This window comes from Oscillibacter ruminantium GH1 (genome assembly GCF_000307265.1).
GTDB classification, from domain to species: domain Bacteria; phylum Bacillota; class Clostridia; order Oscillospirales; family Oscillospiraceae; genus Oscillibacter; species Oscillibacter ruminantium.
The window spans coordinates 38,250-128,646 of record NZ_DF158901.1 but is presented as its reverse complement, the minus strand read 5'-3'; the positions used below and the strand labels follow the sequence as shown (position 1 = coordinate 128,646).

At 55.6% G+C, this 90,397-nt stretch carries 87 protein-coding genes, 3 tRNA genes and 2 riboswitches; of the genes, 50 read left to right on the top strand and 40 right to left on the bottom strand.

Annotated features, from left to right (window positions below; all coding sequences use genetic code 11):
• Window positions 1-259: 259 nt before the first annotated feature.
• From ON16_RS14310 to ON16_RS14290, 5 genes are all read right to left on the bottom strand, one after another.
• A complete protein-coding gene (locus ON16_RS14310) occupies window positions 260-1,744 on the bottom strand; it encodes a hypothetical protein (RefSeq protein WP_040664093.1) in 1,485 nt (494 codons plus the stop codon).
• Between the two features lie 36 nt (window positions 1,745-1,780).
• Window positions 1,781-2,833: a nucleoid-associated protein gene (locus ON16_RS14305; protein WP_040664090.1), complete on the bottom strand. Its 1,053-nt coding sequence runs from the start codon at window positions 2,831-2,833 to the stop codon at window positions 1,781-1,783.
• 34 nt (window positions 2,834-2,867) lie between these two features.
• Window positions 2,868-5,321 (bottom strand): AAA family ATPase, encoded by a 2,454-nt coding sequence (locus ON16_RS14300; protein ID WP_040664087.1) that lies wholly within the window; start codon window positions 5,319-5,321, stop codon window positions 2,868-2,870.
• A 174-nt stretch (window positions 5,322-5,495) separates the two neighbouring features.
• Window positions 5,496-5,675, bottom strand: a complete 180-nt coding sequence (locus ON16_RS14295) for a helix-turn-helix domain-containing protein (protein ID WP_040664085.1) — start codon at window positions 5,673-5,675, stop codon at window positions 5,496-5,498.
• 183 nt (window positions 5,676-5,858) lie between these two features.
• Window positions 5,859-6,320: a hypothetical protein gene (locus ON16_RS14290; protein WP_040664082.1), complete on the bottom strand. Its 462-nt coding sequence runs from the start codon at window positions 6,318-6,320 to the stop codon at window positions 5,859-5,861.
• A gap of 329 nt (window positions 6,321-6,649) precedes the next feature.
• Here ON16_RS14290 and relB point away from each other — a divergent pair, with 329 nt between their 5' ends.
• Both relB and ON16_RS14280 read left to right on the top strand, forming a co-directional pair.
• On the top strand, window positions 6,650-6,868 hold the full coding sequence (gene relB / locus ON16_RS14285; protein ID WP_040664313.1) for a type II toxin-antitoxin system RelB family antitoxin: 219 nt from the start codon (window positions 6,650-6,652) through the stop codon (window positions 6,866-6,868).
• Entirely contained in the window at window positions 6,868-7,137 is a 270-nt protein-coding gene (locus tag ON16_RS14280) for a type II toxin-antitoxin system RelE family toxin (RefSeq protein WP_040664080.1), read from the top strand. The genes relB and ON16_RS14280 overlap by 1 nt, the downstream gene beginning before the upstream one ends.
• A gap of 239 nt (window positions 7,138-7,376) precedes the next feature.
• On the opposite strand, the gene ON16_RS15190 is transcribed toward ON16_RS14280, so the two are convergent.
• From ON16_RS15190 to ON16_RS14265, 3 genes are all read right to left on the bottom strand, one after another.
• Window positions 7,377-7,742, bottom strand: coding sequence for a hypothetical protein (locus tag ON16_RS15190; RefSeq protein ID WP_051131801.1), 366 nt, complete (start codon window positions 7,740-7,742; stop codon window positions 7,377-7,379).
• A 1-nt stretch (window position 7,743) separates the two neighbouring features.
• Window positions 7,744-8,262 (bottom strand): CarD family transcriptional regulator, encoded by a 519-nt coding sequence (locus tag ON16_RS14270; RefSeq protein ID WP_040664077.1) that lies wholly within the window; start codon window positions 8,260-8,262, stop codon window positions 7,744-7,746.
• A 108-nt stretch (window positions 8,263-8,370) separates the two neighbouring features.
• Complete coding sequence (locus tag ON16_RS14265) at window positions 8,371-8,583, bottom strand: cold-shock protein (protein WP_040664074.1); 213 nt, start codon at window positions 8,581-8,583, stop codon at window positions 8,371-8,373.
• A 175-nt stretch (window positions 8,584-8,758) separates the two neighbouring features.
• Between ON16_RS14265 and ON16_RS16375 the strand changes: the two genes are divergently transcribed.
• A complete protein-coding gene (locus tag ON16_RS16375; RefSeq protein WP_081579730.1) occupies window positions 8,759-8,893 on the top strand; it encodes a tryptophan-rich sensory protein in 135 nt (44 codons plus the stop codon).
• 195 nt (window positions 8,894-9,088) lie between these two features.
• On the opposite strand, the gene ON16_RS14260 is transcribed toward ON16_RS16375, so the two are convergent.
• Both ON16_RS14260 and ON16_RS14255 read right to left on the bottom strand, forming a co-directional pair.
• Window positions 9,089-9,181 (bottom strand) — tRNA-Ser (locus ON16_RS14260).
• Window positions 9,182-9,223: 42 nt separating this feature from the next.
• Window positions 9,224-9,311 (bottom strand) — tRNA-Ser (locus ON16_RS14255).
• A 501-nt stretch (window positions 9,312-9,812) separates the two neighbouring features.
• Here ON16_RS14255 and ON16_RS14250 point away from each other — a divergent pair.
• From ON16_RS14250 to ON16_RS14185, 14 genes are all read left to right on the top strand, one after another.
• Entirely contained in the window at window positions 9,813-10,859 is a 1,047-nt protein-coding gene (locus ON16_RS14250) for a LacI family DNA-binding transcriptional regulator (protein WP_040664072.1), read from the top strand.
• Between the two features lie 182 nt (window positions 10,860-11,041).
• Window positions 11,042-12,109 (top strand): TRAP transporter substrate-binding protein, encoded by a 1,068-nt coding sequence (locus tag ON16_RS14245; RefSeq protein WP_040664070.1) that lies wholly within the window; start codon window positions 11,042-11,044, stop codon window positions 12,107-12,109.
• Between the two features lie 136 nt (window positions 12,110-12,245).
• Window positions 12,246-12,767 (top strand): TRAP transporter small permease, encoded by a 522-nt coding sequence (locus tag ON16_RS14240; RefSeq protein WP_040664068.1) that lies wholly within the window; start codon window positions 12,246-12,248, stop codon window positions 12,765-12,767.
• Window positions 12,768-12,782: 15 nt separating this feature from the next.
• Complete coding sequence (locus ON16_RS14235) at window positions 12,783-14,120, top strand: TRAP transporter large permease (protein WP_040664307.1); 1,338 nt, start codon at window positions 12,783-12,785, stop codon at window positions 14,118-14,120.
• A gap of 27 nt (window positions 14,121-14,147) precedes the next feature.
• Window positions 14,148-15,119, top strand: a complete 972-nt coding sequence (locus tag ON16_RS14230; RefSeq protein ID WP_040664066.1) for a C-terminal binding protein — start codon at window positions 14,148-14,150, stop codon at window positions 15,117-15,119.
• A 26-nt stretch (window positions 15,120-15,145) separates the two neighbouring features.
• Window positions 15,146-16,156: a zinc-dependent alcohol dehydrogenase gene (locus ON16_RS14225; protein WP_040664064.1), complete on the top strand. Its 1,011-nt coding sequence runs from the start codon at window positions 15,146-15,148 to the stop codon at window positions 16,154-16,156.
• Between the two features lie 12 nt (window positions 16,157-16,168).
• Entirely contained in the window at window positions 16,169-16,930 is a 762-nt protein-coding gene (locus ON16_RS14220; protein WP_040664062.1) for a glucose 1-dehydrogenase, read from the top strand.
• Between the two features lie 14 nt (window positions 16,931-16,944).
• A complete protein-coding gene (locus tag ON16_RS14215; protein WP_040664060.1) occupies window positions 16,945-17,304 on the top strand; it encodes a VOC family protein in 360 nt (119 codons plus the stop codon).
• A gap of 10 nt (window positions 17,305-17,314) precedes the next feature.
• Entirely contained in the window at window positions 17,315-18,157 is an 843-nt protein-coding gene (gene kduI, locus ON16_RS15700) for a 5-dehydro-4-deoxy-D-glucuronate isomerase (protein ID WP_040664058.1), read from the top strand.
• Between the two features lie 15 nt (window positions 18,158-18,172).
• Entirely contained in the window at window positions 18,173-18,973 is an 801-nt protein-coding gene (locus tag ON16_RS15695) for a gluconate 5-dehydrogenase (RefSeq protein WP_040664056.1), read from the top strand.
• Window positions 18,974-18,986: 13 nt separating this feature from the next.
• Window positions 18,987-19,949 (top strand): sugar kinase, encoded by a 963-nt coding sequence (locus tag ON16_RS14200; protein ID WP_040664054.1) that lies wholly within the window; start codon window positions 18,987-18,989, stop codon window positions 19,947-19,949.
• Window positions 19,946-20,578, top strand: coding sequence for a bifunctional 4-hydroxy-2-oxoglutarate aldolase/2-dehydro-3-deoxy-phosphogluconate aldolase (locus tag ON16_RS14195; RefSeq protein WP_040664051.1), 633 nt, complete (start codon window positions 19,946-19,948; stop codon window positions 20,576-20,578). The genes ON16_RS14200 and ON16_RS14195 overlap by 4 nt, the downstream gene beginning before the upstream one ends.
• A gap of 21 nt (window positions 20,579-20,599) precedes the next feature.
• Window positions 20,600-21,295 (top strand): hypothetical protein, encoded by a 696-nt coding sequence (locus tag ON16_RS14190; RefSeq protein WP_040664048.1) that lies wholly within the window; start codon window positions 20,600-20,602, stop codon window positions 21,293-21,295.
• A gap of 178 nt (window positions 21,296-21,473) precedes the next feature.
• Window positions 21,474-21,549: transfer RNA gene (locus ON16_RS14185), tRNA-Pro, on the top strand.
• Between the two features lie 69 nt (window positions 21,550-21,618).
• Here the strand turns inward: ON16_RS14185 and ON16_RS14180 are convergent.
• The gene (locus ON16_RS14180; protein ID WP_040664045.1) at window positions 21,619-21,822 is read right to left on the bottom strand and encodes a DUF4368 domain-containing protein; all 204 of its coding nucleotides are present in this window, start codon (window positions 21,820-21,822) and stop codon (window positions 21,619-21,621) included.
• 97 nt (window positions 21,823-21,919) lie between these two features.
• Here ON16_RS14180 and ON16_RS14175 point away from each other — a divergent pair, with 97 nt between their 5' ends.
• The gene (locus ON16_RS14175; RefSeq protein ID WP_040664042.1) at window positions 21,920-23,281 is read left to right on the top strand and encodes a hypothetical protein; all 1,362 of its coding nucleotides are present in this window, start codon (window positions 21,920-21,922) and stop codon (window positions 23,279-23,281) included.
• Window positions 23,282-23,934: 653 nt separating this feature from the next.
• Here the strand turns inward: ON16_RS14175 and ON16_RS14170 are convergent.
• The 5 genes from ON16_RS14170 to ON16_RS14150 form a co-directional block, all read right to left on the bottom strand.
• Window positions 23,935-25,557 (bottom strand): Na+/H+ antiporter NhaC family protein, encoded by a 1,623-nt coding sequence (locus ON16_RS14170; RefSeq protein WP_040664038.1) that lies wholly within the window; start codon window positions 25,555-25,557, stop codon window positions 23,935-23,937.
• 64 nt (window positions 25,558-25,621) lie between these two features.
• A riboswitch (Lysine riboswitch) is annotated at window positions 25,622-25,800 on the bottom strand.
• A 77-nt stretch (window positions 25,801-25,877) separates the two neighbouring features.
• Window positions 25,878-26,318: a 2-thiouracil desulfurase family protein gene (locus tag ON16_RS14165; RefSeq protein ID WP_040664035.1), complete on the bottom strand. Its 441-nt coding sequence runs from the start codon at window positions 26,316-26,318 to the stop codon at window positions 25,878-25,880.
• 5 nt (window positions 26,319-26,323) lie between these two features.
• Window positions 26,324-26,707 carry a DUF3783 domain-containing protein gene (locus ON16_RS15185; protein ID WP_051131800.1) on the bottom strand — a complete coding sequence of 128 codons (384 nt, stop codon included), beginning with the start codon at window positions 26,705-26,707 and terminating at the stop codon, window positions 26,324-26,326.
• Window positions 26,708-26,727: 20 nt separating this feature from the next.
• A complete protein-coding gene (locus ON16_RS16370; protein ID WP_369384319.1) occupies window positions 26,728-27,681 on the bottom strand; it encodes a GNAT family N-acetyltransferase in 954 nt (317 codons plus the stop codon).
• A 216-nt stretch (window positions 27,682-27,897) separates the two neighbouring features.
• The gene (locus tag ON16_RS14150) at window positions 27,898-29,247 is read right to left on the bottom strand and encodes an APC family permease (protein ID WP_040664032.1); all 1,350 of its coding nucleotides are present in this window, start codon (window positions 29,245-29,247) and stop codon (window positions 27,898-27,900) included.
• 407 nt (window positions 29,248-29,654) lie between these two features.
• On the opposite strand from ON16_RS14150, the gene ON16_RS14145 reads away from it, so the two are divergent.
• The 3 genes from ON16_RS14145 to ON16_RS14135 are packed head-to-tail and all read left to right on the top strand — an operon-like array spanning window position 29,655 to window position 33,257.
• A complete protein-coding gene (locus ON16_RS14145) occupies window positions 29,655-31,163 on the top strand; it encodes an ABC transporter ATP-binding protein (RefSeq protein ID WP_040664299.1) in 1,509 nt (502 codons plus the stop codon).
• Between the two features lies 1 nt (window position 31,164).
• Window positions 31,165-32,316, top strand: coding sequence for an ABC transporter permease (locus ON16_RS14140; protein WP_040664029.1), 1,152 nt, complete (start codon window positions 31,165-31,167; stop codon window positions 32,314-32,316).
• On the top strand, window positions 32,316-33,257 hold the full coding sequence (locus tag ON16_RS14135; protein ID WP_040664026.1) for an ABC transporter permease: 942 nt from the start codon (window positions 32,316-32,318) through the stop codon (window positions 33,255-33,257). The genes ON16_RS14140 and ON16_RS14135 overlap by 1 nt, the downstream gene beginning before the upstream one ends.
• A 105-nt stretch (window positions 33,258-33,362) precedes the next feature.
• Here the strand turns inward: ON16_RS14135 and recD2 are convergent, their stop codons facing one another.
• The 6 genes from recD2 to ON16_RS14105 form a co-directional block, all read right to left on the bottom strand.
• Window positions 33,363-35,567: an SF1B family DNA helicase RecD2 gene (gene recD2, locus ON16_RS14130; protein WP_040664023.1), complete on the bottom strand. Its 2,205-nt coding sequence runs from the start codon at window positions 35,565-35,567 to the stop codon at window positions 33,363-33,365.
• A 30-nt stretch (window positions 35,568-35,597) separates the two neighbouring features.
• Entirely contained in the window at window positions 35,598-35,918 is a 321-nt protein-coding gene (locus ON16_RS14125) for a hypothetical protein (RefSeq protein WP_040664020.1), read from the bottom strand.
• A gap of 165 nt (window positions 35,919-36,083) precedes the next feature.
• Window positions 36,084-36,587 carry an rRNA maturation RNase YbeY gene (ybeY, locus tag ON16_RS14120; protein WP_040664017.1) on the bottom strand — a complete coding sequence of 168 codons (504 nt, stop codon included), beginning with the start codon at window positions 36,585-36,587 and terminating at the stop codon, window positions 36,084-36,086.
• Window positions 36,584-37,570: a PhoH family protein gene (locus ON16_RS14115; protein WP_040664297.1), complete on the bottom strand. Its 987-nt coding sequence runs from the start codon at window positions 37,568-37,570 to the stop codon at window positions 36,584-36,586. Before ON16_RS14115 ends, ybeY begins: the two co-directional genes overlap by 4 nt.
• Window positions 37,571-37,702: 132 nt before the next feature.
• Window positions 37,703-38,893 carry a sporulation protein YqfD gene (locus ON16_RS14110; RefSeq protein WP_040664014.1) on the bottom strand — a complete coding sequence of 397 codons (1,191 nt, stop codon included), beginning with the start codon at window positions 38,891-38,893 and terminating at the stop codon, window positions 37,703-37,705.
• Window positions 38,886-39,179 carry a YabP/YqfC family sporulation protein gene (locus ON16_RS14105; protein ID WP_040664011.1) on the bottom strand — a complete coding sequence of 98 codons (294 nt, stop codon included), beginning with the start codon at window positions 39,177-39,179 and terminating at the stop codon, window positions 38,886-38,888. Before ON16_RS14105 ends, ON16_RS14110 begins: the two co-directional genes overlap by 8 nt.
• Window positions 39,180-39,304: 125 nt before the next feature.
• On the opposite strand from ON16_RS14105, the gene ON16_RS14100 reads away from it, so the two are divergent.
• The 4 genes from ON16_RS14100 to ON16_RS14085 all read left to right on the top strand — a co-directional run bounded on the left by ON16_RS14100 (window position 39,305) and on the right by ON16_RS14085 (window position 42,513).
• Window positions 39,305-40,213 (top strand): nucleoside recognition domain-containing protein, encoded by a 909-nt coding sequence (locus tag ON16_RS14100; protein ID WP_040664008.1) that lies wholly within the window; start codon window positions 39,305-39,307, stop codon window positions 40,211-40,213.
• Between the two features lie 177 nt (window positions 40,214-40,390).
• The gene (locus ON16_RS14095; RefSeq protein ID WP_040664005.1) at window positions 40,391-40,639 is read left to right on the top strand and encodes a helix-turn-helix domain-containing protein; all 249 of its coding nucleotides are present in this window, start codon (window positions 40,391-40,393) and stop codon (window positions 40,637-40,639) included.
• Window positions 40,636-41,340, top strand: a complete 705-nt coding sequence (locus ON16_RS14090; protein WP_051131799.1) for a ComF family protein — start codon at window positions 40,636-40,638, stop codon at window positions 41,338-41,340. The genes ON16_RS14095 and ON16_RS14090 overlap by 4 nt, the downstream gene beginning before the upstream one ends.
• Window positions 41,341-41,487: 147 nt before the next feature.
• The gene (locus tag ON16_RS14085; protein ID WP_040664003.1) at window positions 41,488-42,513 is read left to right on the top strand and encodes a rod shape-determining protein; all 1,026 of its coding nucleotides are present in this window, start codon (window positions 41,488-41,490) and stop codon (window positions 42,511-42,513) included.
• Window positions 42,514-42,666: 153 nt separating this feature from the next.
• On the opposite strand, the gene ON16_RS14080 is transcribed toward ON16_RS14085, so the two are convergent.
• The 6 genes from ON16_RS14080 to ON16_RS14055 all read right to left on the bottom strand — a co-directional run bounded on the left by ON16_RS14080 (window position 42,667) and on the right by ON16_RS14055 (window position 51,406).
• Window positions 42,667-43,533 carry a mechanosensitive ion channel family protein gene (locus ON16_RS14080; protein WP_051131798.1) on the bottom strand — a complete coding sequence of 289 codons (867 nt, stop codon included), beginning with the start codon at window positions 43,531-43,533 and terminating at the stop codon, window positions 42,667-42,669.
• A 12-nt stretch (window positions 43,534-43,545) separates the two neighbouring features.
• A complete protein-coding gene (gene udp / locus ON16_RS14075) occupies window positions 43,546-44,316 on the bottom strand; it encodes a uridine phosphorylase (RefSeq protein ID WP_040664001.1) in 771 nt (256 codons plus the stop codon).
• Between the two features lie 102 nt (window positions 44,317-44,418).
• Window positions 44,419-46,803 (bottom strand): endonuclease MutS2, encoded by a 2,385-nt coding sequence (locus ON16_RS14070; RefSeq protein WP_040663999.1) that lies wholly within the window; start codon window positions 46,801-46,803, stop codon window positions 44,419-44,421.
• A 45-nt stretch (window positions 46,804-46,848) separates the two neighbouring features.
• Window positions 46,849-47,601, bottom strand: coding sequence for a DNA repair protein RecO (gene recO / locus ON16_RS14065; RefSeq protein ID WP_040663996.1), 753 nt, complete (start codon window positions 47,599-47,601; stop codon window positions 46,849-46,851).
• Window positions 47,602-48,148: 547 nt separating this feature from the next.
• The gene (locus tag ON16_RS14060) at window positions 48,149-48,586 is read right to left on the bottom strand and encodes a hypothetical protein (protein ID WP_040663994.1); all 438 of its coding nucleotides are present in this window, start codon (window positions 48,584-48,586) and stop codon (window positions 48,149-48,151) included.
• Between the two features lie 189 nt (window positions 48,587-48,775).
• Window positions 48,776-51,406: a translation factor GTPase family protein gene (locus ON16_RS14055; protein WP_040663991.1), complete on the bottom strand. Its 2,631-nt coding sequence runs from the start codon at window positions 51,404-51,406 to the stop codon at window positions 48,776-48,778.
• A 187-nt stretch (window positions 51,407-51,593) separates the two neighbouring features.
• Between ON16_RS14055 and trkA the strand changes: the two genes are divergently transcribed.
• From trkA to ON16_RS13995, 12 genes are all read left to right on the top strand, one after another.
• Window positions 51,594-52,952, top strand: a complete 1,359-nt coding sequence (trkA, locus tag ON16_RS14050; protein WP_040663989.1) for a Trk system potassium transporter TrkA — start codon at window positions 51,594-51,596, stop codon at window positions 52,950-52,952.
• A gap of 15 nt (window positions 52,953-52,967) precedes the next feature.
• The gene (locus tag ON16_RS14045; RefSeq protein ID WP_040663987.1) at window positions 52,968-54,416 is read left to right on the top strand and encodes a TrkH family potassium uptake protein; all 1,449 of its coding nucleotides are present in this window, start codon (window positions 52,968-52,970) and stop codon (window positions 54,414-54,416) included.
• A gap of 150 nt (window positions 54,417-54,566) precedes the next feature.
• Window positions 54,567-55,850, top strand: coding sequence for a dihydroorotase (locus tag ON16_RS14040; protein WP_040663984.1), 1,284 nt, complete (start codon window positions 54,567-54,569; stop codon window positions 55,848-55,850).
• Window positions 55,847-56,584, top strand: a complete 738-nt coding sequence (locus ON16_RS14035; protein WP_040663983.1) for a dihydroorotate dehydrogenase electron transfer subunit — start codon at window positions 55,847-55,849, stop codon at window positions 56,582-56,584. Before ON16_RS14040 ends, ON16_RS14035 begins: the two co-directional genes overlap by 4 nt.
• The gene (locus ON16_RS14030; RefSeq protein ID WP_040663981.1) at window positions 56,578-57,492 is read left to right on the top strand and encodes a dihydroorotate dehydrogenase; all 915 of its coding nucleotides are present in this window, start codon (window positions 56,578-56,580) and stop codon (window positions 57,490-57,492) included. Before ON16_RS14035 ends, ON16_RS14030 begins: the two co-directional genes overlap by 7 nt.
• Window positions 57,489-58,190, top strand: a complete 702-nt coding sequence (pyrF, locus tag ON16_RS14025) for an orotidine-5'-phosphate decarboxylase (protein WP_040663979.1) — start codon at window positions 57,489-57,491, stop codon at window positions 58,188-58,190. The genes ON16_RS14030 and pyrF overlap by 4 nt, the downstream gene beginning before the upstream one ends.
• 94 nt (window positions 58,191-58,284) lie before the next feature.
• Window positions 58,285-58,923, top strand: coding sequence for an orotate phosphoribosyltransferase (gene pyrE, locus ON16_RS14020; protein ID WP_274531958.1), 639 nt, complete (start codon window positions 58,285-58,287; stop codon window positions 58,921-58,923).
• Between the two features lie 35 nt (window positions 58,924-58,958).
• Window positions 58,959-59,885: an aspartate carbamoyltransferase gene (gene pyrB, locus ON16_RS14015; RefSeq protein ID WP_040663977.1), complete on the top strand. Its 927-nt coding sequence runs from the start codon at window positions 58,959-58,961 to the stop codon at window positions 59,883-59,885.
• 12 nt (window positions 59,886-59,897) lie between these two features.
• A complete protein-coding gene (locus tag ON16_RS14010) occupies window positions 59,898-60,323 on the top strand; it encodes an aspartate carbamoyltransferase regulatory subunit (protein ID WP_040663975.1) in 426 nt (141 codons plus the stop codon).
• Between the two features lie 44 nt (window positions 60,324-60,367).
• Window positions 60,368-61,414, top strand: coding sequence for a DMT family transporter (locus tag ON16_RS14005; RefSeq protein ID WP_051131797.1), 1,047 nt, complete (start codon window positions 60,368-60,370; stop codon window positions 61,412-61,414).
• 119 nt (window positions 61,415-61,533) lie between these two features.
• Window positions 61,534-62,490, top strand: a complete 957-nt coding sequence (locus ON16_RS14000) for a DMT family transporter (RefSeq protein WP_040663973.1) — start codon at window positions 61,534-61,536, stop codon at window positions 62,488-62,490.
• Window positions 62,491-62,508: 18 nt separating this feature from the next.
• Window positions 62,509-63,015, top strand: coding sequence for a GreA/GreB family elongation factor (locus ON16_RS13995; protein ID WP_040663971.1), 507 nt, complete (start codon window positions 62,509-62,511; stop codon window positions 63,013-63,015).
• A 230-nt stretch (window positions 63,016-63,245) separates the two neighbouring features.
• Here the strand turns inward: ON16_RS13995 and ON16_RS13990 are convergent, their stop codons facing one another.
• Both ON16_RS13990 and ON16_RS15950 read right to left on the bottom strand, forming a co-directional pair.
• Window positions 63,246-63,425: a hypothetical protein gene (locus ON16_RS13990; protein WP_040663969.1), complete on the bottom strand. Its 180-nt coding sequence runs from the start codon at window positions 63,423-63,425 to the stop codon at window positions 63,246-63,248.
• A gap of 176 nt (window positions 63,426-63,601) precedes the next feature.
• Window positions 63,602-63,775, bottom strand: a complete 174-nt coding sequence (locus ON16_RS15950) for a type II toxin-antitoxin system antitoxin (RefSeq protein ID WP_162829308.1) — start codon at window positions 63,773-63,775, stop codon at window positions 63,602-63,604.
• A 112-nt stretch (window positions 63,776-63,887) separates the two neighbouring features.
• On the opposite strand from ON16_RS15950, the gene ON16_RS13980 reads away from it, so the two are divergent.
• Window positions 63,888-64,133, top strand: a complete 246-nt coding sequence (locus ON16_RS13980) for a hypothetical protein (protein ID WP_040663965.1) — start codon at window positions 63,888-63,890, stop codon at window positions 64,131-64,133.
• Here the strand turns inward: ON16_RS13980 and asnS are convergent.
• Together asnS and ON16_RS13970 are read right to left on the bottom strand one after the other, a co-directional pair.
• Window positions 64,130-65,524, bottom strand: coding sequence for an asparagine--tRNA ligase (gene asnS, locus ON16_RS13975; RefSeq protein WP_040664285.1), 1,395 nt, complete (start codon window positions 65,522-65,524; stop codon window positions 64,130-64,132). The two genes, ON16_RS13980 and asnS, sit on opposite strands and share 4 nt — an antisense overlap.
• A gap of 99 nt (window positions 65,525-65,623) precedes the next feature.
• Window positions 65,624-66,853, bottom strand: a complete 1,230-nt coding sequence (locus tag ON16_RS13970) for a class I SAM-dependent rRNA methyltransferase (RefSeq protein WP_040663963.1) — start codon at window positions 66,851-66,853, stop codon at window positions 65,624-65,626.
• Window positions 66,854-66,964: 111 nt separating this feature from the next.
• On the opposite strand from ON16_RS13970, the gene ON16_RS13965 reads away from it, so the two are divergent.
• Both ON16_RS13965 and rny read left to right on the top strand, forming a co-directional pair.
• Window positions 66,965-67,705, top strand: coding sequence for an N-acetylmuramoyl-L-alanine amidase (locus ON16_RS13965; protein WP_040663960.1), 741 nt, complete (start codon window positions 66,965-66,967; stop codon window positions 67,703-67,705).
• 181 nt (window positions 67,706-67,886) lie between these two features.
• A complete protein-coding gene (gene rny / locus ON16_RS13960) occupies window positions 67,887-69,431 on the top strand; it encodes a ribonuclease Y (protein WP_040663958.1) in 1,545 nt (514 codons plus the stop codon).
• Window positions 69,432-69,644: 213 nt separating this feature from the next.
• Here the strand turns inward: rny and ON16_RS13955 are convergent, their stop codons facing one another.
• The 4 genes from ON16_RS13955 to ON16_RS13940 all read right to left on the bottom strand — a co-directional run bounded on the left by ON16_RS13955 (window position 69,645) and on the right by ON16_RS13940 (window position 74,244).
• Window positions 69,645-71,648 (bottom strand): FtsX-like permease family protein, encoded by a 2,004-nt coding sequence (locus ON16_RS13955; protein WP_040663955.1) that lies wholly within the window; start codon window positions 71,646-71,648, stop codon window positions 69,645-69,647.
• The gene (locus ON16_RS13950) at window positions 71,641-72,408 is read right to left on the bottom strand and encodes an ABC transporter ATP-binding protein (RefSeq protein WP_040663952.1); all 768 of its coding nucleotides are present in this window, start codon (window positions 72,406-72,408) and stop codon (window positions 71,641-71,643) included. Before ON16_RS13950 ends, ON16_RS13955 begins: the two co-directional genes overlap by 8 nt.
• A 169-nt stretch (window positions 72,409-72,577) precedes the next feature.
• Window positions 72,578-73,561 carry a sensor histidine kinase gene (locus ON16_RS13945; protein WP_243441840.1) on the bottom strand — a complete coding sequence of 328 codons (984 nt, stop codon included), beginning with the start codon at window positions 73,559-73,561 and terminating at the stop codon, window positions 72,578-72,580.
• A gap of 2 nt (window positions 73,562-73,563) precedes the next feature.
• Window positions 73,564-74,244, bottom strand: a complete 681-nt coding sequence (locus tag ON16_RS13940; protein WP_040663947.1) for a response regulator transcription factor — start codon at window positions 74,242-74,244, stop codon at window positions 73,564-73,566.
• Window positions 74,245-74,415: 171 nt separating this feature from the next.
• Window positions 74,416-74,581: riboswitch (Lysine riboswitch) on the top strand.
• A 111-nt stretch (window positions 74,582-74,692) separates the two neighbouring features.
• Between ON16_RS13940 and dapA the strand changes: the two genes are divergently transcribed.
• The 4 genes from dapA to ON16_RS13915 all read left to right on the top strand — a co-directional run bounded on the left by dapA (window position 74,693) and on the right by ON16_RS13915 (window position 78,687).
• The gene (gene dapA, locus ON16_RS13930; protein WP_040663942.1) at window positions 74,693-75,580 is read left to right on the top strand and encodes a 4-hydroxy-tetrahydrodipicolinate synthase; all 888 of its coding nucleotides are present in this window, start codon (window positions 74,693-74,695) and stop codon (window positions 75,578-75,580) included.
• Window positions 75,577-76,293 carry a 4-hydroxy-tetrahydrodipicolinate reductase gene (gene dapB / locus ON16_RS13925; protein WP_040663940.1) on the top strand — a complete coding sequence of 239 codons (717 nt, stop codon included), beginning with the start codon at window positions 75,577-75,579 and terminating at the stop codon, window positions 76,291-76,293. Before dapA ends, dapB begins: the two co-directional genes overlap by 4 nt.
• 7 nt (window positions 76,294-76,300) lie before the next feature.
• A complete protein-coding gene (gene dapD / locus ON16_RS13920) occupies window positions 76,301-76,996 on the top strand; it encodes a 2,3,4,5-tetrahydropyridine-2,6-dicarboxylate N-acetyltransferase (protein ID WP_040663938.1) in 696 nt (231 codons plus the stop codon).
• 161 nt (window positions 76,997-77,157) lie between these two features.
• The gene (locus ON16_RS13915; RefSeq protein WP_040664283.1) at window positions 77,158-78,687 is read left to right on the top strand and encodes a sodium/proline symporter; all 1,530 of its coding nucleotides are present in this window, start codon (window positions 77,158-77,160) and stop codon (window positions 78,685-78,687) included.
• A gap of 95 nt (window positions 78,688-78,782) precedes the next feature.
• Here the strand turns inward: ON16_RS13915 and ON16_RS13910 are convergent, their stop codons facing one another.
• The 3 genes from ON16_RS13910 to ON16_RS13900 all read right to left on the bottom strand — a co-directional run bounded on the left by ON16_RS13910 (window position 78,783) and on the right by ON16_RS13900 (window position 81,532).
• A complete protein-coding gene (locus ON16_RS13910) occupies window positions 78,783-79,094 on the bottom strand; it encodes an AzlD domain-containing protein (protein ID WP_040663936.1) in 312 nt (103 codons plus the stop codon).
• The gene (locus tag ON16_RS13905; protein ID WP_040663934.1) at window positions 79,087-79,800 is read right to left on the bottom strand and encodes an AzlC family ABC transporter permease; all 714 of its coding nucleotides are present in this window, start codon (window positions 79,798-79,800) and stop codon (window positions 79,087-79,089) included. Before ON16_RS13905 ends, ON16_RS13910 begins: the two co-directional genes overlap by 8 nt.
• 304 nt (window positions 79,801-80,104) lie before the next feature.
• Window positions 80,105-81,532 (bottom strand): aminotransferase-like domain-containing protein, encoded by a 1,428-nt coding sequence (locus ON16_RS13900; RefSeq protein ID WP_040663932.1) that lies wholly within the window; start codon window positions 81,530-81,532, stop codon window positions 80,105-80,107.
• A gap of 192 nt (window positions 81,533-81,724) precedes the next feature.
• On the opposite strand from ON16_RS13900, the gene ON16_RS15685 reads away from it, so the two are divergent.
• Window positions 81,725-81,931, top strand: a complete 207-nt coding sequence (locus ON16_RS15685; RefSeq protein WP_144032142.1) for a PLP-dependent transferase — start codon at window positions 81,725-81,727, stop codon at window positions 81,929-81,931.
• On the opposite strand, the gene ON16_RS13890 is transcribed toward ON16_RS15685, so the two are convergent.
• Complete coding sequence (locus tag ON16_RS13890; protein ID WP_144032140.1) at window positions 81,912-83,459, bottom strand: PucR family transcriptional regulator; 1,548 nt, start codon at window positions 83,457-83,459, stop codon at window positions 81,912-81,914. The genes ON16_RS15685 and ON16_RS13890 overlap by 20 nt on opposite strands.
• A 110-nt stretch (window positions 83,460-83,569) precedes the next feature.
• On the opposite strand from ON16_RS13890, the gene ON16_RS13885 reads away from it, so the two are divergent.
• The 5 genes from ON16_RS13885 to ON16_RS13865 all read left to right on the top strand — a co-directional run.
• Window positions 83,570-84,325, top strand: coding sequence for an SDR family NAD(P)-dependent oxidoreductase (locus ON16_RS13885; protein ID WP_040663927.1), 756 nt, complete (start codon window positions 83,570-83,572; stop codon window positions 84,323-84,325).
• 23 nt (window positions 84,326-84,348) lie between these two features.
• Window positions 84,349-87,162, top strand: coding sequence for an oxidoreductase (locus ON16_RS13880; protein ID WP_040663924.1), 2,814 nt, complete (start codon window positions 84,349-84,351; stop codon window positions 87,160-87,162).
• A 577-nt stretch (window positions 87,163-87,739) separates the two neighbouring features.
• On the top strand, window positions 87,740-88,933 hold the full coding sequence (ilvA, locus tag ON16_RS13875; RefSeq protein ID WP_040663920.1) for a threonine ammonia-lyase: 1,194 nt from the start codon (window positions 87,740-87,742) through the stop codon (window positions 88,931-88,933).
• Between the two features lie 59 nt (window positions 88,934-88,992).
• Window positions 88,993-90,213, top strand: coding sequence for a dicarboxylate/amino acid:cation symporter (locus tag ON16_RS13870; RefSeq protein WP_040663917.1), 1,221 nt, complete (start codon window positions 88,993-88,995; stop codon window positions 90,211-90,213).
• A 58-nt stretch (window positions 90,214-90,271) separates the two neighbouring features.
• The coding region (locus tag ON16_RS13865; protein ID WP_040663914.1) for a Rid family hydrolase at window positions 90,272-90,397 on the top strand (126 nt) is incomplete at its 3' end.

Here is a 90,397-nt window from a genome sequence, read left to right as displayed (position 1 = left end):
TTACTTATCCGCTATTCACAGCTTATCATAATAAATTAAAAAGTACCGGCAACTGCTCCAAAAGAGCAATTGCCGGTACTTGTGTCATTCGGTCAAAATAGATGCAGACTTTCAGCGCACACATAAAGCAAACCGTCCCCCAAAATGTGAGTACGAGATTCTTGTCTAGCTTCAAGCCGGTGGCTTAACTGGGTATTTTGTGTTAATAAATTAATGCTCTATGCTGGCAGCATTGCTTTAAAGACCAATGCTTTTTATACTATGAAGTTTTTTGTAAGAGTTTCTGGAGCAGCCACGCAAATACTCCCCGATTCTCTGTCAATAGCTCAATAACGGCAATTGTGACAATTAATAACACTCCCCAAATAACTGACCATATAATCATTCTTTTACGGGCAAACTTTTCTGTATCCACCAAAAGTTTATCTTCTCCAAATGCCTCCTTAATTTCCGCTTCAGAGAGAATGTCACTATAGTTTTTCTTAAGTGCGGTATATGCCTGTTTTGTCTTCGTTAGTTTTAGATGAGCTTCGTAAAAGCAAATTCCCAAATAAACTATTGAGCCAATTATCACAAGTTCAAGAATGTAAATGGTATCCCTCGAAAAAATGTTATCCCATTTCTGTGTGGCACCGACCTTTGTTAAAACAACCGTAAAGAGAAACCCAAAGATCGCAATTAGATTAGCTTTGAATTTATTTAGAATTGCTACAGCATAATCCCCAACCTGTGCTACTACATCCCGAATGAACTTCGAAATATCTCGTTTTAAGTCAAGGTAGCGGTCAACATTATTTCTCAAGTAGAGGTTGTAATTCGTTTTAATTGAATCAAAGACTTTTTCATCTATATCAAGTAAGTTGGCATATTTGCAATGTAGACTAATAACATTGTGCGCAATGAGTGCCTTATCGGTAGGATTGCCATCTGTAAATATCCAAGTATAAATTTGAAGCCACTCAAAATTTTCATCAATTCCATCAAGCTGTAAGGAGTAAGACATAGTTCTCTGTCCGCTAATTTGAATGGCAAGCGATGTATCAATAATTGATGCAGATGAAGCTGTATATATTAATGAAAGAATGGTTGCAAGTTTTCCAAAAAGTTCTTTAAAGCACCCAGCGTTTTGTTCAATTCCATCAATTGCAAAGTCCTCCGGGATTATTTCATAGCTATTCATATTATAAAAATAGGCTGTTTCTTTACATATGCGTAGTCGTTGAATCCTATTCAATTTTGATCTGAACTCCGACTTCTCGTTAGATACAAATGCCAGCGTTCCAGTTGAGAACATGATGTCAAAGTCAAACACCTCAAATACAAGAAACTCTTGAGAGGTTAAAAGAGAAGAAAACCAACTAAGAATATCGACAAGGGAGTGACCAAGTAAATCATTTGAAAATGTTTCAAAATGAAATATTGAGAATTTATTTGATGATACGGTCTTGTCAATTTGAATTTTTACTTCGATACTATCGTCTGCTTCTAATCCATCAAGCAGCAAAGATAAATCAGGTAAATCTTTCTGCCGACTCGTAATTGGTATAATATCTCCACTGTCATTTCTGAAAGAAAGAGTCATTATATCTCTGCTAGGAACAAGAGCGCAGACAGATTGAATTAAGATTGTTTCAGGAAAACAACGAACGGAGGTTGTAAATGAAGCCTCTACCGTGTTCATACGTTCAGAGATGCTTATTTCGTCACACTGAAAAATACGTTTAATTTCCGAAAACAGTTTCATATTACAACTCCTTTCACACTTTTACTATTATATGTGTCAGTTCCTAATAACAGGACTTAGTAAGAACTTTCTATAAGTGTCCTCGTTATTTGTTCTAACTCGTATGTATCTCACTCCATTTTCTTCTACGGATTGTATCGTTCCTGATAAATCCTCTATGTCGCGAGTAACCTTTAAGTCGATACCATCATTGATAGGATAGACTTTTCTGATGCGAGCGTTAATGGCACTGTTGATAGCATTAAATTGGCGATCAAACTTTCTTTTTTCTGGCTGTTCTAAAAGCCTTTCTTTTATAAATTGTATTTTATCTGGCCGGAGTTCAGGATCTACGGGTTGATAATTACCCAAAACTGCATCAACCATTGTTGGGAAATCAATATGGTCATTGTTTTTGAGATATGAAACAAAGCCATTTCTAATGATCGTATGATCTGGACTGGAAATGCCACGGAAATTTTGATTCAGCGTTGCATCAATTGCTTTGAAAGCACGTGTCGTGTTAGATTCATCGCTATTCATCTCATCTAACTCCAAAAAATCATCGCTCCAATATTTGGCGATTGTATCTGAGTATATTTTAGCATGAAACTCGTTAGCAGTTAAGTCTACTAAATCAATCAGACACGATTTCCATATCGTCTTCTTGTCTTTTGAAAACCCCGTTTTAAAGGTGAAGTCAGCATCATCAACCCACTCGGAATGTTGCACCTTAGCTAGCAGGTAAACGTAGCTGTTAGCATCTTCATCAAAAAGCAATGCTTGGATTAGACTGCCTTTTTGAACATTTGTGAGAGTGCGTGCAATACGTTCTTGGGCGGCTACTTCCTTTAATAATAATCTATTTGCCATCCCATCCATTTTGGATGAAACCAATGTGGCATCCGTCTGATTTGCGCAAACAGTTAAAATGCTACCAATAACTTCGGTTGCATTTGATCGTGTCTTATATTCCCGAACGGAATCGTTGCTTCTGATGTGCTCTATCAACTCGGTTACATATGCCTCAAACGCTTCAGGAGTTTCTCTTGACAAAACTCGATGTTGCTCGTAATCAATTATCCGAATAGATTTTTGCGCAATTTGCATAGTGACTTCCTCCTTTTATGTTGAGATACGGTTATTACAATGCGGCTGTACTATTTTCAGCATTAACCTGTTTAATAAAAGTGCAAATATTCGAACTCCAGTGTTGCAAATTAGTTTCTGCATCGGCAAAGGAGGCCAAATGCGCTAAGATGTGTGGTCTATTCAATCGATATATAAAACACAAGATATCTTTTGCTGTACGTTGCTTTTCTTCCTTTGAGAGATGTGTAAAGAAAAATGTTTCAGGAGCACTCTGAATATTCTCGCAGAAATGGCTTTCTCCATTAAGAACCAGACGGTACATTAAATTCCGATAGTAATTCTTTGATGTTTCATCCGATAAGGTATCAAGAACCCCTTGGTCAAGGCTAACGTCTTCAATTCCTTTTTTATAGGAAAACGACGCAAACGCCTCTAATACCCTCCGCATCACGTTTCCAATAACCAAATCTAAGTCGTTATCGCTCGTATTGGTAGCATATTGATAAACCCTGCATAGTAGTTGGGTGTATTCGTTATGTTTTTTATAGCTAAATGGAACAACTTTTTTATTATCAAGATGATAGATATTAAACTCTGCGTTCACAGAGTTTTGCTCACAGTGTCTGGAGATTTCTTGAAGGGCTTTCTCCAAATCAAATACAACACTAATGTCGTGCGTCATAATAAATACTTTTGTTGTTGCACAACTTTCAAGAACTTGCTCTAACCTCCAGCGTAAAAAAGACAAAATACCAATTCGGTTTTCTATGTCAAAACTTGAAACAGGATCGTCGATCACCAAGAACACTTCATCCGAATATATCGTGGTTGCATCCATATTCCTTGATATCTCTGTAAAAAAGTAACAAAGGGCAAGAGCATTCCGTTCTCCACAGGAAACCTTGCTGGGTTCAACGGGATGACCGTTGACCTTAAGATGATACAATTGATCAGCGCCAAGTTCCAATGACAATCTATCTTTAGAAAAGAAAATATACTCAAGTGACTGATTAATTTTATCAGCTGCAATCTGAAAATTCTTCCGTAGAGAATCTAACTGTATTTTTTCACGTTCTTTAACAGATTTTTTATCCTTAATTGACTTTAACAGTGCATCAGCTTCAGCCTTTGCTTTGCGTTGAGCCTGAAGCTGGGTATAGTTGTCTAAGATAGTGTAATGAGCGAGCATATCATTCAATTTAAGTAGTGCTTTTTCAGTATCTTCTCGCTTTTGGATAGTATTGTTATAAGGTTCTATCTCAGCATTCAGTGTTGTTATTGCAAGAGTCAAAGCCTCAAAAGCTTTATTTAATCCAATTGAGCTAATATCGTAATTTAGAGGCTCAAAAGGGTTATCAGTCTTTTGCTGAATTATATTGTTGTGTGCTTCGATTGCTTTGTTGTAAGCGAGTATCATGTTTTGAGTCATGCTAAAAGTGGTGGGATTCAGAACGCTATAGCATTGGTAATTTGCAATATCTACTGTTGATTGCAATAATTTTTTCAGTTTGGCCTGAAAATCTTCTACTTCACGATTAAGAATATTTGTTATGTGCTGTAGAATTTCCGTTCTATAATCATCGCTAATTGTCTGCAAGCAATTAGGACAAACGATATTAGAACTGTTTGATAAAAATGTACGTGCAGACGTAATACCACCGACGTTAAAGATGCTCAGCAGTTCACATTCCCTTTGTGTTAACGATGGCCTTTGAACGACTTGGCTAAGCAATGATTGAGAATCGGCTTCAAGGTTAATCTCAATAGGAATCTGAGAAGCATGGCGAAGTTGATCTGAGCTTTGGCTTGTACTGATGAACAAGGCATAGTGGTTATCAAACTCTGCCTTTACCTCATCTTCGGTACCTGTTGGGATTATGACACCAATTCGGTCAATTAGAATTTCATTTACGGTGCTGTTTGTTTTGTTGCCTTTAATTTTTGAATCGGTTTCAGCCCAACCACTCTTCTGGCGAAGAATTGACGTTATCTGGGCCATCCAGTATGCGGGCGAAGTTACATTAGCTGATCTCGTATATTTTTCGCATTCTATATGCTGCGCACTTTCTTGTTCACGCAACTGCTCTATTTCTGCATCCACTGTTTCGATTTGTTGCGCAAGCTCAATCTGCTCGCCAAACAAAACAATTGATCCTAACCCGCTACCTTCAATTTTAATTTTTTCTTCTACATATTTTTCATCATATACCCAAAATTTCTCCCGGTCGCCAATCGTATGCTCGGAAGTTGTAATTTTTATATCTGATATATCAACAATGGGCTTCAATTCTATTGCTGGTGATGCTGGGGAGACAGAAGGACTGCAATATTCACGAAACCCTTGTGCAATGGTGCTCTTACCACTGCCGTTCTTGCCATACAACAGAGCTACGCGATTGCATTTTGACGGTTTACTGTGTACTGGGAAAATAGGCATATCAGTAGAACTGTTAAAAAAATCTGATTTAATGCGAATGCCGGTCATACTTTCAATTGCAGTAGCCATATCCATCCCTCCTGTCACACTCTAAATTCTGTACCCCAAACCATCGATTGCCTCATATGGCTTAGCCTGATAAAGATAACCCATCATTTGTTCTGATGCCTGATGCCCCCCATGACGTCACTTCAGCAACAAAAATATTCTAAACACTCAATCTATTAGATACATTAATCTGTTCTATTCTGTCTTATTCTTATTATATCGACCATCTTTGGGCTTCACCGAATCCTTGGGTATTGCCCAAGTAACCCCAAACCGAATAGCGCCCGGTATTTTTCCCTGTGCGCAAAGCACCTGTACCCGGCGTGGAGTGATTGCCCATTTTTCCGCTGCTTCTTTCGCTGTCATATAGTCCATTAAAACGTTCCTTTGCCGAATAAATATTGTATATATTATATATCGCAGCGGCGAATAAAGCAATCAGATTCGTGTAAATTATGGAAATATTCACAGTATTATGGTGAAACGAATTGAAAAATAGCAAAAAGTCTGCCCAAAGAGAAATGCCGCCAGCATTTGTGGCGGCTTCTCCTGCTATTTTTATTCACCCGGCAGCTCCTGTTCCATTTCCATATTTCCCTTAAAGGTAATCCGGATGCGGTCGGCAGGTAAGACCTCCACCTTGTTGATCACGGCCTTGACCACATCCTCCCGGTATTCTTTCAGGCTGAGATCGGTATGTTCCATCATGTAAAGCAGTTCGTGAATTCGGGCTTGTGTGTTTTGGGCGAGCATAGTCTGCTCTTGGTGTTCTCCAAGCTGCCCCTGCAGTTCCTTTATCTCCGCTGCGATTTCCTCAAACTTGGCATCGAAATAATCTGCACCAGCACTGGACTTGGAGCTGAGTTCCACCAAATCCATCATCACGCTCTGCAGCTCTGCGATACGGTTTTGGACCGCCGCTTCGTTGAAGCTGTCATCATCCTGCGTACCGATGGCAAGCTGTAGGCCTGCCTTGAGGGTTTCAATAACATCAGCCTTACAGCGGGGCGATTTCCCCAAAATTTCATCAGTCCAGAAACCACAAGGCGGCGTCAGATCGGCTCCGCCTTACAGAACCATGCCCAATTTTTTTACGAGAGAAAGTCGGAGTGGTGAGAGAGGGGACCCGCCGCAGCGGGGGGAGAGAGGCGAGGTGACTTTCTCCGTGAGCCGGCCCGGCAGGCCGGCGCTCTTTGGCTCGCCTCTCTCCCTTCTTTGTCCCGGTTTGGCCATCTACGCAGACAGCATTTAAAAAAAATTAAGGAGAAAAAAGTGAAGCGATGGAAACACTATTGACATGCTGCATACAATGTAATACAATGTATTACGCAATGAAAGGGGGCGAGAGCATGACTATCTCCTTGAGGCTGAATGAGGCGGATTCCATGCTTTTCAAGAAATACGCTGAAATGAACGGTATCACGATTTCCGAACTTGTACGGCAGTCTGTCGTTGAGCGTATTGAGGACGAATACGATTTGAAAGCCTATGAAAAAGCTATGGCCGAGTACAGAGCAAACCCGGCAACGTACTCTCTTGATGAAGCGGAAAGGGCGCTGGGCCTGTGATGAATTTTCACGTTGAACTGACCGGAGAGGCAATGAAGCAATTAAAAAAGCTGGATAAGCACACAGCGGCTCTTATCGTCGGATGGCTGAGAAAGAACCTTGAGGGATGCTCAGATCCGCGCCAGCATGGAAAAGGGCTTACCGCAAACAGAAGCGGCCAATGGCGGTACAGAGTGGGCGACTACCGCATACTTGCAGAGATACAGGATGAAAAAATTATCGTTCTGGTATTGAGTATAGGCCATCGGAGTGAGATCTATAAAAACTGACCCCTCTGAGCCGCCTCTATAATGGAGCGGCTTTTATTTTCCAAAATAGTGTTCCCAGAAGTGTTCCTATTTTTCAATTTTTGTTCCTATTAATTGCGTTTTTATGACTTGATTTGATATGAATTGATAATAGCAAAAATCCCTAGAGCCATTGCAGCTCTAGGGAAAAATGTGGTGATCCGGCAGGGATTCGAACGACCTTTTCTTTTGCGTATCTTCGGTAGAAAAGGAATGGTACACTAAACAGCAATTATAGCAACTGTCGCCTCCTTTTCGGGCGAAGACTTTTTAGGCAGGCGCTTTTTTGCAGGAGCCTTTTTCTTGGATGCGGCTTTCTGTTCAAGTAAAGTTCGCTTATTTTCTTCTGCAAGGCGGTTATTCCGCGCTGTTTCCGCAAGAGTTTGAATCAACTTCAGCTCATTGCTCATCCGTTTATTTATAGATGGGTTACTCAGATTAAGAAAAAATATAAAGGCTGAGGGATAAAGAAACTTTTTTGATCCATATTCCTTTAAAAACTTGACCGTCACGGTTGATGAATCCTGCGCAGTAATCGTCCCAGTTCCAAATTTCATATGATTTACCTGTTCATGTATGACATTCATTTTAACTTACCCCTCGATCCAATTTTATTTGTGCGGCCACATGTTCAGCTGCTTCATTTTTAGAGATGTTAAGCGCAGCAGCTAATTCTCCAAATAGAAGGTCTTCTCCGCGTCTCATATATTTCTCATCTACAGAACCAAATTTTCGCTGCATATGATCTGCAATTTGCTTTTTATCATAGATAGATATTGTCAGCCTTATTAGATCCAAACACTCATGTGTTTTCAGAAACGTCTCATAATGTTCGGAGAGTTGACTTAATTTGCAGTTATAATAGGCCTTTGTTGCAATTGTTGGAATCAGATCAAGCAGCCTATTTGCTTCGCCTTCTGAAATAATTGGGCGTATAAACACTTTTGTAATATTAACGGGAACCAAAATTATATAATTTTGCTGATATAGCGGCTTAAAAACATAGAAATTCACCTGATGATGTCTCTCTACTGTTCGTGTAGTAATACCTATCACCTTACATACACCGGTACTTTCGTAGAAGACCAGATCTCCAACTTGATACACTTCGCGTTACCTCCTAAGTTTGTCAATAACATTCATAAGCGAAAACCCCATAATAGGACGGTGACGCGAAACATAATCCTGTTCCGCGTCATCAGCCTGGCTGTTCTGTTATGCGATATGAACGTTAACTGCTCTGAATTTACGGCCATCTTTCGGGTCTTGTTCAATGTCAAAAGTTACCTTTTGTCCATCTTCAAGAGATTTGTAGCCGTTTGATGCAATCACTGAAAAATGAACGAATACGTCCTCTCCGCCATTGTCATTTGAAATAAATCCAAAGCCTTTCTCAGAATTAAACCACTTTACTGTACCACTATTCATTCGGTACCTCCTTAAATTGACTCAATATAAAATAAAATTCACACATTTTGCAGAACATCAAAACAATGTCTTACAAAATATGTGAATACAAAGAATTTATATTGAGCTTCCTTATTATAACATATTCAATTTCAATTGTCAACTTGTGATTCCAAAGAATTTAAAAGATAACCAAATGGAACTCCAGCTAATCACAATAAAAAAATTTTGGGCTTTTTCTATGAAGGCAGGGGTTCTGTTGATTCCTTATCTAATATGGGTGACATTTGCAGGATACTTAAATATTTCAATTTGCTTACTTAATAAGTAGAACTTGCTTAAGCCAAGACCTATCCAGAAATTTGTACTTTACCCATGTACTTTACCGTGTACTGTATAGAACCGTTTTTTTCAGGTCCGTTTAGTATTCCTGCGAAGATTCTCCAAGTTAGGGAAATACAAATTTATTACGTTTCTGAGCAAAAAAGTACCGTAAAATTACTTTAAAAGCAATTTTACGGTACTTTGGCGGAGAAGGAGGGATTTGAACCCTCGCTGCGGTTTTAGCCACACTACTCCCTTAGCAGGGGAGCCCCTTCGGCCACTTGGGTACTTCTCCATCTGTCAAGTTGTATCTCCTGTTGAAAATCAAAGAAAAATGTGGCGGAGAGAGTGGGATTCGAACCCACGGACACTTTCGCGTCGCCGGTTTTCAAGACCGGTTCCTTCAACCGCTCGGACATCTCTCCATCGGGAAAGGCATAAATCTCCCCAGAAGACCTGAATATCATAGCACAGCTGTGAGAAGTTTGTCAACAAGATTCTGAGAAAAGTCTGACTTTCCGTCGGCGCACCACGCCAAATCCTCGTGCCTTGTTAAAAGCGCGCGGGCTTTTGCCGCGCAGCGAGAACCGCTAAAGCCGCATGAAAAGCCGAGGCTTCGAAACAGTAATCCGTCTGCGCCGGAAAGAGTCGGCACGGAGCGGCACTTGCAGATGTACCGCAAGAACGCCGCGCGGAAATTATCAATTGTTCTAATCGGTTTTTGAAAAAACGTGCAATTGTGTTTGCGGGAGAGTACAAGCCCTTTCATTCCAAACTTGCAAAGAGAAATTGGAGAACTGCACAAAAACCACAAAAGCAAGTCGTCGAATACGACAAATTTATTTTAAGTTGCTAAAAAAGCGTTGACAAACCGGTTTCATAAAATTAGAATAGGGCGGAGTTCAGAATGGATAAGGAGCGATGAAATGCCGGGAAAAGGAGAACAACAGGAAAAGCGCGTGACCATTGATCAAGTGGCGGCGCAGGCCGGCGTTTCTAAAACGACGGTTTCCCGATACCTAAACCAGCGGTACGACGCTCTTTCCGAAGACACCCGGCAGCGTATCCACCAGGTGATTGAGGAACTCAACTACCGGCCCAATCGCATTGCCCAGAGTTTGAAGGCGCGAAACAGCCGCATGCTGGGGTGTCTGGTCAGTGATATTTCCAGCCCCTTTTCGTCCATCATCGTCAAGGGCATCAACAGTGTGTGTACACAGGCGGGTTACCAGCTTTTGCTGGTGGACAGCGAGGACGACCCGGAACGGGAACGCACCGGTATTCAGGATCTTCTGGAAAATCAGGTGGACGGCCTGATCGTTAACACCACCGGGCAGAACGATGAGTATCTGCTCTCCCTGTATCAAAAGGGCATTCCTCTCGTATTGGCGGATCGGTGTCTGTCGGCTGCGGGGATGATTGATACTGTGGCCACCGAAAACTATCACGTCACCTATCAGTGCATCACCTATCTGCGGGGGCTGGGGTACGAACAGGTTGCGTTTTTTACGCAGGGCAACCGCAATGTCGCGCCCCGAATTCTTCGGTTTCAAGCATATTGCGACGCGATGCGGGAGAATTTTCATCTCGCGGGCGAAGAGCGCCTGTATCAATTTCAACTGGATAGCACGGCGGACTGCGTGGAAAAACTTCGGGCCTATCAGGCACGATACCCCGGTCAGCGTCTGGCGGTGTTTGCCGTCAACGGCGTAGCCATGCTCCATATGCTGCAAGGCATTCAGCAGGCGGGCATCTGCATCGGCAAGGATTTTGGTGTTTGTGGATTCGACGACTGGGGCTGGGCCGATTTGATCCCCCCCGGAATCACCACGATTACGCAGGATTCTTGGGAAGTAGGTCGTCGCTCTGCGGAGCTTTTGCTCAAGCGTATTCAAGGCACAGGCCCAGTGGGGCCGGTCTACGAAGAGCTGCCGAACCGGCTGATTATTCGTGGTTCCACAGTTTCCGGCTAATACTTTTCGGCTTAAGAGGTCGGAAGTCTTTCTTTTGGAGAAAAATGAAATCGGTTTCATGAAACGGTTTCATAAGCAAATCTCCTTTTTTACCCATTGATCTGGGATGAACAAAGGTTGTTTCCGGCAAACGTCGGTACAATATAAATAGGCAAGATCCAAAATTTAAGGAGGAAAAGAGTATGTTCAGCAAAAAATCCGCTCTTGCAACATTATTGGCAGGCACCATGGCGCTTTCTCTTGCCGCATGTGGCAGCAGCAACGCCGCCGGCAGTGCCGCGGCATCCGGCAGTGGTGCCACGGCCTCGTCTGCCGCAGCCACAGATGGCGCGAAGATCGGCCAGACCGTTCTCAAGTGCTCCTTCAACCAGTCTATCGACAACCCCGAGGCACAGACGGTAGTGGAGTTGAGCGACAAGCTCTATGACGCCACCGAGGGCCGCTATTCCATCGAGGTATATCCCAACGAGCAGCTGGGCCCCCAGAAGGAATCTCTGGAGCTGGTTGAAACCGGCGCTGTGGAAATGGCCGTCGTCGCCAACTCTCTGGTTGAGAACGTGAACTCCGACTTTGCCATTATCGGCTGCCCCTATGTATACGACAGCGTTGACCACCAGCAGAAGGTGTTCCAGTCCGGCGCGCTGGACGAGCTGTATGCCACCACGGAGTCTTCCGGCTTTACCGTGCTGGCTGCTTACAGCCTCGGGCCCCGTTGCGTGTATGGCAAAAAGCCCGTCACCTCTCCCGCCGACTTGGCCGGTATGAAGATCCGCGTCATGCAGTCCGACACCATGGTTCAGATGATGAACAACATGGGCGGCGTGGGCACTCCCATGGGTCAGGGCGATGTGTACTCCGCGATTCAGGCCGGTACTCTGGACGGTGCTGAAAACAACATCATTACTTACACGGATTTGAAGCAGTATGAGGTTGCTCCCTATTTCTCTGAGACCAACCACCTGATGATTCCCGATGAACTGATTATCAACACCAACCTGCTTAAGGGTATGAGCGAGGCTGACCAGAAGGCTCTGAAGGAAGTCGCCACCGAATCTGTCAACACCATGTTCACCCTGTCTGCGCAGCTGCGCGACGAGTACTATGCCAAGTGCGAGAACGAGCTGGGCGTCACCATTACCAAGGTTGACATCGCTCCCTTCCAGGAAAACCTCAAGGACTTCATTCAGGAAGTCGCCAATCGCAGCGATATGACCAAGGCCATCTACACCGCTATTCAGGAGCAGCGGTAATTTCAAGCGATTTTTCGCAGAAACGGAGGCCCGCAGGTTCTGCGGGCCTCCCCTACTAAAAGGATCAAACCCCATTCCCATTTACGTTGGTCGCTTTGGCGATCTCGTCCATTATGAAAGAGAGGGAACCTTTCTTATGCAAATACTTTCGACCGTTAAGCGCGGCATCGACAAAATCATGGAGTGGTGCTGCATCATCATTCTGGCGATCATGACCGTTTTGGTGACCTATCAGGTCATCACCCGCTACTGCTTTAACAAGCCCAGCGCAATTTCCGAAACGCTTGCTCAATACCTGTTTGTCTGGATGATTATGTTTGGCAGCGCCTATGTGTTTGGTCTGCGGGAGCATCTGGACATCACGGTTCTGAAGGATCGCATGAATCCGCCGGTCCGTCTGGCCGTGGAGATTCTGACGAATCTCACACTGCTGGTTTTCGCCGGTGCAGTCATGATCCACGGCGGCCTGAAGGGCGCCCTGAATCAGATGGGTACCGTGGACGCCGCGCTGCAGATCCCCATGGGTGTGATCTACATCGCCGTGCCGTTCTGCGGCGTCATTACCCTGTTTTACGCTGTCTATAACTGCGTTCTCGCAGTGCAGGAATACAAAAATCACACGGCCCGGTCCAGCGATGGCACCGCCGGCACGATGTAAGGAGGCGGAGAAATGATGAGTCAAGCTGCATTAGCCGGCCTAATTATGGTGATCGGCATCGTGATCACTTTGGCACTGGGCTTTCCCATCGGTCTGAGCATCGGTGCAAGCTCCGCCGCCTCTATTCTGGTCATTCTCCCCTTCGATCAGGCAATGATCACTGCGGCGCAGCGGTTTTTTACCGGCGCGAATTCCTTCTCCCTGCTGGCAATTCCCTTCTTTGTGCTGGCAGGCAACATTATGAATAACGGCGGCATCGCCAAGCGGCTGATTGGCTGCGCCCGGTTGGTAGCCCACCGGCTGCCCGGCGATCTGGCTCAGACCAACATTGTCGCCAATATGCTCTTCGGCGCCATCTCCGGTTCCGGCGTGGCCGCCGCCTCTGCTATGGGCAGCATTCTGCGCCCCATGGAAGAAGAAGAGGGTTATGCCAGCGAGTTTTCCGCCGCTGTGAACATTGCTTCCGGCCCGACCGGCATGATGATTCCCCCCAGCAACATCATGATCGTCTATTCCACCGTGGCGGGTTCCGTGTCCATTGCCGCGCTGTTCATGGCCGGTTATGTGCCGGGTATCCTGTGGGGCATCGGCTGCATGATCCTCACCGCCATTATGGCGAAAAAGCGGGGATACATCAGCAAGGAGCACTACTCCCTGTCCACCACGCTGAAAGTCTTGTGGCAGGGCATCCCCAGCCTGCTGCTGATCGTCATCGTCATCGGTGGTATTCTCAAGGGTATTTTCACCGCCACAGAAGGCTCCGCCATCGCCGTGGTGTACTCTCTGGTTCTGGGCGTGATCTACCGCAATATCAAGTTCAAGGATCTGCCCAAGATTCTGCTCAGCTCTGTGAAGACCACGGCCGTGGTGGAGTTCTTGGTCTGCGTGTCCTCCATCATGAGCTGGGTCATGTCCTTTGCAAAGATTCCCCAGATGATCGCCAACGGAATGCTGGGTCTGAGCCACAACCCTATTGTCATTCTGCTCATCATGAATCTGATTCTGCTGATTGTGGGTACGTTTATGGACCCCACTCCCGCCGTTTTGATCTTCACTCCGATTTTCCTGCCCATCGTCCAGAGCTTCGGTATGACTACGGTCCACTTCGGTCTGATGATGGTCATGAACCTGTGCGTCGGCACCATCACTCCTCCGGTGGGCGCAATTCTGTTCGCCGGATGCAAAATCGGTAATGTCAAGATCGAGCAGGTCATCCGAATGCTTCTGCCGTTCTTCGGCGTCGTGATCGTAGCGCTGCTGTTTGTCACGTTTATTCCCGCGCTGTCCATGGCTCTGCCCACCGCGCTGGGTTTGACCGCTGCTCCGGCCAGCATGCTCTTTGTGGGTGCGTAAGCTCTTTGAGGAAGGATATCATCTGAAATGAACGAGAATCCAAAAATTATCATCTGCGACTGCGACCACAACAACGTGGACGTGGAGGCAGGCACATTTACAGCCGCTGGGCAGGACTTCAAGTGGCTCCACTGCCAGACCCAGCAGGAGGTTATTGACCAGTGTCAGGGCGCGGTGTGCTTTTTGAACCAGTACGCCCGGATGGACGAGGTCATCTTCAAAGCCATCCCCACCCTGAAATTGATTGTACGGTACGGCGTGGGCGTGGACAACGTGAATCTGGCCGACGCCACTAAATACGGCGTGCAGGTATGCAACGTGCCGGACTACGGCATGAACGAGGTGGCCGATCAGGCCATGGCGCTGATGCTGAGCGTGGTACGCAAGACTTGGCTGCTGGGAAACCGGGTTCAGGCCGGTGCATGGGACTACGCCGAGTCCATTCCTGTGCGGCGGCTGTCCACCCTGACGGTGGGCATTGTGGGAACCGGGCGCATCGGCTCGGAATTTGCAAAGCGCCTGCGGCCCTTCGGCTGTAAAATCATTGCCTTTGACACCGGTTATCCCCAGCCCAGCCGCCACTTCCCCGCGAACATCGAATATTGCAGCTTCTTGGAGGACCTGTTGAGCCAATCCGACGTGGTGTCCCTGCACTGTTCGCTCAATGCGGACAACCAGTGCATGATGAACGAAAAGACCTTTGCTCAGATGAAGGACGGGTCCTATTTTATCAACGTTTCCCGGGGCGGTCTGGTGGACGAGGCCGCGCTGGACGCGGCGCTCGACTCCGGTAAGCTGGCCGGCGCAGGCATCGACGTGGTGACCACAGAGCCGCTGGATCGGACCAGTCCCTTGTTCCGCCACCCCAACCTGCTTATCACGCCCCACATGGCTTGGTACTCTGAGGAGGCCGCTCTGGAGCTTAAGCGCAAGTGCGCGGAGGAGGCCGTCCGCTTCCTGAACGGCGAATCCCCCCGCTATCCTGTTAACACCCTTTAAATCTGGCTTTTCTGGAGGCAATTTTAATGAGAGCGATCATATACGAAGGCGCGAATCAAATCGCGGTAAAAGAAGTCCCCACGCCCCAGCCCAAAGAGGGCTGGGCGCTGGTGAAGGTGTCCCACGCGGGCATCTGCGGCACGGACGTGAATATCTATTCCGGCTTCCACCCCCGGGCAGCGGCTCCGCTGGTAATGGGGCACGAGTTCTCCGGCACACTGGAGAGCGACGGCGTTCCCGGCGTGGCAAAGGGGATGCGGGTAACCGTGTATCCCCTGCTGTCCTGCGGCCGCTGCATGCCTTGCCAAGAGGGCAACGCCCATGTGTGCAACACGCTGGGCCTGCTGGGCATCGACTGCGACGGCGGCTTCGGCGAATATGTGCAGGTTCCTGTGGAGAGCATCATCCCGCTGGAGGACCGGGTGTCCTTTAAGATGGGCGCGCTGGTGGAGCCGGTGGCCGTTTGTGTCCATGCGCTGCGGGAACGGGGTTTTACCCCCGGCGATAACGCGCTGGTCATCGGCTGTGGAGCCATTGGCCTTTGCACCGCGCTGACGCTGCGGGTATTCGGCGCGTCCTCCGTGTTACTGTTTGAAAATGATCCCTTCCGCGCCGAGCTTGCTCGAAGCATGGGCTTCGAGGTCGTATCCACCGCGGGAATGGACGTGGAAGAATACTGTAAGTCCCGCACCGGCGGAAACGGATTCGACTGGGTGATGGACTGCGCGGGCGTGCAGCCGGTGGCCAACATGCTGTTGGACGCGGTGAAGGTACACGGTCACATTCTCATCATTGCCTCCTACCCCAAGCCCGCCAGTATGCCCTTCATCAAGGGTATGTTCAAGGAAATCACCATTGAGTTTACCCGGGTCTATCGGCGGAAGGATTTCGCCGTGGCGGCGCAGATTGTGGCCGCAGACCCGAATTTTGAAAAGGTCGTCACCCATGTTCTGCCCGTCCAAGACGCGCAGAAGGGCTTCGATCTGGCCATGACCAAAGGCTCCAACGCTATCAAGGTCATGTTTACGTTTGAATGAGGAGGGAGCCATATGACTTCTCTGTTTGATCTCTCCGGCAAGCGGGCGCTGGTTACCGGAGGCGGCCGGGGTCTGGGTCTGGGCATGGCCACGGGCCTTGCCGAGGCCGGAGCCAAAGTCGTAATCATCGGTTCCAGCGCCGCAGCGGAAAAAAGCGCACAGGCGCTGCGGGAAAAGGGGCTGGACGTAACCGGTCTGCGGGGCGACCTCTCCGACCGGGACGGGCTTCCCGTACTGTTCGATCAGGCGGTGGCTCTGTTGGGCGGCGGCATCGATATTCTGCTAAACAACGCAGGCGTTCAGCGCCGCAACCACTGCGAGGACTTTACGCTGGAGGACTGGGACACGGTTTTGAACGTGAACCTTTCCACCGTGTTTGTTCTGTGCCAGCTGGCAGGCCGAAAAATGCTGGCGCAGGGCGGTGGAAAAATCATCAACATGGCCTCCATGCTCAGCTTTTTCGGCGGCTTCACCGTCCCGGCCTATGCGGCCAGCAAGGGCGGCGTGGCCCAGCTGACCAAGGCGCTGAGCAATGAGTGGGCCGGAAAGAATATTCAGGTCAATGCCATTGCCCCCGGCTATATGGACACCGAGATGAACACCGCTCTGGTGAACGACGAGGGGCGCAACGCGGAAATTTTGGGCCGCATCCCCGCCCACCGCTGGGGCAGGCCCGAGGATATGAAGGGACTGGCGGTCTTTTTGGCCAGCCATGCCTCCGACTATATCACCGGCGCCGTCATTCCCGTGGACGGCGGCTATCTGGCGAAATAAGAAAGGAAATCGCTATGAATGTAAAAGAGCTGGGCTTTGAACTGGCCCATGTGGGTATTAATCAGGAAAACGCCGTCGAGGCGAAAGCCACCGCAGATCTGCTGTGCGACCTTTTCGGCTTCTCCCCGCGGGAAACCGAGGGTTCCTTCTTCACCGATGAGTATTTTGAAGTGATGAAGTCGGAATTTCTGGGCCGTCTGGGCCATGTGGCTATCCGCACCGTTGACACTGAAAAGGCCATGGCCTATCTCATGACCAAGGGCATCGCCTTTGACGAAAGCACCGCGGGCCGCGGCCCCGACGGAAAAATCCGCGTGATCTACTTCGCAAAGGATATCGCGGGCTTTCGCTTCCATTTGACACAAAAAGCATAAGGAGGATATCATGGATATTCGTTATTCCGCCAACCAGCGGGACGTGAAGCGCTATACCACCGAGGAGCTGCGAAACGAGTTCCTCATTGAAAATCTCTACCAGCCCGATCAGGTCACCGCCGTTTACTCCCATGTGGACCGGATGGTGGTGCTGGGCATTCTGCCGGTGAACAAGACCGTTCCCATCGATCAGGGCATCGACGTGTGGGCCAATTTCGGCACGCACTACTTTCTGGAGCGCCGGGAGGCGGGCGTCTTCAATCTCGGTGGCCCCGGTGTAATCGAGGCCGACGGCGCGCAGTATGAACTGGGCTTTGAAGACTGCCTGTACATTACCAAGGAGACGAAGTCCGTCACCTTCACCAGCAAGGACTCCCAGAATCCCGCCCGGTTCTATCTGGTGTCCGCTCCCGCTCACAAGGTCTGCAAAACCACCTTTATCTCCATGAAGGACGCCAACAAGCGTCCCTGCGGAGCCGCAGAGACTTCTAACAAGCGGGTCATCAACCAGTTTATCCACCCCGACGTGCTGGAAACCTGCCAACTGTCCATGGGTCTGACCCAGCTGGAGCCGGGTTCTGTCTGGAACTCCATGCCCGCCCACACCCATGAGCGCCGGATGGAGGTCTACACCTATTTTAATATTCCCGAAGGCAATGTGGTGTTCCACATGATGGGCCAGCCGCAGGAAACCCGCCATCTGGTGATGCAGAATTTTGACGCGGTGATCTCCCCTTCCTGGTCGCTTCACTGTGGCTGCGGCACCAGCAACTATACGTTTATCTGGGCCATGGGCGGCGAAAATCAGGCCTTTGACGACATGGATAACATTAATATTCCAGATATGCGCTGAGAGAGAAGGATCATCATGACTATGGATAAACTATTCCGTCTGGACGGCAAGGTGGCTTTGGTCACCGGCGCCACCCACGGAATCGGCTTTGCCATCGCGCAGGCGCTGGCACAAGCCGGAGCGAAAATCGCCTTTAACGGCCACAGCCCGGTCCGGCTGAAAGAGGCGGAGGACAAATACCGCGCGGAGGGAATCAACGCCAAGGGCTACCTCTGCGACGTGACGGATGAAGATGCCGTTGGAAACATGGTGGCCGCGATTGCAAAGGATCTTGGCCCTGTGGACATCCTGGTAAACAACGCCGGCATCATCAAGCGGGTTCCCATGACCGAAATGACCGCCGCCGAGTTCCGTCAGGTGGTGGATGTGGATTTGAACGCGCCGTTCATCGTGTCCAAGGCCGTTCTGCCCGGCATGATCGAAAAGGGCCACGGAAAGATCATCAACATCTGCTCCATGATGAGTGAGCTGGGCCGGGAGACTGTCTCTGCCTACGCCGCCGCCAAGGGCGGACTGAAGATGCTGACCCGCAACATCTGCTCTGAATTTGGCGAGGCCAACATTCAGTGCAACGGCATCGGCCCCGGCTATATTGCCACCTCCCAGACCGCGCCCCTGCGGGAGCGGCAGGCGGACGGCAGCCGCCATCCCTTTGACCAGTTCATCATCTCCAAGACTCCTGCGGGCCGCTGGGGAACCGTGGAGGATCTGATGGGTCCGGCGGTATTTCTGGCCTCCGATGCGTCTGATTTCGTCAACGGCCATGTGCTGTATGTAGACGGCGGAATTCTGGCCTATATCGGCAAGCAGCCCTGAGGGAGAAACTCAGATGGAAAAGAGAATTTTAACCGCCGGGGAACCCATGGGCCTGTTTATTGCCCAAGAGGAAGCCCGGCTTGAAAATGTGCGCCATTTCAGCACCTCCGTGGCAGGGGCCGAGTTCAATGTGGCGGTGGGTCTGACCCGGCTGGGCCACAAGGTCGGCTACCTCAGCAAGGTGGGAAACGACCCCTTCGGCCGCCAGATCGTCAACTGCATGAATGAAAACGGCATTGACACCTCCCTCACCAAAATTGACCCGGACAACCGCACCGGCTTTATGCTCAAGAGCAAGACCAGTCAGGGCGATCCGGACATCTATTATTACCGCAAGGGTTCCGCCGCCTCTACCCTCAGTCCCGAGGATCTGACGGGACTGGACATAACCGCGTGGGACGCTTTGCATCTCACCGGCATCCTCCCCGCCGTGTCGGAAATGGCGCGCGCCGCCGTATTTGAACTGATCCGGGCGGCAAAGGCGGCGGGCATCCCCGTCTTCTTTGACCCCAACCTCCGTCCGCAGCTGTGGCCCAGCCAAGAGATGATGGTGAAAACCATCAACGAATTGGCCTCCATGGCAGACTATGTCCTCCCCGGAGAAAACGAAGGGAAGACACTCTGCGGCAGCGCCGACCCAGAAACCATCGGAAACTTTTACCTAAGTCTCGGTTCCGGCGCGGTCATCGTTAAAACCGGCGCCAGCGGTGCGGACACCTATACGAAAACAGGCTCCTTTCACACAGATGCCTATCCCCCCGATCAGATCGTGGACACCGTGGGCGCGGGAGACGGATTTGCAGCCGGAGTCATCAGCGGCGTGATGGAGGGGCTTTCCATGGAGGAGGCCGTTCAGCGGGGCAGCGCCATCGGCACCATCCAGATTATGCACGTCAGCGACAACGAGGGTCTGCCCACCCGCGAGGAGCTGAATCGCTTTATGAACACCCACCGGCAAGGAGGGAAACGCGTATGACCCCAGAAGAAATCCTCTATCAGGTTGGCATCGTGCCCGTCATCAAAATGGACGACGCGGCCCACGCCGTGCCGCTGGCAAAAGCGCTTGCAAAGGGCGGTCTTCCTGCTGCGGAAATCACCTTCCGCAGTGCTGCGGCGGCGGACTCCATTCGGGCCATCGCCAAGGGCTGCCCGGAGTTGTTCGTCTGCGCAGGAACGGTGTTGACGCCGCAGCAGGCACAAGAGGCCGTGGACGCCGGAGCAAAGGCGGTCATCAGTCCCGGTACCAATTTAGAAACCGTACGCTGGTGCGTGAAAAACGGCGTTCCAGTGATTCCCGGCTGTGCCACCCCCTCTGAAGTGGAGAGCAACATGCGGGAGGGATTGAAGCTGGTAAAACTGTTTCCCGCCGAGGTGGTGGGCGGTACCGCCATGCTCAAAGCACTGGCAGGCCCCTACGCCGCCATGAAATTTATGCCCACTGGCGGCGTCAAGCCCGGCAATGTGCAGGATTATCTGCGCCTTGCCAATGTAACGGCCTGCGGCGGCACATGGATTGTTCCCGGAGAGTTGCTGTCCGGGGAAAATTTTGATAAAATCGAACAGCTGGCGCGGGAAGCCGCGATCCTTCGCGATCAGGTACGCTGAGAAGAAAAACAGGAGGCCGCAATGGAAGAACTGGGAAACCGGGAAGATGTGTATCGGCAGATTCTGCCGTTATTCGAGTCCGACTGGCTGAAGGCCTGCGCCTTTGGCGAGGAGTTTCGCAACGAATGGAAGCGCGTGCTGCGCGGAGCTGCCCGAAACGATCAGCCGTATTCCCCAGAGACGCCGGAGGCGGTCTTTCCTGTAACCCATAGCTTTCAAGGTGTCCCCTTCACATTTCATTTCGATCAGAAACGGCTGTACGGCTGGTACTGCGAGGACTGCAAACTGAAGGAGCGGCGGGTGTTTCAGCCCCGGGAGCTGACTCGCAGCGGAGCGGACGGCTCGGTGGGTATTGGGCAGTCCAAGCTGCATTGGGACGCCGACGCACCTGAACCGGCGGTGCCGGAGGAGGGAAAGGAGATCATTGCCTGTTCCCTTCCCGGCTTTCCGCCGCCGCTGTGGGTGGTCTATGGGAACCGTCGTGTAGAGGGTGGTTTCCACGGATTTTTAAAACCAACCAAGCTCCGCGTTCTGCTGATTCAGGCGGAGTTTGCTCCCGCGTTTCTTGGCAGCGCTTTTGAGGTGTGTCTCTATCTTTTTTGGATGGATTGCTGTATTTTGATGGAGAATCAATCCAAACTGAAACCGGACAGCCTGCGTCCACTGCTGCATATTTTCCGCCGCCCTTCCATGCTCACATTGAAGGGGCTGGTGTGAGCCGCCGCCCGGCGGGAGGAAGGTGTCTTTCTTCCGGGCGCGGCAGAGTCCTTTGCCCGAACAAGGGCAGCTGGCGGGTTAAAATAAAACACAAAAAAATTAAAAATATTTGAAAAATCACTTGCATATTCTGTAACGATGTGCTATTCTAAATAAGCTGATTTGCAGCAAGTGATATCCGGGTGTAGCGCAGTTGGTAGCGCACTTGACTGGGGGTCAAGGGGTCGTGAGTTCAAGTCTCGCCACTCGGACCATGCAGAGTGTCCTTATAGGATCTGAGGATCTTATTAAGGGCACTTCGCTTTTTTATACGCAAAATTGAATCAAGCGGTTTGTGCCGGGGCGTAGTTGACAGCTACGCCCTTTCTTGTTTCCATGAGGATGTCGGCCTCGGGGATTTTCCGGCGATCTGGCACATCAAACGCGCCGATGCAGTTGTAGAAATTTGTGACCCGCTGGGTGGCAACGCCGTCCTCGTCCTTTTCGGCATGATACACTTCAATGTGGTCGATCAGCTCCGTCACCATAGGCGTACTTTCTTTTGCAATCAGGTGTCCGCACAAGATGGGACGTATGCACATAGTATGGACTATTCTTACAGACTATGAAGGTAAGGAGTAGCTTATGGTAAGTTTATCTTTGATACATGTTTTATATCTGGCGCTTATTGTGATTTTTCTGGTGGTCATGGCTTGTAAAAAAAGCATTGTGATTCCATGTGCTCTTGGCATCGTCCTACTTGGCGCAATCGTAACCAGAAGCCCAATTGGTGCCATTCAGGCCCTGTTTAACGCGTTAGTCTGGGCAGGTTCCGAGTTCTTGGGAATCATTGTGGTCATCGCACTGGTGGTGGCCATGAGCCGGTCCCTCAGCTCCATTGGGGCGGATCGGCTGTTAATTTCTTCGCTGAAACATCGGATGGGAGGACCCAGATCGGCTTTCTTTATTCTCGGTTTTGTGATGTTTGCCGTATCCATCTGTGTATGGCCATCCCCCGCTGTGGCGCTGGTGGGCACGCTTCTTCTGCCCATGGCTGTAAAAACTGGGATGCCCGTTCTTTGGGCGGCAGTTGTTATGAACATATTTGGACACGGTATGGCTCTGTCCGGCGACTTTTTTATTCAGGGTGCGCCTACAATTACCGCCAAAGCGGCCGGTTCGGATGTTGGAACTTTGATGTCCCAGTCGGTGCTGCTGTGGAGTGTTATGTGTGTGGTAACGGCGGCAGTGGCCTTTTTCTGCTACTGCCGGGATATGCGAACCTCCCCGGTGCAGGCCGTTGATATGGCTGCGGTACAAATGAAGCCTGTGGGGAAGTTTGCACCGCTGATGGCCGTGCTGACGCCAATCGTTTATTTGGGGAATATTGCCGTCATGCTGGTATTTAAGCTTCAGGGCGGTGATGCAACAGCACTGGTCGGCGGATCTGCATTACTTTTGCTGGTGTTGTGCGCTTGTCTGGATAACGGTGTCTCTCACGCCTTTGACGATGTGGGAGATTACCTAAAAGAGGGCTTTGGCTTCAGCATAAAAATCTTTGCCCCGGTCATTGTCATTGGCGGTTTCTTTTTCTTGGGCGGTGAAGGCGGCAGTCAGGCAGTATTTGGCAGTCAGATGACAGGAATTTTAAGCGACATTGGCAGGTATATTGCAGAAAATGTTCCTGTCAATCGTTTTTCTGCAATGCTTACGCAAGCTGTGGTAGCGATCGTTACAGGTCTGGATGGTTCCGGCTTTTCAGGATTGCCTATTGTGGGTGCAACGGCCAAAACGTTTGCAGATGCTTTACCGCTGAACAAGGAAGTTCTGGCCTCTATGGGGCAAATCATCACCATCTGGGTCGGCGGTGGCACCCTGATACCGTGGGCGGTTGTTCCGGTTGCTGCCATTTGTGATGTCAGTCCGGCGGAACTGGTTCGTAAAAACTTTATCCCGGTGGTCTGCGGATTAGTGTCTGTTGCGGTTGTAACGCTTTTCCTATTGTAATCCTGTTAAATAGCATTCAAAAGATAGGTTCAAAGAAAATAACAGATAAAGATGCACGCGGTCATGGCAAGAATAAACGGGGTAACCGTAATCTGCGCTTATCCTTTATTTTTTAACGGTTCAGCTGATACCGGCATATCTACTACATTTTCAAAGCAAATCAAAGATATAGAAACCGCCGCAGCTATATGCTGCGGCGGTTTTTGATTAGTTAGCGCATCGGTAAGAATTTAGCGGTCAGCGTCAAAACATCCGCACCGGCAGCAGAGACGACGCTCCACGCGCAAGCGTTACGCTGGCGGATGGTATGGATAATGTTGCCCGAAGTGTGTTGATAACCATCTGTCGCAATTCAAAAGTGGGTTACAAAATACAGGCATCCTTAAAATACGAGTGGCCCGCCTGAAGGAATCTATGTTATGCCGACATCGGGAGTTAATGACTTGCTTAATCGAGCGAATGGTTCGCTTTCTCTTTTTAATTGCCTCCCATTTCGTTTCAGCAAAAGCAAAAGCCTGGAACCATAACGGCTCCAGGCTTTTTCAACGTGATGGGGAGTCCCGTGCTCTCCTCGTTCTCAAAAGAGGAATCCGTACAGCCCCACCGCTTGGGCGGGGCTGTCCCAAACTAGGCCACCCAGTTCCCGATTCGCATTATACGCGCTTTTTGTGGGCTGTTACGGCCAGCACCAGCAGCATCAGCACCACACCGAACGGAAGCGCCAGCCATGTGGGAATGCCTGCCGCAGACAAAACTCCCGCCGCGATGTAGGTCACGCAGCTCACTGCCGCCGCCGTCAGAGCGTAGGGCAGCTGGGTGGAGACGTGATTCACATGGTCGCACTGCGCTCCGGCAGAGGCCATGATGGTGGTGTCGGAGATAGGCGAACAATGGTCACCGCACACCGCGCCCGCCATGCAGGCAGAGACGCACACAATCGCCAGCGGATTCCCGCCGTCCAGCGGAAACACGCTGAGTACGATGGGAATCAGGATACCGAAGGTACCCCAAGACGTGCCGGTGGCAAAGGCCAAAAAGCACCCGATTACAAACACGATGGCAGGCAGCAGAATCTGAAACCCGGTGGCGGAGTTCTTCACCACAGCGGCAACAAACTCCCGCGCGCCCAAAGAGTCGGTCATGGCCTTCAAGCTCCAAGCAAAGGTGAGAATCATAATGGCGGGAACCATGGCCTTAAAGCCCTCGGGGATGCAATCCATCATTTCCTTGAACTTCATCCGGTCGCGGGCAAAATAGAACACCACGGTAAACGCCAGACCAAAGGCACTTCCCAGCAGCAATCCCACAGAGGCGTCAGACCCCGAGAAGGCATCCACAAAACTGGCGCCGGAGAAGAAGCCGCCGGAATAGATCATGCCGATTACGCAGAACACAACCAGCACCACGATGGGCGCCACCAAATCCAGCACAGTTCCGTTTTCCGCTGCGGCACCCTCGTCTGCCTCGGCGTAAGGGTTCTTGCCGGAGAAGAGATCGCCCTTTGCGGCATTGGCCTCGTGGGCGGCCATGGGACCAAAATCCACTTTCATCACGACCAGCCCCACCATCATCACAATGGTCAGCAGCGCGTAGTAGTTATACGGGATAGCCCGAATAAACAGGGCAAGACCCGATCCATCATCCACAAATCCGCTAACCGCGGCAGCCCAAGAGGAAATGGGCGCAATGATACACACCGGCGCGGCGGTGGCGTCAATCAAATAGGCCAGCTTGGCCCGGGAAACCTGATGGCTGTCCGTCACAGGACGCATCACGCTGCCCACGGTGAGGCAGTTGAAATAGTCGTCAATAAAGATCAAAATACCCAGCACAATCGTGGCCAGCTGCGCACCCACCCGGGTCTTGATATTTTTCGCGGCCCAGCGGCCAAAGGCGGCGGAGCCGCCCGCCCGGTTCATCAGGCACACCATGGCCCCCAGAATCACCAGAAATGCCAGAATACCCACATTGTACCCGTCGGACAAGACGGAAACGATGCCGTCCTGAAACACATGGGTGACCGTTCCCTCGAACGCAAAACCGGACCACAGCAGTCCGCCGGTTAAAATGCCAAGGAAAAGGGAGGAATAAACCTCTTTGGTAACGAGTGCCAGCCCGATGGCCACTACCGGCGGCAGAAGCGACCAGATCGTCTGGTAAAACTGGGGCGCCGCCCCAGTTCCCTCTTCGGCCGCAAGTGCCGGGACTGCCAGCAGGACCAGCACCACAACAGCCAGTCCCGCCGCCGCTCCCACCCGGCGCGTCTTGTTTTTCATGAAACCCCTCCAAAAAAATAAAGTCATGACGTTCCGTCATGACTTCATACATTTGGAGTGTACGAATCACGACAGCGCTCCGCCCCGATTAGGGGGCGACAGTCCGGCGGATGTTCTCCGACGGCCCGACTCCGTCTCCCGTCAGGCCACGGAAGGCGAAACCTCGGCGGCAGTCCCTTTCCCGTCCCCATCGGCCTGTGTTGGGGGGACGCTACTCTTGGCTGCCGCGCCTCTATCATGCAATACGCATTATTATAGCAAATTCCCTATGATTGTCAACCGTTGACGTAAAAAAACGCTGCTTCCGCTATTTTCCGCTTTTATTTTACATGGGAAAGCAGTTCTCCCACCCGGGACTCCCCGTATACAGGAATACCGTTTGCCTCCAGCAGTTCCGCTGTCACACCGTCCCCTGCGGTAAGGCCGCTGAAAAAGGTTCCGTCGTGGATGATTCCTCTTCCACAGGAGGGGCTGCGCTCCTTCAGCACCGCCGCCTCGCAGCCGTATTTCCGGGCCAGCTCCAGCGTGACCTCCGCGCCCCGGCGGAATTGGGCCGTCACATCCCCACCCTCTCGGGTGAAAACACCCTCTCCCCGGCGCTCTGCGGGCAGGCGGGGTGTGGAAAGTCCCCCCAGCTGCTCGGGGCAGACGGGAATGCAGGTGTGCTGTTTCAACAGCGCCTCCATCTCCGGGCAGGACTTTGACGCCCCGTCATATCGGCAGGGAACGCCCAAAAGGCACGCGGAAACCAACAATTTCATCCCGTTCACTTTCCCCTCTGCTGCTCTTCGATGGCCCGCCGCTCCTTTTGCAGCTCTGCAAACAGCGCAATGCCATCCCATTCCTGATTCCACGCGGTCAGCACCGCTTTGTAGCACTCCGGACCGATCCCGGCCCGCCGCAAAGCGGGCAGAATTTCGTCCACCTGCGCGTCCATGTCGCAGAAAATCATCATCCGGCCTCCCAGCTTCCCGGAGAACACGCCCTCCCGGGCGGGACGGGTCTTCCGCCCCACCAACGCGCCGATGGGCGTGCGCCAGCCGTCATGCCAAATGGGCTTCACCTCCGCTTGAAACGGACCGGCGGCAGCCTTCACCGCCAGAATATCGGTCAGTTCCTCAAAGCCATAGAGCAAAATTGTTCCCGCCATCTCGATTCCTCCCCGGCGTTTTAAAATTGATAATTCCAAATATCCAGCTTCTGCCCGTCCCGGCAAAAGCTGCCGGGCTGACTGCCGATGCGCTGAAAGCCCAAATTGTTTAATATCCGCACACTGGCGGCGTTTTCTTCCACTGCGTCTGCCAGTACAACTGCGTCCGGCTGCCGGCGAAGCAGCGCCGCCAGCGCCATCCGGGCGGCGGACAGGCCCACGCCCCGTCCCCATACCTCCGGTAAAAGCTGATAGAAAAAGCCAAACCTACCGGCTTCCACCGGCGGACAACCGGCAATCCCCGCAAACCGTCCGCTCTCTAAAACAGCGAACACCGTGGGCGACGGAAGCGCCGCCTGCGCCGCCAGCAAGCGGGAAAGCCGCTCGTTTGCCTCTGCCGGACCGCAAGGCGCAGAAACGTTGGTATAGCGGATCACTTCTTCGCTTCCCCAAAGCTCCGCCAGCCCCGCCAGATGATCCCTAGACAGCGGCTCAATGGTCAGACCCGTGGACAGCGGTTTCCCATTCAAGGCCGCCTCCGCCAATCGTTCCCCCTCGTAGCGCAGCTTCAGGGAGAAAAAGGGCGCGTTGGATTCCAGCAGGTCCAAAAAAATACGGTCGCCCTGCCATAGCGGGAGCCCCCGCAGCGCCTGCTTTTCGATCCACTGCAAATCTCCTTCGTCACAGACAATCTGCTCCCCCGTCCAATCGGTGGCAGTGAACAGGTGCATGTACTCCCCTTCCCAAGTGTCGGAGAGGAAGGTGACAATGCCCCGATAGCGCCAAGCGGTCAGCGTCAGACCGGTTTCCTCCCGCGTTTCCCGCAGAGCGCACTCCTCCGGTGTCTCGCCGTCTAAAAACTTCCCGCCCACGCCGATCCATTTATCGTGATTCAGGTCGTTTTTCTTTTTTACGCGGTGGAGCATCAGGTATTGGTTCCCCCGCTCCAGATAACACAAAGTGGTGTTCAGCACAGCCGGTTCCCTCCATAAGTATTTTTTACACTGCACCATCGGCGCGTGCGCCGTTATGGTATGTTTTTTTAATTGTAGGTATAATAACCGCTCTGCGGTTATTATACCCGGTTTTTTGCAAATGGCAAGCGCGGCGCGGAACGGCCCCACCATTGTCCGGCGAATTGCCCGTCCCGCGCCGCGCGCGAAAAGCATTTTCAGGTTTTGTACTGGCAATCAGGCGTTTTTCCGGTAGAAGCAGTTGCCCACCAGCATAAACGCCGCGTAAACCGCCAGATAGTAAAATACCTTTACACCGTATCCGGCGAAGGCAGCGTACACCATGAACAAGCAGCCGCAAAGGCCCAGTGCGGGCATCACGAACCGTTTGAAGCCGTTCAGATCACGCTCCTTACGCATAAACTGGATGAACATGATGACGTACATGCCGTACAGCGTGATGATGGGCAGCTCTGAGGAATCGAAGCAAAACGGCCCAAACCAGCCTGCCGTCAAATTTGCCCCGTAGAAATACAGCAGCCAGAACGCGGCGAAGGCCAAGGACAAAATGGCGGAATTGTTGGGCATATTGGTCACCGGGTCCACCTGCTTAAACAGCTCCGGCTTCGGCCCCTCGCCTCGGGCGGCCAGTGCGTAAAAGCTGCGGCAGTTGGAGAGCATCAGCCCGTTCAGCGTCCCCATACAGGAAATCACGATCAGGACGAACACCACCGTGCCCGCAGCCCCGCCGAACACCCGCTGGAAGGCCATCTTTGCGGCGGCCTCGCCGCTGGCCATCAATTCCTCGGTCGTCACCGCGCCGTTCAGCCCGATGTAATAGAGGATATAGGTCGCCACCACGATGAAGGACCCCAGCACCAGTGCCCGGGGCAGGTTTTTCTTGGCGTCCCGCAGCTCCGCATTGATGGAGGTGGCCAAAATCCAGCCCTCATAGGCAAAGGCCACCGCCACGGTGGATTTCATCAGTCCCGTACCCGCCGAAACGGTGCCGGAGGAGATTGTGGCAAAGTTCTGGACCATCTGACCGTTGCTAAGGCCCACGATGGTTCCCACCACCGCCATCAGCAGCAGCGGCACCATTTTGATGATCGTGGTGGACACCTGAATTTTTCCTGCGATGCGGGGAGACAGGGCGTTGAGCGCATAATCCACGCACAAGAGGAAGCAGGCCAGCACCAAACAGGACCCGCCGGTAATGTCCCAGCCCATCAGCACGGAGAAATATCGCGCGGATACCCACGCCAGCACGCTGGTCAGGGCCGGGGTGTAAATCGTGGCCATAAACCAGCCGATCAGATACGCATACCGGCTCCCCACCGTGGCCTCGGCATAGTCCACCAAGCCGTTGACCTTTTCATACCGGGTGGCCATGGTGGCAAACACGTACGAGCAGACAATCATGATCGCGCCCACGATCAGCCACGCCAAAATGCCCAGCGGCATGTTGCCGCCGGTTTCGACCAGAACCGCCTCCGCCTTAAAGAACACGCCGGAGCCGATTACAATGCCCACCACCATGCAGATGGCCGTGGGCAGGCCGTACTTTTTTTCCAGTCCGTTTTCCATCGTTTTCCCTCACTCATTCACTTTAAAGTGGTACATTATTGCACAACACTTTTTGCTGATTCTACCAGATGTTTGTGCAATTTACAAGGTTTTTTCATAATTAGAAGAATTTTCTCCCTTGCAATTGGAACCACGGCCCGCAAGCGGCGGTGGGACGCCTAATTTCGTCGCAACTGTCCCCCTTGCCCACTCTCCGCTTAGAAATCCAATGAACGGCCTGCGTCTGCTCCGCAGCGGGCAGGAAATTTGTGAAAAATTGAATGTTTCTTTTGAATTATAGAAATGGATATAGTATAATGTGATGATAGCGTATAGTTTTGCTTCTGCCTGCGGACACGCGGAATGGGAGCTGACGATTTAAGGGACAAAGGAGGTCGTGGAGCTTGGAAGAGACATACGCAGTAGAAATGCTGAATATCACCAAGCGGTTCCCCGGCATTATTGCCAACGACAACATTACTCTGCAACTGAAAAAGGGAGAAATTCACGCGCTGTTGGGAGAAAACGGAGCAGGAAAATCCACGCTGATGAGCGTTCTGTTCGGTCTGTACCGGCCGGAGGAGGGTTCTATCCGCATGAACGGCAACGAGGTTTCCATCAAAGACCCCAACGACGCAAACGCGCTTGGGATCGGCATGGTCCACCAGCACTTCAAGCTGGTGGAGTGCTTTACCGTTCTGGATAACATCATTATGGGTGTGGAGCCCTGCAAGCACGGCTTTCTGCAAAAGGCGGAAGCCCGGAAAAAAGTGGTCGAGCTGTCGGACAAGTATGGCCTGAAGGTGGACCCTGACGCAAGAATCGAGAACATCTCCGTGGGTATGCAGCAGCGGACCGAGATTTTGAAGATGCTGTATCGGGAAAATGAAATTCTGATTTTCGACGAGCCCACCGCCGTCCTGACTCCGCAGGAAATCGACGAGCTGATGGAGATCATGCGGGGATTGAAGGCCGAGGGCAAAAGCATCCTCTTCATCACCCATAAGCTCAATGAGATTATGTCCGTGGCGGACCGGTGTACCGTTTTGCGCAAGGGAAAGTATAAGGGTACCGTGGACGTGGCGCAGACCACAAAGGAAGAACTCAGCCGCCTGATGGTGGGCCGGGATGTGGAGTTTGTGGTTCACAAGAAGGAACTGGCCCCCGGTGAGGTGGTTTTGGACGTGAAAGACGTGACCGTCGCGTCAAAGATGCACAAAAACAATGCGGTCAAGGATGTCAGCTTTCAGGTTCGGGCGGGGGAAATCGTGTGCCTCGCCGGAATTGAGGGCAACGGGCAGTCCGAATTTGTCTATGCTCTGACGGGTCTTGTGAAGCCCACCGCCGGAACGTTTACCCTGCGGGGCGTGGACATGACCCGGGACTCCATCCGGGAGCGGTCCAAGCTGGGTCTGAGCCATATTCCCGAGGATCGGCACAAACACGGACTGGTGCTGGATTACTCGCTGGAGCAGAATCTGGTGCTGGAAAATTACTGGAAACAGGAGTTCCAGAACCACGGCTTTATCCGCTTCAAGGCCGTCCGGGACTATGCGGAGCGGCTGATCGAGCAGTATGATATCCGCTCCGGACAGGGCCCCGTCACCGTGGCCCGCTCCATGTCCGGCGGCAACCAGCAAAAGGCCATCGTGGCCCGGGAGATTGACAAGGACCCGGAGCTGCTGGTGGCGGTGCAGCCCACCCGTGGATTGGACGTGGGAGCCATCGAATATATCCATCGGCAGATTGTTGCCCAGCGGGACGCGGGGAAAGCGGTTTTACTGGTCAGCTTAGAGCTGGACGAGGTTATGAGCCTGTCCGACCGCATCCTCGTCATGTACGAGGGGGAAATCGTGGGCGAGTTGAATCCCAAAACCACCACCACGGAAGAAATGGGCCTTTACATGGCCGGAGCCAAGCGAAAGGAGGCGGTGTGACATGGAAGAGGCAAAAAAGCGTTCTCCGCTGATGCGCAATTCCGCGGCCCAGTCGCTGCTGGCCTCCCTGCTGTGCATTCTGATCGGTCTGCTGGTGGGATACATCGTTCTGCTCATTATCAATCCCGCAGGCGCGGGAAAGGCCATCGCCACCATTGTCAAAAACTTTCTCTACTATCCCAGCCAGACAGCTCAGTTGAAATATCTGGGAAACACGCTGGTGAAGACTGCTCCCCTGCTGCTGTGCAGCCTGTCGGTGCTGTTCGCCTATAAGGTGGGCCTTTTCAACATCGGCGCGGCGGGACAGTATGTGGTGGGTGCGGGCGCGTCGCTGTACTGCGCGCTGGCGCTGAAAATGCCTTGGTATCTCTGCCTGCTGGCCGCCATTTTGGCCGGGGCGCTGCTGGGCGCGCTGTCCGGCGTTTTAAAGGCCTACTGCAATGTGAACGAGGTTATCTCCTGCATCATGCTGAACTGGATCAGCCTGTATCTGGTAAACACCCTGCTCACGAATGTAAAGGAATCCGCCAGTCCCTATACCATGACGCTGATCAGCACCAACTCCGGCGCTCTGATTCCCAGCATGGGGCTTGGAAACCTGTTTAGCAGCAATCAGTATGTCACCATTGCCATTCCTTTGGCTGTGATCGTCACACTTATCATCTGGGTTCTTCTGGAAAAGACGAAGCTGGGCTATGAGCTGAAAGCCACCGGCTTCAATAAGGACGCCGCCCAGTACTGCGGCATGAAGGAAAAGCGGAACATCATCCTGACGATGGCCATCGCGGGCGCCCTAGCCGGTATGGCGGCTGCGCTGCTGTATCAAACCGGGTTCGAGCAGTGGTCCTGCACCCAGTCGGCGGTTCCGGCCATGGGCTTTAACGGCATCGCCGCGGCATTCTTGGGCGGTCTGAACCCCATCGGAACCATTTTCTCCTCCTATTTTATTCAGCACATTACCTCCGGCGGCGCTTATGTGGACAAGACCATGTATTCCTCTCAGATTTCCGATTTCATTTCCGCCCTCATCATCTATCTGTGCGGTTTTGTGCTGTTCTTTAAATTCGCGCTGAACAACCGGCTGGACCGCCGGGCAGAGCGGGAGAATAAAGCGGCTCAAGCCGCGGCGCCGAAGGAAGGGGGCGATCAGTAATGGGACTGCTGCTGCAATATACGCTGATCTTCGCCTCCGTCCTTGTTCTGGTGGCCCTCGGCGGGTGCTTCTCAGAGCACTCCGGCGTTATCAACATCGGCTTGGAGGGCATCATGGTTATGGGCGCTCTGGGCGGAGCGCTGATGCTCCATTTTTTGCCCGCCGGCACCTCAGCTTTCATGATGGTGCTGCTGACCGTTTTGGCGGCTGTGGCGCTGGGCGCGGTATACTCGCTTTTGCTGGCGGTCGCCGCTGTCAGCTTCAAGGCGGATCAAACCATCGTGGGAACAGCCATGAACCTGCTGGGCACTGCCGCGGCTACCGTCTTCGTCAAGGCGATGAACACCGCCGCCGATCCCAACAACGTGTCCTCCACCATTCAATACATCGCCGCGAAAAAAGCGTTTCTGGTCAACTTAGGCGGCTTTGAGTTCAACTGGTTCATGCTTTTGGCCGCCATTGCGCTGGTGTGCTCCTATGTGCTGTTGTACAAGACCCGGTTCGGTCTGCGGCTGATGGCCTGCGGCGAGCATCCGCAGGCAGCGGACAGTGTGGGCATCAACGTCTACAAAATGCGGTACGCGGGCGTGTTGATCTCCGGCGTGCTGGGCGGCCTCGGCGGCATCGTTTACATCACCGCCGGCGTCAGCGAATGGAAATTTGAAAACGGCGTGGCAGGCTTTGGCTTTCTGGCACTGGCCGTCATGATTTTCGGTCAGTGGAAGCCCACCCGCATCGCACTCGCGGCGCTGCTGTTTGGACTGTTCCGGGCGTTGAGCAATGTCTACACCGGCTTTGATTTCCTGACGGCGTTGAATCTCCCCAGCAGCGTGTACAACATGCTCCCCTACCTCATCTCTCTGGTAGTGCTGGCGTTTACATCCAGCAAGTCTCGCGCACCCAAGGCGGAGGGAATTCCCTACGACAAGGGCCAGCGGTAACCCCAGCGCACCGACCTCAATGAAAAACGCGGGGCCTTTTCCTTTGGAAAAGGCCCCGCGTTCTTATATGATTGAAAAGCAGTTCAGTGGGAGTCGTTGTCCAACTCACGTACCCTCGCACAACCGCCACTTCAGCCCCGAATACCGCCGCTGGCGGCGGTCGTTTCCCGCCATAGCGGAAACGGCGGAATCGTCTCCCACCACGATCAAAAGCTCCCGCGCCCGGGTCAGTGCGGTGTACAGCACTCCGCGCACCATCAGCGCCGCGGCGGCGGGCATCGCGGTGAGCACCACGGCCCGGTATTCGCTGCCCTGAGCCTTGTGAACCGTCTGGGCATAGGCCAGATCAATCTCGGAGAGCTGGTCGGCGGCATAGGTGGAAGTCCGGTCGTCAAAGCTCACCCGCAGCCACTCGCCGCTGGGATCGATCTCCTCAACGCGACCCACATCGCCGTTGAAAATCCCGGTGCCCACGGTTCCATCCGCCTTTTCCCACACCACGTCGTAATCGTTCCGGGTCTGCATGATGCGGTCCCCTTCCCGAAAGATCTTTTCTCCCCACTGGCGCTGGCACTTGTCCGGGGCGGGGGGATTCAAAGCCGCCTGTAAAAGCCGGTTCAGGTTTTCCGTGCCGCATTCGCCCTTTCGGGTGGGGGATAAAACCTGAATCTGGTCTGCCGGAACGCCCATCTTCTCCGGCAGGCGGGTTTTGCACAGCTCCACCACGGTATTCACCGCCCGGTCGGCGCTGCGGCGGCACATGAAGAAAAAGTCGTTCTGGTCGTTGACAAACCGGGGCGGCTGCCCCAGATTTACCGCATGGGCATTGCGGATAATGGCGGACTGCTCCGCCTGACGGAAGACCTCCCGCAGGAAGACGGTTTCCACCCGTTTGCTGCGGATCAGGTCGGAAAATACGTTTCCCGCCCCCACGGAGGGCAGCTGATCCGCATCCCCCACTAGCACCAGCCGGGTGCCGGGACGCAGCGCCCGCAGCAGCGCGGCAAACAGAGACATGTCCACCATGCTCATCTCGTCCACAATCACCGCGTCGGCTTCCAGCGGCTCCTTTTCACATTTGACAAAGGATGCCTCCCGGGTGTTTTCGTTCCATGTGACACCCAGCAGCCGGTGGATGGTCTGGGCCTCCAGTCCGCCGCAAAGCTCGCTCATGCGCTTGGCCGCCCGACCGGTAGGGGCCGCCAGCACCACGTCCAGTCCCATTCGCTGAAACAGGGCCACGATGCCCCGAACCGTGGTGGTCTTGCCGGTGCCGGGGCCGCCGGTCAGGATCAGCACGCCCGTCCGCGCCGCAAGGGCCACGGCTTGACGCTGCTGGTCGGCGTAGGTGATGCCCTGCGCGGTCTCAATCTCGGTGATGACCTTGTCCACTTGGCGGCCCTGATCCGCATCCACGGACAGCAGAACCCGCAGCCGGGCCACGGCCCCGGCTTCCGCTTCCCACAGTCGGCGCAGATAGCAGGCGGACACATTGGCCACCTGCTCCTGCACCACTGCGCCCCGGGCGATCAAATCGTCCAGCGCTTTTTCCACCAGATCGTCTTCGCAGTTCAAAAGCTGCACGGTGGCGGCGGTCAGCTTTGTCCGGGGAAGAAACACATGCCCATTGCCCTCGTTGTGGTTCAGTTCAAAAATCACCGCCGCCTGAAGCCGCGCGTCGCTGTCGGCGGCAATGCCAAGGCTCATGGCGATCTCGTCCGTGGCGGAAAAGGGAACGCCGCACTCGTCTGCGGAGAGGAGATAAGGATTGGCCCGCACCACGTCCAGCGCCGCATCACCATACATTTTTCGCAGCAGGATTGCAAGGTTCGGCGCCAGTTCGTATTGGGCGAGAAAAGCCATCAGCCGCCGCAGCCCCATCTGCTGGCGAAAGCTCTCGCCGATCTGCTGGGCCTTTTTCGCGGTAATTCCCCGGAGCGTGGTAAGCCTTTCCGGTTCCTGTTCCAGCACATCCAGCGTCCGCTCCCCAAAGCGGTCCACAATGGCCCGCGCGGTGGCGGGGCCCACGCCCTTGCACACGCCGGAGGAGAGATAGTTGAAAATCTCGTCCACATCCTCCGGCAGCCGCCGCTCCAGTTCCAGCGCCTTCAGCTGCTCTCCGTGCTGCGGGTGCGTCTCCCACACGCCGCTGACCGTCAGGTGTTCGCCGGGGGCCACACAGGGGATGCAGCCCACCACCGTGTGCAGCTCCCCCTCCTCCGTCACCAAGCGCAGGACGGTATAGCCGTTTTCGGCGTTTTGAAAAATGAGGCTATGTACCGTGCCGTCCAGGCAGCAGAGTTCGTCCATGCTGTTTCGTCTTCCTTTTTCTTTATGTTTTCATTGAAATTTTACGTCTTCCGGATTCACCAGTTCCACGTTTGTCCTCCGACAGCAGAAATACTCCGCCGTCTGCCGCGCCTCATCACTCATGCCGCAGTCCACCAGCAGAATTTTCACCAGCGGCAGCGTGTGTCGGGTCCGCAGCAATTCCCTCAGATCGGATTCAAGGCCAAGCGCGTCGTCCCGCAGGGGAAGCACCAGCCGCACCTCCGGATTGCGGCACTTGCCGGAGAGAAAGGCCCCCGCCATGAGCCAAACACAGGCCGTCAGCCCGACGGCAGACAAAAACGCGATGGCCCCATCCTGGATGAGTTCCATAAGATCACCTCAGGACAGTGTATGCAAAGCGGGCGGCGGCGGTCAATCCCTCGGCTGCTTCGGTTTTTCCGCATCTGGGGCATCTGGGACCGGATGTTCCGGTTTTACCGCGTCCGGTTTTTCTTGCGCGGTTTTCTTCCTCTCCCAGAGCAGCGTTCACTCTCCTCACCGGCTGATGCCCAGCTCCTCCATCACTGCGTCTTCTCTGGCCCGCATCTGCGCTTTCATCGCGCCCTCGTCCATATGATCATATCCCAGCAGATGGAGCGTGGAATGGACCGCCAGATACGCCAGTTCCCGCCGCTTGGAGTGTCCGTACTCTCTGGCCTGAGCGGATACTCGCTCCATGGAGATCACCATGTCCCCCAGCGGAAGGAGGCCCGTGGAATCCAACAGGTCCCCGGCAGTCTCCGCCGTGGGCGGTTCGCCGGGCTTGAAGTCAAATTCCGGAAAACTCAAAACGTCTGTGGGCCGATCCACCCGCCTCATATCCAGATTAATTTGATGAATGCCCGCGTCGTTGGTCAAGAGCACGTCCACCTCGCAGGGCAAGGTCACGCCCTCCAGTCGGAGGGCGGTTTTGATGGCCTTGCGGAGCAGGGCGCAGGTGGGCTGGTTCGTCGCGCCCGGTACGTCGGCGGTGACGGGGAGATAATGTGTCTTTCTCATGCCCGTTTCCCCTTTCCGGCGGCCTTTGCATGGGCCGCCGCGTCCTTTTCATAGGCCTCCACAATCCGCTGGACCATGACGTGGCGCACCACGTCGGCGTTGGTCAGCTGGCAGATGCCAATCCCCTCCACATTTTGAAGCACCCGCATCGCCTCCTTTAGACCAGAGGTCTTGTCGGCAGGCAGGTCGATCTGGGTCACGTCGCCGGTGATGACGATTTTGGACCCAAAGCCAAGGCGGGTCAGGAACATTTTCATCTGTTCCCGGCTGGTGTTTTGCGCTTCATCCAGAATGATGAAGCTGTCGTCCAGCGTCCGGCCCCGCATATAGGCCAGCGGAGCCACCTCGATATTTCCCCGCTCCAGATATTTCTGGTACGTCTCCGCGCCCAGCATGTCAAAAAGCGCGTCATACAGCGGCCGGAGGTACGGGTCCACCTTGCTCTGCAAATCGCCGGGCAGAAAGCCCAGCCGCTCTCCTGCCTCTACCGCGGGACGGGTAAGAATGATGCGGTTGACCTGCTTGTCCCGAAACGCCGCCACCGCGGCGGCCACGGCGAGATAGGTCTTGCCGGTACCCGCCGGTCCAACGCCCACGGTGACGGTGTTTTTCAACACCGATTTCAAATACTGCTTCTGTCCGATGGTCTTGGGCTTCACGGGCCGGCCCTTGGCGGTGATGCACAGCACGTCGCCGGTCAGCTCCGCGATCTGCTCTTCTTTGCCGGCCCGGACAAGGGTCATCACATAGCGCACGTTCTGCTCCCCAATGGCCTCGCCCCGGGAAGAGAGGGTCAAAAGTCCCTGCACAGCCTTCACCGCCAGCATCACGTCCTCCGGCTCGCCCTCCACCCGCAGCTCGCCGTCTCGGTTCCCCACGGCCACGGAAAATTCCTGTTCCACCAGACGGATATTCTCGTCGAAGGACCCGAAAATATTGATCGCCTGTTCCAACCGTTCAATGCTGATTCGCTGTTCCAAAATACGACCACTCCTGTTTGCCGGTGAAACGGGGTGAACCCCCCGCCGTCCGGTTTCTGATGAATTTATCCCGCTGCCGGGAATCAGCCAACGCCGGCAATGCCGCGGCGCTTTGTAAAAGAGCATCCGGCGGAATCAGCCCGTCTCGGCTTCAAGGGCCGTCGTCTGCCCGATCTCCTCCACGCACTCGGCGGACAATGTCACGCGCAAAACGTCTCCATTCTGCCGGGATGAGACAAGGGTGGAACGGATTTCACCGTCCTCGCCCATCAACGCGGTCAGGTAGGCGGTCAGAACCGTTTTGCCCTCCGCCTCCGCCTCTGCGGCGGTGCGGGTGCGCGCAAGCAGCTCATAAGGACGATAGCTCTCTTTTTCCACGGTGACGGGCAGCGGCAATCCGAAAAGCTCCAACTGCTGTCTTGTCATTATTTTATCATAAGTTGCCCCAAAATAGCTACTGCTTCCATAGAATTTTATTCGCTGCTTTCCAAAAATCAGCGAGTAGCGCTCTTTTGCCTCCGTTTGGTCGCTTTTTTCCTGAATGGTCAAGGGAAAATCCGCGCTCAGACGATACCACGTCCGGGCGGTGACAAAGCCCTGCGCCGTGGTAATGCGCGCACCAAAGGTGTCCAAGTCCTCAATGCCGGAAATCAAAATCTGATCTTTTTCCACCGTATCGCCCATGAGAATGCATTTTTTGCCCAAAAACGCCTGTACCCGCAGCACCAGTCCGTCCCGCCGGGCCGTCACGTTACAGGGGGCGCGGCGGTTCAGTAGCTCCGGCGCAGGCACCCGCTCCCGCACCTGCACATAGGCCCGGCAGCCGGAGACGTTCACCGTCAGCCAGCTCAATTCGGGAATTTCCAACAGAATGTGGTTGCGCAAATCCTCGCCGTCGATGGAAAAGCCGAAGGTTCCAAAGCCCACGCCGTTTTCCTCCAGCGCCCGCAATATTTTCTCCTCCGGAACGGTCACCGCGCCGTCCACCGTGATATCCCAGATGAAGAAGGAACCGAAAAACAGCGCCAAGGCGCACCCCACCAGACAGGCCGCCAACGCCTGCCTCCGCCGGAGCTTGCCAAGCGCAAAGGGTGCGCCCTCCCGTTTTTGTACATGGAGCGTGCAGTCCAAATTTCGGGTCAAAAGGCGCAGAAGATGAAAATCCCGCCGGGTGAGCACGCAGAAAAACGCCGTGGAGCTCTCCCACCGCACGTCCCGCAGCTCCAGCTTCCGCTGGGCGCAGAGGTTCATGATCCGCTCTGGAAATGTACTCTCTATCCGCAGCCGCACCTGCCCCCGCAGGCGGTTTACCAGTTCTTCAAGCATCTGTCCTCACCCACTCCACCGCATCCACGATCCCGCCGATCCGCAGTTCTTCTCCCGTCATAGCCTCCAGCGTCAGCTTGCGTCCCCGGACCCGCAGAATTCCGCAGGGCGTGTTCACGTCGATCTGCTGATCGCTGTATGATAAAATTCCGCTGTGGTGTTCCAAAAACAGCCGCCGGTCGCCGATCATTTCCATATGGCACAATCCCGCCACCACGTCGCCGGGGAGGTCGAACAGCTCCGCCAGCTCTGTCAGCGGCGTGTCCCGCCGCTTGCGTTTTTCCATCGTCTCACCTCGCTCAACTGTATGAAGACAGGTGGGAAAACTTGCCTGTGAGCGCCGCTTTTTCACTGCGCCTGCAGGCATGACCATCCCCACCGGCGCATAGGGTATCCCGAGGGGGCGGTGAGGTGAAAAGGAAAACGGTTTTGTGCCTGCTGGCGGCGCTCGGGCTGGCGGCGCTGCTGGCAAACGCGGAGGGTGTGCGCCAAAACGTGAGCGAGGCGCTGACTCTGTGCGGGGAAACGGTCATTCCCTCCCAGTTTCTTTTCCTCACCGCCAGCTCTCTGCTGGTGTCGCTTGGCGTGGGGGAGGTACTGGCCCCCCGGCTGGAATTTTTGATGTGGCCGCTGTTCCGGGTGGACGGCGCGGGAGCCACGGCGCTGATTCTGGGCCTTGTGGGCGGCTATCCCATCGGCGCGCGGACGGCAGCGGAACTGTATCGGGAAAACCTGGTCAGCGAGGCAGAGGCGGAGCGGCTGCTGGCATTTTGCAACACGGCAAACCCCGCCTTTCTCATCAGCGTTCTGGGCGCGGGCGTGTTCCACAGTGTCCGGGTGGGGGTCTGGCTGTGGCTGATCCATGTGCTGTCCGCCCTTTTGACGGGAATCTTGTTCCGAGGAGGGGCCACGGTGCGCGCGAAGCCACGGCAGCGGTTTGTCTCCCGCGCCGTGCCGCTGACCACGGCGTTTGTGAGCGCGGTGCGGGGGGCGCTGTCGTCCATGTTGAACATCTGCGCCTTTGTCACCGTATTCTATGTGCTGGCCCAGCCTTTGCGGAACCTGACCGGCTTTGTGGGCGCGGCGGCGGTGGGTTTCTTGGAGCTGTTCTCCGTCATTCCGCTGGTTCCTAACAGCTCTGCCGGATTTGTACTGGCGTCGGTGCTGGCGGGCTGGGGCGGAGTGTCGGTGCTGTTCCAAACCTTGGCGGTGCTGGCAGACAGCGGCCTTTCCACCCGAAACTGCCTGTTGGGCAAAGCTGTCCAGTCCGGGCTGTCGGGCGGGCTTGCTTTGCTTGTGGTTGGATATGTTATGGGGTAAAAATCATGCTTCGTCATGGGGGCCGCGCCTTGCGCGGCTCCCATGCTTTTTGTATGCTCATGGGAGATCGCTTATCCGCACGGTCTTTTTTCATAATCATTATACAGAATATCTGTATTTCAGATAAATAAAAATATCTTGTTTTAAGATACATATACTTTTATCAGGTGATAAAAAATGCGGAATGAAATTTTGAAATACGAGCGCATTCGCAGCCTTCGAATCGACCGGGGACTGACGCAGGAGGCGGTTGCGGAAGTGCTGCATGTGAAGCAAAATACGTATTCTCAATACGAGATCGGTGTGTTGAATTATCCGCTGGACGTGGTTGTCCGTCTCGCGGAATATTATGGCGTCAGCGTGGACTATCTGGTCGGCCTGACCAGCGAAATGACGCCCTATCCCCGGAGGCAGAGAGAAAAATGAACGGCTTTCATGCGATTTTAGACCTGCTCTTCCCTCAAAAATGTCCCTTCTGCGGCCGGGTCGCGGATGGGGCAGGCATCTGCCCCGCCTGTGAACGCTCCCTGCCATGGGCCGAGGGGGATGCCGGGCTCCGCACCGGACCGGACGGACTTTGCTGCGCTGCGCCCCTCCTTTATGAGGGTGCGGTGCGGACCGCTTTGCTGCGCCTGAAATTTCAAGGCGGGACCCATCTGGCCCGTCCGCTGGGAGAACTAGTCTGCCGGTGCGCCGCAGAGCGGTTTGCCGGAGAGTTTGATGTGGTGACTTGGGTTCCGGTGGGGCCGAAACGCTTGAAGGAGCGGGGTTTCGATCAAGCGCGGCTGCTGGCGCAGTCCGCATGCCGCCTGTGGGGAACCGCGCCGGAAAAACTGCTGGTGAAAAAAGTAAACACCCCGGCCCAGTCGGAGCTTGCAGACGCCGATGCGCGGCGGGCCAATGTTCTGGGTGTATACGCCCTCGCACCCGGCGCGGATGTGGCGGGGCGGCGCGTTCTGTTGATCGACGACATCTGTACCACCGGCTCCACCCTGACGGAATGCATCCGCACACTGAAAGGCGGCGCAGCGGAGCAGGTGGTCTGCGCGGCGGTGGCGCTGACATGCGCAAAACGAGACGTGTCATCCGGCAAAACACGTCCTCGGATTAACGGAGAAGAATGTTGAAAATTTTTCATTTTAACAGAATGTACTTGCAATCCCATAGGGCCGTCGGTATAATATATCCGTATGATTGTATGCGGTAAAAGCCGCTTCTCATAATTTTGAAGAATTCGGCAGAAAATACAGTAGAAAGAGCATGAGGTGGAGGCTATGTCCATGGCAAAAGATATCGGTATCGATCTTGGTACCGCTTCCGTTTTGGTATACGTCAAAGGCAAGGGAATTGTTCTGAACGAGCCCAGCGTGGTCGCGCTGGACAAAAACACCGGCAAGCTGCTTCAGGTTGGCGCGGATGCGCAGGCCATGCTGGGCCGTACCCCCGGCAACATCATCGCGATCCGTCCCCTGCGTGAAGGCGTTATTTCCGACTATGACATGACGGAGCGGATGCTCCGCGAGTTTATTCGGAAAGTGGCGGGCTTCTCCTTCTTCAAGCCCCGGGTCATCATCTGCATCCCCTCCGGTATCACCGAGGTGGAAGAGCGCGCCGTGATCGACGCGGGCATTCAGGCGGGTGCGCGAAAAGTATACCTGATTGAGGAGCCTGTGGCTGCGGCCATCGGCGCGGGCATTGACATCGCCAAGCCCGACGGACACATGGTGGTGGATATCGGCGGCGGCACCGCCGACATCGCGGTGATTTCCCTGAGCGGCGTGGTGGAATCCGCATCCATCAAGGTCGCAGGCGACCAGCTGAATGAGGCGGTCGTGAAGTATATGCGCCGCAAGCACAATCTGCTGGTGGGTGAGCGGACCGCCGAAGAGATGAAAATTAAGCTGGGCTGCGTGTTCCCCAAGGACGAGGAGGAAACGCTGGACGTAAAGGGCCGGTGTCTGTTGACGGGTCTTCCCAAGGTCATCACCGTCAGTTCCACGGAGATGATGGACGCTTTTGAGGAGCCGGTAGAGCGCATTATGGAGGCCATCCACTCCGTTTTGGAGCGGACGCCTCCCGAGCTGGTGGCGGATATTTCCACCAACGGCATTGTCATGACCGGCGGCGGCAGCTTGGTTTCCGGCTTTGACAAGCTGGTGGCGGCGCGGACAGGCATCCACACGGTGGTGGCAGAGGATGCGATCTCCTGCGTGGCTCTGGGCACCGGAAAGAGCTTGGATGCACTCAACAGCATGCAGGACGGCACGCAGAATCTGAGCCGTCGGCGGCAGATGAATTAAACGCAGAAAATCACGAAGGGCGGCCTCGAAATGGGGCCGCCCTTCGCTTGTTTATCCATAGAAACTCCGACATGCTTCTTTCGGAGCGAGTGTCAAATGCAGATGAAAAGAGAGGGCCTGCCAATGGCAGGCCCTCTCTTTCAAAAGATTTGCTTATTTTTCTTCCAGACCCGCTGTTCCGGTTTTTCTTGCGAAACCAGATTCTCTCTCGCCCAGAATGTGAACGTTCAGGTGGTTATAGGTCATCTCCACGCCCTTTTCCGCGAATGCGTCCCGCAGATTTTCCCCAAGGCTGAGATACACGCCCCAGTAATGCTCCGGCGTACACCAGCAGTATACGCTGTACTCGATGGCGCTGGACTGATAGTCCGTCAGGTAGACCGAGGGTGCGGGGTCCGTCAGCTGATCTCCCGTCCGCTCCAGCGCCAGGAGGCAAGCGGCTTTCACCGCTTGCGTGGGCGCGTCATAGGACGCGGTGACCTTTCGGCAGACCCGGCGGCGGCCAAGGGCCGTATAATTCGTCAGCTTGCTGGAAGACAGCGCCTTGTTGGGAACCAACACGGTCAGCCCCTCCGGGGTAATCAGTTTCGTGCGGTTCAGGGTGATTTCCTCCACTGTGCCGGAAACGCCGTCAGCCTCGATAAAATCCCCAATCACAAAGGGGCGGGAACTGAGCAGCACCAACCCGCCGGCCACATTGCCCAAAATATCCTCCGCCGCCAACGTAATGCCCAGAGATGCAACGCTTAAAAGCGCCACCAGCGAGGTGGCGTCTACATTCAGTGCGCCCAAGACAATAATGACCGCAATGGCATACAGCACCAGCCGCAGCGCCATCAGCAGATATTTCTGCACCCGGTCGTCCAGCTTTGTTCGTCGGATCAGGCTGCGCAGCAGCTTCATCACCACCCGAATCACCAGCAGACACACCAGCAACGTGACGACCGCAGAAAACAGCTCGCTGATGGTCAGCTTCATTCCAGGGATGGAGGTTTGCAAGAAAGCCTCAAATTCCTTCATAGCCCGCGTCCGTTATTTTTCAGCGCGGTCGGACTGAATCAGCAGCTTCAGCGCCTCCACGGCCACCTTGACGGAGGCGGTGGTATCTTCGCTCATCGTCTGATCCATGCCCGCCTTCTCCCGCTCCTGATTCCACACCACATGGAAGCAGGAGCCACACCGCACGCCCAGCGCCGCCGCCACCACAAAGATGGCCGCGGACTCCATCTCGCTGGCTTTCACGCCCAAACGCTTCCAGCTCTCCCACTTCTGCTGAAGCTCATAGTAAACCGGGGATTTGTCCGGGCTGTGCTGTCCGTAAAAGCTGTCCTTGCACTGGACAACGCCGGTATGGAGGGGATAGCCCAAATTCTTCGTGGCCTGCGCAAGGCAGCCGGTGATTCCGAAATCCGCCACGGCGGGGAACTCAATGGGCGCGTATTCCATGCTGGTATGTTCAAACCGGACGGCCCCCGTGGCCACCACGATGTCGCCGGACTTCACGTCCAGCGCAATCCCGCCGCAGGTACCGGTGCGGATGAAGGTATCCGCACCGCACTTTGTCAGCTCCTCCATGGCGATAGCGGCGGAAGGCCCGCCGATCCCCGTGGAGCAGACGGACACCTTCTCGCCCAAGAGCGTGCCGGTATAGGTGGTGTACTCCCGGTTTTGAGCCACCTTTTCCGCGTTGTCAAACAGCGCGGCAATGGCGGGAACGCGGCCCGGGTCCCCGGGCAGGATGCAGTAGCGGCCCACGTCTCCGGGGGCACACTGGATATGATACTGTTTCGGCAAATCATGCATACCGATCACCTCAAATCAGATTTCCCATTTCGGATAATGGAAGATTTTATTATATCAAATTTGCCAGCAAATTTCAATAGGTCAACCTATCGTGGGCGGGACTCATTTCATGGTCACAACCGTTACGCCGTCCTCGCCCTCGCCATAGACACCCAATCGGAAGGACTTCACCGCCTTGTTCCGCCGCAGCAGCGCGTGGACGGCTTTTCGCAGAGCGCCGGTTCCCTTTCCGTGGATAATGGTGACGGTTTCCAACCGGCCCATCACGGCGGCGGAGAGGAAATTTTCCACCACGCCCTCCGCCTCGATCGTCTCCATTCCCCGGATGTCCAGTTCGCTGGAGGCGGCGGTGCGCAGCAGCTGCGCCGCTCGGGACTGAATGGACACGGCAGGCTTTTTTTGCTGTTTCGGCTCCTCGATCAGCCGCACCTCACCCGCCTTCACGGTCATTTTCATCCGGCCCGCCTGCAGCTGGAGCGTACCGTCCTTTCCAACGGAAAGCACCTCCGCCCAAGTTTTCACGCCGGGAATCTCCACCTGATCTCCCTTTTGAATGGGGCGGCTGGGCTTGGGGATCGGCTCCGGGTCGAATTCCCGGCTGCGGAGCTTTTCTTCCGCCTCGTTCAGTCCCCGCCGAATGGCGGCCTGTGCCTCGTTGAGATTCTGGGCGGCATCCGCCCGGGCCTGCTGCTTGCGCAGCTCGGCCAATTCGTTCATGGTTGCGTCGGCGGCGTTTTTCGCGTCCCGCAGGATGCGGCGGGCGTCTGCCTCGCCCCGGCTGCGGGCATTGTCGCGGGCCCGCTCCATCTGGGTGCGGAACTCCCGCGCCTTGCGGGCGTCCTCTTCCCGCTGCTGGAAAAGGCGATCCGCCTCCAGCTGCTTTTTTTCAAGCGCCTGCCGCTTCTGCTCCAGCTGGGTGAGCACATCCTCAAACCGGACGCTGTCCCCGGCCATCTGGGCCTTGGCATCCTCCACCACATCGTCGGGCAAACCCAGACGCTTGGAGATGGCAAAGGCGTTGGACTTGCCGGGAATTCCGATCAAAAGCCGATAGGTGGGCTTCAGGCTCTCCACATCAAACTCGCAGGAGGCATTTTCCACCCCGGCAGTTGTCATGGCGAAGGTCTTCAGCTCCGCGTAGTGAGTGGTGGCAGCAATCTTCGCCCCGGTCGCCCGCACCCGCTGGATAATGGCGATGGCCAATGCCGCGCCCTCCACCGGGTCCGTTCCTGCGCCCAACTCGTCGAACAGCACCATCGTCCGCCGGTCCGTCTCCTCCAGAATCCGGACGATGCTGGTCATGTGGGAGGAAAACGTGGAGAGGCTCTGCTCAATACTCTGCTCATCTCCAATGTCCGCCAGCACCCGCTCGTATACGGAAATCTGGCTGCCGGACGCTGCGGGGATGTGAAGTCCGCACTGGGACATCAAGGTTAAAAGGCCCAGCGTCTTGAGGCTCACGGTCTTACCTCCCGTGTTGGGGCCGGTGATAACCAGCGTGTCAAAGCTGTCCCCCAGCTCAAGGTCGATGGGAACCGCTTTTGCCCGGTCCAGCAGCGGGTGGCGGGCCTTTCGCAGGACCACGGCCCCGTCCCGACGAACCTCTGGCCGGATGCCGTCCAACTTATAGGAAAGCTGCCCCTTGGCGAAAATCAAATCCAAGTGCACCAGCGCATCGTAGTCCCACTGGATGTCCTCCCGGTGGTTCGCCGCGTCGGCGGACAACTCCGCGAGAATCCGCTCGATCTCCTTTTTCTCCTTGGCCTCCAGTTCGATGTACTCGTTGTTGGCCTGCACCACACCCATCGGTTCCACAAACAGGGTCGCTCCGGTGGAGGACACATCATGGACCAGTCCCGGAAGCGCGCCCTTCTGCTCTGCTTTCACCGGCACCACAAACCGCCCGTCCCTCTGGGTGATGATGCTCTCCTGCAAAACCTTGCTGTAAGACGGGGATGAGATGATACGCTGCAAAACCTGACGGCTTTTCGCCTGCGCCGCACGCATCTTACGGCGGATGTCGTTCAACTCGGGGCTGGCGTTGTCCGAAATGGTATCCTCGTCCAAAATGACGGTCTTGATTTTCTCCTCTAGAAAACGATTGCCATGAAGGGATAAAAACAGGTGGTCGATGGCGGTTTTCTCTCCGGCGTCGCCGTTAAAATACTCCCGTGTCCGCCGGGCGGCAGTCAAAAGGCCCGCGATGGTCAGCAGCTCATGGGTATTCAATCCGCCGCCCCGGTCCGCCCGGTCCAAAGACTCCCGCACCGGTTTGAGGCCGGAAAAGGACGGACTGCCCCGCAGGCCGATCATCTCCCGGGCCGCGTCAGTCTGGTCCAGAAGCCGCAGAACCTCCTCCGGCTCCGTCTCCGGTGTCAGCGCCAGAGCGCGGCGCTTTGCCTCGTCGCTGACCGCTTGCTCCGCCAGCATCGCCAGCACCCGGGGCAACTCCAGCGTCCTCATGGATTTTTCAAATAATTCGCTCATAATCTATCCTTTTCGTATAAAACATCCGCAATTGTACAAAATGTATCACAAATTTGACAGGCTTTTGTAATAGTCCAACGTCCGAAAGCCCCGTTCCAACTGAACCGCCACATACCGCTCCGCCGCGGCGGAGAGTTGTTCCAGTGCCTCGCCCGTCAGGGCAAAGGCATAGAGCCGCTTGGGATCTCCATAGACAATATGCCGCAAGGCGGCTACCGCTTCCGGGCAAAGCGGCAAAGTCCCGCCCCGGCCCGGCCCGCTGCAGGCTGCGCAGCGCAAAACGCCCTGCACCGGGTCCAGGAATGCGTCTTTCATTTCCACCTCGCCGCACAAAGCGCATCCATCCGCCAGCGGTTCGTATCCCGAAAGGCATAGTAACTTCCATTCAAAGGCGAGCTTTGCCAGTTCCCGCGGCTTTTTCAGGGCATCCAGCGCATAGAGTCCGTTAAGCAGGTGACTCAAAAGCTCCGGCGCGGGAATCTCCGGGGAGGAGACAGCCTCCGTCAGTTCCGCAAAATAAAATCCAAGAGCCAGCGTCTCAAAATTCGTCCGCAGTCCGTCAAACAGGGCCAGCGTGGTTCCCTCGTTCAGATAGTACCACTCTCCCCGGTGGGTCAGGGTCATCTCACTGTAAGCCAGTGTCTGGCAGGCCGCTGTAAAGCGGCAGGACTTGCGCCGCGCTCCCTTGGCGATGACTGGGATTTTCCCGTGATCGGGCGTGAGAACGGTAAGAATTTTATCTGCCTCTTTCGTCTCCGTCTCCCGCAGCACCGCGCCCCGGGTCACCAGATCGCTCATGGGTTCTCCCCCTTCATGCGGAGGCGAGCGCCTCCATAAATTCCCGATACAACGCGTAGTATTCCGGCGCGCCGGTGACCCAGAACAGGGCCCAGCAAATTTCTTCAGTCATGTTCTATCACCTCTTCCGGTCAGTATGACCGATTTTGTCGAAAACATGGCTGGAAATGACTGTAATCTTCATAAGCAACCGTATCCTCGCCGTCTCCGACAGCGAGGCTGAATTTCAAACGCTTCGGCACAAGAACCGAAACGCGCGTACCATCAAAGTTCTGCGATGATTATAGCACAGGCGTAAAGCGTCGGCAAGTGTGGACATGTCCCGGGCAGGGCCAAAAAAACACCCGGACAGCGTCCGGGTGTACAGTTCGTCACATCTTGCAATTGTTCGCCCGACCCCGGCAAAATCCGGCGTGAAACGGCCTCATACGGACTGCTAATAGAAATCCTGCACCAATCGGCAATTGTTTGTCTTTGGCAAAGACAGCCGCGATGATACGCGCAAAAAAAGCTGTCGGGTCTGCAAGGGTTTAATTAGTAGCCCGTATCAGTTCTCGTCGGAGTGCTTACCCCCGTCATCGGGGCACAGGGCGTTGTCCAACAAGAAAAGAAGCTCCAACGTACTGCGGAACGACGTATCCCGTTTTCCCTCCAGCCACTGCACCGTCCCCTGCCAAGTGCTGTTCTGCCGAAACAGAATCCGCAGGCGGAACGTGGCCGACAGCCCCTTGTCGGGCGTAACGGCAGCCGGCTGAAGCGGTTCTTCCATCAGCGGCTGAAATTTGCGAAGGCAGGAAAACGTCTCGGGAAAACGAAGCTCATCCAACAGCGATTCCACTATCCGCAGAAGCTGGATCACACCGTAAAATTGGACCGCCCGTCCAAGGCTGGGATGTACCAGATGCCCCTCCGGAATCCGATTTTCGTACCTGTCCACGCAGATCAGGATGTCGCGGTATTCATTTTCCCAGTACCTTTTCTGCATCCGCTTCCCGACCTCCGCCCCAAACGTGTAAATTAAAGAATCAAAAACTAAGAGGTAGTATAACATACCGATTGGAAAAATCGGCTATATTTTTATGAATTTTCTTCTATTTCATGAAAATTTAGTATATCGACAAAATTTTGACAAATAATTGGGCAGTTTTTCGCAAATTCCTACTACACAGCTTGCTCATTCGCTTCCTTTTTCCAGCGCCTTGGTCAGCGCTTCCCGCAAGGGACGGACTTTTCCGGTCAAATTGTTTTTTTCTAAAATCTTCTTAATCTCCCCGGTGGTCTGAAGCATTTCCTCATGGAACCCGGCGGCGGAAACCCGCAGCGCGCCATGACCCAGAATGATGATCTGCTCCGCGCCGTCGGACGAAACCACCCGCACCCGGTGCTCCCGCCCGATCTGATACGTGGTCCGCTCGATATAAGCGTCCGCCGTCTCCGCTTCTTTTGTATAGACCACATGGATATTGTGGTACTTTTCCACTTTTTCAATTCCGCCCTTTACCTTATATGCGTCAAACACCACGATTACCTTGCACCGGCGAAAAGCCTGATAATTGCTCATCAGGTCACACAGCTCCCGGCGGGCAGCGTCCAAGTGCTCCGCAGCCACGGTTTTCAACTCGTCCCACGCAAAGATCACGTTGTAACCGTCCACCAGCAGATATTCCGGCCCGGCAGGCCGGGGAGCGGCCGCAGGCTCCGGCCGTGCAGACGACGCAGGCACCGGCTTTTGAAAAGCCCGGCGCTTCACCGGCCCGTAAGTCCGCTCAAAAATTGCCTGCAACTCCTTGTCCTGCTCCACCGTTCCGACGTAGGATGCGGAACGGGCCGCCGCGGGCGGCGATTGCTCGTCCAAAGGCCGCGCGCCAAGGTGCACTCCACTGTTCACATGGGCATGGGCTGGAACCTGATCCCATTTGACATTGTACCCCGCACCGTGAGCGCAAAAGACGGAATCCGCCGGGTTTTCCAAATCCCGCTCCGGGTCGTATCCCGCCGCGTCCACAACCGCCTCCTGATTCCGACAGGGGCGATAGCCGCCGGGGGCGCAGGTCAGCCGACCCCGTCCTCTGGTATAGGCGGTTACCTCTGCGGCATAGTCCCTCAAGGCCGAGGCGGGTGCGCTCCCGGTGAACAGAGCTTCCTCCCCCACCGTTTCCGGCGGCGCAAAATCCCCGCCCATGCGCTGCAAATCCGCCATGGCCCGGCCCGTCTGGGCGGTGGGCAGGGTCAATCGAAAGTCATACCAAGGCTCCAGCAGCACGCTTTGCGCCGACAGCAAGCCCTGTCGCAAAGCCCGCCATGCGGCCTGACGGAAATCGCCGCCCTCGGTGTGCTTTTCATGGGCGCGGCCCGCGATCAGCGTAATCTTCATATCCGTGACCGGCGAACCGGTGAGAACGCCGGGATGGCTCCGTCCCGCCAGCTGACTCAGCACCAGCCGCTGCCAGCCAAGAGCCAGCACGTCCTCCGAACAGGCAGAGGCAAACCGTAGCCCTGCGCCCCGTTCCAACGGCTCCAGCAACAGGTGCACCTCCGCATAGTGGCGCAGAGGCTCGAAATGCCCAATACCGATCACCGGGGCGGCAATCGTCTCCCGATAAACAATCGCGCCGGGTCCAAAGGCCACGTCCAGATCAAACCGCTCCTTTAAAAGCCGCTGCAAAATCTCCAGCTGAATCGTCCCCATCAGCTGGAGATTGATAGCTCCGGTCCGCTCCTGCCACGAGACATGCAGCTGGGGGTCCTCCTCCTCAATTTGACGCAGCTGCATCAGCGCCGTGTGGGGGTCGCAGCGGTCCGGCAAAAGCACCTGACAGGTCAGAGCCGGTTCCAGCATAGGGGGCGCGGATGCTTCTTCCTCGCCCAGCCCCTCGCCGCAGAAGGTGCGGGTCAATCCGGTGACGGCACAAACGGTCCCCGCCTCCGCCGCGTCAACGGCCCGGAATTTCGCTCCGGAATAGACGCGAATCTGATCCGCCTTCTCCTGCCAGTCCTCCCCATCTCGACTGCCGCAGAGCAGATCTTTCACCCGCAGCGTCCCGCCGGTGACCTTTAGATGGGTCAGCCGCGCGCCCTGCGGATCTCTTGAAATCTTATAGACCATCGCGCCAAAGGCGCTTCCATAGACCGGCGATGGTGCAAAGCGCCGCAATCCGTCCAGCAGCTCCTCCACCCCGCCCAGCCGCAGCGCCGCACCGAACAGGCAGGGAAACAGCTTCCGCTCCCCCACCAGCGCGGCAATCGTCTCGTCTTTCAGCTGGCCGCAGGCCAGATACTCCTCCATGGCCGCCTCACCGCAAAGGGCGATTTCCTCTCCCCGCTCCGCATCCGGCCCGGAGAAATCCACGCACCCGCCGTCCAAGCGGCTTTTCAGCTCCGCCAGCAGCGCGGAGCGGTCCGTCCCCGGCTGGTCCATCTTGTTGACGAACAGGAAGGTGGGCACTCCATACCGCGCCAGCAGCCGCCAAAGCGTCAGCGTGTGGCCCTGAACGCCGTCCGCACCGCTGACCACCAACACCGCGCAGTCCAGTACCCGGAGCGTCCGCTCCGCCTCGGAGGAAAAGTCCGCGTGGCCGGGGGTGTCCAGCAGCGTCAGCTCTAAACCGTCCAGCGGCAGCACCGCCTGCTTTGAAAAAATAGTGATGCCCCGCTCCCGCTCCAGCGCAAACGTATCCAAAAACGCGTCCCGGTGATCCACCCGTCCCAATTTGCGCAGCACCCCACCGGTATAGAGCAGTCCTTCGGTCAGCGTGGTCTTTCCCGCATCCACATGAGCCAATATCCCAATTGCCAATTTTTTCATTGTATTCCCCGCTCATCCCGTTCAAAATCCGTAAATTTTCCTCCAGTATAGCAGTCTTATGCCAGAAGGTCAAAAATAACATTTGCTTTTACCCAAATATTCACTATAATGTCACTTGTAGAAGTACGCGAAATGAACGGCGACTACCGCCAAAATACAACAGAGTGAAAATCGAGGATCAATATCTATGAAAATCATCATCGTGGGCGCCGGGAAAGTCGGGCTGGCGCTGGCGCAGCACTTGTCCACGGAGCACAGCGTAACCGTTATTGACGAGAACCCCCAGCTCCTTGACCACATCATCAACGTCTACGACTTGATGGGTGTGTGCGGCAACGGCGCCTGCGCCGACGTGCAGAAGGAGGCGGACGCGGGACGGACCAATCTCCTCATCGCCACCACCTCCAGCGACGAGATCAACATTTTGACCTGCCTTGTGGCAAAAACGCTGGGCGTTCAGCATACCATCGCCCGTATCCGCAACCCGGAATACGAAAAGCAGCTGCGGTATATGCGCGGCGAGCTGGGTCTTTCCATGTCCATCAATCCGGAGCGGGCCACCGCTCGGGAGATTGCCCGTGTCCTCCGGTTCCCCAACGCCATGAAGCTGGAGTCCTTTTCCAAGGGCCGGCTGGAGCTGGTGGAATACCGTCTGTCCGTCGGCAGTCCGCTCAACGGCGTGCTTCTCAGCGACCTTTATAAAAATCTGCGGGCAAGAGTTCTGGTCTGCGCCGTGGCCCGAAAGGATCAGACCATCATTCCCTCCGGCGACTTTGCCCTGCAGGACGGGGACACCATTTACATCACCGCGACTCCCCACGAACTGGAACAGTTTTTCCGGCATCTGGGAGAGTTTAAGGGCAAGGCATCCTCGGTCATGATCGTGGGCGCCAGCAAGCTGTGCTACTATTTGGCACAGGAGCTGACCGAAATGGGCATGACCGTCAAGATTATTGATCAGAATTCCGAACGCTCTACCCGCATGAGCGAGCTTTTGCCCAAGGCCCTTGTCATCACCGGCGACGGCACGGACAGCGAGCTTTTGCGGGAGGAAGGTCTGGAACGGACAGACGGCTTCGTGGCGATCACCGGCATGGACGAGGCAAACATTCTGATGGCGCTCAGTGTGACGCGGCAGTATCAAAACTGCAAGGTGGTGGCAAAGATCAACCGCCAGTCTCTGGTGGATTTGGTGTCCACCGAGAGCATGATCGGCAGTGTGGTTTCCACCGGCTCTGTCACCGCAGAGCTGATTTTACAGTACGTCCGCGCCATGCAAAACGCCTCCGGCTCTCAGGTTAAAACGCTGCACCGCCTGATTGGCGGCACGGTGGAGGCGCTGGAATTCGGCATCTGCCCCAATTCTCCCCTGATCGGCGTACCGCTGCGGGACTTGAAGCTCCGCTCCGGGATTCTGCTGGCGGGCATCGTCCGTCAAAATGGGAAGATTGTCATTCCCTCCGGATCGGATGCGATCAACGCCGGAGACGACGTGATCGTGGTCACCACCAGCACCTTGCGGGACATCCGCGACATTTTGCAGTAAAAAGGACAGATATCGTTGAATAGAAGAATGATTGCCTACATCCTCGGCAGAATTCTGCTGGTGGAGGCGGCGCTGCTTGCGCTGCCCATGCTGGTGGCGATTCTTTACAAGGAGTCGGCTGAACCGTTTTTGATCCCCATGCTGGCGCTCGTCCTCTGCGGCGTCCTGCTGGGGCGTATAACCCCTCGCACCCGGACACTCTATGCAAGAGACGGTCTGGCCATCGTGGCTCTGGCGTGGATCGTGATGTCCTTTTTCGGAGCCATGCCCTTTTATATTTCCCACTCCATGCCCACATTTGTGGACTGTTTTTTTGAAACCGTCTCCGGCTTTACCACCACGGGCGCCAGCATTTTAACGGAAATTGAGCATCTGAGCCAAGGAATTCTGTTCTGGCGCAGCTTTACCCACTGGGTAGGCGGCATGGGCGTTCTGGTATTTGTCATGGCAATTCTGCCCATGTCCGACGGACATGGGATGCATCTTTTGCGGGCGGAGGTTCCCGGCCCCGTGGTGGGCAAGCTGGTGAGCCGTCTGGGGGACACCGCCAAAATCCTGTACAGCATTTACCTTGTCATGACAGTGGTGGAAATCATTTTGCTTCTGCTTGGGGGGATGCCGCTGTTTGACGCCTGCATCCATGCCTTCGGCACCGCCGGCACCGGCGGCTTCAGCAGCCGCAACCTCAGCGTGGGGGCATACAACAGCCCCTATTTCGACATCGTGATCGGAATTTTCATGCTGCTGTTTGGTGTAAACTTTAATCTCTATTATTTCCTGCTTATCGGCAAGGTGCGGGACGTGCTGCGGTCTGAGGAACTGCGGGCCTATTTCCTGATCGTGGCGGCGTCCACCGTCACCATCGCCTGGAATATCACCCACCTGTTCGGCTCTTTTGCCACCGCCATGCGGTACTCCTTCTTTCAGGTGTCCTCCATCATCACCACCACCGGATACGCCACTGCGGACTTCAACCTCTGGCCAAGCTATTCCAAGGTGGTTCTGGTTCTTTTGATGTTCGTGGGAGCCTGCGCCGGTTCCACCGGCGGCGGCATCAAAGTTGCCCGCCTTGTGATTCTGGCAAAGATGTCCATCAGCGACATGCGCCAGATGCTTCACCCCAGCGCCGTGGCCACCGTGCGGGTGGAGGGCCGTCCGCTCAATGTCAAGCTCCTGCGCAGCACCCACATGTTTTTGGTGGTATATCTGCTGTTGATGGCCGGGTCTACCCTTCTTTTGAGTCTGGATGGGTTTGACCTTGTCACCACCTTCACCGCCGTGGTTTCCTGCATGAACAACATCGGGCCGGGTCTGGAACTGGTCGGCCCCATGGGGAACTTCTCGGCGTTCTCCCCGGCGGCCAAGCTCCTGCTGTCGTTCGACATGCTGGCCGGCAGACTGGAACTGTTCCCGATGCTGCTGTTGGGACCGTCCCTTTGGCGAAGACATAGTTTCCGCAGATAACGCACAGAAGGGCGGGGCTTCAGCCCCGCCCTTTTAATCAGAGAAAAAATCTTTGGAGAATTCGTCTTGTTTATGAAATCTGCCATTGACAAGCGCCGCTCTTTCCACTAAAATATACCGTTAGAGTATGCACAAACAAGGAGGTACACCATGGGTTTTCTGCTGGCTCGCGGCAGTGTTTTTTTGAACGGCGGTTTCCAGACGGCAGACGTTGCCGTTGAGAATGGCCGTATTGTTTCCATTTCTCCCTCCCTTCCCCGTGAGAATCGTTCCGTGATTGAAATTCAAGATTTGTTGATTGTTCCAGGTTTCGTCGATGTACATGTGCATCTTCGGGAGCCTGGATTTTCTTATAAGGAAACCTTCGCCTCCGGCACGGCGGCGGCCGCCGCCGGCGGCTATACCGCCGTGTGCCCCATGCCCAACCTGAAGCCGGTTCCGGACAGCTGTGAGACGCTGAAGCCGGAGCTGGACGCAATTGCCCGGGACGCAAAAATCCACGTTTATCCCTACGGGGCAATTACCGCCGGGGAACAGGGGCAGTTTCTTTCCGACATGGCGGAAATGGCCCCCCATGTGGCCGGTTTTTCCGACGATGGGCGGGGCGTGCAGTCCGACGAGATGATGCGCGCCGCCATGAAGGCGGCAAAGGCGCTGGACAAGCCCATTGTGGCCCACTGCGAGGTGAACGCCCTGTTAAAGCCCGGCGGCTGCATCCATGACGGCACGTGGGCCAAGGCCCACGGCTTTCCGGGCATTTCGTCGGAGAGCGAATGGCGGCAGGTGGAGCGGGATATCGGGCTGGTGCGGGAAACCGGGTGTCCATACCACGTCTGCCACATCTCCGCCAAAGAAAGCGTGGCGCTCATCCGCAGAGCCAAGGCCGAGGGCCTGCCCGTCACCTGCGAGACTGGGCCTCACTATCTGGTTTTGTGCGACGAGGATTTGCAAGACGAGGGCCGGTTCAAGATGAACCCGCCCCTGCGCTCCGCCGCCGACCGGGACGCTCTGCTGGAGGGCCTGCTGGACGGAACCATTGACTGCATCGCCACAGATCACGCCCCCCACTCCGCCGAGGAAAAGTCCAAGGGCCTGCAAGGCAGCGCCTTTGGCATCGTGGGACTTGAGACGGCGTTTTCCATTCTCTATACACAATTGGTTCAAACGGGTATCGTCCCACTGGAACTGCTTTTGGACCGGCTGTGCGTCCGACCCCGGAAGATTTTTGGTCTGCCGGGCGGCAAAATCGCCGAGGGCGCTCCCGCAGACCTGACCGTGCTGGATCTGAACCGGCCCCACACCATTAACAGCAGAAACTTCAACTCCATGGGCCGCGCCACGCCGTTTGACGGCTGGATGGTATCCGCCGCCGTGGCCGCCACTATCTGTAATGGAAAACTGGTTTACACCGACTTTCAACGGGAGGACACATGAAACAATCTCTCTTTACTCTGGAACATGCCCGCCAGCTGACGGCGGACACCTATGAGCTGGTGCTCTCCGGCGACGTCTCCGCCATCACCGCGCCGGGGCAGTTTGTCAACGTAGAACTGCCCGGCAGATTTCTCCGCCGCCCCATCAGCATCGCCAACTGGACGGAAGACGCGCTCCTCTTAATCGTCCGGGTGGTGGGCGAAGGAACACGGGAGCTGGTTCGTTCCGTCCCCGGCACGGAACTGGACACCCTTTCCGGCCTTGGCAGCGGGTTTGACTTGACCGACTGCCCGGAAAACCCCATCCTGATTGGCGGCGGCGTGGGTGCAGCCCCGCTGTTCGGCCTTGCCGGGCGGATGCGGGAGGTGGGTGTTACCCCTACGGTGGCGCTGGGCTTTCGCACGGCGGCAGACGCATTTTATCTGGAGGAATTCGCCCGTCTTGGCTGTCACCTTTTTATTGCCACGGAGGACGGGAGTCTCGGCACAAAGGGCTTTGTGACCGATTTGGTAAAAGCCTCCCCGGCGTGCACCGCCGCCTTCGTCTGCGGTCCCACACCCATGCTGAAAGCCGTCCACGCACTTCCCCAGCTGAAAAGCGGGCAGTATAGCTTTGAGGCCCGGATGGCCTGCGGCTTTGGCGCGTGCGTGGGCTGCACAATTCAGACAACGGGCGGCCCCCGCCGGGTCTGTAAGGACGGACCGGTGTTCCAAAAGGAGGAGATCGTATGGTGAACCTTGGTGTGACCTTAGCGGGCGTGGCGCTGAAGAACCCCGTTATCCCCGCCTCCGGCGCGTTTGGATACGGGCGGGAGTTTGCGGAGGTCTATGACCTTGACATCCTCGGCAGCTTTTCCTTTAAAGGAACCACCGCGCAGGCCCGGTTCGGCAATCCCCAGCCCCGCATCGCGGAGACTGCCTGCGGAATGCTGAACGCGGTGGGTCTGCAAAATCCGGGCATCGACGCTGTGATTGCCGAAGAACTGCCCAACATCGCCAAGCTTTTTCACGGCCCGGTGATCGCCAACATTGGCGGAAACACCGTGGAGGAATACGCCGAGAACTGCCGTAAACTGGACGCCTGCCCGCAGGTGGGCATCATCGAAGTGAATATCTCCTGTCCCAACGTCCACTGCGGCGGCAAGAACTTTGGCTCCGATTCCAAAAGCGCGGCGGAGGTAACGGCGGCGGTCAAGGCCGCCACAAAAAAGCCCGTCTTTCTCAAGCTCAGTCCCAATGTGACGGACATCGCGGAAATTGCCAAAGCCTGCGCGGACGCGGGGGCGGACGGCCTCTGCCTCATCAACACACTGCTGGGTATGCGCATTGATTTGAAGACCAAGCGCCCTCTGCTGGCCAACCGGACCGGGGGCCTGTCCGGCCCCGCTGTATTCCCGGTGGCGCTGCGGATGGTGTGGGACGTGTACGAAGCGGTGAAGCTGCCCATCATCGGCTGCGGCGGCATCAGTTCCGCCGAGGACGTATGCGAAATGATGCTGGCGGGAGCCAGCGCCGTGGAGATCGGGGCGGCAAACCTGAAAAACCCCGCCGCCTGCAAAACCATTATCGAAAAACTGCCCGCCGTCTGTGAGCGGCTGGGCGTAACCGAAATTTCTCAACTGACTGGAGGAGCGCACGCATGAATCAGGACGTCATCATTGCTCTGGACTTCCCCACGGGGGCGGAAACTCTTCAATTTTTGGACCATTTTCCCGCCGGGGAAAAGCCCTATGTAAAAATCGGCATGGAGCTTTTCTACGCCGAGGGACCGGACATGGTCCGGGCCATCAAGGCTCGGGGCCACAGAATTTTTCTGGATTTGAAGCTGCATGACATTCCCAACACCGTGAAGCGGGCCATGGCCTCCCTCTCCCGGCTGGACGTGGACATGGTGAATCTCCACGCCGCGGGCGCGTCGGAAATGATGCGCGCCGCGCTGGAGGGGCTCACCCGTCCGGACGGCTCCCGCCCGCTGCTGATCGCCGTTACCCAGCTGACCTCCACCAACGACGCGGCGCTGAAAAACGAGCTGCTGATCGACACACCCATGGCCGAAACCGTGATGACTTATGCGAAAAACGCCGCCGCTTCCGGTCTTGACGGCGTGGTCTGCTCCCCGCTGGAGGCGGCGGGGGTCAAGTCCGTCTGCGGCGAGAAGTTTGTCACCGTCACCCCCGGCATCCGCTTCGCGGACTCCGCCGCCGGAGATCAAAAGCGCATCATGACCCCCGAATTGGCTGGAAAATCCGGCTGTGATTATCTGGTGATGGGTCGGCCCATCACACAGGCAGAGGACCCCGTCGCCGCCTACCGGCGGGCGGTTCAGGATTTTCTCGGTTAATTTTCCGCCACTTCCCGCAGCCCTTTTGTGGGGACCCTATACACCTCTTGTCCGCAACTCAGTTTGTTATTAAAATCAAAGGAGATTGAACGATATGAGCATCGAACGCGAGATTGCCCACGACCTTTTGTCCATCGGCGCGGTATTTCTGCGCCCGGATGACCCCTTTACCTGGGCCAGCGGCATCCACAGCCCGATTTACTGCGACAACCGCCTGACCCTCACCGCTCCCACCGTCCGCACGGCGGTGGAAACCGGGCTGGTGGGCCTGATTCGTCAGCACTTTCCCGACGTGGAAGTTCTGATGGGCACCTCCACCGCCGGCATCGCCCACGCCGCCATCGTTGGCCATCTGATGGACCTTCCCATGGGCTATGTCCGCTCCGGGCACAAGGATCACGGCCGGGGCAACCAGATCGAAGGTCGGCTGGAAAAGGGGCAGAAGGTCGTGGTAGTGGAGGATTTGATCTCCACTGCGGGCAGCTGCATTGAAACCGTGGACGTTTTGCGCGAAGCCGGGGCACAGGTGCTGGGCGTGGCCTCCATCTTTACCTACGGGCTCCAAAAGGGCCTTGACCGGCTGGCCGCGGCGAACGTGGTCAATTTCAGTCTGAGTAATTTCGACGCAGTGTGCCAGGTTGCCGCCGAGGAGGGTAAAATTAAGACCGAGGATATTCAGCGCCTGAAAAAATTCCGCGCCAATCCCAGCGACGAGAGCTGGGCACGGGGCTGAACCCATTCACCGGAACGCACGAAGGGAGAACTTCTATGTCAAATCGTAATCTCATCGACATCACCGACCTGACCCTCGCCGAGATCGACGGGCTGATCGACACGGCGGAGGACATGATTGCAAACCCCGCGAAGTATCAGAGTGCCTGCGCCCACAAGCAGCTGGCAACGCTGTTTTTTGAGCCTTCCACCCGCACCCGCCTCAGCTTTGAATCCGCCATGCTGGCGCTGGGCGGCGGTGTTCTGGGCTTTTCCGAGGCCGCGTCCTCTTCCACCGCCAAGGGCGAAACCGTGGTGGACACTGTCCGCACCGTCAGCTGCTATGCCGACATCATCGCCATGCGCCACCCCAAAGAGGGCGCACCGTTCGCCGCTGCCCAGCGCAGCGAAGTGCCCATTATCAACGCCGGAGACGGCGGGCACAACCACCCCACCCAGACGCTGACGGACCTTTTGACCATCCATCGGGAAAAGGGACGGCTGGACGATTTCACCATCGGCTTCTGCGGCGACCTGAAGTTTGGCCGGACGGTTCACTCTCTGGTGAACGCCCTGAGCCGCCGGACGGGCATCAACTTCGTGTTTATCTCCCCGGAGGAGCTGAAACTGCCGCAATACCTGAAGGAAAGCGTGCTGGAGAAGAACCATCTCGCCTACCAGGAGACGGACTCTCTGGAAGACGCGATTCCCCGTCTTGACATTCTGTATATGACCCGCGTCCAGAAGGAGCGGTTTTTCAACGAGGCCGATTACGTCCGGCTGAAAGACACCTATGTTCTGGACCCGGAAAAGCTGATCCCCGCAAAAGAGGATCTGTGCATTCTGCACCCTCTGCCCCGTGTGAACGAGATCACCGTGGCGGTGGACAACGATCCCCGGGCCTGCTACTTCAGACAGGTGAAAAACGGCAAATATATCCGCATGGCCCTGATTATGCTGCTGCTGGGCCTGCGGGCGGAGTAAAGGAGGAACGCCATGAATATTGATAGCATTCAGGACGGTGTGGTTCTCGACCACATCAAGGCCGGAAAGTCCATGGACATCTATAAATATCTGCATCTGGATCAGCTGGACTGCTCCGTTGCCATCATCAAAAACGTCCGCAGCGGGCGGATGGGCAAAAAGGACATCATCAAGATCGACTCTCCTATGGAAGTGGATCTGGACGTGCTGGGCTACGTGGACCCGGACATCACCGTGAACGTCATCCGAAACGGAGCCCGGGTGGAAAAGAAGCATCTGGAACTTCCTCTCAAGCTGGTGAATATCATCCATTGTAAGAACCCCCGGTGCATCACGGCGGTGGAACCCCAGCTGGACGCCATCTTTTTATTGAGCGACCCGGAAAAGCACACCTATCGCTGTGCTTACTGTGATGCGGAGAAAAAGCGGAAAATCTAAAACTGCGTGCGGCAGGGCCGCGCCGGAAAAAGGAGCGCATGCTCATGAATCAGCAGTTCCAATCCGCATCGGCCGAAATCGCGCCGGAACTTGATCCCGCCGTCCCGGACAGGCCGGGAGCCGGAGCAGCCGCCGTCCCGGTGGAAGATTTCGCGCCGGTTGATCTCTCCGCTTCGGTCCCGCCGGAGGAAGCCTCCGCTTCCCGCTCCTTGACTCCCCGGCTGGCCATTGTGCTCATTTTGCTGCAAAGCGTGATTTATGGGTTCGGCGACCCCATCACCAAGGACGCCCTTTCCGTGACGCCGGTATACGCGCTGCTGTCCGTGCGGTATCTGCTGGCGCTGGCACTTTTATTCCTCTTCGGCGGAAAGCGGATTGTGGCAGGGATGCGGAACTGCCGCATCCGGGACTGGATTGGTCCCGCGCTGTGCATCGCCGTCGCCCATTTGACCGGCAATGTTGCCCTCCAATTCAGCGCAGCCACAAGCACGGCGTTTTTGCGCTCTCTTTCCACCGTGATGACGCCCCTGCTGGTTTTGGTTCTGTTCCGCCGGAAATACTCTCGGAAGCACATCCCCATTCAAATTCTCGTGGTGGTGGGACTGTATCTTCTCTGCGGGCTGGGCGGACTGACCGGCTTTGGCATCGGTGAGGTGCTGGCGCTGCTAACAGCGCTTTTGCTGGCGGGGTCTTTGGTTTTGGGGCAGGAATCGCTGGCCCGCATGGACGCACTGACGCTCTCCACCGTCCAGACCTTGGCGGCGGCAGTTCTGAGCGTGATCTTTGCCCTGTTTGTGGACGGCGGCTGGTCCTGCCTTTCCACCGCCACGCCTCAGGTCTGGGCTGTCATTGTCTATTTGGCTGTGACATGCACGATTGGCGGCTTTTTGCTGCAAAACGCGGCACTCACGGCCGTGTCCGCCCGGACGGTGGCCTTGGTCCAGTGCCTCTGCCCGGTGATGACCGCGCTGTTCTCCTTTTTTATGCTGGGAGAGCGCCTCAGCACCCCGGGGCTTGTGGGCGCAGTCCTCATTGTGGCCTGCGTGGCTGCCGAAAGCCTGCTTCCCGAGGATGGGCCTTGCAATCCGTGAAAAAATAGGTTAGAATCGAATACACCGCTAGGCCCTTCGCTCTTTGGCGAAGGGCCTAGCTTTCACCCTGTCCGGCGCCATCACGCCGGGAAATACCAACGATTGAAAGAGAGAGTCCCATGAGCGAGAAAAATGAGATCAGTGAAATAAGTGAAATCAGCGAAGCAAGCGCCGTCCGTGAAAAAAGCCGCAGTCTTCGGGGCATTGTATGCACCACGGTCGGCGGCGTCTGCTGGGGCGTTTCCGGCGCCTGCGGGCAATATCTGTTCGACTCCTGCGGCATTGCCCCTGTTTGGCTTGTCTGCGTGCGGATGCTGGTTGGCGGCATCGTGTTAACGCTGCTGGCCCTGCCCAAGCACGGACGAAGCCTGCTGGCCTTGGTCCGCCAGCCCCGTGATTTTGGAAAGCTGGTTCTGTTCGGCCTGTTCGGTCTGCTGCTGTGTCAGTTTGCGTATCTCACTTCCATTGGCTATACCAACGCCGGGACCACCACCGTCCTGCAAAACCTGAACCTCATCTTCATCATGCTCATTACCTGCATTCACGCCCGCAAACTGCCCGACCGGGTTCAGACCATTGCGCTGGTGCTGGCGCTGGCGGGAACCTTCATTCTGGCTACCGGCGGCGACCTGCGTCACATGTCCATCTCTCCGCAGGGCCTTTTCTGGGGTCTGCTCACCGCCGTGGCTGTGACGGTCTATACGCTTTTGCCCCGGCAGCTCGTCCAAACATGGGGCAAGGAGCTGGTCACCGGCGTGGGAATGCTGATCGGCGGTGTGTTTATCAATTTGGCCAGCCAAAGCTGGACTTTTTCCATCAGCCTCTCTTGGAAGGGCTGGCTTGCGGTGGGCGGCGCGGTAATTTTAGGGTCGATTGTGGCCTTTCCGCTGTTCATGCAGGGAATCGCAGACGTAGGCCCTGTGAAATCCTCCATGTTGGCGGCAACCGAACCGGTATCCGCCACGGTGTGCTCCGCCCTGTGGCTCCACACGGCGTTTTCGCTGGCGGATCTGATTGGTTTTGGACTGATTCTTATTACAATTTTCCTTCTGGCACGGGAGGATTCAGAAAGTTAACGGGAAAGGGGCTTTTTTGTGTACGACGAACTGACGGAAGTGGATATCCAAAAAATGAAGGACGAGATTGCCCATCGCATCACGGTGCTGCGCCCAAAGCTGATTGAGGATGTGCAGATTGCCCGGGGCTTTGGCGACCTCAGCGAGAACTTCGAGTACAAGTGCGCAAAGCGGGACAAAAACCGTAACGACAGCCGCATCCGCTATCTCCAGCAGATGGTCCGTACGGCCAAGGTCATCCAGCCAAAGTCCGCCGAGGCGGACTGCGTGGGTCTGTTCGACACGGTGGTGATCGTCCCCGCGCCCACGAAAACGCCCCAAACCATCCGCATCGTCACCACCCTGCGTCAGGACGCGTTGAAGGGCCTTGTCAGCAAGGAATCTCCGGTGGCCAAGGCCGTTTTGGGCCATCGGGCCGGAGAGACGGTCCATGTCGATCTGGGCGAGGGCCGGGGATATGATCTGGCCATCGCGTCCATTGAAAAGGGGGAGGACGACCCGTCTCTGGACATCAGCAGCTATTGAAACGCGGTATTCACGTCCTATTAAAAAGGGCGGGCATACGCCCTCTCCTCAGTTTGTCGATAAACCTCTTTTTAAAACCGGTTTGTATCAAAATACGCCGGGGAGTTTGAGGGGGCCAAGCCAGCATCGAATCAAATAGAATGCCTGCAACTGCTTGTCGTGCAGGCTTTTATGCCGCACAGGGGCCGACGGAAATCCGTCGGCCCCTGTGCGCGTCCGCCCGCGGCAATTCAGCAGGGATGCTCCAGGTTGATAGGTCCGTGCTCCTTCTCAAATTCGCGAATGCGTTTCAGAATCATTTGTTCCAACTCCCGGTTTTTTGTGCGTCCCTCATACTCCGCGATATAGCCCAGTTTATCCAGCAGTTCCTCTGAAACCCGCAGTGTGTAGCGCGGCAAATGGTCGTTCATCTTTCCATCCCCTTGACGTCATATTGACATCAATATAGCGTCGTGATAAGATTGTGTGGAAAAATGACGAATTTATGACGCAATACCGAAAGAAGGATTTTTTGGTGCCGTATGAGGTGTTTTCGGATAAAATGAGAGGCCCCGGCATAAGCCGCGACCTCCCCTTGCATCGGACATTACGACTGTTTCCAGTCGATAGGCCCGTGCTCCTTTTCAAATTCACGAATACACTTTTGAATGAGATACAGCACCTGCTTATTTTCGCTTCGCCCCTCGTATGCGGCGATATAGTGCAGCTTCCCGTGAGTTTCGGCATCGATCCGAAGCCCCAGATGCTTGTCCTTCTCCACTTACTCACGTCCTTTTTTATCAATATAACTCGATTTTAAGTACAAAATGTACTATTATTCATATATGTACTTAAAATGAGTACATATAATTTAATGAGCACGGGTGAGTTTTATGGAAAGCAGCGAGGAATTTGAAAAAGCTTTCGGCAGTTTTCTGGACCGGCACGAATACGACGCGGCGGAAAGTGCCCTGTTTAATATCGTCCGCCTGTCCTTTCTGGCGGGCTGGACTGCGGCCCACGGGGAAACGCCCAAGGCGGAGCCGGTCTTTCAGCTTGTTGTATCCGAAAAAACCGAAGCGCCAAAAAATAAGAGCGGAAAGCCTTTGACTTTCCGCTCTTACTCTGTTTTCTCTTAGAAATCCGCGCTGCCCACCGTGCGGGGATGGGGCAGAACGTCCCGGATGTTGGAGACGCCCGTCAGGTACATCACCATCCTCTCAAAGCCCAGACCGAAGCCCGCATGCTTGCAGGCGCCATACCGCCGCAAATCGCAGTACCACCAGTAGTCCTTGGGGTCCATACCCAGCTCCCTGATACGGCTCTCCAAAAGGTCCAGCCGCTCTTCGCGCTGGCTGCCGCCGATGATCTCGCCGATGCCGGGAACCAAACAGTCCGCCGCCGCGACGGTCTTGTTATCGTCGTTCATGCGCATATAAAAAGCCTTGATCTCCTTGGGATAGTCCGTGACGAAAACCGGCTTTTTAAAGATCTGCTCCGTCAGGAACCGCTCGTGCTCCGTCTGGAGATCGGTGCCCCACTCCACCTTATAATCAAAGTTGTCGTTGTGCTTTTTCAAAATCTCCACAGCCTCGGTGTAGCTCACCCGGCCAAAGTCGGAGGAAGCCACATGCTCCAGCCGCTCCTTAAGGCCCTTATCCACAAAGCTGTTGAAAAAGTCCATCTCGTCGGGGCAGCGCTCCATCGTGCGCTTGATGACGAATTTAATCATGGCCTCGGCCACGTCCATGTCGCCCTTGAGATCGGTGAAGGCCATCTCCGGTTCGATCATCCAGAACTCAGCGGCGTGACGCTGGGTGTTGGAATTTTCCGCCCGGAAGGTGGGCCCAAAGGTATACACATCGCCAAAGGCCATGGCAAAGTTCTCGGCGTTCAACTGGCCGGAAACCGTCAGGTTTGCGGGCTTGCCGAAAAAGTCCTGCGAGAAATCCACATTTCCGTCTTCGGTCAGGGGCGGATTTTTCGCGTCCAGCGTAGTGACCCGGAACATCTCGCCCGCGCCCTCGCAGTCCGATGCGGTGATGATCGGCGTGTGGACATACACAAAGCCGCGCTGCTGGAAGAATTCATGGATGGCGTAAGCCGCCACGCTCCGCACCCGGAAGGTGGCGGAGTACAGATTCGTCCGGGGACGCAGATGTTGGATGGTACGCAGGAATTCGGCGCTGTGCCGCTTTTTCTGAAGAGGATAGTCGGGGGTGGAGGTTCCCTCCACCGTCACGGAGGAGGCCTTCAGCTCCAAAGGCTGCTTGGCGTCCGGAGTCAGCACCACCGTTCCGGTGACCACCAGCGCCGCGCCCACGTTCTGGGACGCAATCTCCGCGTAATTCGTCAGGGCGCTCACATCCAGCACCACCTGCAGATTCTTGAAGCAGGAGCCGTCGTTCAGCTCCACAAAGCCAAAGTTCTTCATGTCCCGGATGGTGCGGGCCCAGCCGCCCACGGTGACTTCCTTGTGGTCATAGACCTCGCTGTCGGCGAAAATCGCCGCGATTTTTGTCATACTCATTTCGTTCACCCGTTTTGTTATTTTTGCCAAACGGCACAATTATCCTATATTATACTCCCCTTTTCGGGGCTTTACAAGCCGATTTTCTCCATATCCGGCTTAAACCACCTGAAACAAGTAAAATTTCAGATAGCTTGTCTCGTCCACACCCCAGAGGATGGGATGATCCGGCCCTTGCTGCCGCGCTTCGATCTGCCGCAGCTGAACGTTTGCATCGTGGGCGGCGGCGTGGAGCATGGCGATGAATTTCTCCTCTGTTGCAAAGTGGGAGCAGGAGCAAGTGGCCAGAAATCCGCCCCGGGGCAGCAGCTTCATGGCCCGGTAATTGATCTCCTTATAGCCGGTGATGGCATTTGCCACCGTGGCCCGGGATTTTGTAAACGCAGGAGGGTCCAGAATAATGAAATCGTATTTCCGGGGCTGCTTTTCAAGGCTTGGCAACAGGTCGAACACGTTGGCGCATACGCACTCCACCGTGTTTTCCAGCCCGTTGCGGCGGGCATTGTCCCGGGCCATCTCCACCGCCGATTCCGATACGTCCACGGCGGTAACGTGGGCCGCGCCGCCTCTGGCGGCGTTCAGGGCGAAAGAACCGGTGTGGGTGAAGCAGTCCAGCACCGTCCGGCCCTTGGAAAGCCGTGCCACGGCCTGACGGTTAAACTTCTGATCCAGAAAAAACCCAGTTTTCTGCCCGTTTTCCACATCTACCAGATATTTGACCTCATTTTCAACAATCTCCGTCACGGCGCTGTCCGGCGCCGTCTCCCCCGGCAGGGGGAACCAGCCCTTGTACTGGGGCAGGCCCTCTTTTTCCCGCAGAGCGACATCGTTGCGCTCGTATACCCCCGAAATCTCCTGTCCGTCCTGCCGCAAAACTTCCACCAGCAGCGGAAACAGCAGCTCTTTGCGCACTTCCATGCCCACGGAGAGTACCTGCACGGACAAAATCGGTCCAAACCGATCCACCGTCAGCCCGGGGAAGCCGTCCGCCTCGCCAAAAATGATGCGGCAGCAGGTCAAATCCTCCTCCCGCAGCACCGCCTTGCGATAATCCCATGCCCAGCGGAGCTTTCGCTCCCAAAACGCGCTGTCAAAGCTATCGTTGGCGTTGCGGGAGACAAGGCGAAGGCGGATTTTAGACTTTTCGGAATACATCCCTGTGCCCAGATACCGGTCTTTTTTGCTTACAACATCCACAAGACCGCCGTTTTCCGGTGTTCCGTCCAGCGCGGTAATCTCCGCGTCATAGACCCAAGGATGCCCCCGCAGAAGAGCGGCTTCCGCCTTGGGGGTGACGACGGCGCGGGGATAGGTTCGTTCTGTTTTCATAAACGCTTCCTCATTTCCTGTTTTCTGCATTTCGGTTCTGAGTGTAGCACACTTTTCTTGGAAACGCCATATAACAGAGCAGAGAAATCTGCACGGAACGGAGGACTTACCATGCCTATCATCTATCTCAGTCCCTCCACGCAGGAGTGGAACCCCTATATCACCGGCAGCGGCTCCGAGGAGTACAACATGAATTTGCTGGCGGATCACATGATTCCCTATCTCAATTCCAACGCCATTGCCTATCGCCGCAACACGCCCGACATGACCGCCGCCAGCTCCATTGCACAGGCCAATCAGGGCTATTATGACTTTTATCTGGCGCTGCACTCCAACGCCTCCGGTCAGGGAGAGGCCAGTCCCGTCCGGGGCATCATCGCCTTTTACTATCCCGGAAGCGCAGAGGGAAAGCGGGGGGCGGAACTGATCGCGGCCAATCTGCGGAAGATCTATCCCCTTCCCGACAAGGTGCGCACGCAGGCCACCACCTCGCTCGGAGAAGTTCGCCAGCCCCACTTTCCGTCGGTGCTGGTTGAAATCGGCTACCACGACAACTATGCCGACGCTATGTGGGTGGAGGGCCATATGGACTCCATCGCCCAGCAGCTGGTTCGGGCGCTGACGGAATTTTTCGGCATTCCGTTTATCTATCCCTCCGGCCCCCAAACTGGCACGGTTGCTGTGAATTATGGCACGCTGAATCTTCGCAGTTACCCCTCCCCGCAGGGCACAGTCATTGCAAATATTCCAAACGGCGCGTCGGTGACGGTTTACGGCGAGTGGCAGGGCTGGTACACCGTCCGGTACGACGACCAGCTGGGTTATGCGGCTGCGGCCTACATTGACGTTTAGTATTCCACGATTTTCCGTTGTAAAAAGTTTCCTTTGTTAAAAGTTTAAACATTTATTCTTGACACAATGGCGGCAAACGATTAAACTAAAAAAGGATTCTTATCGGCGGTCGGTCGACCGCTGATTTTTCCAAAATACCCCGCATAAAAATGCCGATAAAACTAGGAGGTAAACCATTGTGATGCAGACCATCATCGCAGCCCTGATCGGGGCGGTGGTCGGCGGCGCGGTTTGCTTCCCTCTCGGTATTCGCTACCGGAAAAACGTGTCTGAACGGGAAATCTCAAGCGCCGAAGAAGAGGGAAAGCGCATTATCAACGAGGCGATTAAAAGTGCAGAAACCAAGAAGAAAGAAGCCCTGTTGGAAGCAAAAGAGGAGATCCTGAGAAACCGCAGCGAGTATGAGAAGGAAGTTAAAGAGCGCCGGTCCGAACTTCAACGGCAGGAAAACCGCCTGCAGCAGAAGGAAGAAACCAACGACCGCAAGACTGAGGCCATTGAGAAAAAGGAAGAGGCCCTGGCCCAGAAGCACGCGCAGTTGGACAAGGAAACGGAAGAGATCAACACGATTAAGCGCAGCCAGACAGAAATGCTGGAGCGCATCTCCGGCTTTACCGCCGAAGAAGCCAAGAATTATCTGATTTCTCAAGTAGAAAATGAAGTCACCCACGAGACTGCTCTCAAGATCAAAGAGATCGAAACCCGCATGAAGGACGAGTGCGATACCCGCGCCCGCGAGGTGGTGGCGCAGGCGATCCAGCGCTGCGCGGCAGACTCCGTGGCGGAAATGACCGTCAGCGTTGTGGCTCTGCCCAACGACGAAATGAAGGGCCGCATCATCGGCCGCGAGGGCCGCAACATCCGCACCATCGAAACGCTTACCGGCGTGGATCTCATCATCGACGACACGCCGGAGGCCATCACCGTCAGCTGCTTTGAGCCGGTTCGCCGCGAGGTTGCCCGGCTGGCGCTGGAAAAGCTGATTGCCGACGGCCGCATCCACCCCACGCACATCGAGGAGATGGTGGAAAAAGCCCGCCGCGAGGTGGACGCCGTCATCAAGTCCGAAGGCGAGCGCGCCGTGTTTGAAACCGGTGTGCGCAATCTCCATCCGGAGCTTGTCAAGATGCTGGGCCGTCTCCATTACCGCACCAGCTATGGTCAAAATGTCCTGCAGCACTCCATTGAGGTCAGTCACATCGCCGGCATGATGGCAACGGAACTGGGCGCGGACACGCAGGCCGCCAAGCGGGCGGGCCTGCTCCACGATCTGGGTAAATCCGTGGATCACGAGATGGAGGGTACCCATGTGCAGCTGGGCGTGGAATTTGCCCGGAAGTACAAGGAGAAGGACGACATTATCCATGCCATCGAGGCCCACCACAACGACGTGGAGCCCCGCACCATCGTGGCGTGTCTTGTGCAGGCGGCGGATGCAATCTCCGCAGCCCGGCCCGGCGCTCGCCGCGAAAATCTGGAGAACTACATCAAGCGTCTCCAGCAGCTGGAAGAGATCACCGGGAGCTATCCCGGCGTGGACAAAGCCTTTGCCATTCAGGCGGGACGCGAAGTCCGCGTGATGGTGAAGCCCGAGCAGGTTTCCGAGGATGAAATGGTGATTCTCGCCCGGGATTTGGCCAAGAAGATCGAAGAGGAGATGGAATATCCCGGACAGATCAAGGTCCATCTTATTCGAGAAACCAAAGTGGTCGAATACGCGAAATAACGAGAAATCGTCCCCCGGCCACAGGCCGGGGGACGATTTTGTTTCTTGAAGGACTTCGTATCAGCAGTTGGATGTTTTTCCCATTCCCCCGTCCCCGCAAAGCAATCCTAGATTTTCTCCGAAAGAAGCGGGACGCGGGGCAAAACGAACTCTGCCCACGAGCCGGGACGCGTTTGGCGGGTTTTGGTCCGGCAAGAACGGAGACACCTCACATCAGGCCTTGACCAGCTTGTAATACGCACGGGCGGTGACGCGATAGACCAGTGCATAGATCACGCCGAACACGGCCAGCGTCCCTGCGGTACAAAGAAGCGTCAGCGTCCCGTTGTGGAGCGAAAACAGCGTCAGAAGCCGCGTCATCAAGCTGAAGTCAAACGCCACATGGATGGCGGCCACTGCCAGCGGCGCAAAAAACACCACCAACAGCTGGGTATTGACTGACCGCCGGACGGTCCGAGGCTCCATGCCCACCTTCTGCATCACAAGATACCGTTCCCGATCCTCATAGCCCTCGGAAATCTGCTTGTAATAGATGATGAGCACCGCCGCCATCAGGAAGATAGCCCCTAAAAACACGCCCAAGAAGAAAAAACCGCCGTTGAGGGAGTAATACTCCTGCGCAAAGCTGGACCGCGTATCCAAATCCAAACGCGCCCAGCTGCCGGTTCCGGTGAAATCCAGCGTCTGCTCCAGCTCATCGGGCTGGACAGCGCTCTCGTCCACGTTCCAAAAACCGTTCCACTGCATCAGCTCCCCGCCCGCTTCGCCAAGCGCGGTCTGCTGCCCCACGTACAATTCCTGAAAGGTTCCATTAGAAACTACCAGATAGAAAACATCCACCGCAGAAGGCTGGAACATCCGGGGTGCGGGATACCGGGAGTCCGGTTCCGCCGCCGTCAGCGTCACGTCGGTGGCTTCGGCAAAGCGGAAGGTTAGATTCCGCCGCTGGCCCGCGCCGTCTGTAAACAGCAGCATCTGTCCGTCCGCAAGGCTCGGAGTCTCCGCCCCAGTGATGGCAGCATAGTCGCTTGGCGTCATGGCACAGACCATGCTGGAAGAACCGGAGAGATACTTTTTCACCTCCAGCGCCCCCTGCTCCTCGTTCACGTTGAAGGAGAGGTATCGGTACGCCGCCACCGGGGCGGCGGAAACACCCCGCTGCTCCAGTTGTTTGGAAACGATGGCAGAAAGGGCGGCGGAATCAAAGGGCGTTTCCTCCGCAGGGTCGTACCGGACCTCTGCCCGCAGATTGCCCGCAAACTGTTCGTCCAGCGCCGCCTCGCTGCCCAAATACAGCGACAGCGTACCGGAGACCATTACCAGCACCATGGTGGAGAGAATGCAGATGTTGGCAAGACCCACGGCGTTGCGCTTCATGCGGTAAAGCATTCCGGAAACGCCGATGAAATGATCGGTCTGATAATAGAACTTCTTGTTGGCCCGCAGGGCTTTGAGCACCGCGATGCTCACGGAGGTAAACAGGCAGTAGGTCCCGATGATGACCAAAAGCACCGCGATGAAGTACATTCCCAGCGCCATCATGGCAGAGCGGGTGGTCACAGCGATGGCATATCCCGCACCCAGCGCCGCCACGCCGATGACTGCCAGCGGCCAGCGGGTCTTTGGCTCCCGCTCTCCCGCGCTGCTCTCCCGCAGCAGTTCCATGGGGTTCTGGACGTGAATGCGGTGGAGATTCAGCAGCAGATTGAACAGCAGAATCACACCGAATAAAATCGCCGTTCCCACGATGGCGGAGTCGGAGACATAAAAGCCGTATACAATGTCCATCCGCATCATGCGGCACAGCAGAAGCATCGCCAGTTTTTGCAGCAGCATTCCCAGCGCCGCGCCGCCGATAATACCCGCGAAGGCGGTGTAGAGTGTTTCACAGCCCAAAACGATGGCAATGTGCCGCTTTCCCATGCCAAGCACGTTGTAAAGCCCCAGCTCCCGCTTGCGCCGCTTCATCAGAAAGCTGTTGGTATAGGTGAGGAAGATGACCGCAAAAACAGCGATGACAAAGGTTCCGATGGACATGAACATGGTCAGGTAACTATATCTGGAGGTTTGGGGCAGATCCGGCGTTGCCGCCAGCGCCAGCGTGATATAGTAGGCCGCCGCCGTCCCCATGACCGTGAGAAGATAGGGAATGTAAAACTGCCCGTTTCTGGCCAGATTCACCAGCGCCATCCGGGGATAGAACCGCCCCTTATTCATTTGCCTCACCTCCCCGCGCCAATACCGTCAGTGTGTCGGAAATACGGCCAAACTGCTCTTCCTGCGTGCTTTCGCCCCGATAGAGTTGGTGATACACCTCTCCATCCCGTAAAAACAGCACCCGCTGGGCGTGGCTCGCCGCCTTGACGGAGTGGGTCACCATTAAAATTGTCTGCCCATCGGCGTTGATCTCACCAAACAAATCCAGCAGCCGGTCAGAGGCCCGGGAATCCAGCGCGCCGGTAGGTTCGTCGGCCAGAACGATCTGAGGATTGGTAATCAACGCCCGGGCCACGGCGCAGCGCTGCTTCTGTCCGCCGGAAACCTCATAGGGATACTTGCTCAAAATGTCCCCGATCCCCAACCGCTCTGCCAGCGGCCCCAGCACCCGCTCCATTTCCCCGAACTCCTGTCCCGCCAGAACCAGCGGAAGAAAGATGTTGTCTTGCAGGGAAAAGGTGTCCAGCAGATTAAAATCCTGAAACACGAAGCCCAGATTCGTGCGGCGGAACGCCGCCATATCCCGCTCCCTGATTTCGGAGAGGGGCTTTCCGCCAAGCAGCACCTGTCCGGAGGTGGGCTTGTCCAGAGCCGCCAGAATATTCAGCAGCGTGGTCTTTCCGGAGCCGGATTCGCCCATGATGGCCACATACTCCCCCGGCTCCACCGAGAAGCTGACGTTTTTCAATGCCTCCACCTGATTGCCGCCGAAGCGGGTGGTGTAAATTTTTTGAAGATGGGATACTTCCAGAAGTGACATGCGCATTCCTCCTTTTGATGCTCCCATCATAGTCGGGTTTCGTCGGCGACGCCATCGAATTGGCTTACAATTTTCCCCGCAACCTTACAGTTTTGTAAGGTTGCTTCTCCAACGCACCCCAAGCGGAAAACAGCGCGGCGAAAGCCCGCCGTGCTTTCCAAATCGGCGCTCATTCCTCCACCTGCCGCCCATCCCGCAGCAGCAACCGCACAATCGTTCCTTTTCCGGGCCGTGAGACGATGGTAATCCCCTGCCCCAGATTTGTCAGCACCCGCTTGCAAAGGTACAGCCCGATTCCCGTGGCCTTTCGGTCCTCCCGGCCATTGTAGCCGGTGAACCCCTTTTCAAATACCCGGGGCAAATCCTCCGGCCGGATGCCGATGCCATTGTCGGAGATAGCCAGCGTGTCGCCGTCAGGGTAGATACGCACCGTTCCGCCCACAGGGGTGTATTTCACGGCGTTGGACAGCAGCTGCCCCACCACAAAGCCCAGCCACTTTTCATCCGTCACAAGTTCCCGGTTGGTCTCCCGAAATTCCAAGGTCAGCTTTTTTAGAATAAACAGCCGGGCGTACCGCCGCAGGCTCCCCCGCACGATGTCGTCCAGCGCACAGCGGCGCAGAACATAATCCGTGGTGTCGCTGTCCAGCCGGAGATAGCCCAAAACCATCTCCACGTATTCTTCGATCTTCAAAAGCTCCGCCGACAGCGCCTCCCGGTCCGTCTCCCCGCCGGACTGGAGCAAAAGCCGCCCGGCGGCAATGGGCGTTTTGATCTGATGCGCCCAGAGGGTATAATAATCCAGCAGGTCCTGCCGCTTATTTTCACTCTCCGTCAGCAGATGAGCGCGGTGCGTACACACGGCAGTCAAAAGCGCCTGATAGTCCGCTTCCAGCACGCTGCGGGCAGCCGGCAGAGGCAGCACCGTCTCGTTGACGGCGTCCAGCAGCCGTTCCAGTTCCCGGTGGCGGTGGAGAAATCCGCAGTAGCCCACGGCAAAGAACACAAGCCCCAGCGCGGCGCACAGCAGCGCCGCATAGCCCACCGATTCGGCGGGAAAATCGTACAGCGAAAGCACCGCGGCAAAGATGGCGGCGCAGGCCGCCAGAAAGCACACCAGCCGGTACTGCCGTTTCAGATATTGCAGCAGCATTCTCAGCCCTCCACCAGATAGCCCGCGCCCTTTTTCGTGCGGATCAGGTTTTCAAGGCCGACGGCCTCCAGCTTTTTACGCAGGCGGGTGACGTTCACTGTCAGCGTGTTTTCGTCCACAAACGCGTCCGACTCCCAAAGCCGGGTCATCAGACTGTCCCGGCTGACGATTCTGCCCCGGTTTTCCAACAGCATCTGCAAAATCTTCAGCTCATTTCCCGTCAAATCCAATCGCTTCTCTCCTGCGGTCAGTGTCCCGTCGGACACGTTCAGCACTGCCCCGCCGCAATTCAGCAGCCGCGCGGGCGCGCCAAAGTCATAGGCCCGGCGCAGCAGCGCCTGCACCTTGGCGGAAAGAACCGCCAGATCGAAAGGCTTTGGAAGAAAATCATCCCCGCCCATATTCATGGCCATGATCTGGTTCATATTGTCCCCGGCGGAAGAGATAAAGAGAATGGGGACCTGAGACACCTTCCGCAGCTCCGCGCACCAGTGGTAGCCGTTGAAAAACGGAAGGGACACGTCCAGCAGAACCAGCTGAGGCCCTGCGGCGGCAAATTCCGCCAGGACATTTTGAAAGTCCCGGACGCAGGTCACATGGTGGCCCCAGCTTTGCAGATGAGCCTCCATAGCCCCGGCGATCACCGGGTCGTCCTCCACAATCAGAATACGGCAGCCGTTCAAATTCTCTTCCTCCCCTGCGCTTTATTTCATCTGTCCCACATTATAGCCCTTTTCCATTTTTTGCGCAACGCCTCACTTTTCCCTCCATCTTGCGTGGATTTTTGTGGAAATTTTCCCATCTTCGCTCCAAAATCGCACTTGAATCCAGAGAACAAAGGTGATATGATATCCCCACAAGATAGAGGTGCGGATGAGACGGCGCTGTGCGAGCTGACAGGCGATGAACGCAGCGGAAGCGATTCCGCCGAACTGAAACGGCAGGTATGCCGCTTTGGTGGGTCCGGGGAGAATATCTCCGGGACTGTCCGCGGGAAACTGCGGGGGCGCTATCTGCTCACAGGAAGCTCCACACATTTGTACATCTGCGTGGGAGCGATTGTCGGTAGAGAGCGTTTTCTCTACCGATTTTTTGTTGCCCGACACAAAATAAACGTATGGAGGAAACACTATGAAATTCGAACATGTACAGGGTTCTATCGTGGCCATGGTCACACCGTTCAAGGCCGACGGCAGCGTCAATTTTGAAGTTCTGACCCAGCTTTTGGAGCGTCAGATTGCCGGCGGTACAGACGCCATTCTGGCCATTGGAACCACCGGCGAATCCGCCACCATGACTCACGAGGAAGATGCCGCCGTGGTGGAGCATACCATCCGCGTGGTGGATGGACGGGTTCCGGTGATTGTTGGCAGCGGGTCCAACTGCACTGCCACCATGTTGGAAAATAGCAAGCTCTATCAGTCCATGGGCGCGGACGCCCTGCTTCTGATTTCCCCGTATTACAACAAAGCCAATGCCGAGGGCATGTACCGCCATTTTGCCACCACAGCCGACGCAGTGGATATCCCCTGCATCCTCTACAATGTCCCGGGCCGCACGGGCTGTTCCATCCCCGTCCCGGTGGTGGAGCGCCTTGCCAAGCATCCCCGCATCGCCGCCATCAAGGAGGCCAGCGGCGACATGGCCTATGCCATGAAGATTGCCCACTGCATCGGACCGGACTTCGCGCTGTATTCCGGCAATGACGATATCACCATTCCCCTCATGAGCATCGGCGGCAGCGGCGTGATCTCCGTGTATGCCAACGTGATGCCGAAAATGTGCCATGAGATCGTCCGGGAATTTCTCACCGGCGACCGGAACAAGGCGCTGGCAAATCACCTGCGGTACTTGCAGTTGATGAACGATCTGTTTTTGGAGGTCAACCCCATTCCCGTGAAAACCGCCATGAATCTGATGGGTCTGAACGTGGGTCCCATGCGCCTGCCCCTCTATGAGATGAGCGGCGACGCAAAGAATCGGCTGGAAGCCACCATGCGGGAGGCAGGCCTGCTGTGAAACTCATACTAATCGGCCACGGAAAAATGGGCAAACTGCTGGAGAAAAGCGCCGCAGAGCGGGGCGACGAAGTGGTTGCCGCTCTAAACAGCGCCAGTCTGGATCAGCTTTCGACTCTTCCTGCGGCGGACATGGTCATTGACTTTTCCCGCCCCGAGGCGCTGGACGCGGTGTGCGCCTATGTCCGCCGCACGGGAACTGCGCTGCTGTCCGGAACCACGGGTTATACGCCGGAGCAGATGAACAAGCTCCGTGCTCTGGGTGCATATGCCCCGGTGCTGTACGCCGCCAACTACTCGTTGGGCATCGCGGTATTTGAGCGAATGCTCAGCCAAATTTCCGACACCTTGAAGCCGGAATTTGACATTGAGATTGAAGAAACGCACCACAATCAAAAAGCCGACGCCCCCAGCGGCACCGCCAAGCTGCTGCTCCACGCCATTGACCCCGACGGAGCGTACACCCCTGTTTACGGCCGGGAGGGCAGCACCGGCAAACGGACGAAAAAAGAGATCGGGGTTCACGCCCTGCGGGGCGGCACGGTTGCCGGAACCCATACGGTTCACTTTTTCGGGCTGGACGAAGAACTGGAGATCACGCACCGGGCCGGCAGCCGCCAAATCTTCGTCAGCGGCGCACTCCATGCGGCGCATCTGCTGGCAGATCGACCCAAGGGCTGCGTAGACCTGCAAAATTTATTATTTGGAGAGTAATTCATTCATGAACGCACAGGAGATCATCGACTATATTGCAAATTCCGAGAAAAAGACCCCGGTAAAGGTCTATGTCAACACCACCGGTACGGTGGATTTCGGCTCCGCCAAGGTCTTTGGCGCGGGCGGGAGCTACACTGTTTTCGGCGACTGGGCAGAGCTTGCGCCCATTCTTGAAAAAAACAAAAGCCATATCACCGATCTGGTGGTGGAAAACGACCGGCGAAATTCCGGCGTGGCATTGCTGGATATGAAGAACGCCGCGGCCCGCATTGAGCCGGGCGCCATCATTCGGGAAAAGGTAGAAATTGGCGAAGGGGCCGTTATTATGATGGGGGCCATCGTCAACATCGGGGCCGTGATCGGGCCGGGCACCATGATCGACATGGGCGCGGTGCTGGGCGGACGGGCCATGGTGGGAACCCATTGCCACATCGGTGCAGGGGCCGTGCTGGCGGGTGTGGTGGAACCTGCCTCGGCCACACCGGTCATCGTGGAGGACAACGTGCTGGTGGGTGCCAACGCCGTGGTGATTGAGGGCGTCCACGTTGGAAAAAACGCGGTTGTTGCAGCAGGTGCGGTGGTGGTGGAGGATGTGCCGGATAACGCCGTCGTCGCCGGATGCCCCGCCAAAATCATCAAAATGAAGGACGCGAAGACCGCCGGCAAGACCGCTCTGGTGGACGCACTGCGCAAGCTGTGAGATTTCTCCGGGGTCTTTCCGACACAATCCATTGAAATAATACAAAATTTTCCACAGAACTCTGCATAAAAATTTGTTTTTATGCAGAGTTCTGTATTTCCTTTTTGAGGAAAAGATGATATACTTTGTAGTATTCGTGTGCAAAGGAGAAAGAAATGATGCTGAATTCAGCAAATATCTGTATTGTCATTACAATTCTTGTCTACCTGATTGTGGTCGTGGGAATCGGCGTGGCCTGTTCCAGACGGAACCGGACGACCGATGACTTCTATCTGGGTGGACGCAAGCTTGGCCCGCTGGTGACGGCCATGAGCGCCGAGGCCTCTGACATGAGCAGCTGGCTTTTAATGGGACTGCCGGGCGTAGCCTATCTCTCCGGCGTGGCCGACGCGGGCTGGACCGCCATCGGTCTGGCGGCGGGTACTTACCTCAACTGGCTGATCGTGGCCCGGCGCATCCGGCTGTATACGCACCGGGTGGGAGCCATTACCATTCCGGAATTTTTCTCTAAGCGGTTTGGGGATGAACGGCGCATTTTGACGGGGATTGCCGCTGTGGTAATCCTGATCTTCTTCATTCCCTATACCGCCTCCGGCTTTGCCGCCTGCGGAAAGCTGTTCAACAGCCTGTTCGGCATCGATTACGTCGGAGCCATGGTTGTCTCCGGTATTATCATCGTGGCCTATACCACTTTGGGCGGATTTTTAGCCGCCTCCACCACCGACTTTATCCAAAGCATTGTCATGACCATCGCCCTGTTCGTCATGGTTCTGTTCGGTATCCGCGCGGCGGGCGGTCTGGATGTGGTGATGGATAACGCCCGGGCACTCCCCGGCTATCTGAGCATGACTCTGAGTCACGACATGGCGGCAAACGCCGCCAATCCCTATGGGTTCATTACCATTGTCTCCACGCTGGCTTGGGGCCTTGGTTATTTTGGAATGCCCCATATCTTGTTGCGGTTCATGGCGATTGAGGATGAGCGCAAGCTGAAACTGAGCCGCCGGGTCGCCTCCATCTGGGTGGTGATTTCCATGGCGGTGGCCATTTTCATCGGCATTGTGGGCTACGGCGTGACCAAGGCCGGCGGCATCGGATTTTTGGAAGGCTCCGCTTCCGAGACGGTGATCGTGCGTCTGGCGGGACTTCTGTCCACCTATGGCATTCCCGCGGCTCTGCTTGCCGGCGTGGTGCTGGCGGGCATTCTGGCCAGTACGATGTCCACCTCGGATTCCCAGCTCTTGGCGGCCGCCTCCAGCGTGTCCCAGAACCTGATGAGCGAGTGTTTTCAGGTGAAAATGAATGAAAAGAAGAAAGTTACCGCCGCGAGATTGACGGTGGTGGGCATTGCCTTAATCGCAATGTTTATGGCCCGCAACCCCAACAGTTCCGTGTTTGGTATCGTGTCCTTCGCGTGGGCGGGCTTTGGCGCAGCCTTCGGCCCGGTGGTTTTATTCGGCTTGTTTTGGAAGCGGACCAATTGGCAGGGCGCGCTGGCTGGAATGGTCTCGGGCGGCGTGATGATCTTTGTCTGGAAATATCTCGTCCGGCCTCTGGGCGGCGTATGGAACATCTATGAACTGCTTCCCGCGTTTTTGGTGGCCTGCGTGTTCATCGTTGCCGTCAGTCTGGCCACGACCGCCCCAAAACAGGAGATTGTGGATACCTTTAACGATGTAAAAGCCCTTTGAGCCGCCGCGCTTTTGTAAAAGCACACCTTTCTCAGTGCAAAGATTGATTTATAAAACCCGGACTGTGCGGATGCACAGTCCGGGTTTTCCATTCCTCAAATCATCATTACGAGGCTTTCTACAAGAAATACCGTAAGACAGCAGGAGCTTGCCACCCAGATCAATTTTGCGCCTCTCCATGCCACAATAATTCCCACCACCATGGCCAGCGCACCCGCCAACGGAACCTGCGTGGCATTTAAGACAGCCGGAAATGTCATCACAGCCAAGGTCGCATAGGGAATGTAATACAGAAAAGAGTGCAAAAACCGGCTTTTGATCTTTCCGCGCAGTAAGGTCAGCGGAATGACCCGGATCGCATAGGTAACTCCGGCCATGACAAGGAGATAGAGATAGATATTACGCATACTGCAGTTCCTCTTCCTGTGTGCAGGGAAACAGCATCGCCGCCACTGCCGAAACCGCCAGCGTCAAAAGAATAATGCGGGCTCCGGCGGAAACTGTGGCCAGCGGCACCAACTTGTCCGCCAGAAAGCTGGCCACAAAACTCGCGGTCACCACGCCCGCCACCACCTGATTTTGTTTTGCCGCGGGAATCACAACGGCAATAAACATCCCGTACAGCGCTACACTGAACGCACTGACCAGCCGTAAAGGCATAAGGGTTCCGGTGACCACGCCGACAGCGGTTCCAATGGCCCAGCAGGGGGCCGCCGTTGCCACGGCTCCATAGGTATAGTAGGGGTCCAGGCTGCCGGGACGGGCAAGTGTAATGCCAAACAACTCATCGGTAATGTCAAATCCCAGCAGCAGCCGATGGCGGAGCGGAAGACCCGGGGCGCACTTTTGGCTGAGCGCACAGCTCATCATGAAATAGCGGGAGTTGGCAGTAATGGTCATGAGCGCCAGTTCGAGGTAGGTGGCATGGTTGGCAATCAAAGTGAAGGCGGCATATTCGCCGGAAGAAGAATTGTTCAAAAGGCTGGCTAAAAATCCTTGAAACACAGTCAAGCCAGCCGCCCGCGCGGCGATTCCCAAGGAAAACGACACCGCAAAATAGCCCAGTCCGATTGGGATTCCATCTCTCATTCCATCTCTAAATGCTGGTTTCATCCTGATCCTCCATCAAATAAACATAGCAAGGGCGCTTCACTTTGCAGTGAAGCGCCCTTTAATTTAAAGGGTTTCCGGCATGAGACTGGGATTGCAGACAGAATTTCCTTTATCCGCCGTGCATATCGAAATGCACGTATTGCCAAGGTTTAAACTGTGGTCCAAGAATCACGATCTCACGCAATTTACTTTATAACACAGTTACATGGAGCATTGCAAGAGGTCTTTGCAAAAGCTGTCGAAAACGAGGCAAAAAGTGTACCAGTACAGTACGCCGCCGGAAAATTTTTTCGTACATCGGCAGTCATACCTTGGTCTGGTTACCGAGCTGCATCAGCTCGATCTCAGCGTCAATCCGGGTAATCCCGCTGCCAATCTGATCTGTTGGACAGCCCACATAGCTCATGCGCACAAAGTTTTTCAGCAGTCCGGTGTGGCTGAACACCGCGCTGGGCAGCAGCTTGATGTTCTGATGGTGCAGCCTGCCCCACAGTTCGGAAGCGTCGATTTTCTCCGGCAGGCGCACCCAAAAGAACACGCCGCCGTCATGTTCCGGATAAGGAAGGGATAAATAGCGGGACTTTTGAATGGCGTTCATCATGCAGCGGCGCTTCTCGGCATATACGGACCGCAGCGCGGTCAGGTGTGCGTCATACAATCCGCGCTGGATGTAAAGCGCCAGCGTCTCCTGCAAAATTGCGGGGCTTGCGATATCCGTGCTGAACTTTGCCAAAATCAGCTTTTTCTCATACCGGCCCGGCACCAGCATATAACCCAGCCGCAGCCCGGGAACCAGACACTTGGAAAAGGAGTTCAAATAAATCACAGAGTCGGTGGTGTCTTCCCAGCGAAAGGCGCGGTGTTCTGCGTCATGAAAGCTCAATTCCCCCAGACAGTCATCCTCGATCATGACGAACCCGTATTCCTGCGCCAGCGACAACAGTTCCCGCCGCTTTTCCCTGCTCCAGCTCACGTTGGTGGGGCAGTGGAAATTGGGCATTGTGTAGTAAAAATCAATTGGAAATTTAGAAAGTTTTTCCCGAACCGCATTCAAGTCCGGACCGTCATGTTCCATGGGAACCGTTTCAATCCGTGCGCCCGCCCGCTGAAAGCAGTTCGTCGCCACGGAATAGCTGGGGTCCTCCGTCAAAATCACCGTGTTCTTGTTGATGAGGGACTTGCAGATCAGGTCGATCCCCTGCTGACTGCCGCCCACAATGTGGATGTTCTCCTCCCCCACCGACATCCCGCTTTCCACCAGCCGCCGGTGAATCACCTCGATTAAAGCGGGAACGCCGCGGGTCGGCGGATAGCAAAACAACGCATGGGGTCTTTGCTCGGCCAGTTCGTTAATCAGCCGGATAAAGTCAGCGGTTTCTTCTTGCCCAGCCATAGGGGTGCTGGTGGCAAAGTCAATCACGTTTTCCGATTCGGACTGCCCTTCTTCAACACTGTCCAGCATGACTCCGTCGGCAAAAAACTCAAAGCTGTCCAGCGGCAGGACAAAGCAGCCGCTTCCGTGGCGGCGTTCAATATATCCATTGGTTTCCAGCAGGTCATACGCTTTTTGAACGGTGGACACGTTCACTTGATATTTTCGGCTCATAAACCGATAGGACGGCAGCAATTCTCCGGCAGAAATATCTCCCCGAAAAATCTGCGCCCGCAATTCCGTGTAAATTTGCTGATACAGGCTCTTCCCGCTGTTTCGCTTCAGCTCCAGCTGTTTCATACTCCCTCCACTGTACCGCTACCCTTTCATAGCTGTACCCTTACACTTACGGGCCTTCGAGCATGGAAGCCGGCGGATTTTCTATATGATAAAAATTGTAACACCAAATAGGAAACAAAGAAAGATGTTTCCTTCAACAAAACGGGGAAGGAATCCCTTTATGCGTCATCACGACTATGCCCCGCAACGGGCATCATCCACGGCAACCATTCTAAAAACGCGCTGGGCGCGTTGGCAGCCCCCATCTGCCAGGCCTCCGCCTTCGCCTTTGATTCTGCCAAGCAGGACGGTCACCGCTTTGCCGGTCAGGAGGGCGGATTCATCTACGCCAGACCGGGAACCCCCACCACCGGCCATCTGCTTGGTCTGCTGAGAGGTTCTATGCGTCGTGACCAATAAAGTGGTCAATGCGATAAGACATGCCCAATAAAAACCGCGTATTGCTGTCCTCCGTTGAAATCTTGGTTAAATCCCGAATGCGTTCCAGCCGATAGTTAAGGGAGTTGCGATGGATAAACAGCCGTTGTGCCGTTTCCTTGATACTGCACGCACACTCCAGATAGGTTCCCAGCGTGTGGTAGAGGTCGGTGCCGTTTGCACGGTCGTATCGGCTGAGGATGGACAGCGCCGGATGGCAATACAGCCCCAGTGTTTCGCCGTCCTCGGTTCTGTCCAACAGGTCATAAAAGGAGCCGTCCACATATTTGCATACCAGCTCCTCCGGATGGAGACGGGCAGACAGCTCCAGTGCGCGATGTGCCTGCGCGTAGCGCTTTGCAAAATTCTCCGGGCGAAAGAACGTATTGGAGACGCCGATGCGCAGATATTCGTCCCTTGCCAGTGTTCCCAGCACGGCAAGCTGTTCCTCGGACAGCTCCGGCTCGTCGCCCAGAGGGATCAGCGCGGCAATTCCGCCCTCATGAAACGTGAAGCGCGTTTCCGGAAGACGCCGCACCAGCTCGGCAGCCACATCCTCCTTCAAATGCTTCTGTCCTAAATATCTGGTCTGGCAGATGCACAGCGCGCAAAGATGCGTGGAAAACTTCAGCTCCGCAATTCTGGGCCCCAGCTTTTCCGGTGAAGCGCCAATCAACAGATCGTACAGCAGCTTCTGATACACCGTGTTTCCGGGAATCAGATAAGGCGCATAAAGGGCAATGGCCGCTCCGGCGGCCGCGCTGATAGTGGGCAGCAACTGCATATGAGCGGAGGAAATGGGAGTCTCCTTCTCCAGCATCAGGACAATACCAATCAGCTTTTCCTGAATGAATATTTTGCTGGAAAGCTTGCGCAGCGGAGAAGCGTAACAGGTGACCACCACCGGGTCAGAGGTCATGGCCGCGTTTTTGACCTCCTCCAGCTGTTCCACCGCACTGACAAACTCATACGAACAGTACCCCTGCCGGATATTCTGCGCCCACAGGGGGTCGTCAATGGTGAACACCGTGGAATGCGCCAATATTTTGAAATCCGTATCCAGCAGCACCACGGAGTTTCCCAGCCGGGCGGCTGCCAGATTGACGACTGGCTCCATGCTGCGGCTGCGGGCGGCGCAGTCCATCAGCTCTCCATAAAACCCCTGCCCGCGAGAGGCGTCCACCGCGGCTTTTGCCGCATTGACCAGCAAAAAAAGTTCCCCGGCGTCCACCAGCGCCAAAGCGCCGGGGCAGTCTGCCAGCGCCGCGCTCTCCGCTGTGCGGACCAGCACGCACTGGGGCGGCAAATGCCCGTTGGGTAATTGTTTATATTCCCCAAAATAGAGCGTTTCATTTGTATATTCCGTCTGAGTTCCATCAATCAGCGCCACATCGGTAATGTCAAAAGAATCTACGGAATGAACAATTTTGGCTGAGTTTCCGCTGGAAATCCGATTTAATAAGGTCGTGAACAGCATCTCCATCACCTCGGGTTGATTATAGTGCATCATGCACAAATCGTCAACGCCAATTCGGATGTGGGAACCGTTTCTTTTGCGCGATGCGCTGTTTATAATGAGGACATTGGAGATTCCAAAAATGAAGATAAGGAGATCATCGTATGAAATTCCAGAATCAGGTTGCAATTATCACTGGTTCCACCAAAGGCATCGGCAAAGCCACAGCCCTGCTTATGGCAGCTGAAGGGGCCAAGGTCGTCATCGTCGGCACGACCGAAGAAGCCGGCAACGCTGTGGTGGAGGAGATCAAAGCAGCGGGCGGAGAGGCGTTTTTCCAAAAGACCAATGTCACCTCCGCCGCGGATCTGGACGCGCTGGTATCCGCCGCGCTGGATCAGTACGGCAAGATTGACATTTTGGTGAACAATGCGGGCGTGGGCGGCAGCCTTGCCAACATGGATCAGATCACAGATGAGGAGTGGGACAAGGTGCTGGCCACGAATTTGACCGCGCCGTTCCAGGTTATGAAGCGGGTTATTCCCGTCATGGAAAAGGCCGGCGGCGGCAAGATCGTCAACGTGGCGTCCATGGCTTCTACGGCGGCGGGCCGGGGCGGCATCGCCTACACCACAGCCAAGCACGGCGTGCTGGGGCTGACCCGGCAAGTCTCTTTGGACCACGGCCACGCAGGCATTCGTGTCAACGCCGTACTTCCCGGCCCCATCGACACGCAGATGATCGCCCGGGTGCTGGCAATGCCGCAGCACCCCTTGAACATGAAGATCAAGATGAGCCCCGCCGGGCGTCCCGGTCAGCCGGAGGAGGTGGCCAAGGCGATTTTGTTCTTGGCCAGCGAGGATTCCTCTTTCATTCAGGGCGCGGCGCTGGCGGTTGACGGCGGCTATACCATCTTTTAACGGAACGGAAAGGAAGCACCATGATGTATGAAAAATTGTTTTCCCCGGGACAGATCGGCAAGGTCACGCTGAAAAATCGGCTGGTAATGTCCCCCATGGGCATTGGCCTTGCCAATCTGGACGGCACGCCCTCTGAGGACATGATCGCCTACTACGAGGCGCGTGCCATCGGCGGCGCGGGACTCATCATTCCCGAAATTACCCGGGTCAATGATGTTCACGGCCCCGGATTGATGCGCCAGCTGTCGGTTACTTCCGACCGGCACATCGCGCCTCTTTCCCGGCTGGCCGCCGCTGTTCACAGCCACGGAAGCAAGATCTTTATTCAGCTCCACCACCCCGGCCGCGAGACGGTCACCGCCCTGCTGGGCGGAGCGCCTACCGTCTCCGCTTCCGACATTCCCTGCAAGTATCTCCAGCAGCCCACCCGCGCCCTGACCACAGAAGAAGTCAAAGAACTGGTCGGTCAGTTTATCGACGGCGCGGTTCGCGTGCAAAAGGCTGGCTGCGACGGTGTGGAACTGCACTGCGCCCACGGGTATCTGCTCCAGCAGTTTTTGTCCCCCTATACCAATCAGCGCACCGACGAATACGGTGGCAGCTTTGAAAACCGCCTGCGTATTGTCTGCGAAATCATCGCCGGAATCCGCGAAAAATGCGGGGTGGATTTCCCCATCGGCGTGCGTCTGACCGTGGAGGAATTTTTGGACAAAACCGGTGTGACCGAGGATTACATCCATATTTCCGACGGCGTAAAGATTGCCATGGCGCTGGAGGCGCAGGGCATTGACTTTATCGACGTGTCCGTGGGCCTTTATGAAACCGGCATGACCTGTGTGGAGCCGGTGTCTTTCCCGCAGGGCTGGCGGCACGACCTCATCAAGGCTGTCAAAGATCATGTGAAGATTCCCGTGATCGGCGTATCCGTTATCCGGGAACCCGCCGTGGCGGAAAAGTTTCTGGACGACGGCGTGGAGGACTTCATCTCCATGGGCCGCAGCTGGCTGGCCGACGAACAGTGGGGCAAAAAGGTGCAGGAGGGCCGCGAGAGCGAGCTGTGCAAGTGCATCAGTTGTTTGCGCTGCTTTGAGAGCCTGAACGAGTATAACGCGGCGGGAATTCCGGCGGAATGCGCCCTCAATCCCCGGCTTGCCCGGGAGAAAAAATACGGCGAGCTGCCCTATGACACCAAGCATCACTCCGTGGTGGTTGTGGGCGGAGGCCCCAGCGGCATGATGGCCGCCAAAACTTTGGCGGAGCGCGGCTGTAAGGTGACTCTGCTGGACAGAGGAAGCACACTGGGCGGCACGGTCAATCAGGCCAAAATGCCCCCGCTGAAAGAACGCATGGAATGGGTGATGGACTACTATCGCGCCGCCTTTAAAACCTTAGGCGTAGAGGTGCGGCTGAACACCGAGGCCACCGCCGATATGGTGGCCGACATGAAGCCCGACGCCGTGGTTGTGGGTACCGGCTCCAAGTCCGTCATTCCCACAAAAATTCCCGGTGCTACTGGCCCTAATGTCTACACGGTAGAGCAGGTGCTCACCGGGAAGGCAGACCTCTCCGGAAAAAAAGTGACCATGGTCGGCGCGGGCATCACCGGTATTGAAACTGCCGAGTATCTGGCCGCCCGCAAGGCGCAGGTCACCGTGGTGGATTTGCTGGACAAGATCGCCCCCAACGCCAATCACACCAACGTGACCGACGTGTGCGGCAGACTGAGCCAGTACGGCACAAAGTTCTTGCTGGGTCACGCACTGCAGGAGATCAAAGCCGATGCAGTTGTGCTGGAAAAGCAGGACGACAAATCCGTGGTCAGCGTGGGAACCGACGCGGTGGTCATGTCGCTGGGCTACAAACCGGATTCCGCACTGGCGGAGGCATTAAAGGCCAAGGGGCTGCACGTCGTTTCCGTGGGCAGCGCCGTGAAGGACGGCACCATTGCTCCCGCCACCCGCACCGGCTATGAAGCCGCCCGGGCACTGTTTGTCGAGCAGCCCAAAGTCACCTCCTTCTATACCCCTGCGGAGAAGCTGCCCAACTTTGGCAAGGTTTCCCTGATGGATGAGCAGGAGGGCGTTTATCTTGCCTATCTCACCGATCCGGCGGCGATTGCACGGATTCTGCCCCCACCCCTGAAACCCTTTTCCATGCCGGTGGTGACGCTGTCTGTCTGCCACATTCGCAAGCCCACTTTTGCCGACGACTACTATGAGGCGATTCTGGGTGTATACTGTACCTATGGCAAGTCGCTGGGCTTATATCCCATCTCGTTGGTGCTGGGCGGTCCCGGTTCGGAAATGGCCGTCCAGTGCGGTCGGGACAACGGCTCGATTCCCAAAAAATTGGGGGCCGAGTTCGTCATGCGCCGCAACGGGAATACCGTCACCGCCGCCGTCACCCGCCGGGGAACGCAGCTGGTGGACATTCATATGGAGCTGGGTAGATACAACAGCCCCCTGACCCATGCGCTGTATCAGGCGCCTGCGGCCGGAAAGCAGGTTTTCGGCGGCGGCTTCTATTTCCACTTTGACCGTCAGCCGGATGAAAGCGGTGTTTCCCATTTTATGAACGGCGCTCTGCTGCAAAACCTGTGCGAGTACAATTACAAGAGCTGGGAGCGGGGCACGGTGGAGCTGGGTCTCAACTCCTCTCTGGACGACCCATGGGCGGAACTGCCCATCAACACCCTTGTGGGCGGCGCTTATTCCAGCAATAGTCTGCTGGTACATAAGCTGAATCTGGTGGAACGTCTGAACGCTGACGACATTGTGCCTTACCTGCTGACCGGGCGCTATGACCAGACTGCGTTTATGGAGACGGGACGCATCTGAATTTCTGCTATAAAGCAGGAGAACAGCACCTTCTCCGTCTGCAAAGATGCGCATTGTCGCACAGGACTCCAAAAAATGAATGCACAGGGGCTGGTTTTTATCAGCCCCTGTGCATTTTTGTCGGTATAAAATCAGGGTAAAAGGCTTTACCACAAAAACATGGGGCCAGTATCAAGCATGGGGTAGCTTTGAGGAGAAACGCAAGGTCTGCTGGATCCAGAACTGACCAGCGAACCGCCGCAAGGATGCCTCCCGCCGCCGACAATAGTCCGACTGCGGCGGACTATTTATCATGAAACAACAGCTGTCTTTCTACGAAAAACATTTTGTCTATTTTCAGTGTTTTTTGCAGAAACATTTGGGCGATTTGTGCATTGTATTTGTTGGACATGCCCGGTATAATCTCATTGCAAAGACAAAACAATACCGTTTTGTTTCTATAATAAGGACATCTTTGCAATGCGCAGAGCAACGGAAATGGTGTGAACCGCGGAACAGATGAATCGACGAACCATCGACGCCCTGTGGATTCCTTTGGGAAACAATATGGTGGGGTTTCATTTGGGAGGTTGGTCCGATGATTACGTTAGAGATGATTCAGGAAGCGCAGGAGGCGCTGCACGGGATCTCGCGGAAAACACCGCTGGATCACGCGCCAAAAATTGGCGAAAATGTGTACATCAAGGCAGAGAATTTGCAGCTTACCGGCGCATTTAAGCTCCGGGGCGCATACAACAAGATTCGTTCACTCAGCCCGGAGGAAGCGGCAAAAGGCGTGATTGCCTGCTCCGCCGGAAATCACGCGCAGGGGATTGCGCTCTCGGCAACGAAGCTGGGAATCAAGTCCATTATCTGTATGCCCGCAGGCGCACCCATCAGCAAAGTAGAGGCAACAAAGGGCTACGGAGCAGAAGTCGTGCTGGTTCCCGGCGTGTATGACGACGCGGCCAAGGAAGCGGAACGGCTGGTGCAGGAGAAGGGATATACCTTTGCGCACCCCTTTAACGACCCGTATGTCATTGCGGGACAGGGCACCATCGGTCTGGAGATTTTGGAGCAGCTCCCCGAAGTGGATCAGGTGGTGGTCCCCATCGGCGGCGGCGGCCTGATCAGCGGAATTGCGCTGGCGGTCAAGAGCCTGAAGCCCTCCTGCAAAGTAATCGGTGTGCAGGCAGCCAGCGTTGCGTCGATGTATACCTCCCGAAGAAAGGGAAAGGTTACCACGGTATCCGACGGTGACACCATTGCGGACGGAATCCACGTTTTGACACCGGGAGAACTGACCTTTGAACTGTGCCAGAAATACGTCGACGAGATCGTCACAGTCAGCGAGGATGAAATTGCGGCGGCGATTCTGGCGCTGATGGAGAGCCAGAAGACCGTTGCCGAGGGCGCGGGCGCCACACCGGTGGCGGCAGTGATGTTTGGCAAGGTGGATACCACCGTGCGGAAGACCGTGTGTGTGGTCTCCGGCGGAAACGTGGATGTGACGACACTTTCCCGCATTCTCACGAAGGGCCTGTCCAAATCCGGCCGCATCACGGAAATCTCCACCAAGATCATAGATAAGCCGGGCAGTCTGATTCAGTTACTGCAAATCGTCTCTGAAACCGGCGCAAACATTATGAAGATCAACCACGCGCGTGAGGATAAACACTCCGATGTGGGCGCATGTATTGTTTCTATGGTGCTGGAGACTCGCAATGTCGAGCATGTCCACGAAATCGAAAACGCGCTGACTTCTAAAGGTTATTTTTTACTGAGTCAGTAAAAATAATAGAAAATTTTAAGGGGGGTGTCTCCGGCAAAGCCGCCGGAGACAAAAGAGAAATGGAAAAGAAGAAGTTCAAACTGGGTCTGCTGCCCAAACTGCTCATTGCAATCGTCCTCGGTATTGTAATCGGAAACATTGCGCAGCGCCTTGAGTTCCCTATCATTATTCAGATCGGCGCAACCTTCAACAGCATCTTTGGCAACTTCCTGAATTTCTGCATTCCTCTGATTATTATCGGCTTCGTGGCTCCCGGCATCGCCGATTTGGGCGAGGGCGCGGGCAAGACGCTGGGTATGACTGCCGGCTTTGCCTATCTCTCCACACTGATTGCCGGAACCTTCGCCTTCGCGGTTGACAAGTCCATTTTCCCCAGCTTCCTCAAGGTTGGCTCCATCGTCATGGACAACGCCACGAACGCCGAGGATACCATGCTTTCCGGTCTGTTCACCATTGAAATGCCTCCGATCATGGGCGTTATGACCGCGCTGCTGATCTCCTTCATTCTGGGTCTGGGCATCGCTGTTACCCACAACAAACCCCTCAAGGACGTGTTCTTCGGCGTTCAGGGTATTGTGGAAAAGCTGGTCGCCAGCATTCTGATTCCCCTTCTGCCCTTCCATGTGTATGGCATCTTCGCCAACATGACCTATGCCGGTACGGTAATGGAGATCATGAGCGTGTTCATCAAGGTCTTCGGCCTGATCATTGCCATGCACATTCTCATCATTGTGTTCCAGTATGTGATTGCCGGCGCCTTTGCCAAGAAAAATCCGTTTGGCTTGATTAAGAACATGGTTCCCGCCTATTTCACCGCCATCGGCACCCAGTCCTCTGCCGCCACCATCCCCGTCACCGTGCAGTGCACCAAAAACAACGGCGTCAGCAAGAAGATCGCGGAATTTGTCTGCCCGCTGTGCGCCACGATTCACCTCTCCGGCTCTACCATCACGCTGACCAGCTGCGCCATCGCCATCATGATGCTCAACGGCTGGGATGTGACTCTGGCGCAGATGGTTCCCTTTATCATGATGCTGGGCGTCACCATGGTGGCCGCTCCCGGCGTCCCCGGCGGCGCAGTTATGGCGGCTCTGGGCATTCTGGACACCATGCTGGGCTTCAACGAGGCCATGCTCACCCTCATGATCGCCCTGTATATTGCGCAGGACAGCTTCGGCACTGCGTGTAACGTCACTGGCGACGGCGCCATCGCCGTCCTGATGGACGCGCTGACCGGAAAGAAAAGCAAGAGCGCTCCCATTGCCGAGGCTGCGGAATAAGTCTGGGCTTGGCACGAAAGAGAAATAAAATTAAAATCTATAAAGGAATGAAAACAGCATGAACGTACTATCCACTCCCAACGCGCCGTCGGCTATCGGGCCGTATTCTCAGGCAATTTCCGTCAACGGATTTCTCTTTGCCTCCGGTCAGGTGGCCCTGACGCCGGGAACCGGCGAGGTCGTC

Coding starts and splice junctions, on each gene's coding strand:
- ON16_RS14310 (WP_040664093.1), bottom strand. CDS start 1,744: ATGAAACTGTTTTCGGAAATTAAACGTATTTTTCAGTGTGACGAAATA.
- ON16_RS14305 (WP_040664090.1), bottom strand. CDS start 2,833: ATGCAAATTGCGCAAAAATCTATTCGGATAATTGATTACGAGCAACAT.
- ON16_RS14300 (WP_040664087.1), bottom strand. CDS start 5,321: ATGGCTACTGCAATTGAAAGTATGACCGGCATTCGCATTAAATCAGAT.
- ON16_RS14295 (WP_040664085.1), bottom strand. CDS start 5,675: ATGGACTATATGACAGCGAAAGAAGCAGCGGAAAAATGGGCAATCACT.
- relB (WP_040664313.1), top strand. CDS start 6,650: ATGACTATCTCCTTGAGGCTGAATGAGGCGGATTCCATGCTTTTCAAG.
- ON16_RS14280 (WP_040664080.1), top strand. CDS start 6,868: ATGAATTTTCACGTTGAACTGACCGGAGAGGCAATGAAGCAATTAAAA.
- ON16_RS15190 (WP_051131801.1), bottom strand. CDS start 7,742: ATGAATGTCATACATGAACAGGTAAATCATATGAAATTTGGAACTGGG.
- ON16_RS14265 (WP_040664074.1), bottom strand. CDS start 8,583: ATGAATAGTGGTACAGTAAAGTGGTTTAATTCTGAGAAAGGCTTTGGA.
- ON16_RS16375 (WP_081579730.1), top strand. CDS start 8,759: ATGGAACTCCAGCTAATCACAATAAAAAAATTTTGGGCTTTTTCTATG.
- ON16_RS14250 (WP_040664072.1), top strand. CDS start 9,813: ATGCCGGGAAAAGGAGAACAACAGGAAAAGCGCGTGACCATTGATCAA.
- ON16_RS14245 (WP_040664070.1), top strand. CDS start 11,042: ATGTTCAGCAAAAAATCCGCTCTTGCAACATTATTGGCAGGCACCATG.
- ON16_RS14240 (WP_040664068.1), top strand. CDS start 12,246: ATGCAAATACTTTCGACCGTTAAGCGCGGCATCGACAAAATCATGGAG.
- ON16_RS14235 (WP_040664307.1), top strand. CDS start 12,783: ATGAGTCAAGCTGCATTAGCCGGCCTAATTATGGTGATCGGCATCGTG.
- ON16_RS14230 (WP_040664066.1), top strand. CDS start 14,148: ATGAACGAGAATCCAAAAATTATCATCTGCGACTGCGACCACAACAAC.
- ON16_RS14225 (WP_040664064.1), top strand. CDS start 15,146: ATGAGAGCGATCATATACGAAGGCGCGAATCAAATCGCGGTAAAAGAA.
- ON16_RS14220 (WP_040664062.1), top strand. CDS start 16,169: ATGACTTCTCTGTTTGATCTCTCCGGCAAGCGGGCGCTGGTTACCGGA.
- ON16_RS14215 (WP_040664060.1), top strand. CDS start 16,945: ATGAATGTAAAAGAGCTGGGCTTTGAACTGGCCCATGTGGGTATTAAT.
- kduI (WP_040664058.1), top strand. CDS start 17,315: ATGGATATTCGTTATTCCGCCAACCAGCGGGACGTGAAGCGCTATACC.
- ON16_RS15695 (WP_040664056.1), top strand. CDS start 18,173: ATGACTATGGATAAACTATTCCGTCTGGACGGCAAGGTGGCTTTGGTC.
- ON16_RS14200 (WP_040664054.1), top strand. CDS start 18,987: ATGGAAAAGAGAATTTTAACCGCCGGGGAACCCATGGGCCTGTTTATT.
- ON16_RS14195 (WP_040664051.1), top strand. CDS start 19,946: ATGACCCCAGAAGAAATCCTCTATCAGGTTGGCATCGTGCCCGTCATC.
- ON16_RS14190 (WP_040664048.1), top strand. CDS start 20,600: ATGGAAGAACTGGGAAACCGGGAAGATGTGTATCGGCAGATTCTGCCG.
- ON16_RS14180 (WP_040664045.1), bottom strand. CDS start 21,822: ATGGTGACGGAGCTGATCGACCACATTGAAGTGTATCATGCCGAAAAG.
- ON16_RS14175 (WP_040664042.1), top strand. CDS start 21,920: ATGGTAAGTTTATCTTTGATACATGTTTTATATCTGGCGCTTATTGTG.
- ON16_RS14170 (WP_040664038.1), bottom strand. CDS start 25,557: ATGAAAAACAAGACGCGCCGGGTGGGAGCGGCGGCGGGACTGGCTGTT.
- ON16_RS14165 (WP_040664035.1), bottom strand. CDS start 26,318: ATGAAATTGTTGGTTTCCGCGTGCCTTTTGGGCGTTCCCTGCCGATAT.
- ON16_RS15185 (WP_051131800.1), bottom strand. CDS start 26,707: ATGGCGGGAACAATTTTGCTCTATGGCTTTGAGGAACTGACCGATATT.
- ON16_RS14150 (WP_040664032.1), bottom strand. CDS start 29,247: ATGGAAAACGGACTGGAAAAAAAGTACGGCCTGCCCACGGCCATCTGC.
- ON16_RS14145 (WP_040664299.1), top strand. CDS start 29,655: ATGCTGAATATCACCAAGCGGTTCCCCGGCATTATTGCCAACGACAAC.
- ON16_RS14140 (WP_040664029.1), top strand. CDS start 31,165: ATGGAAGAGGCAAAAAAGCGTTCTCCGCTGATGCGCAATTCCGCGGCC.
- ON16_RS14135 (WP_040664026.1), top strand. CDS start 32,316: ATGGGACTGCTGCTGCAATATACGCTGATCTTCGCCTCCGTCCTTGTT.
- recD2 (WP_040664023.1), bottom strand. CDS start 35,567: ATGGACGAACTCTGCTGCCTGGACGGCACGGTACATAGCCTCATTTTT.
- ON16_RS14125 (WP_040664020.1), bottom strand. CDS start 35,918: ATGGAACTCATCCAGGATGGGGCCATCGCGTTTTTGTCTGCCGTCGGG.
- ybeY (WP_040664017.1), bottom strand. CDS start 36,587: ATGAGAAAGACACATTATCTCCCCGTCACCGCCGACGTACCGGGCGCG.
- ON16_RS14110 (WP_040664014.1), bottom strand. CDS start 38,893: ATGCTTGAAGAACTGGTAAACCGCCTGCGGGGGCAGGTGCGGCTGCGG.
- ON16_RS14105 (WP_040664011.1), bottom strand. CDS start 39,179: ATGGAAAAACGCAAGCGGCGGGACACGCCGCTGACAGAGCTGGCGGAG.
- ON16_RS14095 (WP_040664005.1), top strand. CDS start 40,391: ATGCGGAATGAAATTTTGAAATACGAGCGCATTCGCAGCCTTCGAATC.
- ON16_RS14090 (WP_051131799.1), top strand. CDS start 40,636: ATGAACGGCTTTCATGCGATTTTAGACCTGCTCTTCCCTCAAAAATGT.
- ON16_RS14085 (WP_040664003.1), top strand. CDS start 41,488: ATGTCCATGGCAAAAGATATCGGTATCGATCTTGGTACCGCTTCCGTT.
- ON16_RS14080 (WP_051131798.1), bottom strand. CDS start 43,533: ATGAAGGAATTTGAGGCTTTCTTGCAAACCTCCATCCCTGGAATGAAG.
- udp (WP_040664001.1), bottom strand. CDS start 44,316: ATGCATGATTTGCCGAAACAGTATCATATCCAGTGTGCCCCCGGAGAC.
- ON16_RS14070 (WP_040663999.1), bottom strand. CDS start 46,803: ATGAGCGAATTATTTGAAAAATCCATGAGGACGCTGGAGTTGCCCCGG.
- recO (WP_040663996.1), bottom strand. CDS start 47,601: ATGAGCGATCTGGTGACCCGGGGCGCGGTGCTGCGGGAGACGGAGACG.
- ON16_RS14060 (WP_040663994.1), bottom strand. CDS start 48,586: ATGCAGAAAAGGTACTGGGAAAATGAATACCGCGACATCCTGATCTGC.
- ON16_RS14055 (WP_040663991.1), bottom strand. CDS start 51,406: ATGAAAAAATTGGCAATTGGGATATTGGCTCATGTGGATGCGGGAAAG.
- trkA (WP_040663989.1), top strand. CDS start 51,594: ATGAAAATCATCATCGTGGGCGCCGGGAAAGTCGGGCTGGCGCTGGCG.
- ON16_RS14040 (WP_040663984.1), top strand. CDS start 54,567: ATGGGTTTTCTGCTGGCTCGCGGCAGTGTTTTTTTGAACGGCGGTTTC.
- ON16_RS14035 (WP_040663983.1), top strand. CDS start 55,847: ATGAAACAATCTCTCTTTACTCTGGAACATGCCCGCCAGCTGACGGCG.
- ON16_RS14030 (WP_040663981.1), top strand. CDS start 56,578: ATGGTGAACCTTGGTGTGACCTTAGCGGGCGTGGCGCTGAAGAACCCC.
- pyrF (WP_040663979.1), top strand. CDS start 57,489: ATGAATCAGGACGTCATCATTGCTCTGGACTTCCCCACGGGGGCGGAA.
- pyrE (WP_274531958.1), top strand. CDS start 58,285: ATGAGCATCGAACGCGAGATTGCCCACGACCTTTTGTCCATCGGCGCG.
- pyrB (WP_040663977.1), top strand. CDS start 58,959: ATGTCAAATCGTAATCTCATCGACATCACCGACCTGACCCTCGCCGAG.
- ON16_RS14010 (WP_040663975.1), top strand. CDS start 59,898: ATGAATATTGATAGCATTCAGGACGGTGTGGTTCTCGACCACATCAAG.
- ON16_RS14005 (WP_051131797.1), top strand. CDS start 60,368: ATGAATCAGCAGTTCCAATCCGCATCGGCCGAAATCGCGCCGGAACTT.
- ON16_RS14000 (WP_040663973.1), top strand. CDS start 61,534: ATGAGCGAGAAAAATGAGATCAGTGAAATAAGTGAAATCAGCGAAGCA.
- ON16_RS13990 (WP_040663969.1), bottom strand. CDS start 63,425: ATGAACGACCATTTGCCGCGCTACACACTGCGGGTTTCAGAGGAACTG.
- ON16_RS13980 (WP_040663965.1), top strand. CDS start 63,888: ATGGAAAGCAGCGAGGAATTTGAAAAAGCTTTCGGCAGTTTTCTGGAC.
- asnS (WP_040664285.1), bottom strand. CDS start 65,524: ATGAGTATGACAAAAATCGCGGCGATTTTCGCCGACAGCGAGGTCTAT.
- ON16_RS13970 (WP_040663963.1), bottom strand. CDS start 66,853: ATGAAAACAGAACGAACCTATCCCCGCGCCGTCGTCACCCCCAAGGCG.
- ON16_RS13965 (WP_040663960.1), top strand. CDS start 66,965: ATGCCTATCATCTATCTCAGTCCCTCCACGCAGGAGTGGAACCCCTAT.
- rny (WP_040663958.1), top strand. CDS start 67,887: ATGCAGACCATCATCGCAGCCCTGATCGGGGCGGTGGTCGGCGGCGCG.
- ON16_RS13955 (WP_040663955.1), bottom strand. CDS start 71,648: ATGAATAAGGGGCGGTTCTATCCCCGGATGGCGCTGGTGAATCTGGCC.
- ON16_RS13950 (WP_040663952.1), bottom strand. CDS start 72,408: ATGTCACTTCTGGAAGTATCCCATCTTCAAAAAATTTACACCACCCGC.
- ON16_RS13945 (WP_243441840.1), bottom strand. CDS start 73,561: ATGCTGCTGCAATATCTGAAACGGCAGTACCGGCTGGTGTGCTTTCTG.
- dapA (WP_040663942.1), top strand. CDS start 74,693: ATGAAATTCGAACATGTACAGGGTTCTATCGTGGCCATGGTCACACCG.
- dapD (WP_040663938.1), top strand. CDS start 76,301: ATGAACGCACAGGAGATCATCGACTATATTGCAAATTCCGAGAAAAAG.
- ON16_RS13910 (WP_040663936.1), bottom strand. CDS start 79,094: ATGCGTAATATCTATCTCTATCTCCTTGTCATGGCCGGAGTTACCTAT.
- ON16_RS13905 (WP_040663934.1), bottom strand. CDS start 79,800: ATGAAACCAGCATTTAGAGATGGAATGAGAGATGGAATCCCAATCGGA.
- ON16_RS13900 (WP_040663932.1), bottom strand. CDS start 81,532: ATGAAACAGCTGGAGCTGAAGCGAAACAGCGGGAAGAGCCTGTATCAG.
- ON16_RS13890 (WP_144032140.1), bottom strand. CDS start 83,459: ATGATGCACTATAATCAACCCGAGGTGATGGAGATGCTGTTCACGACC.
- ON16_RS13885 (WP_040663927.1), top strand. CDS start 83,570: ATGAAATTCCAGAATCAGGTTGCAATTATCACTGGTTCCACCAAAGGC.
- ON16_RS13880 (WP_040663924.1), top strand. CDS start 84,349: ATGTATGAAAAATTGTTTTCCCCGGGACAGATCGGCAAGGTCACGCTG.
- ilvA (WP_040663920.1), top strand. CDS start 87,740: ATGATTACGTTAGAGATGATTCAGGAAGCGCAGGAGGCGCTGCACGGG.
- ON16_RS13870 (WP_040663917.1), top strand. CDS start 88,993: ATGGAAAAGAAGAAGTTCAAACTGGGTCTGCTGCCCAAACTGCTCATT.